Source organism: Shewanella sp. SM29 (genome assembly GCF_025654245.1).
Lineage (GTDB): Bacteria > Pseudomonadota > Gammaproteobacteria > Enterobacterales > Shewanellaceae > Shewanella > Shewanella oncorhynchi.
The window spans coordinates 57,672-173,014 of record NZ_JAKKRN010000007.1; the positions used below are offsets into that span (position 1 = coordinate 57,672).

The window sequence follows — 115,343 nt, forward strand, 5'->3', positions numbered from 1 at the left end:
CGGCTTTCGAGCAGCAAGTGAAGCAGCTTAAAGAAGCGGGATTCCAAGCCGTTTTACTCAGCGCTGTTAATCAACTGACTATGGCAGAAATTACTCTCGCTAAACTACGCCAAATCCTGCATCAATATGGCCTAGTGTGCATTATTGCCATAGCGCAAGAAGCCGATATGCCATTAGCAGTCCAGCACGCCGATATGTTATTCCTCGCTGGCAAGCAGATGTTTAATCAAACCTTACTGACTCAAGCAGGAACCCTACCGATACCTTTAATACTTGAGCGTAACGATATGGCAAGTTTTGAAGAATTACTCACGGCAACAGAAGTCATTTTAAGCCAAGGCAATCAGCAACTGGTTCTGTGTGACTCAGGCATTAGAACCTTAAATAACGCCAATCTACCTTCACTCGATTTAGCGAGTCTGATCCAGATTAAAGCCACGAGCCATTTGCCGATTTTAATCAACCCAAGTTATGCCGTATCAGATGATGCCCTATTGGTTCAAACACAAGGAATTAAACAGCTTAAAGTGGATGGATTGATACTCAATTGTCCACTAGCTAGCAGTGATGACCATGAGTCGCTTAACTTAATAAGCGCTGTGGTACGGGAATTATATCGGGCGAACTAAAGCTTTGATCTTGAGTGATTTAATTTAAAGTGAAATGTGGTTAGTTCGAAATGTGTTAAGGGATAAATGAGGCTTCTTTTATCCCTAATTGACTCAGACAAGCTTGCTAGCCAGTGTGATGACTAGCAGGCTTAATATTGTTTAGTATTGCAGCGCAGTGAGCCTTTATGCATTTTAATAAGAGCCAACAGCACTCGATGGTTCAGTAACGGCATTACTCCTACGGATAAGCCCTGTCATAGTAGAGCCCTGCACTAGAATCGAAAATACGACGACGGCATAGGTCATCACTAACAACAACTCCCGCAGATCTACACCACCAATAGCATCTATGACGATACCCTCAGGCAAACTCATCGCCATAGCGAGGGCTAATCCTCCCCTTAAACCACCCCAAATCAAAATCGTCTCTGCATAGGGGTTGTATGACTTAAACAATCGAAAGCCCAAATAAGGTAATAACACACTCATTGCACGCGCCAACAAGACTATTGGTATAGCCACAAACATAAACCACCACAATGGCGCTTTAAAAGTGACTAACAAAAGTAATAAACCAAGCAATAGGAAGAGTAAGGCATTAAAGAAGGATTCAATCAGCGACCAAAAAGTAAATAGTTTCACTCGCTCGTTGCGAGCAAAAAACTTAGGCACGCTGAAATTTCCTATGATGATCCCCGCACTCACCATAGCTAAAGGACCAGAAACACCAAGCACATCCGCCATGACATATCCCGCGGTTGGGATCAGCAGGGTAACCAGCATTAATTGCGTTTCTTCCTCGCAGTAGCGGAAAAAATGATGCAGCAGAAAACCAAGCACGCCACCGTAAATAACCCCACCTACAGCCTCACGAATAAATAACTCAGAGATATGGATAAACGTCAGTGGCTCGGTGGAGAAAGCCAATTGCGATATTGCCACAAAAATCACTAACCCTATGCCATCGTTAAATAAAGATTCTCCTTCTACTTGAATCGCAATATCTTCCGGCGCACCCATTTTCTTTAAAATAGCCAAAACAGCGATAGGATCGGTGGGCGAAATCAAGGCGCCGAACAGTAAGCAGTGGCTGAATTGTAGCGTGAGACCCAGCATAGGCGCGAACCAAAATAACAGCCCACCTATAATAAATGTCGACAATAAGGTGCTTATAAAAGCAAGGATTAGGATCTCCCACTTTTGATGCCTCAGTATTTTTAAGCGGATTTGTAATGCGCCGGCAAAGAGTAAAAAACCGAGCATGCCATTGAGCAGTAAAGCTTGAAAATCGAGTTTCTCTAAGCCAGAGACAAAATACACATAAACGTCCCCACCTAAAGCCTTTCCCCCAAGGAGCAACAACAAACTCATTCCTAGGGCAATAGCAGTAATGGCAACAGTTTCCTGCAGTTTATGGACGCGAGAGGAGATAACCGAAGTCACTAGCGCCAACGCGCAGAGGACACACAAAATTTGGTAGCTGGACATAAGAGCCTCTAAAAATCATCAATTTAGAGACTCTAGCACAAGTTTAGATTTCTAAACCATCCAATAGACTTAACCACCCTTTAATGATCCTGTGGCAAAACCAAATGATCCCAAAGAGATAAATCGAAAGACTGAGCCAAGTCAGTGGAACGCAATAGCCAAGCACTAGCAAGCCAAGAAAAGCGAGATTAGAATGCCGTTGCCAACGTAAATGCGACGCCAATAATGGATTACCATGGAATTGGCGTTGGGAAACATTAATGAACAAACTTAGCAGCACGGGAAGTAATAATAAGGGAAAACCCGACATCAAGGCGTACAACAAATGTCCCAGAGTACGGTCTTCAATTTTTGCGGCATAAGTGGTTGTCATTGTCATTGAGAGACTCCAGCCAGACTAATAGACTGGGCGCAAACATCATACGCCCTTGTCATTAACCTTACGTTCTCACTGAGATAAGCGCAACTAAGGATTAGAAATATTTCCATCCATTTAAAAATAAGTCATAAGTAAATGACGCTAATTAGCAGCACGTTAAAGTTTAAGTGTCACGTCGGATGCTAATGTTGTGGAGCAAGCGAGTACAAAACCGGCCTCAATTTCTGCAGCAGTCAGTGTCATCACGCTCGTGGATACTGTTTCTCCTTCCAAGACTTGACACTTACACGCGCCGCAAACGCCCGAACGACAGGCCGCAATAATCGGCAACCCTTCCGCCTCAATTCCCTCAAGCAGACTTTGCCCTTGATTTAGCGTCGTGCTTCGATCGCCAATAGACAAGGCGAAAGCCACTTCTGGTGGGTTTTCACTCGTTCCATCTGACGAGTTTGCTTGCATAAGCTGACTGCGGGCAACTTTCTCGGCCGTGGCAAAACTCTCATGGTATAACCGACCCATATCAAAATTGAGTTCGACCAATAAGGCTTTTACCGCTTGCATATAAGGTTCTGGCCCACAAAGGTAGATAGTACGCTCTGCAAAATCAGGTACTAAGGTTTGTAGCATCTGTGCACTTAACCGTCCGAAATCGAATGCTATCTTTGGTGAACACCCCAGTGTTTCAGTGACAGTCTCAAGTGCATAGCTGAGCTTAAATGTATTAAAACGGTTGGCCATAGTCGCCAATGATGACTTAAAAATAATATCATTCTCTGATCGCGCACTGTGCACAAAAGCAATATCAGCACCAATTTGCGTATCAGTCAGATAACGCGACATAGAGTACATGGGGGTAATACCGCAACCAGCACTCAAAAAAAGGTATTTCTGCACCGTTATAGCTAACAGATTAGCATCTAACTTTTCAGTCTCTGGCTGTGTATGGCTTAGCCGAGCAATATCAAACAGATTAAATTGCCCCGCGGGCGGCAGCACTCGTACACTCTGGCCGAGTAATAGATTGTCGATAAGATAATTAGATACGAGTCCACCCGCAACACGCTTAATCGTCACCATCAAGGAATAGGGCCTAGATGGCGATGATGACAAGGTATAACTGCGGCACACTTGCTCGCCATTAATCTCAAGCACAAAGGTCATAAACTGACCGGGTTTATAGTCAAACTTCATCGGCTCGCCTGCTTGAAAACGAAAACTCACAACATCCGAGGTTTCATTCCAGCGTTCGACGCACACTAATTGATTAACACTTCCAGGTTTATGGGGCGAAACCGATAATGCCCGCGCTCCCGCTATCACACTCATGTTCATAGCATTTACCCACAAAACACTGCGGCCTCAGTAAACAAGCCAAAACCGCAGTTCAGCAACAATTCTTGGTTGATTTAAGCCACGTTTAACATATTTTTTAAATCGGCTTCGACTGTCGTGGTATTACGCAAGCCAAACTTATCTTCCAAAATTTTGGCTAAATTGGCCGTCAGGAACGCAGGTGGCGTCGGGCCTGTTCGAATATTTTTAACGCCAAGTGACAACAGTGTCAGCAGTACTACAATGGCTTTTTGCTCAAACCAAGAAAGCACTAAGCTCAGAGGTAATTCATTGATATCACATTCAAACACTTCAGCTAATGCAATCGCTAACTGAATCGCTGAATAGGCATCGTTACATTGGCCCACATCGAGCAAACGTGGAATACCGTTAATGTCACCAAATTCGAGCTTATTGAATTTGTACTTACCACAGCCTAGCGTCAGGATTATTGAATCCTTAGGTGTGGATTTAGCAAGTTCAGTGAAGTAGCTTCTGTCGGCTTTGTCGCCATCGCAACCGCCAACAAGGAAGAAATGCTTAATCGCACCACTCTTCACATTTTCAACCACGGCGGGCGCTGCGGCCATCAAGGCATTACGGGCAAAACCAATAGTGATAGTGTGTGGGATTTCATCATAGATAAAGCCTTCTAAGGCTGACGCTTTATCAATGACAGCCGAGAAATCATCTCCTTCGATATGCACCACACCAGGCCAACCCACTATGCTGCGAGTAAAGATACGATCACTATAACTACCCACATTTGGATCGATAATACAGTTAGATGTCATCACCACAGCACCAGGGAAATTGGCAAATTCTTGCTGTTGATTCTGCCAAGCACTGCCGTAATTTCCGACAAGATGTGCATATTTTTTAAAGGCTGGATACGCCAGTGCAGGAAGCATTTCACCGTGGGTAAACACATTGATACCCTTGCCTACAGTCTGCTCGAGAATAAGCTCTAAATCCTTCATGTCATGGCCAGAGACTAGTATGGCTTTGCCCTTAACTGACTTAGTGTTGACCACAGTTGGCTCAGGATGACCAAAGGCCTGAGTTTCACCCGCATCCAGCATTGCCATTATGCGGTAGTTCAACTGACCTATGTCCATAGCCGTAGTAAACAGCTTATCGCCATCTACACTCGGCTCACCTAAGAAAGACATGATTTCATGGAAGCGCCCTGCCACATCAGCATCAGTCTGATCCAACACGCGAGCATGCTCCATATAAGCAGCTGCGCCCTTAAGGCCATATAAACACAATAACCTCAATCCCATGATGTCTTCATGAACTTCATGCTTATCTTTATTCAGCAGTGCAATCGGCGCCTGCGCTAGCATTTCAATCTTACTGGTCCCCAGCACTAACTGAGCGACTTGCGGCACTTGCTCAGCAGCAATACCGGCTTGTTCACAAGCCGCTTCGTAAGAAGCTTTTAACTGAGCACGATACTTAGCCGCCTGCTGGGTATAGGCCATAATGCGCTCATCATCGAAGTTGACGTTGGTGAGGGTCGCGAAAAAGGCTTTAGGCACAAAACTATCAATTTCAGCATCGATAATGCCCAGCTCGCGAGCTTTAACCGCATATACAGACACGCCTTGTAGCATGTAAATCAGCAAGTCTTGCAGATCGGACGTTGCCGCCAACTTGCCACACATACCTTGGGAATAACTACAACCATTGCCAGCGGGTGTACGAATGGTTTGCTCACACTGAATACAGAACATGGATAGACTCCTAATTTAAATTCATGCTTTATTTTTGCATGTTTAAAACTAGTCTACCTAAACGTGCCATAAGCGACAGTCATTTCTAAAGTGAGATGCTAAATGTTAGAGAAAGATCACCTTAAGCAATTGCTAATTAATACAATGTGAACTGTTAAAAATCCATAAAAAAACGCCCATCAATGATGGGCGTTTTAAAAAGTAACTGTTTATTTATTAATTGGTTTTCATATCATTAACCGACTGCAGCATAATACGGCTTTCACGCTGGAATTGAGGTGCAAAATCCCCAAACCATTTGGCGACACTTTGGAACTGCTTAATAAACTCGTTCCTGTCACCCCGTTTTAGTAGCTCTAACGCTTCACGGTAGTTATCTAAATAATCACCAATAGCATGCTGGCTATCTTGCTGGGCAAAAATAATATCGGCGTAAAGCTCTGGGCTTTGGGCGAATAAGCGCCCTACCATAGCCAATTCTAATCGGTAAATCGGCGAGCTAAATTGCAGTAAAGTATCGATATCTGCCTCTTCCTTACACAGATTCAAACCATACACAAAGGTCGAGAAGTGACGCATTGCCTGCACTAGCTGCATCGCATTGTCGTGACGCTCTGGTTCTGCTTCGACAATCCGCGCCCCCCAAATGGCGATCTGCTCAAGCAACCACTGGTATTTTTCCGGCGAGCGACCATGACACACCACCACGACTTGCTTCGCCAGACTGCCCACATCAGGGCCAAACATAGGATGAAAACCAACGACGGGACCAGAATGCGCCTCAAGCATGGCTTTAACTGGCTCAGTCTTGATGGAGGTCAAATCCGCCAGAATGCAGTCGGCTGGTAATTGGGTCAGTTTTTCACGAATAAGCTCGCAAGTAATCGCAATCGGCACAGTCACTAACACCATCCCCGCATCGGCAAATAGGTTATCCGCTTGCTGCCAATCATCTTTATCGAGCAGATTCACTTGGTAGCCAGATAAGGTCAGCATTTGTGAGAACAGTCCACCGAGTTGCCCTTTACCGCCGACAATCACCACTGAGCCGAGATCTTTTTTAACTTGCTTAAAGCCAACATCTTTTTCATTGAGATAAGACTCACGCATCAAGCGACGCAAAATATCTTCGATCAACTGCGGCTCGATTCCCATAGTTTTTGCTTCTTCACGGCGTTTAGCCAGCATGGCTGCTTCACGCTGAGGTGCATAAATAGGTAAACCGGCGCCGTGTTTCACCGTGCCCACTTGCGCCACGAGATCCAAGCGCTTACGCAGTAAGTGCAGTAATTGCTGATCAACACCATCAATCAGGCCGCGAAGGTGTTCTAATTCGGCCGTTGTTTTTTCATTCATACCTGAGTCCATTAAGCTGTAACTAATTTAAGCGTTAGCTACTTTAAGCATATCGAAACGCGTTGGAAGTATTGAAGATAACTTCGCTGCGCCTTCCCGTAAAATGGTTTCTGTTTTTTCCCAACTAATACAAGAATCTGTTACAGAAACACCGTAAGCTAGCTCGCTTAATGGCCTATCACAACTTTGATTGCCTTCATTTAAATGACTTTCTAGCATGACGCCAATAATCGACTTATTGCCGTTAAAAATCTGCTCGAACACATTTTCACAGACAGGCTTTTGGCGGCTGTAGTCTTTGGATGAATTGCCATGGCTGCAATCGATGATCAAACGTGCATTGAGTTTGGCTTTATGGAGCTGCGTTTCACACTCTGCCACACTCGCCGCATCATAGTTGGGCGTTGCACCACCGCGTAAAATCACATGGCCATCGGGATTACCTGCAGTTTGCAATAATGCGACTTGGCCCTGTTGGTTTATGCCCATAAATCTGTGGCTACTGGCCGCCGATTTTAGCGCATTAATCGCTACATCGAGCTTACCATCGGTGCCATTTTTAAAGCCCACCGGCATAGAAAGACCCGATGCCATTTCTCTATGGGTCTGCGATTCAGTGGTGCGAGCGCCAATGGCAGACCAAGTGACAAGCTCAGAAATGTACTGAGGACTGATAGGATCGAGTGCTTCGGTGGCAACAGGCAGTCCTAACTCAGCCAACCAAATCATCAGCTCACGGGCCATTTTCAGGCCTTTTTCGACATCGAAGGATTCATCCATATCGGGATCGTTGATCATGCCCTTCCAACCTACCGTGGTACGCGGCTTTTCAAAATAGACTCGCATTAAGATGTAAAACTCATCACTGAGTTCATCGTGCAGAGTTTTAAGCCTTAAAGCGTATTCCTTAGCGGCGGCGATATCATGGATGGAGCAAGGGCCAGTGACGATCAATACTCGATTGTCGCGCTTATGGACGATATCAGCCACGGTTTTGCGGGCATTGAGGATATAACGATAAGCATGCTCAGAGAGTGGCAAGGCATTTTTAAGCTCTTGCGGCGTGATTAAGACTTTCTCTGAACTGATGTGTACGTTGTTAATCGTATCTTGTTGCATGCTTACCACCTAAGACTTAGTGTTTAACCCAGTTGTCGAAGCAGGACTTCAAGTCAGCTTGGGCATTCATTTCGGAAGAAAAATAGCGTAAATCTATCGCAATGTACTTTTGTAATGCTACACCATTACAATTAGGCGACCACTATGCCTGTTCATTCTCTTTAGATCAAGTATAAATACTCAAAAAACAGCAACAAAAAACCGCCACGAGGGCGGTTTTCTGTGCGAACACTACGTCTTGTTTTCTGTAGCGGTAACTATTACTTAGTTGCCAGCTTCTCACGGATACGTGCAGATTTACCTGAACGATCACGCAGATAGTACAGTTTGGCGCGACGAACGCGACCACGACGCTTAACTTCAATGCTAGCGATCAGTGGGCTGTGCGTTTGGAAAGCACGCTCAACACCTTCGCCATTAGAGATTTTACGTACTGTGAATGCAGAGTGCAGACCACGGTTACGCTTAGCAATTACAACGCCTTCAAAAGCCTGTAAACGCTCTTTATCGCCTTCTTTAACACGAACCTGAACGACTACTGTATCACCAGCACCAAATGCAGGTACGTCTTGTTTCATTTGCTCATCGTTGAGCATTTTAATGATGTTGTTCATAACTTACTCCGTTCTAGAATTAACTGAGCTACGACTAAGCATGCTTGTTCATTGCTTCAACGAACTGCGCTAATAGAGTCGTTTGTTCGTCAGTCAGAGCTAGATTTTGCAATAATTCTGGCCGTCTAAGTAAAGTCCTACCAAGGCTTTGCTGTAAACGCCAGAGTCTAATTTGTTCGTGGTTGCCACTTAGCAGCACTGCCGGTACGTCAAGACCATCCAAGCTTTCAGGGCGAGTGTAATGTGGACAATCCAGTAAACCGTCGGAGAAAGAATCTTGCTCCGCCGAAGCTTGTTTTCCTAGCACGCCAGGAACCAATCTCGATACTGAATCTATCAGAGTCATCGCCGGTAATTCGCCGCCCGAAAGCACGTAATCCCCTATCGACCACTCTTCATCCACTTCCGTTTGAATGATGCGTTCGTCAATACCTTCGTATCGACCACAGACCAAAATCAAACGTGATGATTGAGCCAACTCAGTGACGCCTTGCTGGTCCAGCTTGCGTCCTTGAGGTGACAAGTAAATCACCTTAGCACCTTCACCCGCTGCGGCTTTCGCTGCATGGATGGCATCGCGCAAGGGTTGCACCATCATCAACATTCCGGGACCACCGCCGTAAGGCCTGTCATCTACCGTATTATGTCTATCATGGGTGAAATCACGGGGATTCCACGTGTGCAACTCGAGCAGGCCGTTTTTCACGGCTCGACCCGTAACACCAAAGTCTGTCACGGCACGGAACATCTCTGGGAACAGGGTTATTACCCCTAACCACATCTGTTGTACCTCGACTTAGAAGTCAGGATCCCAATCCACTAAAATCTGTTTACCTTGCAGATCCACCGTTTTGATGAACTGCTCAGGGACAAAGGGGATCATACGTTCCACTTTGCCGAAACTATCTTTAGCGTTGGCTTTAACGAGTAATACGTCGTTCGATCCTGTTTCCACGATCTGATCGACAATTCCCATGTTATAGCCTGTTGTATTGACCACTTCGCAACCGATGAGATCACGCCAGTAGAATTCATCTGCTGGCAAATCGTTCATCTGTTCCGGCAAAATCGCAATCTCACAATTTGTGAGCATTTGCGCTTGCTCCCGTGTTTCTACGCCATCAAGTAAGGCAACAACAGCCTTGCCTTGATAACGCCACTGGGTGACCTTTATTTCGCGCCACTCACCATTTTCTTTAATAAGCCAAGGTGAATAGTCAAAGATACCTTCAACAGAATCGGTATAGGCGGTGATTTTCAGCCAACCTTTAATGCCATGACAGGAGCCTAATTTCCCCAGTACGACTGGCTGTTGGTTACTGCTCATCAATCTATACCTTAACGCTATTAAGCTGTTGCTTTACGAGCGTCTTTGATCAGTTTTGCTACACGTTCTGTAGCAGCTGCACCGTTAGAAACCCAGTGCTCAACGCGAGCTAGGTCTAAACGTAAAGTTTCTTCTTGGCCACGGGCCAATGGGTTGAAGAAACCAACACGCTCGATGAAACGACCGTCACGAGCGTTACGGCTATCAGCAACAACGATGTTGTAAAATGGACGCTTTTTTGCGCCGCCACGAGCTAAACGAATGGTAACCATGCGTTTTCAATCCTCTAATGATTTGCTTGAAGCAAAAATAAAAACTGGAACCCCGTGTTCGCGAAGAGTCCCAGATAGAAAGCCGGAAGATTTTACCTGACTTTCCAACGAATGCAACCAAAGATGGCGATTATTACGCCTGTGCCCTCAGTAAGCGGTTCATTGTTGCCAGAGTCAACCGACTGATAAAGTGCTAAGTTTAACTAAAAATGCCCGATTAACGTCCCGGAAACTTCATTCCTGGCGGCATCATGCCGCGCATTCCGCGCATCATTTTTTGCATGCCGCCCTTAGCAGACATTTTTTTCATCATCTTTTGCATTTGAGTAAACTGTTTCAATAAACGGTTTACATCTTGAATTTGCGTGCCAGAACCAGCTGCGATGCGACGTTTGCGTGAGCCCTTGATTAAATCAGGGTTCTTACGCTCCTTGGAAGTCATCGAATTAATGATGGCTTCCATTTGGCCTGTCATCTTGCCGTCTTGGATTTGCGCTAAGGCTTCAGGGGGCAATTGACCGACACCGGGCAGTTTTTCCAGCATATTCATCATGCCGCCCATGTTTTTCATTTGCTGTAACTGCTCACGGAAATCTTCTAAATCGAAACTGCCACCTTGCTTCACTTTCGAAGCCAGCTTCATGGCCTTTTCTTTATCGACGCCGCGCTCAACTTCTTCGATAAGCGATAACACATCGCCCATGCCCAAAATGCGTGAGGCAATACGGTCTGGATGGAATGGCTCTAACGCGTCGGTCTTTTCACCCACACCGAGGAATTTAATCGGCTTGCCCGTAATGTGGCGAATCGATAACGCCGCACCACCGCGCGCATCACCATCGACTTTGGTTAAAATCACCCCTGTCAGTGGTAAAGCTTCGTTAAACGCCTTAGCCGTGTTCGCCGCATCTTGACCTGTCATAGCATCAACAACGAACAAGGTCTCGATAGGCTTGACCGCTGCGTGTAAGCCTTTGATCTCGTCCATCATGGCTTCGTCGACATGCAGACGACCCGCGGTATCGAGGATCACCACATCGATAAACTTTAATTTAGCGTGGGCAATCGCCGCTTTCGCAATGTCGATTGGCTTTTGGCTAACGTCCGATGGGAAAAACTCCACCGCCACTTCTTGGGCTAACGTCTCAAGCTGTTTAATCGCCGCGGGGCGATAAACGTCAGCACTGACGACTAATACCGATTTTTTATGGCGTTCGCGTAAAAATTTACCCAGTTTGGCCACACTGGTGGTTTTACCTGCACCTTGTAAACCCGCCATCATAATCACAGCTGGCGGCTGAGTGGCTAAATCTAGGGCTTCATTCGCCTCACCCATGGATTTTTCAAGTTCACTTTGAACTATCTTAATAAAGGCTTGACCTGGGCTTAAGCTTTTAGAGACTTCTTGGCCAACGGCACGTTCTTTTACATTATTAACGAATTCGCGCACCACAGGCAGGGCAACATCGGCCTCCAGCAGTGCCATACGCACTTCGCGCAGGGTTTCCTTAACGTTTTCTTCAGTTAAGCGACCACGGCCACTGATATTTTTCAGTGTGCGTGACAGTCTGTCGGTTAGGTTCTCAAACATCGTCCTGTTCTATACCTTTAAGAATCTCGATTGATGGGCTGTATTATAACGATGCATGCGCATTATGCTACTGCTGCACCCATCTTGATTGTGGTTAAGTGTTTTACTTGCGCTGAGTCATGTTTTATTGTCATCGACACACTATTTAACCCTAACAATAAGAATCTGCTAAATTTTGCAACTCATGTCACTGCCCATTTGCCGACTGCTCATGTTATTCTAGGGAAAATATTGATCTGTATGCCCCGTTTTTAAGGCACCTTTAACTACACAAATAGGTTAATTACCCATGGTCATCTTTTCTGCCTCAGCCATGTTTTTTTATTGCATTGCATTGGTACTAGTGACGAGTAGATTGTTTCACCCAGACGGTCCGAATCGCCGTGCTGTCGCAGGTTTTGCCGCTATTGCGGTTATTTTACATGCCGCAGCATTATCACAAGTGATTTTCACCACAGATGGCCAAAACTTTAGCCTGACGAATGTGATTTCCTTAGTGAACTGGATTATCGCTTTTACTTTTACGATATTGATGTTCAGGCTGAAAGTCATCGTCGTCGTGCCCGTGGTTTACGCCTGCTCAGTGCTTTCGGTTGCCCTACTCTGGTTATTGCCACCTAAATTCATCACGCATTTTGAGCTTTATCCTGAAGTATTAGCCCACGTCGTATTGTCACTCATGGCCTACAGCGCCCTGATGATTGCCGCCCTGTATGCGATACAACTGGCGATGATCCAAAATAAACTGAAGAAAAAACAATTTATGCTGAGCCCTGGCATTCCGCCGCTGATGACAGTTGAAAAACAGCTTTATCATCTGGTGATTATCGGCGTTATCTTGCTCAGTTTGTCGCTCGCGACTGGTTTTATCTTCCTTGAAGATATGTTCGCCGATGGTAAAGGTCATAAGGCAATTCTGTCGATAATGGCTTGGTTTGTATACATTACTATGCTGTGGCAACAGTATTGGGTCGGTTGTAAAATTCGTACCGCAGTCATTTATACTCTGACTGGCGCATCCTTACTTTCGCTCGCATATTTTGGCGCGCGCATTGTCAAAGAGTTAATCCTCAACTAAACATTTATGTCGGCTGGGGCAGTTATTGCTGCGGCCGACTTGACACTTTTTTTAAATGTCGGTATTTACTTAAGTTTACTGGCCACATTGGAGCCTTTTTTGGACGCTATATCGACAAGCGCACTCCTGATCGTTTTACTAGTGCTTATCCTATTCTCTGCCTATTTTTCAGGCTCAGAAACCGCAATGATGACTCTCAACCGTTACCGTCTACGCCACTTAGCCAACAATGGCCATAAAGGGGCGATTAGAGCTTTGAAGTTACTTGAGCGTCCTGACCGTTTGATTGGATTGATCTTAATTGGCAATAACTTAGTCAATATTTCCGCATCTGCTATTGCGACTATCATTGGGATGCGTCTTTGGGGCGACTTAGGGGTCGCTGTTGCAACTGGCGTGCTTACATTAGTCGTGCTCGTTTTTGCTGAAGTCACGCCAAAAACTATCGCCGCGCTAAATCCTGAGCGTATTGCTTTTCCCTCTAGCATACTGCTACTTATACTTTCCTCTACCTTTGCCTATGTTGTCTCAAGCGTTAATTTAATAACCACAGGCATCTTACGTTTGATGGGGATAAAAACCGTTAATAGTAGCGATGCGCTAAGCCAAGAAGAGTTGCGCACTGTGGTACATGAGGCAGGGGCACTCATCCCCCGACGCCACCAAGAAATGCTGTTATCTATCTTGGATTTAGAGAAAGTCACCGTTGAAGATATTATGGTGCCACGCTCAGATATCTACGGAATTAACGTCAATGACGAATTTAAGGTTATCAATCGTCAGGTGATCCAAAGTCCACATACTCGAGTGTTAGTGTATCGCGACACCATAGACGATGCAGTGGGCTTTATTCATCTACGTGATGCCCTGCGCCTCCAATCTAAAGAGCAATTTAGCAAGTCATCTTTGCTACGTGCGGTGAAAGAACTCTACTTTGTGCCAGAAGGTACGCCACTCAATGTGCAGCTAGCTAACTTCCAACAAAATAAAGAGCGCATCGGCTTAGTCGTTGATGAATATGGTGATATTCAAGGTCTAGTAACACTCGAAGATATTCTCGAAGAGATTGTCGGCGACTTTACCACTTCTATGTTGACCACCCCGAGTGAAGACATTAAGGTCCAGCAAGATGGCAGCTACTTAGTTGATGCGGGTATTACGATCCGCGATTTGAATAAAGAAATGAAGTGGAACTTTCCCACCGATGGCCCTAAAACCCTCAATGGTCTGATTCTGGAGTATCTGGAGGAAATTCCTTCTGCGAATACCAGTTTACGTTTAGCAGGTTATCCATTAGAGATAATTGATGTGTCAGAGAATATGATTAATACAGTGAGAATTATCCCGCTGTATTATCATCCCCCTAGAGTTTAATCCTCAATTTTGAGTATAAAAATTGGCCGAACCACACAAGTTAAGATGTGGTCCGGCCGACAATTCCCTCTAAGCGATGATGCTCCCCCGAGCTATACCTTTAGCGCTAATCTATCTACTCTAATTCACTATCTAGCCAAGCTATGCAGACTTTTTCGCCTCAAGCATACGACGCTTCTCAAGCGCCATTGGCGTTATCTGGGCATTCAGCGCCTTTTCTAAACCCAACATAAAATACACTTCCGCCATTAAGAAAAATGGCCCAATTAATAGCTGATTTAAGTCATCCACAAAGGCAGGCTTGGCTTTTTCATATTGATGACCAATTAGCTGGAACACCCAGCCCACTACAAATACTCCTAGGGCAAGCCAAGTGGCACCGGCGATATGTGCCGCCCACTCAGTCGTGAGCAGCACTGGTACCATGAATAATATGAGCCCCATTGAAAGCCTTAAGTGTAAACGGACATAATAGGCCAACACGAATATACCGACTATCACTGCTAAACTTGTCTCCCCCATACTGCCCAGCGGAATACGCACTGTGGCCAACAACAGGAAAGCAGACCAAATAATCAGTGGGATGCCAATAAAATGGGTCTGAATATTACGCTGATTTAAATGCACACTTTTGTAGGTCGATAACTGCTCTGCGGCGGATTTCATGCGGGTTCCTCTTCATTTGCCCCTGCTTTTACGTGCGCCAAATTGAGCGACGCGCAAGCCATAAACTAACGTAAAACAATTAAACTGAACAGTAAAAGTAAATAAATTGTTGCATTCAGTAATTTGGCACTGATTTGGATACCCATCCAGAAATGAAAAAAGGAACCCTAAGGTTCCTTTTTTACCGCCAACAGACACAAACTCAGGTTTATTGAGACTCTATGATTACCGTCGCAATCGCATAGGACTTCTCATCGGCAATAGAGATATGCCCAACCGTCGCTTTAAGCTGCTGTAAGCGCGTCAGCGCACCCTCGGTAAAGTGAATCGTCGGTGCACCATCCTCATTGTTGCCAATGTGAATATGCTGAAACGACACGCCGCGGCCAATACCCGTACCGAGCGCTTTGGCTGCGGCTTCTTTTGCCGCAAAACGCTTGGCAAGATAACGACTTGGCTGACTATGGGCAGTATAAATGGCTAACTCTGCCTCGGTCAGCACACGCTTAGCTAGCTTATCGCCTGCGCGTGCCACATGGACCTGAATACGCTCAATCTCGACGATATCTGTGCCTAGGCCGACAATCGCCATTATTCGCCTCGACGACCTTCAAGCATTAACACTTTCATGTCTTTCACTGCTGTCGCCAAACCGTCAATGGCGGCACGTGCGACAATCGCATGGCCGATATTGAGTTCATATAACTCAGGAATCGCCGCGATGGGTTTCACGTTGTGATAATGCAAACCATGACCCGCGTTAACCACTAAACCTTTGCCATGGGCGTATTTTGCCATTTCGCTAATACGCGCTAACTCAATAGCTTCTTCTGCTTCCGTTTTTGCATCGGCATAACAGCCTGTATGAATTTCAATAAGCGGTGCGCCAGAAGCAACAGCGGCATCAATTTGGGTTTTATCGGCATCGATAAATAAGGAGACTTGAATACCCTCAGCAGCTAAACGAGTCACTGCAGCAGTGATTTTATCTAACTGCCCCGCCACATCTAAGCCGCCTTCAGTGGTGACTTCTTGACGTTTTTCTGGCACTAAACAGACATAGGTTGGCTTAATTTCACAGGCGATGTTAAGCATTTCTTCGGTCACAGCGCATTCAAAATTCATGCGGGTTTTCAAGGTTTTTGCCAACAAATATACATCGCGGTCTATGATGTGGCGTCTGTCTTCACGCAAATGGATAGTGATGCCATCGGCGCCAGCATGTTCAGCAACGGCAGCAGCATGCACAGGATCAGGATAACTGGTGCCACGGGCTTGGCGCAGAGTAGCAATATGGTCGATATTCACGCCCAATAAGATACGGCTCATCGGGAACTCCTTAATGTTTAACGCTGATATTGCGGCCTATTGTACTGAGGCTCACGCTAAAAAACAGGAGCTAGGGCGAATTATTCCCATCAATCTTAGTTGGTACGGCTGTGCTGGCGAACAATTGTCGACTCAACAAAGGTTTAGTCCCGAGTAATGGCGTTAACAGGGAGCGCATCAACAACTTGGCGCTCAAAAAATGTGCGTCGGTGAGCTGGTTATCGTTAAGCGCCGTCAACATTGCCCCTTGGTAGGCGTTGCGAGCACGGGAGTTAAGCACAAATTGAAAACCTAACTCAGGCACGAGTTGGTAATAATCATCAGGTACGAGTGGTTCACCTTGAGTATCGCGGCTAAGAGAAGGCATAAAACCTAATTCCCGCAGCAAGGCGAGCTCAATATAACGCAGTTGGGATTGGCAAAACTTCGCGGCAAGGCCGACTAAGGCTTGATGATAAATGAGGAACAACTCTTCGGCATTGTGCTGTACAGACAAAGTGCGAACCAATAACTCATTGATATACATACCAGCAAACAAACTTTGGCCAGAAAGAGGCACAGCAGGCGCAGCGGCTTCGACTTGAGTTAAGGTTTTTAATTCAGACTTACCGCTAAATTCGAAGATCAGCGGTTGAAAGGGCTGGAGAATACTCTTGATAGAGCGCTTACCGCTGCCGGTTCGGGCAACCACATCGACCCGTCCAATGCCGTCAACTAAAAGGTTAACTAAGACACTGGACTCTCGATATGGGCGATGATGTAGAACGTAGCCACGTTTCATCGGTAAGCGCGCTCGCTGGAATTAATGCTTAATCGTCGCCGTAACCTAAGCTACGCAGGGCGCGTTCATCGTCGGCCCAACCGGATTTCACTTTCACCCACACTTCGAGGAAGACTTTATTATCAAACAAGGTCTCCATGTCTAAGCGAGCTTGAGTTGCGATAGTACGAATACGTTCGCCCTTGCTACCGATCACCATACGTTTTTGACCTTCACGCTCAACGAGGATCAAGGCATTAATTTGATAAACGCCATTTTCCATCATCTTGAACTGTTCAATCTCAACTGTCGCATCATAGGGTAATTCATCACCTAAGAAGCGCATCAGTTTTTCACGCACAATTTCCGACGCCATAAAACGTTGCGAACGATCGGTAACATAGTCTTCAGGGAAGAAGAAAGGTCCTTCAGGAATCGACGCCGCCGCCAGCTCTAAAATGCGCTTAACGTTAGTGCCTTTACTGGCAGAAATCGGCAAAATTTCATCGAAAGGATATTTTTTAGCAACTTCTTCCAAATACGGGAATAGCGATTCTTTGTCTTTGATATTGTCGACTTTATTGATCGCCAGAATTGTCTGACGCTCTTCACCGCCACGGCGTAATTTACTCAACACCATCTCATCATCGGCGGTCCACGTCATGCCATCGACCACAAAAATCACCATAGCTACATCGGCAAGCGAACTGGCTGCTGCGCGGTTCATCAGGCGGTTAATCGCCCGCTGCTCTTCTATGTGTAAACCTGGTGTATCGATAAACACAATTTGCTTCGGACCATCGGTATGAATACCCATGATACGGTGGCGCGTGGTTTGTGGCTTTTTAGAAGTAATACTTACCTTCTGACCAAGCAAACGGTTGATTAACGTTGATTTACCGACGTTAGGGCGACCAATGATCGCCACCATGCCACAATAAGTGACATCGTATTGGGCCGACGGCGTTGGCGCGGCCGCATTCATCCTTGCCAGTAATTCATCTAAACTCGGCTCAGTTGCCGCTTTTGCAGCATCGATACCTGACAAGTCTGTTTTTTTGGTCATTTCTTTAGTAACTCCAATACTTGAGCGGCCGCGATTTGCTCGGCTTTGCGGCGTGAACTCGCCACACCAATGACGCTTTGGCTCAAGTCTTCAATACGACATTCAACGGTAAATGTCTGATCGTGGGCATCGCCTTCTATGTTGATTACTTGGTAATCAGGCAGCGGCTTTTTAAACCCTTGTAAATGTTCTTGCAGTAATGTCTTAGCGTCTTTCTGGCTGATCCCAGGTTGGATTTCGGCCAAACGCTCGGCATACCATTTCAGCAGTAATGCACGGCAAACTTCGAGATCGGAATCAAGGTAAACGGCGCCAATAATGGCTTCAACCGCATCGGCAAGAATCGACTCGCGTCTAAATCCGCCACTTTTCAACTCGCCAGGACCGAGATATAAATAATCGCCGAGCTTAAACTCTTGGGCGATGATAGTTAAGGTATCACCGCGAACTAAGGTGGCACGCATCCGGCTTAAATCGCCTTCGGTTGCCTTCGGAAACTGATGATATAAAGCATCAGAAATCACAATAGATAAAATTGAATCACCTAAAAACTCTAAGCGTTCATTGTGTTTATTTGCCGCACTTCTGTGGGTCAGCGCTTGAGTCAAAAGCTCAATATTCTTGAACTCATAACCTAAAGTACGACACAAACGTGGCAAATTTTTAATCGGTTCCATGCTATTTAATTCCACCTACACGCTCAAAACGTACACCGCTTGGCACCCAAGTTGGGAGGAAGTCGGCTTTTGAACGGTCAAATTCAAAACTAATCCAAATCGCTACCGCTTTACCAACAAGGTTCTCTTCTGGCACAAAGCCCCAGAAACGACTGTCGGTACTGTTATCGCGGTTATCACCCATGGCAAAGTAATGGCCTTCTGGCACTAAAAACTCACCCGCGGGTAAATTACCTTCGCGCTTAAAATATCCCAGCATGTCGGGACGACTTGGGTTGATCAAAATATCGTGGGCGACCTCGCCCAGTTGCTCCGTGTAACGCAGTAATGGCACGCCATCTTGGCTGTAATCACCACGACTGATTTCAGTACGGGCGATAACTTGTGGTTCTGGGCAAGCTGTTTGCTCAACGCCACAGGCCTTCTGGATCATCAACTGCTTGTTACGGTAAATAATTCTATCACCCGGTAAACCGACAACACGCTTAATGTAGTCAATTTGCGGATTTTCAGGATATTTAAATACCACCACATCACCGCGTTTGGGCTCGCCAGTTTCAACCAGTTTAGTGCGCCATACGGGATCTTTAAGCCCATAACTAAATTTTTCCACCAGAATGAAGTCGCCCACTAAGAGGGTTGGCATCATAGAACCCGATGGGATTTGAAATGGCTCATAAATGAATGAACGTAGGATCAACACAAAGGCAATCACAGGGAAGATAGAATGCGCGGTTTCGACTATGGTCGACTCACGAATGATTTGGTACTCAGCTTCTTCAGTTAAATTCGCTTGTGATGTCTTTGCTAACGCTAAACTCTCACGACGCTTTGGGGCGAAAACGAGCACATCGACTAACCAAATAAGTCCTGAGATCAGGGTGATTAGCACTAGAATAATGGAAAAATACGCTGCCATTGCTTATTGAACTCCTGCCTTAAAAATAATTAAAGGTGCCTAACTCAGCGAATATTATACTTTAGTTAACTTACCGTATTCGACCTTGGTAAACCAAAGTGATAAACCAATGCGATAACCTAACTAAAGCGCCGCAAACAGCGGCGCAATAGTCAACTAAATTGTCACTTCTTATACTAACGATTACTCGTTTAGCTTAAGTACCGCTAAGAATGCTTCTTGTGGCACCTCAACGTTACCTACTTGCTTCATCCGTTTCTTACCCTCTTTTTGTTTATTTAAGAGTTTTTTCTTACGAGAAACGTCGCCGCCATAACACTTAGCCGTTACGTCTTTACGCAGGGCTTTCACGGTTGAACGTGCAATAATTTGACTGCCCACCGCCGCTTGAATCGCAATATCAAACATCTGACGTGGAATAAGTTCTTTCATCTTATCCACTAAGGCTAAACCACGGTGACGAATGTTTGATCTATGGATAACCATAGCCAAGGCGTCGACTCGGTCGCCGTTGATGAGAATATCTAAACGCACCATGTCTGCAGGATCGAAACGAATAAAGTTATATTCGAGGGATGCATAGCCACGGCTAGTGGACTTCAAACGGTCGAAGAAGTCCATGACCACTTCCGCCATTGGCAGATGGTAAGTTACAGCCACTTGGTTACCGTGGTAAACCATGTTCACTTGGGTGCCACGTTTTTCAATACACAGGGTAATCACGTTACCTAAGTATTCTTTTGGCACTAAAATGTTGGCCTCAACAATCGGCTCACGCATTTCTTCAATGTTGTTAATCGCAGGCAGATCAGACGGGTTATCAACGTAAATCGTTTCACCGCTGGTCATAACAACTTCGTACACTACGGTTGGCGCAGTGGTGATCAACTCTAGGTTGTATTCACGCTCTAAACGCTCTTGTACGATTTCCATGTGGAGCAGGCCTAAATAGCCAATGCGGAAACCAAAACCGAGTGCCGATGAACTTTCAGGTTCAAAGAATAATGACGCATCGTTCAGGCTGAGTTTGTTCAACGCATCACGGAAGTTTTCATATTCGTCGGTCGAAATTGGGAATACGCCAGCGTATACCTGTGGCTTCACTTTCTTAAAACCAGGTAACGGCTTTTCAGCACCATTTTTGGCTAAAGTTAACGTATCGCCCACGGGCGCGCCGTGAATTTCCTTCAGACCCGCAATCACAAAGCCGACTTCACCGGTTTTAAGTTCGGTTTTGTCAGTTTGTTTTGGCGTGAAAATACCCACGCGATCCGCAGTGTGGTTTTGCCCTGTAGACATTACCTTAAACTTGTCACCTTTTTTCAGGCTACCGTGTTTAATTCGCACTAACGACACTACGCCTAAGTAATTATCAAACCAAGAATCGATGATCAAGGCTTGCAATGGTGCGTCAGGATCGCCTTCTGGCGGTGGAATTTTGGCAACAATGACTTCTAAAACCTCATCGACACCGACACCGGTTTTAGCCGAACAACGCACAGCATCCATCGCATCAATACCGACGATATCTTCAATCTCGGCAGCAACACGTTCTGGATCGGCTTGTGGTAAGTCAATCTTGTTTAAAATGGGTACCACATCTAGATTCATATCCAGCGCGGTATAACAGTTTGCCAGTGTCTGAGCTTCAACGCCCTGACCCGCATCAACCACCAGCAAAGCACCTTCACAGGCAGCTAATGAGCGCGAGACCTCGTAGGAGAAGTCAACGTGACCTGGGGTATCAATAAAGTTGAGTTGATAGACAAGGCCATCTTTGGCTTTATAATCCAAAGTGACACTTTGTGCCTTAATCGTAATACCACGCTCACGTTCTAGATCCATAGAATCTAAAACTTGAGAATCCATTTCACGGTCGGTTAAACCGCCACAAACCTGAATAAGACGATCTGATAGCGTCGATTTACCATGGTCGATATGGGCAATAATTGAGAAGTTTCTAATTTGTTTCATTATGCTGCAATGACTAATACTGAAAATGGATACGGTTTAAAGGAGCGAAATTGTACCTGATTGCGGTTTCAATACCAATCACATTCACTCCTACTTAAGACAGGCCGATAAAACAACGCCCAAAACCGCAGTTAGCTGCTATTTGATAAAAAATAAAACATTGAAATTATTGAGCTAATTCGTTTAAATTGATGCTCCTACCTAAATAGGCCAAAATCACAGGCTGAGCATCAACTTCTAAACGTTTAGCCTGTTGCTTACCAAAAGACCACGCAATCAAGGCACCAACGGCCGCAAAGCCCATGGCACCTAGGTTAGGATTAAACTCAAGCAACTGGCCTAAAAATTGTCCTAATGCTGCGCCGACAAACAGGCCAAACAGCGGCATTAAATAGATTAATGCCGCGGCTTTGAGGATCACGCTCTCGGGAAGGCCTAATTTGAGTAATTCACCAGCCTCGCAGCGGCGGTCACTCTGAATAGAAAATTGCTGGGTTTTCGAGGAAAAAGCCTGAGCGACTGCAGAGGTCCCGCAAGACTCACTGTTACTGCAGCTCTTGCAGGTACTCTTAAGTTCCACTTCAACCGTCAACCAGCCTTGACTATCACTGGAGACGACTCTGGCAATTTCTTCCATCATAATCGGCGTCCTATTCTAGCGTCAGACTTTTAGCAATGCGCGTTAGAGTTTCTGTCGGCACTTTACCCACAGCAACCACTTCGGCATTACCGACTTTTTCTGAGACTAACGACAAGCCATTACGGGTAATTAATTCTTCAGGCAATGGACTCGTGCCCGCACGCGCCACATAAACAGAAATATTTGCCAGTCCATCGGTCAGTGCTATGTATTCCACCGCTTCGTGACTGCCAATTAATCTATGGTGGTCGCGCACTACCACAGTAAAACCTGCGGGTAACCAAGCAAATTGCCAGTTTTGACCGTCTTGGCGCTCGGCTTGATCGATAACTGCCGGCCACTCTTGCTTATAGGCCTCTTGCAAAATGGCTGGCGGCTCGCTGAATTCAATGAGTTCAATCACCATGATCTGCTCAAGTAATTGCTTATCTTGAGTCAGCATGTCGTATCTCAGCGGTAGATAGGTTTCCATATCAAGCCAAATTTGAAAGCCATAACGGAATTCATCATTAGGCAACAGGCGGATCATCTGCCCCGGACGCCCAGCGATACGGGTACGGCCACCGAGTACAAACTGATAACCCACTTCTAAGTCCGCCATATTGGCAGAGAAAGCAGCGGGCCAGACACCTTGAATATGATTAGAAACGATACTATACGCAGGCTCATCGTGCTCAATAAAGGTGACACGATTACCGACACGCACTGCATTTTTGGGTGGACCGTTAAGGTATTCTAGAAAGGCAACTTCTTGATTATTCACCTTACCGTGCAGGTAAACCAAAGGCCGAATATGATCGGCCTGAAGTTGAATAATCGATGCTTTAAACTCTTTCTCTCGTAAAGCCTGACTCATTTTCTCGAGCCAAGCTTTGGCAGGCATGTCCTCCTGCGCGGTTGCAGGAAAGACCAAGGCTAATAAAGCCAACAGGATTAGACGCAAGCTAACTCCTCGTTATTGATTGACCGGAACGGGTACGACCTCGGTATTGTCCTCTACAACCGCACCAGTATTCAATCGTTGTTGCAACATATGATCTTGGATATAAGTATTAATTCGGCGACGTTGCTCATTCACCTGATCATTGGTATAGCCTTGATTCTGTTGTACAGGACCGGTTTGTAGGCTCACAGGTGATGCGCTACCAATAAGCGGCCTTGTAATTAACACGGGCGATGGTGACGCGGCATCATCGGCGGTTTGATTGTAATTCTGCACACCCACAATCGCAAACATAGCAACCGTCGCAGCAATGGCATATTGACCAAATTGCTTAAATAAAGGTATGACGCGGCTTTGCTCCGAATTGGCGGCAATTTGTGGCGTTACAGGTGCAGCAACGTTAGACGCATGATGCTTAGGCGCAACTATCGCTGGCTCAAGTTCAATGGCGGCAGCAATGCTAGCAGAGAGATCTAACACAATATTCTGCGGCAACTCGCCACGCATGGCATCGCCTATCATATGATAGTTATGCCATTTATCATGTGAATGTGTATCAGCAGATAACTCTGCCATGGTCTGCGCATCAGTCTCTCCATCGACTGCGGCAGATACCCATTCTTGACCTAATTTATCCATTTTTCACCTGTCTAAATATAAGGGTTTCTTAAAATAAGAATTTAGGCTTCCAGCAAAGGCTGGAGCTTTTTATCGATTGCTTCTCGTGCTCGGAAGATACGTGATCTTACGGTCCCGACAGGACAATCCATGACTATGGCAATATCTTCGTAACTCATACCATCGAGTTCACGCAATGAGATGGCCATTCGTAATTCTTCAGGCAAGGTCTCTAATGTATCGAAAATCACTTTTTTGATTTCATCCGATAACATTAGCCGTTCTGGGGAGGCAAACTCCTTCAGCGCGTCACTACCTTCGTAATATTCGGCATCTTCTGCATCAACATCATTCGCAGGCGTTCTACGCCCCTGTGATACGAGATAATTCTTCGCAGTGTTTACTGCGATGCGGTACAACCAAGTATAAAATGCACTTTCACCGCGAAAGTTTGGCAAAGCTCTGTAAGCTTTGATAAACGCTTCCTGTGCGACATCAGCAACGTCCGCTTGGTTCCGTACATAACGGGATATCAAGCTAATGACTTTACTTTGATATTTAAGCACTAACAGGTTAAAAGCGTTTTTATCACCTTGTTGTACGCGCTCAACTAATTGTTGATCACTTAATTGTCCACTCATCCGAGCCGACTTCTCCTAAATCTAAAATGCTGATTTCTCAGTCGCTCGAATCATATTCACTTATGTAGACTCGCGGGCTTTGAAAAAGTTCTAAAAATTATACAAAAAAAGTAAGGTAAAAAGGAAAGTACCCATAATCGGTGAGTTGGTTTACCATAGTTGGCACTCTTCAGTCACATCATGATACCCGATGAAACAAGTAGTTGAACACCAATCTGACATATTAGTCATAGGTAGCGGTGCCGCAGGTCTGACACTAGCTTTGCATCTTGCTGAAAAAGCAAAAGTAATTCTGCTTTCAAAAGGCCCACTCTCGGAAGGGTCGACTTACTACGCCCAAGGCGGTATCGCCTCCGTCTTCGACGAAAGTGACACTATCGAATCCCATGTTGCAGACACCTTAATCGCAGGGGCGGGTTTATGTGACAAAGACGTTGTCACTTTCACGGCTGAAAATGCCAAGAGTGCGATGCAATGGCTTATCGAATGTGGCGTCGCCTTCGATAAAGAAGAAACCACAGACGGGAACGCAAAAGATGCACCTTACCATTTAACCCGTGAAGGCGGCCATAGCCACAGACGTATTCTGCATGCTGCCGATGCCACAGGCAAAGAAGTGCAAACCACACTGCAAGAACGCGCACTCGCCCACCCCAATATTCAAGTTTTAGAACGCTATAACGCCATCGACCTCATCACCACCCGTAAATTAAATCGCCCAGGTAATCGTGTGTTAGGCGCTTATGTCTGGAATCGCAATGAAGAACACGTCGAAACCGTTAAGGCTAAGTTTGTCGCGTTAGCGACTGGTGGTAGCTCTAAGGTTTATCAATATACCTCAAACCCTGATGTCGCCAGCGGCGATGGTATTGCCATGGCATGGCGTGCAGGTTGCCGCGTGGCGAATATGGAGTTCAACCAATTCCATCCGACGTGCTTGTACCACGCAGATGCGCGCAACTTCTTACTCACCGAAGCCCTGCGTGGTGAAGGGGCTTATCTGCGTCGTCCAGATGGCAGCCGTTTTATGCCGGACTTTGATGAACGTGCCGAATTAGCTCCCCGTGATATCGTTGCCCGCGCCATCGACTATGAGATGAAACGTCTGGGTGCCGACTGTGTGTATCTGGATATCAGCCATAAAGATGCTGACTTTGTGATGAAGCATTTCCCGACCATCTATAGCCGTTGCTTAGAGCTGGGAATCGATATCACTAAAGATGCGATTCCTGTCGTGCCTGCTGCTCACTATACCTGCGGTGGAGTAATGACAGATATGCACGGTCAGACGGATCTCAATGGTCTCTATGCTATTGGTGAAGTCGCCTATACGGGCTTACATGGTGCCAATCGTCTGGCGAGTAACTCGTTACTCGAATGTTTAGTGTTTGCCCGTGCGGCGTCACAGGACATAGAAAGCCAACTGCATAAAATTCAAATCCCGGGACAAATTCCAGCATGGGATGAAAGTAAAGTGTCGAACTCGGATGAGGAAGTGGTCATCGCCCATAACTGGCACGAACTGCGGTTATTCATGTGGGACTACGTTGGAATTGTACGCTCTGATAAACGTCTGGAGCGAGCACTGCGCCGCTGCCTGATGTTACAGCAAGAAATTCAGGAATATTACAGTAACTTCAGGGTTAGCAATAACTTGCTCGAATTACGTAACTTAGTGCAAGTGGCCGAATTAATTATTCGCTGTGCCATGGAGCGTAAAGAAAGCCGTGGACTGCATTTTAATATCGATCATCCAGAGAAATTAGACGCGCCTCGCCCGACTATTTTACTACCAGAAAAGTAACCGCATAGGTGACTTCATCATAAACAGACTAAATCTCAGAATGAGGTTTAGTCTGTTGCATTTTAGCCCGCAGCAACAGCCGACATAAATGTCGATAGTCAGTATCATTTAACATATCAGCCCAAACCAGCAAGAGCCGCAGCTGAGTATCCACTTCGATATAAATCAAGCAAACAAAGGGCGTGACCCAAGTGCGTTTTAGTACCTGAAAGTGCTCCCCCGTTGACAAACGTCCCTCGCCTTTATCACTCAGCACAAAATCTAAACGCCAATGCTGCAGTCGCCACAACTGCGACAGCAAAAAAATACTAACAAGTACGATAAACAAATATTTAAGCAGAGATAAGGCGATAATGTCGCTTTGGGGCCAAAGCAGAAATGAGCTAGAACAGACACCAATAAAAACGACCAACGAGAGTCGTTGGTCGAAAGAGGCTTTTACACTGAAACTATGGTGCCGGTCTTCCACGGACTTTCACTATCATACGAGCCAGTTCAATATCAGGGCACACTTCATGGCCCATAAACCAAGCAAACAATTCTGGATCTTCACATTCCAACAAACGGATAAACACGGTTTTATCTTCATCGGACATTTCTTGATAGAAGTTTTCAACAAAAGGTTGAAGCAAGACGTCTAATTCCAGCATCCCACGGCGACATGCCCAGCGAACCCTTGCGATGTTCATTAATTCCAAGGTATTTCTCCCAACACAGATTTGGCATTAGTCTATCAGTTCACTGACTAAAGTGTCGATTAACCCTTCATATTGACTTACAAAATTAGCATTGTTGTACTTGCGTATCGAGCCCCTCAAAGAGATCGCTAAAATCTGTATCCAATAATCGCTTTACCGCAGGATGTTGGATCATACGTTCGGCAAACATCACATGGTATTCCTCTTTCACATCGGTGGTTTCACCGAGCAAATTCATACCATGGGAAATCACTTCTTGGCGATAAATCGACGGAGTGACAAAAATACCTCGTTTAAGGTAACCAAAGGCTTTCATCATGGCCGCATCATCGAACTCGCCCAAAATACTGACTTTAAGATTTTGCTCGTCAAACCAGCGATATAGCTGTTGTCCGAGTGAAGTTCTACGGCCGGGGATTAATAGCTGGCCTTGTTCTAAACAGGCAGGAAAATCAGCGCTATAAGTCTCAGCGGAGAAAAAACTCACGCCACACTCGCCTAATTTTTTAGATAAAATTTCAGGGTATTTCAGTGACTCACCTGCACAATCCGAAAGGATCATATCCAGTTTATGCTCACGTAAACGCGCCATTAGGCTCTCGTGAGTCGCCTCATAGCAGGCTAAGTGCATAGAATTGTCATTAGGCACTACGGATAATAAAACTCGGCTGACTAAAGCTTTAGATAAGGCATCGGCAATACCCACCTCGAATAACATGGCATCCGCTTTTTGATAGTTAAGTAAATCGAGCATTTCATAGCTAAGGCTAAACATCTTATCGGCGTAGCGAAAAACCAATTCACCTAATTCTGTCGCCTCCAATGTCCGCCCGACTCGCTTGAACAGACTGCCGTTTAACCTATCTTCTAAGGCACGAATTTGCCCCGTTATCGTTTGCGGCGTCAAACATAGGGCTTCGGCCGCCTTCGCGACTGAGCCCTTTTTCTTAATCATCCAAAAATAATACAAGTGGTTATAATTCAAGTGCAGCATGCTAACCCGCTGTTAATGCTCCCTCAAACGCCAAAGCGCTGAGGGGTTACTGTGTTATTTTAAACTCGATTAGTTTAAAATCAGATGATTAAAAACCTGATGATTCCCAGTCAAGTTACTTTAAACGCTGGCAGTCGAGTAAGTTAGTAACTATGCCTTGTAACTGCTCCAAATCGGCAGCATTCCCCAGACTTACCGCTTCAGTGACTCCTGAAACTAAAACGTTACGTTCTGGAATACGTTCGGCGCAATAGGTTCGATTCGCTTCTTGGAAACGTTTACCACCGCGATACTTAAGTGCCCTCGATTCATAACCATTAGTTTCTAATCTCGCCCCTAAGGAATCAGATTTAAACATCAAAGCGCCATCCACTATCCCTTCAAGATAGCTTTGGCAAGTCTGCGAGTTTGCATCCTGATTACAGGCCGAAATTTGCGATGCCGTCGCGGATGTCGATAAACATAAGAGCGTTGCTATTCCCATTAATTTCAACTTTATCATAGTTATACTCCTTTATTAGGTAACACTTTTGATAACCAGAAATACCCGACTAACGCTGCCATAATCGAACCGATTAAGGTCCCTAGGCGTGCTAAGTCACCGTACATAGGGTCTGCATGTTCAAAGGCTAACGACGCAATAAACATAGACATAGTAAAACCAATACCGCACATGGCCGCGACGGGGGCAATTTGCTTCCAACCTACGCCATCGGGCAATTGAGCTAATTTTAGTTTCACCGCAATAAAGCTAAATAACATTACACCGATTGGCTTACCTAACATCAGGCCCAATGCAATACCAACAGGAACAGGAGAAATTAACGTCTCCAAATTCATATTGCCGACATAAACGCCCGCATTGGCAAAAGCAAACACTGGCAAAATGAGGAAAGTACTCCAAGGATGCAAACTATGCTCTAAGCCTTCTGAGGGTGAACTGCCATCCTTTGCCCGCAATGGAATACAAAAAGCAATGATGACGCCAGCCAGAGTCGCATGCACTCCAGACTTAAGTACGGCAACCCAAAGAATTAACCCTAAGATGCCATAGGGTAAAAGTGAAGTAACCCCTTTGCGGTTTAACCCGACCAGGCCCGCAATCGCTAAACTGGCAATCACTAAACTGATGGTTGATAAGTCAGTACTGTAAAACAGCGCGATAATCACTATGACGCCTAAGTCATCGATGATAGCTAAAGCAAGTAAGAAGACTTTCAGTGAAACAGGAACGCGGCTTCCGAGCAGCGCCATAATACCTAAGGCAAAGGCAATATCGGTCGCGGCAGGAATCGCCCAGCCCGCTTGTGTGACAGGATCACCGTAGTTAAACAGTAAGTACACACCAGCAGGGACTAACATGCCGCCAATGGCTGCAAAGGTAGGCAGGGAAGCTTGAGCGACACTTGATAAGGCGCCTTCAAGTAACTCACGTTTCACTTCTAAACCAATCAGCAAAAAGAATATGGCCATCAAGCCATCGTTTATCCACAGGATAAGTGGCTTGTGTATGTTGAGCTCGCCAATTTTGACTTGAACGTCAGTGCCTAAAAAGCCTTGATAAAGTCCAGATAAGGGGGAATTGGCCATCAGCATGGCTAAGGCAACAGCAACCAATAACAGGATACCGCCAGCCGACTCTTGGCTCAGAAAATTTCTAATTGCTTTTTCCATCTTGCACTCCTAAAAATCATAATGAATTGAGTGTAGACGAATTGTAATAACAAATATAATCGTAAGTTTCTACCTAACACCTCGGTTATCCCGAAGTGTTAGACTAAAAAACATACTTCACACAGCAACAGGGGCTTTAATATGAGGGTGTGGAGCGTAGTTTGTTAATTCAAAATCATCGAATTGATAGTCAAAAATCGACTCAGGTCTGCGTACAATAGTCATAGTCGGCAGCGGTTTTGGATCACGACTTAACTGCAGTGCCGTCTGTTCCATATGATTAGAATATAAATGGGTATCGCCACCCGTCCACACAAAATCACCTAAGGCCAAGTCACATTGCTGGGCGACCATCATAGTTAACAAAGCATAACTGGCAATATTAAATGGCAAACCAAGAAACACATCACAACTACGCTGATACAGCTGACAAGATAATTTACCATCGGCTACATAGAACTGAAAAAACGCGTGGCACGGTGCCAAAGCCATTTTATCCAGTTCGCCCACGTTCCACGCAGAAACGATAAGACGGCGAGAATCTGGCTGAGATTTTATCTGGGCGATAACTTGCGAAATCTGATCGATAGCATCACCACTCTGGGTTGGCCAACTGCGCCACTGGGCACCATAAACTGGGCCCAAATCGCCATTATCATCGGCCCATTCATCCCAAATGCTGACCTTGTTTTCGCGTAAATAGCCAACGTTAGTTTCACCCTTCAGAAACCACAGCAATTCATGGATGATAGAGCGCATATGGCATTTTTTGGTGCTCACCAAAGGAAAACCTTTGCTCAAATCGAAGCGCATTTGATAGCCAAATACCGAGCGAGTCCCAGTACCTGTGCGATCCGATTTATCCACGCCTTCGGCTAATATGTGCTTCATTAAGTCTAAATACTGTTTCATTGCTGCTTACCTTGCTTACGAAAAATCAAGTACAAACCGATTAACACCATAGGCACAGAGAGTATCTGCCCCATAGTCATAAATCCCCAGTAGAGTCCCAACTGTGTGTCGGGTTGCCTCACAGTTTCAACCATAATACGGAACATACCGTAACCGACTAAGAACATACCAGAGACCGCACCGACTGTATCGGTACGTTTGCTAAACCAGTAAAGTAATAGGAATAATGCTACGCCTTCAAGGGCGAACTGATACAACTGGGATGGATGACGTGGGTCAGGCCCACCGGTTGGAAACACCATAGCCCAAGGCACATCAGTGGTTCGTCCCCAAAGCTCGCCGTTAATAAAGTTACCAATACGACCAGCGCCTAAACCAATAGGCACAACAGGTGCCACCATATCGGCGACAGCAAAAAAAGTACGTTTTTGTTTCCACGCGATATAAAGCATCGCCGTAATCACGCCCATCAAACCGCCGTGGAAGGACATGCCACCTTCCGAGATTTTAAATAAATAGAGGGGACTGGCGAGGAAATAATCGAAATGATAAAAAAGCACGTAACCGATACGACCACCTAAAATCACCCCAAGAAAACCATAAAAGAGTAAATCTGAAACTTGCTCCCGCGTCCATATCCCTTTTGAACGGTCGGCTTGGCGGTTCAACAACCACATGGCCGCAACAAATCCGACTAAATAGGTAAAACCATACCAACGCAGTGCCGGTTCAAAGGTTTGTCCAAAAAGATTAAACGGTCCAAATGAAACGATCACGGGATCGATATTGGGGAAACTCAACGCCATAACACATCCATTAGCAGCCTAAAACAAAGATAAACATAAAAACTAGGTCAGAATTAACTTAAGGCCGACACATAGAAGTAACAATGCAAATATCTTTTTAAGTACAGGTGTTGGCCAAGTGCTCGCCGCTTTTACCCCCACAGGCGCCATCAAGACAGAAGTGATTACTAAACCAAACAATGCAGGTAAATAGATATAGCCTAAGGTACCATAGGGCAACTCAGGGGCATTCATTCCTGCAATAATATAGCCGAAACTGCCAGAAAGAGAGATTAAGAAGCCCATCGCCGCAGAAAAGCCCACGGCTTGACGCATCTGTAAACCATAAAAAGTCAAAAATGGCACTATCAATATACCGCCACCTATCCCGGTCAAACCTGCCAAAACTGCAACAAAAGCCGATACGACAAAAAGCACTACTGAATTAGGTAATTGACGATTTGATTCGGTCTTAACGGGATAAGCCATTTGAATTGTCATTAAAATCACAAAGATGGCAAAACCTTGTTGTAACTTATCAGCGGGAATACGCTCAGCAATAAAACCTGAAGCCAGCGCGCCTATAATCAGGCCCGGTAACATTGATTTGAATAAATTCCAAGGCACATTGCCACGCTTATGGTGGGCACGTGCCGACGAAATAGAGGTGAGAATAATGGCTGCTAGCGAAGTGGCAATTGCAATATGGGGGAGCTGAGTAGAGCTAATACCGACCGATGGCAAAATATAAAGCAGTGCCGGCACTACAATCAAGCCGCCACCGATACCTAATAATCCAGCCATAAAGCCGACAAATGCGCCTAAAGCCAAGCAAATAAAGAACACCAACAACAAACTATCCACACGAGTACCTACAGCGTGATAAATTGAGGGCCTTAGCTTAAAGCAAAACACAGCATTAGTTAATTAAGAATTGTTGCGAGACCCTGCTGGGTCAAATATTCTTTAACCAGCTCACGCACTTGGAAGCCGTTTGATAGGCTCAGCGCTTTAGCAAGTAATTGATCTAAATCGGCCCGCGCAACACGTCGCAATAGATAATTGATCCGCGCTAAACTGCCCTGATTCATACTCAACTGATCGTATCCCATAGCCACCAGCAAAATGGCTCCCATAGGTTCGCCCGCGAGCTCTCCACAGATACTAATATCGAGTTTATGGTATCGACAATCGAGGTGCGCCTGATGCAAAGCCCGCAATATTCCAGGATGATAACTGTCAAATAACGAGCTCACCCGCGGGTTATTACGGTCAACAGCCAGCAAATATTGGGTTAAATCATTACTACCAACAGAGACAAAATCCACTCGTTTTGCCACATCATCCAACTGATATAACATGGCAGGCACTTCGAGCATAATGCCTATTCGTGGCATCACTATGTCGCTGTTAACATCGTTTTTTAATTCAACATAGGCTTGTTGCAAATATTCTAAGGATTGATCGATTTCATCTAAGTTGCTGACCATAGGCAGCAAAATACTTAACTGTTTACCGTCTCCCCCAGCCTGTAGCATGGCCCGTAACTGCACCAAAAACAGCTCAGGATGATCCAGAGACAAGCGAATCCCGCGCCATCCTAGGAAAGGATTGTCTTCTTTAATCGGGAAATACGGTAAAGGTTTATCGCCTCCCACATCTAAAGTACGCATCACCACAGGTCGACCGGACGCGGCCGATAAGACCTGTTGATAGACTTTGACTTGCTCAGATTCACTCGGGAAGCGCTGTTGCAACATAAAAGGAATTTCAGTGCGATAAAGCCCAATACCGTCGGCGCCCTCTGCAATTTCAGAAGCCACACCACTGAGTAATCCCGCATTGAGATACAAGCGAATACGTGAACCATCTAAGGTTACAGAAGGCAGCGCTAATTCTTGGGCATACTGGCGTTGCAAGGCTTTTTGTGCCGAAATCAGGCTACGATACTCACCGACAATAGCAGGTGATGGCGACACCAATAACTGACCACGGCTTGCGTTTACGACCAAAAGTTTTTGGTCAATATTGGCGGATAACAGTTGCTCTACACCTGTAATAGCAGGCACACCTAAGGCACGGGCTAAAATGGCGGCATGGGAGTTTACGCCACCAAGCTCAGTGACAATACCCGCAAGCTTTTGCCTTGGGAACTCAGCCAACATAGTCGCATCGGCTTCACGGGTAATGAGGATTACAGGTTTATCGGGCTCAAGCTCTAGACGTTCTGGCTCAATAAGTTGGCGCAATACTTTTTGACCTAAGTCGCGAATATCGCTAGCCCGCTCCTTAAGGTAAGGGTCTTCCATTGCTAAAAACTGTTGAATATAACGTAGAGACACTCGGCTCACCGCCGACTCAGCAGCCCAACCTAATTGCACTTCACGGGTATATTCGCCGCCTAAACTAGCATCATCGAGCAGTAACTGTAATGCATTGAAAATGGAGACAACTTCGTCATCTTGCTCACGATCAAACCGTTGAGATAAGGCACCTATCGCTTCTTTACAACGCACCATAGCCGTGGTTAAGCGGCTCGATTCATAGGCAATATCGTCAGAACGCACCTCAGGCTGTTCAAGGGGAATTTCCCCACCAAGTACGAAGGCATACGCAATGGCGATACCGTTTGATGCTGAAGTACCTTGAAACAGAATTTGTTGATGATGGGAGCTGACTTGTGCTTTTTGTTTTAAGCCACGCACCGCCATCGCTAATTGGGCGGCGAGCGTCATCAGGAAGGCTTCTTCGCCCTCACTGAATTGGCGAGCACTCGCCTGCTGTACCACTATCACCCCAACCACAGCCTTCTGATAGATAATAGGTACAGCTAAAAAAGCGCGGTATTCTTCTTCGGCGACTTCAGGAAAAAGCTTAAACCTTGGATGAAGCCGAGCATCGGCTAAATTAACGGCCTCTTCTCGCTGGGCAGCGAGTCCAACTAAACCTTCAGTCAGCGGCATACGTACTCGACCAACGGCGCTTTTTTCAAGGCCATCGGTTGCAGATAACACGAGTTCTTGCTCTTCTAGGATATAGATGGAGCAACATTGGGTTTCCATCGCCGCTTTAGTCGATGAAACTAAGATTTCTAATGCGGTTTCCAAACTGTGGGCTGATGCCACAGCCTGAGTAATATCCCTAAGCGTATTTAACACTGTTTTCAATCCTCTTTTGAAAATCAGCCCGTTGTTTTTTGTCTTCCCCGTTTCCTAGGTATTTCTAGGGTTTGGAATGACAATGCCGTTACCGCAAACTCTTTCATCACCTTACGATAAACATCACGCTTAAATGACACCACTTGCCGCACAGGATACCAATAACTTACCCAGCGCCAATCGTCAAATTCAGGATGTCCAGAAGAACTCAAATTAATCGCACTATCTTGGCTTTTCAGTTGTAACAGAAACCACTTTTGTTTTTGCCCGATACACACAGGTTTACTGTCTTGCCTCACTAAACGCTTTGGCAAACGATAGCGCAACCAAGAACGTGTCGAGGTTAATATATGCACGTGTTCAGGTCTTAGGCCCACTTCTTCATACAACTCACGGTACATAGCCTCTTCTGCTGTCTCGCCATCATCGACGCCACCTTGAGGAAATTGCCATGAGTGTTGACCGAAACGTCTAGCCCACATGACTTGGCCATATCTATTACAAATTATAATGCCCACATTTGCGCGAAAGCCGTCGCTATCAATCACATGGACTCCAAATCACATTAAATTTTAATAAACTGATTGTTTCATAAAGCTAGTCTCTCAGCAAACCTCTATTTTATCCTAAGCTTTGGATAACATCTGACTTAAAAGACATTTATCAACAACGCTAGGGGATGAAATCCGGGGATATCCACATTTTCTGTGGATATCTCTGTTTGAAACTCAGGTGAACTTGTTATAACGTTCAAAAAACATCTATTTACCATCATTTTAAAAAATTAGAGTTAAAACTTAATAACAAATAAATTCATAGCCTTGCATTTTTATCACGATTTATTTTAGACTGAAAAACCAATAAAGCTCATTATTTGACCAGCAAGAAGTATTTCTATCATTCTCGCGATATAACTCAACTTTATACACAAATAGTGTCCACAACTGTCCACAAAAGCCAGAATAAATGCACTTTATTCGCATTGACTTAGGGTTTTTATTAGGTTAAGAGGCTCACTTTACTGAGTTATCCATAATATCTGTGGATAAGTATGTGGGGAACGCAAGGGAAAGCAGAGAGTAACTTTGAACACTTTTTTGCAAAACGGGGGTTAACACGGATATAAAATTTAAAATCAGTCACTTAGAATAAAAACATTCGGTACAAGTTAATCCACCCTGTAGGGCTCATTTTTTAACCACCATTGCTAAGCAGTTATTTTTAAGTAAAATCCAGCCATGAATCGAATTATCCCCCCCGAGAATCTATCTGAACTACTCGAACGTGCCAACATGATGGCGGGCGTGAGTTTGGCGCAGATAGCAAGCCAAAGAAGCATTCGTGTCCCCAAGGATCTTAAACGCAATAAAGGTTGGGTCGGTCAATTAATCGAAATGGAATTAGGCGCAACGGCGGGTTCTAAACCTGAGCAAGATTTTCTGCATTTAGGGGTCGAGCTTAAAACTATCCCCATTGATACACAGGGGCGACCGCTGGAGACCACTTATGTCTGCGTGGCGCCGCTATCGAATATCCAAGGATTAACCTGGCAAAACAGCTTAGTCTGCCATAAGTTACAGCGAGTACTTTGGGTACCCGTTGAAGGAGAGAGGCATATTCCTGTGGGTGAGCGCCGTATAGGTACGCCAATATTGTGGGAACCGGATCCGCACGAGTTGCAATTACTGCAACAGGATTGGGAAGAGATCATGGAGCTTATCGCCCTCGGAAAAGTAGAGAGGCTTACAGCGCGCCACGGAGAAGTGCTGCAATTGCGACCTAAGGCCGCGAATAGTAAGGCGTTAACACAAAGCATTGCCGAAGATGGTAGCCTCAAAATGACCAACCCTAGGGGCTTTTATTTAAAGACCAGTTTCACTGCTATAATACTTAATAAGGTATTTGGTTAATTTTTAGTAACGATATGGACTTGGATTGATCCAGATCACAAATTTCACTGGCACTAAGGTGACTCTTTTCTATAAACTACGGCATCCTGAAATCACAGCCGTATTCGGATACCAATCAAGCAGTGAGAGCACGTAGACAAGCGAAAAAACTCCTTTTTGCGATTTTAGCTTGGGCGATTGCCATGGCTGCATTCGTGTTTTTTCGATATGCCCAATCACCAGAGCTGCCCCAATGGGCGGTAAGTTCGGCTGATCTCGCAACACTTGCTATCTACATGGGGATTATTTTCGGCAGCTTACATTGGATGTCGAACGTCATTGCCGATTTCAGTGCAATCAATCGTCTCCCCTATGTGTTTTCAGTCATCTTTAAGGGCTTGTTTTTATTACTGGGTGCTACGACGTTAGCTTATATGACTCAGTTTTTAAATATGTGGGCCATCGAAAATCACATGTCGACCCTCAGACAAATGCTGACGGCGCACATTCTCTATAGTCCTTCATTCCAAGCATTGATCGTATATTTGGTCGTCGTACGAGTCAGCTTAGCTTTTGTCGAACAAATGGCATTATTAGTCGGGCCGCGTATTTTACTCAACATAGGCCTTGGTAAATACCATAAGCCAAGATATGAGCAGCGCTTATTCCTCTATTTAGACATGGTCGCCTCAACCACACATGCCGAATCACTTGGCGATTACCGCTTTAGTCGATTGATCCAAGACAGCTTTAGTTTACTTTCAGATACTGTGTCCAATAACGAAGCTGAAATCTACCGCTATATGGGAGATGCAGTGCTGCTTCACTGGCCATTAGAAGAAGGGATAGTTCACGACCGCTGCATGAATATCTATTTTGAATTTAGCCAACAACTGAACTGGCAACGCCGCTACTTTGAAGAGCATTATGGCTTTGTGCCGAAATTTAAAGCGGCGGCCCATTGTGGCCAAGTCGTCGCTGCAGTTGTTGGTGTACAGAAACAAGAAATTAGTTTCTTTAGTGACGTGCTCAATACCTTAGCAAGACTGCAAGACCAATGTAATCCACTAGGACAGCGCATGTTGATTTCGGGTGCACTCGCGGGACGTTTAGATAACCCCAACACTCAGTATCACCTATCAAATCTAGGCCCAGTCAAACTCAAAGGGAAACAACACTCAATTGAAGTGTTTGGCGTTTCCCCGCTCTGATTTGTAATCGACTTTAAGCTTTAGCTTGAATTAATGCTTTGCAGTTACAGTCAGTTTATTCCTCGTCCTTAGTTAATAATTTTTGGATCATTAAACCTAAAGTGCGGAAAGTTAAGATCCGACTGGTGGTTTGACGCCAGACCAGGCCGATATCACGGTAAGGTGCCTCACCCGGTGGCGTCATCACCACTAAATCTGTGTCATTCAAAATACCCGCATCAATCGCCATTTGCGGAAGAAACGTGGTGCCCAGTTTACTGTTCACCATCTGCACTAAAGTATGCAAACTGGTGGCGGCAAACGGATTGACTTTCGCACTATCACCTAGCTGACATGCAGTAATAGCATGGCCTGTGATGCAATGCTCACTTTGCAGAAGAAAAATGCTCTCGTCCGGCAGAGTTTGATAATCAATAGGTTGATGTATGCCACCCGCTAAATCTTTGTGGGCAACCATTTTGAAAGGATCTATGCCCACTTTCATGCTGTGGTAACCGCTAGTATCAACGGGTAGCGCTAGGATCAATAAGTCCAGCTCTCCTTTACCCAAAGCATCTAGCAAACGCTCAGTGGTATCTTCCTTCAATAATAAACTCATCGCCGGATAAGATTGCTGACACTGGCGGATCACACGACTCAATAGGAAAGGCGCTATGGTTGGAATACAGCCTAAGCGAATATCCCCCGTCATCGGCTCACCTTGATTTTTCACTAATTCCACCAAATCATCCACATCAGTGAGAATTTTACGGGCGCGCTGCACCACTTCTTCACCAATGGCGGTAAACATAAATGACTTATGGTCTCGCTCAATCAACTGATGTCCTAACTGCTCTTCTAGGTTTTGGATCCCACTTGAAAGCGTTGATTGACTGACAAAACACACCTTAGCGGCGCGGTTAAAATTCTGCTCTTGATGGAGATTCACCAAATAGAATAAGTTTTTTAAGCTAGGTAAACTTTTCATTTTCTCGATTGCCATTAAGGTTATGAATTAAGAAATTAAATCTACTTTAGCATAAGTGATGAGCAATAACGCGGCATAAGATATCAGGATTGTGACCCGAATCGATATTCAATCGGTTCGCCGTAAAACTTAAGTGGGAGTAACAAAATAAGATGGGAAAAGCACTAACAAGAAAATGTCGAAAACAACAAACTTAATCGTAAAACCAATGCAAGATTCACTCAATTGAGCGCAACAATAGACATTATTGCTGCGCCTTAACGTACCTTAGCAAATAATATTTTATGCTTTGGCTTGGAGGAATAACTTTAACTGTTGTAAATCTGCACTCGCGTGTTCAACGATGTCAGCAACCCAAGAGCCATGTTCAGCATCCCATCTTGCTTCTTCGCCATGCTGTAATAATTGGGCGATTTGCTGAATACGTTTTAACCCCACAGAACCTGCAGCACCTTTAAATTTATGTGCTTCTGAACATAAGGTATCTTTGTCTGCTGCGTCGTTAGCCTTCACTAGATTTCCAACATATTCAGGCATTAGCTGCTCAAATAACACCACACTCTTGAGTAAGGTACCGGCACCAATGGCGCTGCAGTACTGTTCGAGAGTATTGAGATCTAGGATTGCTTCTAATTCAACTGTGGCCATAAGGCCTCCCTTAAGTAGTTCAATGCTTAAAACGAATTTATCACATGATACCCACTAAAATTGTCAGTGCAACTTATAGCGATATTCATGGTCTAATTCAGATTAAAATTAACAAAAAACAAACTAATAGTCGTAAATAAACGCTTACGAAATAATAGCGACGACATAACATTTAGGGAGTAAATTTATCCCACTAACTTGCCTCTATCGTTGCGCTAATGCGTGCCCTTGTCCACCATAAAGCTGCAAATTATCCACAATCGCCACCAATCCATCCCAACGATAGGCACACCAATCGGGTGCTAATAGCATAGGTTTTTTCGCATAAGCGGTGACACGGTGAAAAATCACTTCCGCGGGAGTATGGCGGATCATCTCGCCGACACTGTGAGCATAATCCTCAAGACTCAATAAAGGTAAGCGCCCACTTCGCCACGACTTAGCCATAGTGCTACCTTCGACGATATGCAAAGGATGTAGCTTCAAGCCATCAACGCCCTGCTGCAATACAGCAGCTAAAGTCGCCATATAATCGCTATGGGTTTCATCGGGTAAGCCAAGAATGAGATGAGTGCACACCTTAAGACCGCGAGCTCTCGCCCTCGACACAGTGTCACAATAACAAGCGAAATCATGGCCACGGTTAATTCTACGCAGTGTTTCATCTTTGGCTGTTTGCAACCCGAGCTCTAACCACACATCGACACCATTTTCCTGATAGCGCGCCAGTAAATCCAGTACATTATTCGGCACACAATCGGGGCGAGTTCCAACACATAAACCGACTATCTCGCCATCTTTAACCGCTTCATCGTACTTAGCCATTAACACTTGATATTCATCGTAAGTGCTAGTGTAGGCTTGAAAATAAGCAATAAATTTATCGGCTTGTGCCTGAGGCTTCGCCTCACGATAGCGGCTCTTACCCTGTTCGAGTTGCTCAGTAATACTCAATACATCGGCGGTTTGATGGCTAAATGACGCCACATTACAGAAAGTACAACCTCCACGCCCTAAAGTGCCGTCACGGTTAGGGCAAGTAAACTTGGCATCTATAGTAAGTTTTCGCAGTCGGGTGCCATATCGCGCCTTACAAACGGCACCAAAGGTGTTCACATATGCATCAAGCCCCATCAGAGCACCCACCAAATTTCATATCGCTTCATTGAGAATAACCAAGATAAAATCACAAATAGAAAAGAAAATACGTGAACAAATAGAAGAAAAAGCTTAGTGTAAATAAGGTAGCGAGAGTTTTCTTGGCGCTACATCAAATTCCCGCCTGACTCATACCGTTATTATCATAAATGTGCGCATCCTCAAATTAGCCAGCTTACCGCTGAGATCTTGCTCACATCAAAAATGAATAACAATTCAACAATTTTAATTTTTTATCTATTTACTGTGTTTGCAATAAAAATCACTATTTCTAAATCAAAAACAATCCCATCAGCATGTTACACCTTGGTAAATTTTGAGTTTGATAGTTTTTAAAATTCTTTTTATTCATAATGTTATACGGCACATTTTACTGTTGACGTTAACGTAAGGCAATTGTGATTTGTGTATGAAACATGAATTAATACCCATGTTTTATGCAAATTTTTGGTTTGACCTTTATTGAATCTCAGGCTAATTTGGGTGGTTCGGGTGCATATCTATAGAAAGTCTTTACATTTTCTCCCCGAGTAGTAATCAGTTGAGGTCTAGGGAGGTTTTTGTATGAGCTTATATCATCCCAGTTTTGAGCGGGACAATTGTGGTTTTGGGTTGATAGCACAGATGGATGGCGAAGCCAGCCACCGTATAGTGCGCACGGCAATCCATGGTCTAGATCGCATGAAGCACCGAGGGGGCATTGCCTCCGACGGTCGCACTGGCGACGGCTGTGGTTTATTAATGCAATTACCCGTGCAATTTTTTGAAGCGATTGCCGCGGAAAATGATTGGCATTTGAGCAGAAAATTTGCCGTAGGTATGCTGTTTTTAAGTCAAGATGATGAACTGGCTGACCAAGCCAAGTTTATTCTTGAGCGCGAACTCGAGCGTGAAACCTTAAGTATTGCAGGCTGGCGCAAGGTGCCTGTCAATCCCGATGTGTTAGGTGAAATTGGCAAGGCTAGCCTGCCACAAATCTATCAAGTGCTGATCAACGCCCCCATTGGCTGGCGTGAAAAAGACTTGGAACGTCGCCTTTATATGGCGCGTCGCCGCCTAGAGCAGCAGATCACCGACGACAAAGACTTCTATGTCGCGAGTTTGTCAGGCCAAGTTATCGTCTATAAAGGTCTGATGATGCCTGTAGACTTGCCCGCGTTTTATCCCGATCTCGCGGACATTCGCTTAAAAAGCTCTATATGCCTATTCCATCAACGTTTCTCAACGAATACTTCTCCTAAATGGCCATTAGCTCAGCCGTTTAGATATTTAGCCCATAACGGCGAAATCAATACGATTACGGGTAACCGTCAATGGGCCCGCGCCCGTGCCTATAAGTTTAATTCACCGCTACTGCCAGATTTGCAGCAGGCCGCTCCCTTTGTGAATGAAACAGGCTCAGACTCTTCATCTTTAGATAACATGCTGGAAATGCTGTTATCTGGTGGCATGGACTTATACCGTGCCATGCGTCTATTGATCCCGCCTGCTTGGCAAAGTAATCCGGAAATGGATGACGAATTAAAAGCCTTCTACGACTTTAACTCTATGCACATGGAGCCTTGGGATGGTCCGGCAGGTATTGTGATGACCAACGGTCGCCATGCCGCCTGCGCTGTTGACCGTAATGGTCTGCGTCCATCACGTTATGTGATCACAAAAGATCGTATTTTGACCTTAGCTTCCGAAGTCGGAATTTGGGATTACGCCGCCGATGAAGTGATTGAAAAAGGCCGTGTTGGGCCTGGCGAATTGCTGGTATTAGATACCTTGAACGGCCGCCTGTACCAATCCTTTGAAATTGATAACGATCTTAAACGCCGCCACCCTTACAAAGAGTGGATGGCGAAAAACAGCCGTACTTTAACGCCAGCGGAAGATTTAGCCTCTGAGCAGCACGGTGCCAGCGAGTTAAGCCCTGAACTATTGTTGCAATACCAAAAACAATTTGGCTATACCCGTGAGGAATTAGAACAAGTTATTTGGGTATTGGCGAAGCAAGGTGAAGAAGCCACAGGTTCTATGGGCGACGACACACCTATGGCGGTCTTGTCGAAAAAGTCACGTTCCCTGTATGACTATTTTAGGCAGAAATTTGCTCAAGTAACGAATCCCCCCATAGATCCATTACGTGAAAAGCACGTCATGTCATTGACCACTTGTATTGGCCGTGAACAGAACCTCTTCAATGAAACGACTGGGCATGCTTACCGGGTGATGTTCAATTCACCTATTTTATTATTCAGTGATTTTAACCAGTTACTGGGATTAGATAGCACTTACTATCGCGCCAATATTGTCGATTTAAATTACGAACCACAGGAAGGCTTAGAAAGCGCCATTCGCCGCATCACAGCCGAAGCCGAGCGTTTGGCCCGCAGCGGCACGACTTTGTTGATCCTTTCGGATAGAGCCATAGGTAAAACGGCGCAAGTGATCCCCGCGGCCATGGCGGTCGGTTCTGTGCAGCAAATGCTGGTGAATAAGAGCCTGCGCTGCGACACCAATATCATAGTTGAAACCGCATCGGCGCGAGATCCGCACCACTTTGCCGTATTACTTGGCTTTGGTGCCACGGCGATTTATCCATATTTAGTGTATGAGTCAATTTCCGAACTGGCGAAACGCCATGACTTAACCGATACCACGGCATTGATGTTGAACTTCCGCTACGGCATCGAAAAAGGCTTGCGTAAGATCATGTCCAAAATGGGCATCAGCACTGTCGGCTCCTATCGTTGCAGCCAACAATTTGAAGCCATAGGCATTGCCAGCGAAGTGATCGAACTGTGCTTTAAAGGCGTAATTAGCCGCATTGAGGGCGCAGGCTTTGCTGAAATCGCCCAAGACCAAGCGATTCTGCACAAAGCCGCCTACCGTGCCCATGTGCCATTACCGCAAGGTGGCCTGCTGAAATACGTTGAGGGCGGCGAGTATCACTGCTTCAACCCTGATGTGGTCAACACCTTGCAAGCGTCATTGATTGACAAAGACTTCGCGAGCTATAAAAAATTCGCCGAACTCGTCGACAATCGTCCCGTGGCCACACTGCGTGACTTAATCGGTATTAAGGGCGCACAAACATCGATTGATATCGCTAACGTCGAAGGCGCAGCGGGCTTGTATCAACGCTTTGACAGCGCAGCCATGAGTATCGGTGCTTTGAGCCCCGAAGCCCATGAAGCGCTGGCTATTGCAATGAACCGCTTAGGCGGCCGCTCGAACTCAGGTGAAGGTGGTGAGGATGCTCGCCGCTTTAATACTGAACGCAACTCTGCAATTAAACAGATTGCCTCGGCACGCTTTGGCGTCACGGCGCATTATTTAGTTAATGCCGATGTGTTGCAGATTAAAGTCGCCCAAGGGGCAAAACCCGGTGAAGGTGGCCAGTTACCCGGCCATAAAGTCAGTGTTGAAATCGCCGGACTGCGTCATGCACGTCCTGGTGTGACCTTGATTTCACCGCCGCCGCACCACGATATTTACTCTATCGAAGATTTAGCCCAGCTGATTTTCGATTTGAAGCAAATCAACACTAAAGCACTGATTTCAGTGAAACTCGTATCAGAACCCGGTGTCGGCACGATCGCCACTGGTGTGGCCAAAGCCTATGCGGACATGATCACGATTTCAGGGTATGACGGCGGCACAGGTGCTAGCCCAATTACCTCAGTGAAATATGCGGGCAGTCCATGGGAGCTAGGGTTAGCCGAAGTGCATCAATCGCTAGTGGAAAATGGTCTACGCCATAAAATTCGCCTGCAGGTCGATGGCGGCTTAAAAACCGGTACCGATGTGATTAAAGCCGCGTTATTGGGCGCCGAAAGCTTTGGTTTTGGTACTGTGCCTATGATCGCCCTAGGTTGTAAATACCTGCGTATTTGCCACTTGAACAACTGTGCGACTGGCGTAGCAACGCAAGATAAAAACCTGCGCGACAACCATTACCATGGTCTGCCAGAGCGAGTGATGACTTACTTTGAGTTTGTTGCACAGGAAGTTCGTGAATGGATGGCGACCTTAGGGGTGAGTAAGTTTGAAGACCTCGTTGGCCACAGCGAATGGTTATATGCCCTCGAAGGTCAAACCGCGAAGCAACAAGGGCTCGACTTATCGCCGATTTTGTATCAACCCAAGGTGCCAGCAACCTCGTCACGCACTTGGCAAGAAACCAATCCACCGGCGGATTTAGGGCTGCTTAACCAGCATTTATTAAACGAATGCCAAAGCGCCGTCGATAAGGGCGAGAGTTTCGATGCAGCTTACAGCATCAACAACACAGACCGTTCCGTTGGCGCGACGTTGTCAGGCTATATCGCGAGCACACTCGGCGTCAAAGGCACCAAAGCGCCGGTCAAACTGAGCTTTAACGGCAGTGCCGGCCAAAGCTTTGGCGTGTGGAACAGCCCAGGCCTTGAGTTAAAACTCTGCGGCGATGCCAACGACTATGTGGGTAAAGGCATGTCTGGCGGCCAGATTGTCATATACCCGCCTATTGGCAGCCCGTTCCAAAGTGAGCGCAGCGCCATTGTCGGTAACACGTGTCTTTACGGCGCGACGGGCGGCAAGTTCTTCGCCGCAGGTCAAGCAGGCGAGCGTTTTGCAGTCCGTAACTCTGGGGCGATTGCTGTGGTTGAAGGGCTTGGCGATAACGGCTGCGAATACATGACCAGCGGCATTGTGGTTGTCCTTGGTAAAACAGGGGTGAACTTCGGCGCTGGGATGACAGGCGGTTTTGCCTATGTGTTCGATCAATTCGGCCGCTTCAATCGCCGTGTGAATACTGAGCTTGTCGATACTCAAAAACTCGAATCACCGATCCATCAACAACATTTAAAAGGTCTGATTGAAGCCCACGTGGCCGAAACGGGCAGCGAACATGCCAAGATGATCTTAAGTGATTTTGGTAACTGGTTAGATTGCTTCGTATTAGTAAAACCTAAAAATATTGCCGTGGCCGATCTGCTCAAATTAGAGAAATCGAGCCCAGAATTAGTTGTAAAAGCGGGGTAATGGCGCATGAGTAACGATTTTCAATTTATTGAAGTGGGTCGTAAAGACCCCGCTAAACACCCTGCAGCTAAACGTGCGACTCAGTTTATTGAGATTTATCAGCCCTTTGCCCAGCCTCAAGTGGCTGAGCAAGCGGACCGCTGTTTAGATTGCGGCAATCCTTATTGTGAGTGGAAGTGCCCGCTACACAATTATATTCCTAACTGGCTCAAGCTAGCGGAACAAGGCCGCATCATGGAAGCGGCAGATTTAGTGCATGAGACCAACACTCTGCCCGAAATCTGCGGCCGTGTTTGTCCACAGGACAGACTCTGTGAAGGTGCTTGTACTCTGAACGACGACTTTGGCGCTGTCACTATCGGTAATGTCGAAAAATACATTACCGACACAGCGATCGCCCAAGGCTGGCGCCCCGATATGAGCAAGGTCACGCCACGCCCTGAACGAGTGGCGATTGTCGGTGCGGGTCCTGCAGGTTTAGGCTGCGCGGATATTCTGTCTCGCAACGGTGTTAAAGCTGTGGTCTTTGATAAATATCCACAAATTGGTGGTCTACTCACCTACGGTATTCCGTCTTTTAAACTCGACAAAGCCGTTATGGCGACCCGTCGCAGTGTATTAGAAGGCATGGGCATTGAGTTCAAACTCGGGGTCACTGTCGGTAAGGACATCCCATTTACTAAACTGCTCGAAGAATACGATGCCGTCTTCCTCGGTATGGGCACTTATACCGCGATGAAAGCGGGCCTTGAGGGTGAAGATGCCCAAGGCGTATACCAAGCCCTGCCCTATTTGATTGGTAACACCCATCATTTAATGGGCACCCAGAATGCTGAAACGCCCTACCTGAACCTTGAAGGTAAACGTGTGGTGGTATTAGGCGGTGGTGATACTGCGATGGATTGTGTGCGCACAGCCGTCAGACAAGGTGCCAGCAGCGTAGTCTGTGCTTACCGCCGGGACGAGGCCAACATGCCGGGCTCACGTCGCGAAGTGCAAAATGCGCGGGAGGAAGGAGTTAACTTCCTGTTTAACCGTCAACCTGTGGCAATTAAAACCCAAGATGGCAAAGTAGTTGGCATTGAATGCGTCGAAACAGCCATGGGCAAAGCCGATGCCAGCGGTCGTCAACGGGCCGAAGCGATTGCAGGTAGCGAACAGTTGCTCGAAGCCGATGCGATTATTATCGCCTTTGGTTTCCAGCCTAGCCCAGCACCTTGGTTTGCCGAACACGGTATCGAGCTCGATCAATGGGGCCGAGTTAAAGCGAGTAAGTTAGATGAAAACCCATTCCAAACCACAAACCCGAAAGTGTTTGCCGGTGGTGATATGGTGCGCGGTTCTGACTTAGTCGTGACAGCCATTGCCGAAGGTCGCGATGCCGCCCAAGGTATTCTTAACTACTTAGACTAAGCGCTATAGATTAAGCGCCAACGTGTTTGTTTTATCGGTAAAAAACATTTTACCCTTGTCATTTTAACAAGCACTCCAATGGCTGGACTCGTGCAAACGAGTTCAGCCATTTGCTTGCGGCTTATCGCAATCGGTTGATGGATAAAATAGATAGATAAAGCGCGCATCTTAGGAGCGCACTTTTCTGTTAACCCTCCCGCGTTTTACCCCGCGATTATCAAGCAATCCAAATCTCGCCATAACGACTGCATAAAACTGTGTGGTATATTAGCCAGCATTCCCGTGTCCCACTCTTTAAGTGTTGAATCAAAAAGGTCTCCCATGAAAATTGGAATTATTGGCGCAATGGAGCCAGAAGTCGCTCACCTGATCGCCGCCATGACAAATGCGACATCGCAAACCATTGCTGGTATTGAATTTATTGCTGGTACTCTCGCGGGTAAAGACGTAGTCGTGACTCGCTCAGGCATAGGTAAAGTCGCCGCAAGTATTGCGACCACGCTACTCATCGAAAAATATGCGCCGGATGCGGTGATCAATACTGGTTCTGCCGGTGGTTTTGTGGATTCGCTGGCCATTGGCGATATAGTGATTTCTTCTGAAGTGCGTCACCATGATGTGGATGTCACCGCCTTTGGTTATGAAATTGGCCAAATGGCACAGCAACCTGCTGCGTTTATTCCTGCCGCACATTTAGTTGAAGCCGCCAACAAAGCGATTGCTCAACTGGGTGAAGTCAAAGCGATTGAAGGTTTGATTTGTACTGGCGATAGCTTTATTTGCGATCCTGTTCGCACCCAAGCCATGCTCAAAAACTTCCCGACTATGGCCGCCTGTGAGATGGAAGGCGCGGCAATCGCTCAAGTTTGTCATCAGTTTGGAGTGCCATTTGTGGTGATCCGCTCTTTATCGGATAACGCCAACAATGACTCGCCAGTGGATTTCGACTCTTATATTGTCAAAGCGGGTTATCACTCGGCTCTGATGGTGATGTTGCTGCTTGAGCAACTGAATCCTAGCGCAGTAAAATAATCACTTAAGTGGAAAGTACCGAATGCACACTTCTTTTTATCAACAACTTGTCGAGATAGATGGCGCTTTGTTTGAAGGCTTTTTGGTACTTTTTTTTGCTTTGTTATTGGCGCGGTTAGCGCCATTGGCACGGGAAATGCAGCCGCTTATTTGGTTTAGCCATTTAGCTAAGCAACTCGCAGCCAAAGTGAATCGTCCTGAACGATCTCCAAGCCAACAAGCCACAGCAGGCTTTTTAGCTATGATGCTGTTACTGTTTCCATTTTGGGCCATTATCACCTTTTTACTCGAACTGGCTGCCTTTCCATGGTTTTTCGAATTTTTGGTGCTTTATCTGTGCTTAACCGATGCAGGGTTTAGCCAAGTCGCCGATGAAATCGCTAAAGCCTTAAAACGTGGAGACAATGCCAGCGCAAAAAAGCTTTTACAGCCTTGGGTGGTGCGCGATACCGATAGTTTGTCGGAAATCGGCCTAGCCAAAGCCACCATAGAAAAACTCGCCACAGCGCCTATTTACGGCACAGCATCGACCATTTTCTTTTTCGCTATTGCTGGAGCACCGCTAGTGCTAGCAGTGCGCATGCTCAAACAACTCGAATTGAGCTGGCCGCCCATTCAACCAAAGTATCAACATTTCTGCAGTACTGTGAATGGTGTATCGATTATCTTGCTGGCGATTCCGGCTTGGTTGTGGAGCCTGTCGCTCGCCATTCAAGGCGGGCCTAAGGCGTTTGCAAAACTTTTTAGAGCCCCTAAAAATCATCACGCTATTCGAGGTTATGTTCTCAGTGTGAATCTCGTGGCCAGTATTTTGGGAATCGAGCTCGGTGGACCACAGAAGTTTGCTGGCGTGCGTATCAATGTGGATAAATTGTGCTACGGTCCGCAGCCAACCAGTAATGACATCACGCCTGCAATTAAGCTGACCTCACGTGCCTGTGCTATCTGGTTTAGCTTTATCATTATACTGCCCTTGTTATGGGCAAGTTTACGTTGGTTACAAAGCCTGTGATATGATGCCGCATTATCTCAACGTGAAGTTAAAGGCTGACCATCTTGCTCGAAAACATGCATGTTTCATTAACAACACCTGCGTTGTTATTTCCTGCTATCTCATTGTTACTATTAGCTTATACCAATCGTTTTTTTGCCTTAGCCGCATTAATCCGAAATTTAAGCAATGGTGAAAAACCCGTACATAAAGATCAAATTAAGAACCTGAGCCAGCGTATTACCATCATTCGTCGAATGCAGGAAGCAGGTGTGTCAAGCTTTGCCCTATGCGTACTGTGTATGATTTTTATCTATATCGGCTTTAATAAAACCGGCTCAGTGATTTTTGGCGCTAGCCTACTGCTCTTGCTCTATTCACTGATTTTATCTGTGATTGAAATCCGCATCTCTGTGGACGCATTAAATATTCATATCAAAGAGATGAGTAAATGAGCCAGTGGATCTACTTTTTTGATTTATGGGGTACCGCTGTATTTGCATTATCCGGCGCACTTGCCGCTGGACGCCATAGAATGGACCCCTTTGGCGTAATAGTACTCGCCTCGGTTACCGCTGTCGGTGGTGGCAGTATTCGTGATGCCTTAATTGGTGCAACGCCAGTGTTCTGGATCCGCGACCCGAATTACATCATAGTGATCCTCGCGACCGTGCTCGTCTGTTTGCTATTAGTCCGTCGCCCTCGTAAGGTACCCGAGTATATTTTACCCGTCGCAGATGCCTTTGGATTGGCCCTCTTTACCGTGATAGGTGCTGAAAAGGCCCTCAATATGGGCTTGAGTGGGATGATTGCCGTCGTAATGGGCTTGATCACTGGCGTGGGAGGAGGCATTATTCGAGACTTACTGTGTAGACAAGTTCCTATGGTCTTACGCACAGAAGTCTATGCCACAGCTTCGATCATAGGTGGTATCGGCTATACCGTGAGCTTAGCCTACGGTATGGGCGAAAAAATGGCGCTGTTTCTGGCGATGGCCAGTGCCCTGTTAATCCGCTTAAGTGCCATCAAGTGGCATCTTTCATTACCGGCCTTTGATCTCAAGACCAAGAGGGAATAGTTTGCGAATATTGTGTTTTATTTTGTGCCTCATTTTTGTTCCAGCCCTCAATCCTGCAGCGGCGCAAGCCAACTCAGGTGAAATGCCACAAGAACAGCAGTTAGCCGTAAAATATATGAATGCGCTGACTGAACACGACTATAAGACACTGCGAAAATTCTATAACCGCGAAAGCGTCTTCTTCGACAAAACCGCCAACCGTAAATACACTGGCGGCCGCTTCATCATCGACTTCCTTGAGCGCGCCCACGAGGGCGTGCTCGAGTACAACTTCAACATAGAACATATGTATAACGCAGGCTCTTTAGTAGTGATGATAGGTAACTATCATTTCAAGGGTCCAGGTGAACAATTTGGCAAACCGGGGAAAATTATCGATGTTGCGATACCTGGTGTGACAAGCCTTAAGATCGACATGCTCAATCGCAGAGTAACGGAACATGTCGACCTAATCGATTACCAGACCATGTCAGACCAATTAGCGATGCAGTAGTCACAAAATTTACCCGTCTTTGAAACTTGATCCCTAAAAACGAGTCGAAACTAACAATGAGTCAATACCACTGCGTATTTCACCTTTGAAAAATTGACTGAGCCGTTTCGTTTCAATGAGGTTTGTATGAAGTTTTTTGGATTGATTGCCCTACTCGCCCTTAATGGCTTAATACTGGCCCCCAAAGCACAGGCCTTACAGCCCATTATCGTTTCCTACGCCGTTCAGCCAGTAAGCCATTTTAATCAACAACTACGTACCGCTCAGGCACAACATCAGCCTTGGTCGGAAGATCCCAATAAAATCAGCAGCCAATATGCAGGCAACAAATTTACTTTAGTGCGAACTCAAACCAATAAAGATGGCATTTTGACCTATCAAGTGAGCGAACTTTCCAAGCAGCATCCACAGATGCTGTTGATTATCTCACTGAAACAAAACGCTAAACTTTGGCAGGTAAGTTCGGCCCAATTGGCATGGAAATGCAGTGGTGGGCAACACTTTGGCACCGACAGATGTAATATCGCCGAGCATGAGGCCAATACAGCGCCTTAATCTTGTTTTGTGAAAAGATTCAAAAACAAAGAGCGCCCTAAGGCGCTCTTTTTGTTTGTTTAAACTTACTGTAGCGTAAACCTAACTAAACCAACGTCACTATACCAAAGTCACTTTGGCAAACTTACGTTTACCGACTTGGAATACAGCAACAGTACCCGTGAACAAAGTCATACGGCTATCTTCTAGCTTTTCGCCGTCCATCTTCACCGCGCCTTGCTTGATCATCCGCATCGCCTCTGAAGTCGACGACACTAAGTCTGCGTCTTTCAACAGATTGGCAATCGCAATACCTTCACCGGCAGCTAACTCAATTTCTTCGATATCATCGGGGATCATGCCCTTAGAACGATCGACAAAGGCTTGATGCGCACTTTCGGCAGACGCTGCATCGTGGAAACGTGTGATAATTTCCTTAGCTAAGGCGATTTTAATGTCACGTGGGTTAGACCCATTCGCCACATCTTGCTTAAACTGTTCAATTTCAGCCAGTGGGCGGAATGACAGTAGTTCAAAGTAGCGCCACATCAAGTCATCCGAAATTGACATCAGCTTGCCAAACATTTCGTTGGCAGGTTCGCTCACGCCAATATAGTTATGCGCCGATTTAGACATTTTCTTCACGCCATCTAAACCTTCAAGCAGCGGCATCATGATCACAGCTTGTGGCTTTTGGCCTTCGGCTTTTTGCAGTTCACGGCCCATTAACAGGTTGAACTTTTGATCTGTACCACCCAGCTCAACATCGGCCTGTAGCGCAACTGAGTCATAGCCCTGAAGTAAAGGATACATAAACTCATGAATCGCAATAGACTGACCCGAGGCATAACGCTTCTTAAAGTCATCACGCTCCATCATACGAGCCACAGTTTGCTTAGACGCGAGACGAATCATACCAGCGGCGCCCAATGGCTCTAACCAGCTTGAGTTGAATTCGATACGAGTCTTAGCAGGATCGAGGATCTTGTAAACCTGTTCTTTATAGGTTTCTGCGTTCGCTAAAACTTGTTCACGGGTGAGCGGCGGACGTGTGCTATTTTTACCACTTGGGTCCCCCACCATACCAGTAAAGTCACCAATCAAAAAAATGACTTCATGACCTAACTCTTGGAATAATCTTAATTTATTCAAGATTACTGTGTGTCCAAGATGGATATCCGGAGCGGTAGGGTCAGCGCCTAACTTGATACGGAGTGGACGTCCTTCTTTGAGTTTTTCCAGCAGATCCGCTTCGAGTAAAATCTCATCGGTACCACGTCTAATTTCTGCTAATACTTGGTCTAAATCAGCCATCTCGGCAGGGACTCCTAAGGCCATGATCATAAAATGAAGAGACTTATGTTACTTGTTAGCCACCACAATTGAAAGTGTGTACACTAACGGGATTATTTAAGTCTCTGGTTATTGGTATCGGCGTCAATGGGAAAGGTTATAACGTTATTTAAATTGTTGCCTAAAAAGCATCAAATTCTCCTTAGCATTCTTTCAGTTATCACAATGATAACCATGCTTCTACCTTCTGAAGAAGCGCAAGCTTCAAGACAAACCACTAGCATTGATGACCAAGCTCAAATCAACACCCGTTATGATGTGCCCTTAGCTTTTCGCTCGCCTGAACGCCCTGAGTTGCCAGAAGGTCAAACAGATAATGCTCCGACAACGGCTGAACCGTTATCCTCACCCGATGCGCTCGCTGCAGCTGGAGCCAATAATCAAACCGCAGGATCCCACGAAAGCGCTCTTCACAGAGATGTCGAACATTTTAACGTCAAAAATGGTGATACTTTAGCCGCGGTATTTGATCGCGCTGGCTTAACCAGCAAAGACGTTTATGAAATCACCCAGTTGCCTTTAGCCAAGCAAAACTTGCTTAAGATAATGCCGGGCGAAGAAATTGTGATTTCAAAGGATGCAAACGGTAATTTGACTGAAGTGCGTTATCGAGTCGATGCTATTTCAACCCTAGTCATCACTAAAAGCCAAGAGCAATACAACGAAAAAATCTCCGAAAAGGATGTGGAAATCCGCAACCATTTCACCAGTGCCAAAATTAAGAGCAATTTCTGGAATGCCGCCGTGGATGCAGGCATGTCTGCTAACCAGATATTACAATTATCGACCGTATTCGGCTGGGATATCGACTTTGCCTTAGACTTACGCGAAGGCGACAGCTTCGCCATTATTTACGAGCAAGAATATGCCGATGGTGAATTTTTGCGTAATGGCAATATCTTAGCTGCAGAATTTGTTAACCAAGATGAGCGCTATACTGCCATTCGCTATACCGACGGTAACTATTATTCCGAAAATGGCACTAGCATGCGTAAAGCCTTCCTGCGCTCACCGGTCGATTTTAAGTATGTCAGCTCCAACTTTAACCCAAGACGTTTGCACCCAGTGACGGGCCAAGTCAAAGCCCATCGGGGTGTAGACTATGTCGCAGCCATTGGCACGCCCATTAAAGCTGCGGGTAGTGGACGCGTTATTGAGTCTGGTTATAATCAATTCAACGGTAACTATGTGTTTATCAAACATAACGATACCTATACCACCAAATATCTACACCTCACAAAACGTAATGTCAGCAAAGGCGCCAACGTTAAGCAAGGACAAATTATTGGTACTTTAGGTAAAACAGGCCGTGTCACTGGGGCTCATTTACATTACGAATTTATCGTCAATGGCGTACACCGCAACCCGAGAACGATTACGCTACCGAAATCCGAATCAATTGCGAGAAAAGAAAAAAATCAATTCGATGCACTTAGCAAGCAATTGATGACTACACTTTCGCAAAACAAGCAAACGCAATTGGCAATGCAATAACGACGGATGGATTCCTCCCAATGAAAAACGCTTATTATATTGGACTTATGTCAGGCACCAGCATGGACGGTGTCGATGCAGTATTGGTCGACTTTTCAGGCGCGCAGCCGCAGCTTATCGCCAGTCATACCGAAGCTATTCCGAGCCATTTACTCAAAGGTCTACAGCGCCTGTGCTTACCCAGCTCAGATGAAATTAACCGCCTCGGCCGTTTAGATCGAAATGTGGGTCAGCTGTTTGCCTTAGCAGTCAATAATCTGATGGCTAAATGTACTATTGCGAAAGAAGATATCATCGCCATTGGTAGCCATGGTCAAACTGTGCGCCATATGCCAAACCTCGAAGTGGGTTTTACCTTACAAATTGGCGATCCTAATACTATTGCGACCGAAACAGGCATAGATGTCATTGCCGATTTTCGTCGCAAAGATATTGCCCTTGGTGGGCAAGGCGCGCCCTTAGTACCCGCATTCCACCAGCAAACCTTTGCCCAAGTCGGTAAAAAACGTGTCATTCTCAATATTGGTGGTATTGCCAATATCACCTATCTGCCGGGCAATAGCGAAGAAGTCTTAGGCTTTGATACAGGACCAGGTAACACCTTAATTGATGCCTGGATGCAACAGGTTAAAAGTGAGCCCTTCGATAAAAATGGCGAATGGGCTGCATCCGGAAAAACTGATCAAAGCTTATTAACTCAGCTGCTTTCGCATCCGTATTTTTCCCTTGCTTACCCTAAAAGCACTGGTCGCGAACTGTTTAACCAAGCTTGGTTAGAGCAGCAATTATCGCCCTTTAATCATTTAGATGAAGAAGATATTCAATCAACTTTATTGGATTTAACCTGCCACAGCATAGCCCAAGACATTATTAAACTATCCAATGAAGGGGAATTATTCGTCTGTGGCGGCGGTGCATTTAATGGTCAACTGATGCAGCGTCTTGCAGCCTTATTACCAGGTTATAAGCTGGATACTACCTCGGCCCTTGGCGTAGATCCTAAGTGGGCAGAAGGCATCGCCTTTGCCTGGCTCGCCATGCGCAATCACTTAGGTTTACCCGCTAATCTCCCTGCAGTAACAGGCGCCTCCCGCGAAGCCGTACTCGGCGGACGATTTAGCGCTAAGTAATTGGCCTTCGCAAAATACTAAAGCGATAACCTAAACAAGAGCTTCTACATGAAGCTCTTGTTGTCTTTAAAAGACAAACTAATCTTTTCCCCTCTTCCTGCCTAAATTTCTCAAGAAAATCAGCAGCTATTTTAAAGCCATCTATTCTTAATTACTGAAGCATTTAGTGACAGAAGCATGAGTAAAAAAGTTTCGTCACTGAAGCTTAATCAAGTCTCACTATAGTAAAAACGGATACAGGATATTGCTCTAAACAGCTCAAACACTTAGGAATAGCCTCATAGGCGTCCAATAAGAAACTGGTTTTAAGGGAACTCGTGTCTACAGCGCGATTTTGCTCACTCAGACAAGATCCGTTAATAGGCAGGTAAATTAGGAATAAAGACGCACTGATTAACAAACAAGCGTCTTTAAAAGAATAGGAAATCAAACAATGAACATGTCACAAAAAATGGCGGCAGAATTTCTCGGCACCTTGTGGTTAGTCCTTGGAGGGTGTGGTAGTGCTGTACTCGCCGCCGCATTTCCAGAAGTAGGCATAGGCTTACTCGGCGTCGCTTTAGCTTTTGGATTAACCGTATTAACTATGGCCTTTGCGATTGGCCATATTTCAGGTTGTCATCTCAACCCTGCAGTGTCATTCGGCCTTTGGGCTGGGGGACGTTTTCCGGCAGCAGAATTATTGCCCTATATCGTAGCCCAAGTCGCGGGTGGAATTGTTGGCGCAGGCATCTTGTATCTCATCGCTTCAGGACAAGAGGGATTTTCACTCGCTAGCGGATTTGCCTCTAACGGTTTTGGTGAGCACTCACCGGGTGGCTATAGCATGCTGTCGGTGATGATTTGTGAAATCGTTATGACACTGTTCTTCTTGATTATTATTTTAGGTGCCACCGATGAGCGAGCTCCTAAGGGATTTGCCCCAATTGCCATAGGGTTAGGTTTAACCTTAATTCACCTTATTAGTATTCCTGTGTCCAATACTTCGGTAAACCCAGCGCGTAGCACAGGCCCTGCACTGTTTGTCGGTGACTGGGCGGTATCACAACTCTGGTTGTTCTGGGTAGCACCGATTGTCGGCGCCATTTTGGCGGGCTTTATCTATCGCTACTTCCGCTCGGTAGAATAAAAGCCGAAGATCTAACACAACAGCGCTCTCTTGGCGCTGTTGTTCTTTTTCTAATCCCGCTCTAATGTTACCATTTAGCCAACTGGCGAATTTTGCTGTGCCCTAGGTTTTTACATTAGAGACACAACAGGCTTCGCCCTATCCAAGCAAAAGAGATATTTTTCATGAGCAAGACTGTTAAAAACCTCGCTGAGACAGCAGCAATGACGCCAGAAGCCCGTTACGATTACCTCGTTGAACAAGTTAAAGAACACAAAATACTTTGGACATTACAAGACCAAGACGGTTGCGTGATGTTAACCACTGAAGAAGAAGATTGCATCCCAATGTGGCCAACCGAAGAAGCCGCTGATTCTTGGGCAGTGGATGAATGGAGTGATTGTCAAACGTTAGCGATTCCACTCGACGAATTTCACGAAAGATGGGTGCCAGGCATGGAAGATGACGAACTCTTTGTCGCCGTATTCCCAGTATTAGATGATTTAGGTGTGGTAATCCCGCCTTATGAGTTAGATCAAAGATTAGCGCCTAAGCAAAGCCACTAATCGCTATCGCTAAACGAGAATGCCTATGAGCGAGCAAAAATCGGCGATACCGACACCAGAGGCAAGTACAGCTCTGAGTCAACACTTTCCGAAACGACTCATTGCCCTATTGCTAGTGTATGTTGTTGCCTCAGTGAGTGGCTTAATCGCTAAACAAGGGGTGTTATTTTGTCTGCTAACCCTCCTGATGGTGATTGCCATTATCGGTCGGCAAAAAGCAGGGCTTATCATGCTGCGCGGCTACACAGTCGTGCAGCTTGGATTGATTAGCATGCTGCCAGTGATCATGTACGATCCGGGCAACTTAGTGGTAGGTCCAACGACAGTGTATCTAGGTGAATGGCAGGGAAAACTGCCTGACTATGTGATTTTTATCGCTTTGATCGTCTTGTCATTACTGCAAGTTTGGATAGCCTTTGATAAAAAGGTAAAGGCATGGTTTAAACCTAAGCTTAACCTGAACATCATGAACTAAGCTCTTGTAGAAAATAAATTTAGCCCAACAAAAAGCCGTCATTGCGACGGCTTTTTTGATCTCACTCTACGCCTAAAAAGATGCAAAGTTAGTCATCATTAAACAGAAAAACTTTTTACACAGAGAAACTGGCACCACAGCCACAAGTTGTGGTTGCGTTAGGGTTTTTCACGAAGAAGCGAGAACCTTCCAGTCCTGAAGTGTAATCCACTTCACCACCGACTAAATATTGTAGGCTCATAGGATCGACAACCAAGAGAACGCCTTGTTTTTCTATCGTAAAATCGCCGTCATTGACCTTTTCATCAAAGGTAAAGCCGTACTGAAATCCAGAACAACCACCACCAGTCACATAGACTCGTAGCTTAAGTGCAGGATTTTGCTCTTCTTCCAGCAAACCTTTCACCTTGGCGGCTGCCGCATCGGTAAATTGGATTGGCATTGCTGTATCAGCTTGATCAGTCATTACTACCTCTTACATCAGTTTTCTGGGGCAAATTATCCTTTACCTGACTGTTTTGTTCAAGTATTACCCGTGGTTCTTTTTCACCCTGTAATAACTCAGGGGCACTATAGACATGTTCGGTCTGCGAATTCTTAGTCCAGCGGCTCGAAGGCACCAGCACTTTGACTTTCACTTGTTGTAAATTAAAGCCAGCAGGAACAGTGACCTTGGTATCTATGACTTGAAAATAGCGAAAATCAAATTCCAACTTAGAACCCGTGAGTTTGTTCACACTCAAGCTAACAGATTTGCCATCTTGCACACCAATGAGCGTCAATTCTGTTCGGCCTTGAATAGCTTGCTTACGCTTTTGCAACTGAGTCAACACCAACTTGAGATGATATTCATCGGCCAAAGCGCCCGGCGTCATTTCAAGTCCGTGAATAGCGACGCCTTCAGCATTATCATCCGGGGTCATAATGCTGCGGTAAAACGCCAGCTCATGTTCCAATTCTTTTTGCTTTTTCATTTGCTGGCCAAACATTTCTTGCATTTGGGTATTAGCCTCGCGCTCGACGGACAGCTCTAAATTTCGGGTTGCAAGTAGTTGGGTCTGTGCCTCTAACTCAGCGGTCAAGCGTTGAGTCTTGCTGCTGATATGCTTAACAACAGGCTCATCGCTGCTTAATAGCAGAAAACTTATCCAAGCCCCAAAAAGAATAGAAACTAACACTAAAAGCGATAAATACACTGAAGATGGACGATACTTGAGATCCATCACTTGCAGCCGATCTAGCCAACGATGATAATTTGGCATTAGGTAACAGCCCCTTATATAAAATACAATCAACTCAAGAACGAGTTCGATACAATACAACTCAGGCCAATGTAGTGCAATTAACGATAATTAAAGTCGCTATCCAACATGCCATAGTCACTGCCAAAAAGTATTTAACCAATGAGCTACGTGACCATTTATCTCAAGCCCGCATCAGTGCACAGCTGTGCATACTGGCACTGTTATTTGCTATTTTTGCATCCTGTGTGATCTTACTGTTTCGACTCTTGCTCGTTTGGGCTAATCATTACACCCAAATACAGGCGCTGGATTTTACGGGGAACGTCGCCGACTGGCGAGCCCTGTTACCCCTTTTAGGCGCAATATTAATTTGGATAGTGGCGAAGTTGGGCTCCAAACGCTACAAACGTATGGGAATAGCCTATGTGTTACATAGAGTTAAACTGCATTATGGTAAAATCCCCCTACAATCCGCCGCTGGGCAATTTTTTCAAGCACTCTTTGCCCTAGGCACAAATTTCTCAGTCGGCCGTGAAGGTCCAGCCATTCATCTGGGTGCTGTCAGCGCCAGTTTTCTCGCTGAAAAATTCAATCTTCCCAATAATAGCGTACGCATCATGTGTGCCAGTGGTATTGCAGCAGGGATTGCCGCCACTTTTAACGCGCCCTTGGCGGCGGTGATTTTTGTACTCGAAGTGATAGTACGTGAATATAAAATCCATTACTTTTTCCCGATTATGCTCTCCGCAATTTGTGGCGCAGTTTCAAGCCAATTAGTGTTTGGTAATGTGCACGAATTTGACCGTATTCAAGTGATCCACATTCCCTTAGATCACTACCCTATTCTCGCCATCGGCGGCGTAGTATTAGGCTGCGCTGCGGCGCTGTTTAATTACTCACTCTTAAAAGTTACCGCAACGGGGCAAAACTGGCCACTGATTTACCGACTATTACTGGCGGGCAGTGTCACCACCCTAATCGGTCTCGTGTTGCCGCAAGCCCTTGGCACGGGCGATCTCGCCATTAGCGAAGCCATTAGCCAACATCCAAGCCTGTTGCTGTTAATCGCCCTGTTATTTGCCAAAACCATCGCCACTATTGCGGCGATTGGCTTAGGTATTCCCGGTGGTTTGATTGGTCCACTTTATGGTATCGGCGCGCTGCTCGGGGCGATTTTGGCGCTCATCAGTGCCATCTTATTCCCGTCCATCGCCCCTTATGTAGGGCTTTACACTGTAATCGGCATGACAGCCATGATGGGCGTGTGTTTAAGCGCGCCGCTGGCGGCGTTAGTCGCCCTGTTAGAAATGACTAATGACGCCAGCATTATTTTACCGGCAATGTTTGTAACAATTCCGGCTTTTTTAATTGCTTATCAGGGTTTTAAGACAGACTCCATTTTCTTTAAGCAATTAGAAATTATGGGACTAGGCTATAAGGTCGCCCCCGTGAATTTAGCACTGCAGAAAAAAGGCGTGCGAGCCTTAATGGATAAACGCTTTGTTATCGTCAATAACAACGATGAATTGTTACTCGAAGTGCTAAAACGCGCCGAAGGTCGCCCTGTGCTAGTCCGCAATGCCGATGGCATTATCGAAATGCTTAGTCTTGAAATGCAATCCTATGATGACAGTACCACGCTATCACGCCATCCCATGCAAGGGCTAAGCGACAGCACCACCCTCAATGAAGTCTATTCACTATTGTCGCCCAAACGCTGCGGTGAGGTGTTTATCTATCAAGATACACCAGACAATGTGGTTGGGGTGATCAGTTGGTCGAACCTACAACATGAGATTCGTTCAGGCCAAGCCTAATATCGCTTCAAATCTAGCCGCTATTCAATACCTAATTTTGATTCAAACCTGAGACGGCAGATTAAAAGCTTTGGGCTTCATCGCAAAAATCTAACACAGTGGCAATGTGGCTATTTCGTTGCCCCAGTGCTTCTGCTACAATCGCGCCTCAGCCACCCTACATAACATCAGGGCAGATAAGCGCGATACCGCTGCTTAAAATGCCCCCTAGCAAATTGGAAAACAGGCTGATGAATCAGTTCGAAGGATCCCATATCCTCTCCGTAAACCAGTTAGATCTTGACTCAATCCAAACTATTTTTAATGTCGCTAGCCGCATGATGCCCTATGCACTTCGAGAGAAGCGCAATAATGTGCTCGATGGCGCCATTTTAGGTAACCTGTTTTTCGAACCCAGTACCCGTACCCGCGTGAGTTTTGGTTGTGCCTTTAACTTGCTCGGCGGCCATGTACGTGAAACCACAGGCATGGCTTCATCGTCTTTATCTAAAGGTGAATCCCTGTACGATACCGCGCGGGTGTTATCCACCTATTCTGATGTCATTGCCATGCGCCATCCAGACTCTTACTCGGTAAAAGAGTTTGCAGAAGGCAGCCGCGTCCCAGTGATCAACGGCGGCGATGGTTCGAACGAGCATCCGACCCAAGCCTTGCTCGACTTATACACTATCCAAAAAGAACTCAAGTGTGCTGGCCGCGGTATCGATGGCATGCACATCGCTATGGTCGGCGACTTAAAATTTGGCCGTACTGTGCATTCACTGTCGCGCTTACTCTGCATGTATAAGAACATCAATTTCACACTGATTTCACCCGCTGAATTAGCTATGCCTGATTATGTGATCTCCGACATTGAAAATGCTGGCCATAGCATCAAAATAACCGACCAACTTGAAGGCCATTTAGATCAAGCAGATATTTTGTATCTCACTCGCATTCAAGAAGAACGCTTCCCTTCACAGGAAGAAGCAAATAAGTATCGCGGCAAGTTCCGCTTAAATCGCAGTATTTACACTCAGCATTGCAAATCTAACACTGTCATTATGCATCCGCTTCCAAGGGATTCACGCGCGCAAGCCAATGAGTTAGATAATGATTTGAACAGCCATCCCAATCTCGCCATCTTCAGACAGGCAGATAATGGGCTGTTAATTCGCATGGCTTTGTTTGCATTGACACTCGGCGTTGATAATCAACTCGAAAAATATGAGTGTCCGGTTAATTGGTATTCACGTAAAGCCGATCGCTAATTGGCTACAGACTTTAAGGACTAAACATGACCCGTTCCGAAGCGCTATTTGAACAGGCTAAAAAAACCATCCCCGGCGGCGTTAACTCTCCGGTTCGTGCATTTAATGGTGTAGGCGGTTCGCCCCTGTTTATTGAAAAAGCTAACGGCGCTTATATTTACGATGCCGATGGCAAAGCTTATATCGACTATGTCGGTTCTTGGGGCCCGATGATCCTCGGCCACAACCATCCTAAAATCCGTGCAGCTGTATTAGCAGCGGTGGAAAATGGCTTATCTTTTGGTGCGCCAACTGAGCTTGAAGTGCAAATGGCCGAAAAAGTCATCTCTATGGTGCCTTCAATCGAGCAAGTACGCATGGTGAGTTCAGGCACAGAAGCTACTATGAGTGCTATCCGTTTAGCACGCGGTTTTACTAATCGTGACAAGATCTTAAAATTCGAAGGTTGTTACCACGGCCACGCAGATTGCCTGTTAGTGAAAGCGGGTTCTGGCGCACTAACTTTAGGTCAACCTAGCTCACCAGGTATTCCAGAAGATTTCGCCAAACACACCTTAACGGCTGTGTATAACGACTTAGATTCTGTAAGAACCCTGTTCGAGCAGTATCCAACTGAGATTTCTTGCATCATCATCGAGCCCGTTGCTGGCAACATGAACTGTATTCCACCTGTCCCAGGTTTCCTTCAAGGCCTGCGTGATATGTGTGATGAGTTTGGCGCGCTGTTGATTATCGATGAAGTGATGACAGGTTTTCGCGTATCACAAAGCGGCGCTCAAGGTTACTACGGCGTCACACCAGACTTAACCACACTTGGTAAAGTGATTGGCGGCGGCATGCCAGTGGGGGCTTTCGGTGGCCGTAAAGATGTGATGCAATTTATCGCCCCTACGGGTCCGGTTTACCAAGCGGGTACGTTATCGGGTAACCCCATTGCAATGTCAGCGGGTCTGGCACAAATGGAAGCCCTGTGTGAAGAAGGTCTATACGAAGCACTGAGCGCGAAAACCAAACGTATTGCAGAAGGCTTTAAAGCGGCTGCGGATAAGCACGGTATTCCAATGGCAATCAACTATGTTGGTGGCATGTTCGGTTTCTTCTTCACAGAACAACCCGAGATCACTCGTTTCGATCAAGTGACCCAATGTAACATCGAACAGTTCCGTATTTTCTACCACGGCATGCTAGATGAAGGTGTTTACTTAGCACCAAGTGCCTATGAAGCTGGCTTCCTGTCAATGGCCCATGGCGAAGAAGAGATGCGCTTAACCTTAGAAGCGGCTGATCGCGTATTGGCTAGCATGAAAGCGGCAAGCTAAGCCTAAGCTTTAGTATTTAAGCCGTTTAAACATAACAAAGGGACGCCAATGCGTCCCTTTGCTTTTATCCGATTTAATTAGCTTTGTGTCACTTTAATAACGATCAGACTTTTTTGAACCTAAAGCCGATTTAAATATTATCCCAGCCACCATGAATTGTAAGGTCAAGTGGATATGCTCAATAACGTGCTAAGGCCAACCCATCACGCCCAGCGCAATAAGCTGCTTGCCACAATACGTTAACTAAACGAGTGAGCCTAAAAGCAAAAGACTCCAGATAACAAATGTCATTTTCCTCTACTTCAAAAACACAATATCCAGTATTGATACCCAAACAAGCTCAAGACGCAGAATTCTGCAGGACTGAGTGCTAAGAGCACTCTACTTCCGAGTGGCACTCATTCAAAAGACAAGCATTAAAAATGCCTGCCTACATAGGCATGACAATTCAGAAATATCGACCTGAATAAAAATTAATTGAAGAATATGCAAACTAACTGCTTAGACTTTAATCGTAGATCTCACTTTTAACGCGGTAATCAAATCAAACAATACAGTTAATAACGCTGCAGTAATCACAATAACCAATATATAAAACTAATTAGCAACCCAAAAGCATGAGATAGACATCACAAAGAAGCATTAAATTGAGTTACAGCTAACAGTTGCGTTCTCTAGCCCATTATGTTCTGATCCGCACGCGCTAACACGGCTAGCTTAATTTAGCCTTGATATGCTCAATCTTTAGGTTGACTCAAGTCGCCCTACGACATCAAAACAGCAGTTGGAATTGCAGTTATGTTAAATACCTTTCTCATCTTACTGGCCGTGCTCGCATTGCTCAGTATTATTTTCGAAGAAGTGACCCACCTTAATAAAGCAAAAACCACCTTATTCTTTGGTTGTATCTCTTGGGTAGCGCTGTTTATGGCTGCAGGGGAACCGGCTAATGAGAAAATCGTTGCCCATCAGCTCAATGAAAATTTGCTCGAGATTGCCACACTTTGGCTCTTTCTGATGTCGACCATGACCTTCGTAGCATATTTGAATGCTAAGGGTATGATCCAAATCATGGTGCAAAAGCTGTTTCCGCAGAAAGTATCAGTGCGTATGTTAATGATCCAAGTCGCCCTGTTTGCACTCGTGCTCTCAGCATTTTGTGATAACGTCACCGCGACTTTAGTGTCTTTAGGTTTATTAACCACCTTCAAACTCGATAAGCAAATGCGCCGTAGAATGGCAGTGTTGATTATCTTCGCGGTGAACTCAGGCGGTGTGGCCCTGATCACTGGCGATGTGACGACACTGATGATCTTCTTAGCTGGGCATGTGCATATGTCTGAACTGCTGATGTTATTTATCCCATCGGCCGTGAGCGTGATTTTACTGGCAACCCTGTTCTCACTCAAAGCCGAAGGTGTTGTGAGCACGACGCCAATCAAACATACTTATCAAACCGTTGATGTATTGATTGCCCTCGTCTTCTTCTGCACCATTTTAATGACCATGCTACTCAACATATTGTTTGGTATCCCGCCAGTGTTAACCTTCTTAACGGGTCTATCAATTATGTTCCTGATTGGCCATACCACGCGCAGTGATAAAGAAGAAATCAAGATCCTAGAGTATATTCGCCAAGTTGAATACGACACCCTGTTGTTCTTCTTAGGTATTTTACTGCTCGTTGGTATGCTTAAAGAAATTGGCACCTTAGACATGTTGACTGAAGCTTATACTCAGTTTAATCCAAACATCTCTAACTTCGTCACGGGTATGGGCTCAGCCTTAATTGATAACGTACCGCTAACAGCGGCATTGTTAAAAGCCAATCCAGTGCTGAGTACTCCTGAATGGCTTGGCTTGACTTACAGCGTCGGAGTCGGTGGTTCACTGCTGATTATCGGTTCAGCATCAGGTATTGTTGCCATGAGTAAAGTGAAAGAACTGACTTTTGTGAGTTACTTGAAATATGTTCCTGCACTTTTCCTCTGCTACAGCGTCGGTTACGCACTGACCCTATTCTTAGCCAACAGACTGTTTGATTAAGTTGAGATTCACTAAGATCAAAAAAGGCGCCTAGTGCGCCTTTTTTATCAACTACTTATTCATTGTTACCACAAATAACCGCTAGCATGACTTATCGTAATACCTGATTAGATTGCGGGCACCTTAAACTGGGTACCTTGAATATCTAACACTATGTCCCTTGGACGAATAGAGATAATTTTCAGCTTACCAGCAATCATATCCCCTTCTTGTAACTCTGCACCGTCTACATTCAGCCATCTCTGGGCGGGGTCGCTGGAATAAACATGAGCAACGATATTAAATTCAGGCACTTGTAATTGCAGACCTGCAGGTAATTGGCCATATTTCGGAATTTCATCCGCAGCAGTTTTAGGAATAGGATCTAATTTAGCTTCAGTGACATTCGTCTCTGCAGCATTAACATATTCCACATCCTTTAATGCATTTTGAAAGGAAGCCACTAACTTATCTTCATCGCGACTTTTATTGGTCTCTAAACCGACATCTTCCGCCGCGGCACTGACTTGCTGACGCAGGGCTTCAAGACTCGCTAGACCCGACTCATTGGCATTAGCGCCTAACATCATAGGCTGCTGTGCTTGCGTCTCTGCTGCTGGCACAACCGCTTCCTGACTTGCCGCATCAACTTGAGCTGACGTTGACATATAATCTGCGTAGCTTGAATCACTAAAACCCGAATTGCTATCACTTTGAGCCGGCATACCAACAGAATTGGTCGTTATATTCGCGCTAGCATTCATTTCAGGCGCATTTGATACTACAGTCTCAGCCTGAAATTGCGGCGATACCGTTAGCTCGGGTAAAGTCTGCGTCCGAGGAAGCGCCACTTTCCCAGCAAGCCGAACACCTGAAGCAGCACTGGGCTCAACTTGGAGCTCAGAGGCAGATCCAACCGCGTTAGACTGAAGCTCATTTTTAATCCCAGTCGAAGCTGGCAATGATGACGTTGATGGCAGTACATTAGCCACTGCCACAGTATTACTTTGGGGAAGTCGAGTTTTATTCCAAACGCTTAATCCCCAAGCCACACCGATTCCTGCGGCAACTGCAACGACTAATAAAGACAGTTTTCCTATCGGCACACCCGATTTACGAGGCTGTGGATAATTCGCCCTTGGCGTCATCACAGCATCAGGTAACGGTGATTGTTGCTGTTGTTTATTGCGGGTTACGGCATCGAGTAAAATGGACATCAGCTGCGCGCCCCATCATCAGTTAACCGTGGGCCTTGCTGACTTAAATACAAATTTAATCTCACTAATGTTTGATTCCCTGCAATACCATCGGCTTTTAATCCATGCTGACTTTGGAAGGTTTTAAGATCATTTTCCAATTGCACATCAAATTGATTAACCCGACGGGGGCTACGACCATTCACATGGGCTAACGCATTCTCTAACCACTGTAATTGACCAGGACTCGATTTTTGACTGATATCCATCATAGGCAAATTAGGTGCTTGCCATAATATTTCGAAGGTGCCACTGAAATGTTGATTAAACCAAGCTCTATCAACCCAAAGTTGCTGCTCACCCAGTTGCATCAGTAATTGTTCCCCCTCTACCGCAAGCACTGCACCATAAAAATCTTGTTGCTTGTCATCAACCAAATACACGACAGCCGGATAATTAAGCCGAGTCAGTGACATCCAGTTACCCTGCTGTTGATAGCAAGCTAATCCTTGCTCAACCGCCGATTGGCAAGCCGTCAAGCCTTTATAGGGCACTTTGCCCCACACGCTAAATAAACCTGCAAAAGCAGTATCGATATTGCGACTCTGATTAATCGCCTCGTTTAACAGACGCTGATTGGGATCGGGAATGGAAGTCTGACCGCTTGGTTGATTAGTCGGTTTTACTGACTTATCAGCGATGTATTCCCCGCCTAAGGTTTGAGCATTTAATGACGCCACATTAGTTGGCACAGACTCAGAAACCAAATTGGACGCTGGCACCGTATTGACTGACTTATCAGTAAATAACCAATAAGACACACCAAACGCAACACATAACGCCGCAGCAGTTGCTGTCGGCCACAGATATCTATTTTGAGTCGGTTCTTCTTCACCTAATACTTCAGCCGCAGCTTGCCGCACCATATGATGATCTATGGGCACCCGCGATTGTGCATAGCCTGCCATCAGTGAACGTTCACATAAAAGGTTAATTAATCGAGGGATGCCGCCACTGTATTTCTGCAAAACGTTAACGGCTTTACGGGTGAATAAAGGCTCAAACCGCCCTGCCACTTGCAAACGATGCAGCACATAGAGGGCGATTTCATCTTCATTGAGCGGCAATAAATGATAACGAGCCGTGATCCGCTGGGCTAACTGACGCAATTCTTGGCGCTTCAATAACAGCTGTAATTCCGGCTGACCGATTAAAATCACCTGCAATAACTTCTTAGTGTCCGTCTCCAAATTGGTCAGAAGACGCAATTGCTCCAGCACCTCAGGACGTAAATGCTGTGCTTCATCGATAATGAGCACGGTATTACGACCTTTGCTGTGATTCGCCAATAAAAAACGGCTCAAGTGATCAGTCAATTGCTTGAGTGTAGGATTGTCGCCGTAGGAAATTTTAAGCTCATCACAAAGCGTTGCGAGTAATTCAAGCTCAGTTAACGACGGATTAAGGATAAAAGCAGTATCGGTATTGTCGGGTAATTGCCCAAGTAAACAGCGAGATACTGTTGTTTTACCCGTACCGACTTCCCCTGTTAACAACACAAAACCGCCCGTTTCCCCTAACCCATAGGTTAAATGGGCTAACGCCTCTCTGTGCCTATCACTCAGAAACAAATAATGGGGATTGGGTGCAATTGAAAAAGGGTTATCGCTGAGTCCGTAAAAGGCCTTGTACATACCACCAATCATCCTAATTTAAAAATAACGCCCCACGTTAAAGCGTCCCAATGTTATTGTCAAAATATCTGCAACATCAATGTGACAGATAAGTGCGCAAATATCTCGCAACGACTTTATCCATCATCTTAATGAGCGTGATAAGCTATGTTCATGACACATTAGCCGAATCTTGCCTGTGAAAATATATCTCGTCGGCGGTGCTGTACGTGACAGCCTGCTCAATCTTCCCATTAAAGATAAAGATTACCTCGTCGTTGGAGCAACACCAGAACAAATGCTGCAACAGGGTTACCGCCAAGTGGGTAAAGATTTCCCCGTATTTCTACACCCTAAAAATCAACAAGAATATGCTTTAGCCCGAACCGAACGAAAAATTGGTCTGGGTTATGGTGGTTTTAGTTGCCACGCCAGCCCTGATGTGACTTTAGAGCAAGATTTGTTGCGCCGAGATCTAACCATCAATGCCATCGCCCAAGATGAAAAGGGCAACTTATATGATCCTTTCAATGGTATTGAGGATATTAACGCGCGCCTGTTACGCCATGTGTCGGATGCTTTCGTTGAAGATCCACTGCGAGTGTTACGCGTCGCCCGCTTTGCCGCAAGGTTTCATGCCTTAGGATTTGAAATTGCCGCAGAAACCCTGGCACTGATGCGTCAAATTAGCGCAAGCGATGAGCTTAGCGCTTTAACGGCGGAGCGAGTTTGGCAAGAAGTTGATAAAAGTTTAGGCGGACCTCACCCAGAGGTCTTTTTTGAGGTACTGCACCAATGTGCCGCACTCGAAGTCCTATTCCCTGAAATTCACGCCTTATTTGGCATACCTCAACCTGAAAAATGGCATCCTGAAATAGATACTGGCGTGCATACCTTAATGGTGCTCGCTCAAGCCGCACTGCTCACTGAGGATAAAAGCGTTCGGTTTGCCGCCCTAGTACATGATTTGGGCAAAGCACTGAGCCCAAAAGAGCATTTACCAAAGCATCACGGCCACGGCCAGAAAGGCTTGCCACTCATAAAAGCACTCTGTACACGTTTACGAGTACCGAATGAGGCACGCGATCTGGCGTTGCTCGTCAGCGACCAACATCAGAACGTCCATCAGGCATTCGAGCTCAGAGCCGAAACTATCGTTAAAATATTCGATAAAGCTGACTTTTGGCGTAAACCAGAGCGCTTAACGCAACTTATATTAGCTTGCACCGCAGATATGCGTGGCCGCACAGGATTTGAAAACATCCCATATCCTCAGGGAGAGTATTTAACTCAGTGCTTCACTGTCGCCAATAATGTCGATATTGCCGCCATCATTGCCACTGGTTTCCAAGGCGCAGAGATAAAACAAGCCGTAAATTTACATCGAGTTGAAGCCGTCTGTCAGTTTAAACAAAAAATGCAAACAAAACTGCCGACGGATAACCAGTAATTTGTAAAGGATTTGTAAGTCGTGCATCACTGCATGGTGAATAATGCCCCTTTTTACGATTAGAAATGTCGATATCACATAGAAAAAAAGCTTTTAAAAAAAATTTATATGCCTATAGTGGTTAAACACATTAATATTCGTAGCAAATTAAAATAGCTATGTCATAATTAGGCAGTTTCGCTTACAAAGTAACGAAACATTCAAATCCAACCTATTTTAAGGGATTTTTTACAATGAACAAAAAAGTACTGATGATTGCTGGTTTAGCAATGACTGCCCTACTAGGTGGTTGCGCGAACACTACTGCTCTGGAAGAAAGCGTTGCAACTCTGGGCAACAAAGTTGATCAATTGTCAGCTGATGTTGGTTCTCTGAAATCAGAGCAAAGCAAACTGTCTGCAGACGTTAAAGATGCAAAAGCAGCATCTATGGACGCACAAGCAGAAGCTAAACGCGCAAACGACCGTTTAGACAACGTTGCTTCTCGTTACAAGAAGTAATGAAAGGTAATTTAGCTTACTATTTAGTAAGTTAAGACAAAAGGCTTAAGAAAGATGAAAGCGATAAGCACATCAATCTAAGCCTTTTTTTATGCCTGCAATTCAAGATTGCCATGCAAAGAATAGCGAATGCTGCAATACAAAATCGCTAAATTGGTTTTAAACTTCCAAAAGCATGTTAAAGGCGATTCGCCTACCTCCCCCTAAAAGTTAGCCTTGGCATACTTCTGTATAAACGAGTGCTATTCCTCTTTTAAATAAAGTCGCGTTATTAATCTAAACTTCTCGTTTGCATTTTTAAGCATCCCTAACAATCAGCCTCATTTATCATAAAAAATGTATTTATGGGAAGTGAAAGCTATTAATTTAAAGCACAGCTATAGATAAAAAAATCGAGGTTATATGGGAAACAAAGGCAATAAGAAGGTTGTATTTGTCACTGAACAAATAGGCCTAAAGTTAAAAATAATAACACCTCCAGCCTATCCAACATAAAAATAACATCAAAACGTCAAACAGAATCATAGACTTGAGTAATATAGCCTTTTAAAACATCAAAAAACCATCTAACTAAGCCTATGAATTGTCTTAAAATTAACCGCATCGACTGCAAGTTTTAACCTATAGCGATTCACTCACGCGTTTATGTGCTAAGACTAATACATAGTCAATTTCTAGCGACTCAAAATGATTAGCTTGAATATCGTGTTTCATCTTGTCAGTTGCACGCCACGCATAGGGTGCCATATCCAATAACGTTAATGCCTGTTCACCGGTAACTGATAAAGTAAAGCGCAGTGACTGAGTTTCTTTTACCAATAATGCTGAGGGTAAATTCACTTGGAAAGGTTTTTCAGCCAAGTCGGAATAAATATATTCTCTGAGTTGCCATAGATGTCGTGGCCCAGGCATAACCAGTAACATGGTCCCATCATCTTTCAATACCCTGACTGACTCTTTTCCCTTTAACGGCCTATCAATAACAGTAATAAAATCCACACAATTATCGGCAAAGGGTAATTTTTTAGAAGAGCTTAAACACAAGATCCCAGGAGTCTGCGCTTTTGCTGCAGCAAAAATAGCATTTTCTGCGTCCGCTACACCCACATACTGGACGTTTCGCGGATTTTCGACCTCTGCCAACTTGGAAGCTAAAGCACGCAAATAGAAGCCCTCAGCACATTCATAATCCAATAAACAAGCGTCAGGCTTGATAGAGTCGGTGATTATCTCAGCCAATTTATCGATTAAAGGCAAAAAGATGCCTGATTCGAGAAGAAAACGCTTAGCCCTAACTTGCTCGCGCGAATCCCCTGTCGGCTTTTGGCGTTGTGGTTTAGTAAAAACCCAATAACCTTGCTCATTTCGATCAAAATGATGCTTATTTACACAATAAAAACCTTGGGAGGCTTTGTGTTGTTTTAACGCAAGTCCGCAGGTTGGACACTGATATTCGAGACCCATATAAAGCTCCAAAAATAAATTAAGCTTCAGAAAAAAGAGGAAGCTCCAAAAACAAAAATCGGGTACTTGACCCGATTCTATTATTCATAATTTCACTATGATGACTAAGCTGGAATGACTACAAAAAAATAAATCCACACAGCACAGCACCCAGTGCCAAACGGTAAATAACAAACGGGGTCATTCCCATGCGGCTGATGATTTTCAAGAAATAATGAATACATGCATAAGCTGCAACAAAGGAAATCAAAGTGCCTAAGATCAATGCTTGATAATCAATTGGCAGCTCGCTTTCCGCCAAATCTTTACCCACTAAAATTGCCGCGCCTAAGCTCACAGGCACTGACATTAAGAATGAAAAGCGAGCCGCAGCATCTCGACTCAAACCTAGCATTAGCGCCGCGGTCATAGTGGCACCAGAACGTGAAGTTCCAGGGATTAAAGCAAGCGCCTGGGCGAAACCAATTAACAAGGCTTTGCGCCATCCAGTCTGATAGATTGTTAAATCGCGGCGCGACATCTTATCAGCCCACCACAGCAATAAACCAAAAACGACTGTCGTGACCGCGATAACCTCTGTATTACGTAGGTGAGTTGCAATAAAATCCTTAGCCATAAAACCAAAAAATACAGCGGGTAACGTCGCCAGAATAATCCACCATGCCAGCTTGCTGTCTTCGGATTGCTGACCTTTAAAAATGCTTGCAACCCAAGCATTAAACATAGTCCATAACTCGTGTCTAAAATAAATCACCACAGCAAATAACGACCCTGTATTCACCGCCACGTCGAATGACAAACCTTGATCTTCCCAGCCTAAAAGCTGTGCAGGCAGAATTAAGTGTGCAGAACTAGAAATAGGTAAAAACTCAGTTAGCCCTTGAATAAGCGCTAAAATAATGACCTGAAACGTATCCATGACAATCCTATCAATAAATTAAAACGTCAGCCCTTGGGGCCATTCAAACATCACAGGCCAAAGTCGCTGTGACTCTTTATCATACTCTTGCCACAAACTGGCATAGCTTTTATCAACCACAGGATGAATCAATTCCGGCGCTAACTCGGCTAATGGCCATAACACAAAGGCATTATTAACTATCTCTGCACGGGGGAGCGTAACGGGCGTTTCACATACCACATGGTCATAAAGCAGCAGGTCTAAATCTAAAGTTCTTGGGCTAAACTTCTTCGCCCCGACAAGCCGGCCGTGATTCTGCTCGATTTGCTTAAACTGCGCAACTACCGCAGCAATATTAAGGTCAGTTTCAGCACTAGCAACCATATTCAGAAAGTTAGTGCCACTAAAACCTACCGCTTCACTTTCATACATAGAAGATAGGCGCAGCGGCCCAAAACACGCTCGCAGTGATATTAATCCCGCTTGCAAATGCTGTTCAGGCTCGATATTACTACCTAGACTGATATAAATACGTGCCATGCAATGTCCAATTTATCTGAAGATAAACATGATTTCTTAATCAACAGTCGAGTTGATCAAACTCTTATCTAACGTGAACGCTCTATCTCAACGCCAACCGATGCGGCAGTGGCTACAGCCCCTGGCTTCATCACGACAACTTTCACCCAAGTCACGTTAAATTCTTGAAGTAAGCAATCCGCTACGCGCTCGGCAACCGTTTCGATTAACTCGATTGGATGCTCAGTAATAAGTTCTGTTAATCGATTGGAAACTGTCTCATAGCAAAGCGCATATTGATAATCGTCTGTCGCGGCGGCTGGTTTGTTATCCCACGCCATATCTAAATCTAGCAAAAGGCTCTGATGGATTGTCTTTTCCCACTCATAGACACCAATCACAGTATCGACGCGTAATTGCCGTATAAGTACTTTATCCATGCTTTCTCCAACTAACTTACTACTATGAGGTCTGATAAGCTAAAAGCGATCCTAGCTGTATAATCCGCAATCTTCTGACAGATAACTAATTTGCTTTCTACTCGAGCCAATCCACAGTAGGATAACGCCCTAAAAGGATTTGCTCATTCAGAAAATATCTCAACCTCAAATGGGCGAGTTATTCCACAAACCTATAGCGGGATTGACAACTGAGTCAGCTTTTTAAATTGTTGCGCGATAATACCTTAAGACGCGTAAGGAAACCAATGTGAGTCCATTAACACTGACACTTTTGATGATTTTGGCCGCCTATTTGGCAGGTTCAATCTCGAGTGCTGTGCTGGTTTGTAGAATGAGGGGTTTACCCGATCCAAGATTACAGGGTTCAGGTAATCCGGGAGCCACCAATGTACTGCGAATTGGCGGCGCGAGTTCGGCTGCCATGGTGTTGTTTTTCGACATGCTCAAAGGCGCCCTGCCATCTTATTTAGCCTATCTGATGGGCATAGATGCAGTCTCACTCGGACTTATCGCTATCGCCGCCTGCCTTGGGCATATTTATCCCGTATTTTTTGGATTTAAGGGGGGGAAAGGTGTCGCAACAGCTTTTGGTGCTATGGCTCCCATTGGCGATGATTTAGCCATTTGCTTAATGGCATCTTGGATTGTTCTACTCTTAATTAGCCGCTACTCGTCCCTTGCAGCCATTCTGACGGCCTTACTTGCACCACTTTATACTTGGTTGTTAGACGACAGATTTACCATTCCCGTTGCCATGCTATCGACGCTTATCATTATTCGTCATAAAGACAATATCCAACGGTTACTTAAAGGTGAAGAGTCCAAAGTTTCACGTAAAAAAACGCCTAAAAAATCTTAATGTGACAACATTATCCCAATAAAAAACTGCGCTATAAGCGCAGTTTTTTTGTCTCAACATAACCTATCAACATCAAAGGCGTTTTATGCCACAGGTGGCAAGGTATCTAACGGCCATCTTGGCTGACCTTTTACCGCCAAATCTTCGTGCTGCCCCGCCTTTAAACGCTGCAATCCTGCAAAGGCAATCATGGCGCCGTTATCGGTACAAAACTCACCACGGGGATAAAATACTTGTCCACCAAGCGAGCTCATCATTTCAGCCAAGGTTTCTCTTAAGCGCGTATTCGCACTCACGCCACCGGCGATCACTAAGCGGTTATAGCCTGTTTGCTTCAGTGCACGGCGACATTTAATCGCTAGCGTATCAACCACAGCTTCTTCAAAAGCACGCGCAATATTGGCTCGAGTCTGTTCATCGTCAGGTTCGGCAGCAATGGTATTTGCGGTAAAGGTTTTTAGACCCGAAAAGCTAAAATCGAGTCCAGGTCTATCGGTCATAGGCCGCGGAAACTTATACCCTGCAGGTAAACCTTTAGCAGCAAGCTTTGCTAAACGCGGACCGCCGGGATAATCCAGCCCCATTAACTTAGCTGTTTTATCAAACGCTTCACCCGCAGCATCATCAACAGACTCGCCTAATACTTCATAGCGGCCAATTCCATCGACTTTAACCAACATAGAATGGCCACCAGAGACCAATAAGGCCACAAATGGGAACTCGGGCGCGTCATCTTCAAGCATCGGCGCCAGTAGATGTCCTTCCATATGATGCACACCAATAGCAGGCTTGTCCCAAGCAAATGCCAGAGACCGCCCCACACAGGCGCCAACAAGCAAAGCACCAATCAAACCTGGGCCCTTGGTATAGGCAATCCCATCGAGATCAGCAATTTCAGTATTCGCATCTTTCAGCGCTTGACGAATAAGCGGCACAATTTTGCGTACATGGTCACGCGACGCCAACTCAGGCACCACACCACCATAGTCAGCATGCAGCTTAACCTGACTGTATAAAGTATGAGATAATAAGCCCAGTTCATCGTCATAGACGGCGATACCTGTCTCGTCACAGGATGTTTCAATACCTAAAACCCGCATGGTGTCTCATCAATTGCTAACTAAAGGGCGCCAATTCTACCTGCAAGCGCTCGATTACTCCAGTCGCGCAGGCCATATTGAGTCCACTATAGGACTGAGCTCAGTTTTAGGGCTTTACAAGCCTAGGTGTCTCGGTATAAAATTCCGCACCATTTTAAATAGACTTGGTTCGAGCAATTGAACCAGAACAACCTACACCTAAGGGGTGATGGCGTATGCCAATTATTAAAGTACGTGAAAACGAACCATTCGACGTAGCTCTGCGTCGTTTCAAGCGCTCTTGTGAAAAAGCTGGTATTTTAGCCGACGTGCGTGCTCGTGAATTCTACGAGAAGCCAACTACTGCACGTAAGCGCGCAAAAGCAGCTGCAGTTAAACGTTTAGCTAAGAAGCTTTCTCGCGAAAACGCACGTCGCGTACGTTTATATTAATCTCATATGAGCCTAATTGATCAGCTAAAAGACCATATGAAACAGGCCATGATCGCCAAAGAGAAGGCGCGCTTGAGCACTATTCGTATGGCATTAGCCGCCATCAAGCAGATTGAAGTGGATACCCGCGAATCTCTGACTGATGAACAGGTTATAGCGGTCTTAACCAAAATGGTGAAACAACGTCGTGACTCGATTGCTCAATTTGAAGCAGCGGGTCGTAACGAGTTGGCCGACGTGGAAGCAGCAGAGATTCAAGTTATTGAAGCTTTCCTGCCTACCCCTCTTACAGAGGCGGAAATCGCGGCGCTCATCGATGCAACTATTGTAGAAGTAGGTGCATCCGCCATGGCGGATATGGGCAAAGTAATGGGAGCATTGAAATCTAAAGTGCAAGGACGTGCAGACATGGGCGCTATCGGCGCTATGATCCGTGCTAAATTGCAATAATTAGCGTTTCACTGTATGAACAAGCCGTGCCTATGCGCGGCTTGTTTGTTTAAATTCGCGCAAGGCGGGATTTTAAGCACTCAATGGCAATACCTCGTGATTTTATCAATGAGCTAATCGCTCGCACTGACATAGTCGAACTTATCGATCGTAAGGTGCCCTTGAAAAAGGCGGGTAAGAACTACTCGGCCTGTTGTCCTTTTCATAGCGAAAAATCACCTTCGTTTACCGTCAGCCGTGATAAACAGTTCTATCATTGCTTTGGCTGCGGTGCTCACGGCAACGCCATCGATTTTGTGATGGAGTATGACCGACTCGATTTTATTGATGCCATTGAAGATTTGGCGGGCCAGCTTGGATTAGAGGTTCCCAGAGAACAAGGCACAGGCAAGCGACATGATGAAGGTTTAAGTCGTGACTTATATCAACTCATGGAAGAAGCGAGCCTTTACTTTCAAAACCAACTTAGACAACACCAAGATAAACAAAAAGTTATCGATTATCTTGCCTATCGCGGTTTATCCGATGATGTAGTAGAACATTTTGGTATTGGCTTTGCGCCAGACGGTTGGGATGGCTTATTGGGCCGCTATCGTCAGAATCAAGATGCGCAGGATAAGTTACTGACTGCGGGTATGTTAATTAGCAACGACAGTGGGAAACGTTACGACAGATTTCGTGACCGCCTCATGTTTCCTATCCGCGACAGGCGCGGACGAGTCATTGGTTTTGGTGGCAGAGTTTTAGGTGATGGCACACCCAAATACTTGAATTCTCCAGAAACGCCCATATTTCATAAGGGCAATGAGCTTTATGGTCTCTATGAACTAAAGCAGCGCTATCGCGATCCAGACAAAGTACTGATCGTTGAAGGCTATATGGATGTGGTGGCATTAGCGCAATTTGGCGTCGATTACGCTGTCGCATCATTAGGCACCTCGACCACAGCAGAGCAATTTCAGCTTTTGCTGCGCAGCGCTAAAGAAGTGATTTGCTGTTACGACGGCGACAGGGCAGGTACTGAAGCGGCATGGCGCGCCTTAGAAACAGCATTGCCATTATTAAAGCCGGGCGATCAAGTGCGATTTATGTTCCTGCCTCAGGCCGAAGATCCTGATTCTATGGTACGTAAAATTGGTAAAGATGCATTTGAAACCTTAATGGACTCTGCCATTGCACTACCCGAGTTTCTGTTTGATACGTTAGCGACAAAATACGGTACAGATAAAGGCAACTTAGCGAAACAAGCTTTTATCTTAATTGAAAAAATTCAAGACACTGTGCTGCAAAATTTACTACTTGAGAACTTAGCTCACAAGTTAGGAATGAACAGCTCTGAAGATATGAAAAAGAAGCTAGGCTTTAGCGTGAAACAAGCTAAACCAATGGCAAGTAAAGGATTAAAAGGACGCGGTACACCATTGCGACTCGCCATCGCACTGCTAGTACAACATCCTAAACTGGGTATGGGTTTACCCCCACAACCCGCACTCGCCCACTTGCAGATGCCAGGCATAGAATTGCTGCCACTGTTATTGGAGATGACTCGAGAGCAAACGTTAAACAGCGCACAACTACTTGAACAATTCAGAGAGCACCCTTACAGCGGCACTCTCCATAAATTGGCCCAATGGGACCATCAAGTGGCGGATGAAAACTTGCTCGAAAAGTTTAAACAAACCCTGGTTTGGTTGAACAATCAATATATTGAACAACGATATCAGGAATTGAGTCTAAAACAGACTCATACAAAAGAAGAGAAGATGCAGCTCTCGAAGCTGATCTCAGTCATGAAAGGGTTAAACTGAGGCAAAAATGTCCTCATTCGCTACCCCAGTGACTAGCACAGATATGTGCACACGGCTATAATTGACGATTTGCGCGGCACTTGGCTTATGCTAAGTGTCCGTCGTTGTAACAGTTTCCCAACTTGGATGATATCTATGGATCATACTCCGCAGTCGCAACTTAAGCTGTTGCTTGCCAAAGGTAAAGAGCAAGGTTACTTAACCTATGCAGAAGTGAACGATCACTTACCTGCAGACATGGTCGATTCTGACCAGATCGAAGATATTATCCAGATGATAAATGACATGGGTATCCGGGTGTTCGAAGAAGCCCCCGATGCCGATGACATGATGATGTCGGAAGACAACACAGACGAAGATGCAGCAGAAGAAGCCGCCGCAGCACTGGCAACAGTAGAAAGCGAACTTGGCCGCACAACCGATCCCGTACGCATGTACATGCGTGAAATGGGTACCGTTGAGCTTCTGACCCGCGAAGGCGAAATTGTTATCGCCAAACGCATCGAAGAAGGCATCAACACAGTTCAAAGTTCAGTCGCCGAATATCCACAAGCGATCGCTATGATCCTTGAGCAATTCGACCAATTTGAAGCCGACGAACTGCGCTTATCTGATATTATCTCTGGATTTGTAAACCCGGACGAAGATGACGTCGCCCCGACGGCCACTCACATCGGCTCAGAATTATCTGAAGAAGAGCTGGACGATGAAGATGACGAAGAGGATGACGATGACAGCGAAGATGAAGAAGAAGGCAACAAAGGGCCTGATCCTGAAGAAGCTCGAGAAAGATTCGGTCAACTTAGAGCCGCTTACGAAAGCGCACTGAAAATTATCGAAGCTAAGGGCCGTGAACACCCTGAATCGGTAAAAGCCCTCTTCGAAATCGGCGAAATCTTCAAAGAATTCCGCTTAGTGCCTAAGCAGTTTGACCGTTTAGTCAAAAGCATGCGCACTATGATGGACCGCGTGCGTGTTCAAGAACGTTTAGTATTAAAACTGTGCGTTGAACAAGCCAAAATGCCGAAGAAAAACTTCGTCAAATTCTTTACCGGCAACGAAACCAACCTCGATTGGTTCAATACTGAGAAAGCCTCAACGAAACCTTATGCCGAAGGCCTAAGAATGGTTGAAGATGATGTCATTCGTTGTCGCAGCAAACTTGCTGCAGTAGAAGAAGAAACTGGCTTAGCGATTTCTGCCATAAAAGACATCAACCGTCGTATGTCAATCGGTGAAGCCAAAGCACGCCGTGCGAAGAAAGAAATGGTTGAAGCGAACTTACGTCTAGTAATTTCTATCGCGAAGAAATACACCAACCGTGGTCTGCAATTCTTGGACTTAATCCAAGAAGGTAACATTGGCTTAATGAAAGCCGTAGATAAATTCGAATACCGTCGTGGTTACAAATTTTCGACCTATGCAACTTGGTGGATCCGTCAGGCGATTACCCGTTCTATCGCCGATCAAGCGCGCACGATTCGTATTCCAGTACATATGATCGAAACGATCAACAAGCTGAACCGTATCTCTCGCCAAATGCTACAGGAAATGGGCCGCGAGCCTTCACCTGAAGAACTGGCTGAGCGTATGATGATGCCGGAAGATAAGATCCGTAAGGTACTGAAAATAGCTAAAGAACCTATCTCCATGGAAACCCCAATCGGTGACGATGAAGATTCGCATTTAGGTGATTTTATCGAGGATACTACCCTCGAATTACCACTGGATTCAGCGACCAGCGAAAGCTTGAAAAACGCCACTCACGAAGTGTTAGCAGGTCTAACCGCCCGTGAAGCGAAAGTACTGCGTATGCGTTTTGGTATCGATATGAACACTGACCACACACTTGAAGAAGTGGGTAAACAGTTTGACGTGACCCGCGAGCGTATTCGACAAATTGAAGCTAAAGCGCTGCGCAAGCTTCGCCACCCTTCACGCTCAGAAATATTAAAATCGTTCTTAGATGAATAGTTGGATATAAAATCCACACTAAGCTAAAACGACAAAGCCCTGCTCTTGCAGGGCTTTTTTATGTCACTAATCCGTCTTCACTAAGGTCACAACCTGTAATAGGATAAAAATAGCTAAGCGCACACCCGATAAATCAATAAAGTTGATTAACAGATAACCACTTGAATCAATTAGGTGAATTAGAAGCAAAAACACCAGTGACAAGCGCAAACAAGCTTAGTATAATTCCACTCGCTTTAGACAGTGACGACTGTCTTTAGTCGGCCCCTTAGCTCAGTTGGTTAGAGCACACGACTCATAATCGTTAGGTCCACGGTTCAAGTCCGTGAGGGGCCACCAATTCAGATAAGCCGTAGTAGGTTAACCCCTACTACGGCTTTTTCGTATTTAAAATAGTCGCGTTGCTTATTGGTTCTATAAGTAATATTCTTTCTACGTGATATAAATTACGTAGAATAACAACGTGATAAATTTAATTTATCTAATAAAAAACTCTTAGATGAATCGCCTTCATTCTAAGAGTTTTTAAATACATAGAACACTGTCAAACTGACGTTTAGGTTTTTAACTTACCTAATTCTTCATGTTGTTGTCTAACTAAATCCGCCAATACCACACTGCTTCGCTGTGCTTCATCGGCAAGATGAGCAAGTTCAGATGCGGACTCTGAAATCCCAGTAATATTACGGTTAACCTCCTCAGTTACGGCACTTTGCTCTTCTGCTGCAGTTGCTATATGTGTAATTTGCCCTGATATTTCCTCAATTTGGCTTACCATTGAATTCAAAGAAGATAAAGCTTGTTCTGTCTGAGTCACGGCCATTTGCGCCCGTTCAGCCCCTTTATCGATAATATTTGAAGCACTATGTACTTCTTTTTGGAGGGCATCGATAAGCACACTAATATCATCGGTGGAGCTTTGAGTCTTGGACGCCAACGCCCTGACTTCATCAGCCACCACAGCAAAACCACGACCTTGTTCACCCGCCCTAGCGGCTTCAATTGCCGCATTCAAAGCGAGTAGATTTGTTTGCGCCGCAATCGAACTAATCACCTCAAGAATTCGACTAATATTGGTGCTACTTTCGGCCACTTTACTAACGGCTATTTTAGCTTGCAATGACTCTTTCGACATCGTGTCTACATAATCCATTGCTTTAGTTAAACTTTCCTCACTTGCACGAATGTTACGCGACATCGCCTCTGTTTCTACCGCCGTTTGCTCTGATGCTTTAGCGACTTCGAGCGCTGTTGCGCTCATTTCATTTACTGCAGTAACAACACTTTCAATCTCACCATGTTGTCGTTGGACGCTATCACGAGTTAATTGGGCTATTTCTGCTGATGATTGGCTTTCTTGCTGAGTACGACTCGCTAAAACTTTTAATTCTGCAATGAGACTCTTTAGCTTATAAATAAAGGAGTTAAAGCCTTTTGCTAGAGCGATGAGCTCAGCATGTGAGTCGACTTCAATCGATTGGGTCAAGTCACCCTCTGCACTAGCAAGATGCTCTACTCTATTTTGAATCATCTTCAGTGGCGAAATAATGCTGCGAAGCACCAAACTAATGGTGATAACGGCAATAACTGATACGACTAACCCCACTATCAATAGTAGGCTGCCAAGTGATGTAGCCATTTCATCCATTTTATTATTGAGTTCAATTGAGCTTTTATAGGCTTGAGCGTTAGGGACTTGAATAACAAGTGACCATTCAGTATTCGCGAGTGAAATTTTAATCGGATAAGCGACAATAATTTCATCGCCGTCCGTCATGTATTGACCATTCTTATGCAATGAACTAATTTTAGTCGCTAATTTAGGATCTATTGATTCTGATAGAGGACGGGCTTTTTTACTGTCATAGCTGGACGCAACAATAAAGCCATGATTACTCAGCAATGTGACCTTAGCTTGTCCGTCATAAAGGCTCTTTGCTAATCGATCAATTAACGATTGGAATACCGGTAAGTTTACATCAATACCTATTACACCGATGAACTGCTTATGCTTGACTATCGGTACTGTCAGGGAGGTCATTAGCTCAGTATGACCAGGGCTGATTTCGTCTAAATATGGCTCCATTAAACAAGGTTTTAGCGTTTCTTTAGCGCACAGATACCATTCTGCATCACGCACACCAAACTCATTCAGGCTAGTAAGATATTTTTCTTGTGAATCATCAACTTGCCTTTGTTTCACACTGCCATCACTATTACGGGTGTAATACACTTCTAATGCACCAGAAGATGCCACACTATGACTAATCTCTACATTTAAAAATTCGCTATCGAGACCATCGTAACCATTCGGTTCAAATTGCGCGTACATAGAAGAGGTTTGCGAACTTTTCTTTAGCACGGCCGCAAGAGCAAGCTCTAACCTATCGCGCTTTAAGGGTAATTCTTCAGCGGTGCTTTCAACAATCCCCGCAAAAGAAAAAGGAATACGAGAAGCTTCATTAATAAACCCCGCAACCATTTCACCATACTCGCCTGCTCGTGCCTCTAGCTTATCGCGAGTCTCCAGTTGCAGGGTTTTTTGTACTTGTTCAGAAACCTGGATATTTTGTGCGGATAATGCCTGCCAAAGACTTATCGTTAAAATTGCAACAATCAATAAGAACAATGCGGAAGTAATCCACAACAATTTAGTACTGATGGATAAATGCTTCATCTAGTAAACTCCCAAGAGAACGACAATAGCGTAATTATTTTGATCTACTTTATTTTTATACTTTCTATACAGCATTAAAAATAGCACTTAGGGTAAGAATTACCAGTACTTAAGATAAAGAGTTGTCAATGGAATGTAAAACTTTTGAATGACTAAATCAAAAAAAGGCCAAATTCAAATAAATGAATTCAGCCTTTAATATCAAACACTATTCTTGATTGAGTCTAGGATTAGCGTCCCCACAACCAAGCGGCGCCACGCACCCCCGATGAAGCACCATAATAATTTTTAACAACCGGTGTATGGCACTCTCGTCCAACCACATATAGCGGCAAAATTTTTGGTAATTCGGTGTAAATAGCATCGATGTTAGACACGCCGCCGCCAAGGACGATAACATCAGGATCCATCATATTGATCACATGGGCCAATGAACGGGCTAAACGGTCAATAAAGCGGTTAAATGCTTGAGTTGCCAGCGGATCTCCCGCTTGCATCATTTGGGCAATTTCAATACCGCTGTCAGCAACACCGCCCGCAGCGCGAAAGTCGCGAACAAAGCCTGTTCCAGATATAAACGTTTCGATACAGTCTCTATTACCACAAAAACACGTCGTGGTATTAAATTCATCGGCTTTCATCCACGGTAAAGGGTTATGGCCCCACTCACCACCAATACCATTGCCACCGTCATGTACTTGGCCTTTAATTGCGATACCAGCACCACATCCCGTTCCAATAATGGCACCAAATACAACGGACTTTCCTGCGGCAGCGCCATCTACCGCTTCTGATACGGCAAAACAGTTCGCATCATTAGCAATTTTTACTTTACGATTTAATCGAGTCCCCAGATCCACATCAAGTGGATGACCATTGATCCAAGTTGAATTAGCGTTTTTTACTAGGCCAGTAAAAGGAGAAACAACCCCAGGAATACCTATTCCGATAGTGGCGGTTTGCTGCAGGCTGTCTTCGACTTCAGTTACCAATGCAACCAAAGCATTGACTGTCGCAACATATTCTCTCGGTGTCGGGATGCGTTTACGAAAGACTTCGTTACCATCGCTATCTAATGCGACTACCTCGATTTTTGTGCCACCAAGATCGATACCAATTCGTAACATTCATATACTCCGTTTAAATATATTTAACGCAAAGCGGTGCATTAACAACCTGATGCATATCTGCAACTGTAGAGACGCTGCTAAGTAGAACTTTTCGTTTTAAAGTTATCTACATTAGAATTTCCAAGCGCACTATGCCTGCTGGACAAACAGCAATCAACCTCAATGTATTTAAATACACCATAGCGCATACCCGCACATGCCATTATCTGCTTATCCGATAGTACTGCGAATGTTCCTTGATTTATCCGCAGCAGAAAAACTTGGATAGAACTGTCTCCGCTTAAATCCACCTTAAAATTGATAAGGTCATTTGTAACAAAGTCTGTTTTTGCCTATGTCTGCCATTGGTTTGAATTGGTTATCGCCTTATACTTTTGAGCTCAAATATTAAAACAACAATGTTGGAAGCAAGCGATATGACTATTGGGACTGCTCCGGTAAGTAAAACACATTCATTTATGACTGTGTCTCTTATCGAATTATGGGAACGCTTTGGTTATTACGGCATGCAAGCGCTGATTGTGTACTTTATGGTGCAGCGCCTTGGCTTTGATGACTCACGTGCAAACTTAGTATGGAGTGCCTGTGCGGCACTTATTTATGTATCACCGGCGATTGGTGGCTGGGTTGGGGATAAAATTCTCGGCACCAAACGCACTATGCTGCTCGGTGCGGGGATCCTCTCTCTGGGTTATGCACTAATGGCCGTACCCACTGAAAATACGTGGTTTATGTTTTCAGCGCTCGGCGTGATTGTGGTCGGTAACGGCCTATTCAAGCCGAATGCGGGTAACTTAGTCCGTAAAATCTATGAAGGTGACGATTCTAAAATCGACAGTGCTTTTACCATCTATTACATGGCGGTAAACGTGGGTTCGACCTTCTCTATGTTGCTCACGCCTTGGATTAAAGATTACGTTAACGCCCAGTATGGTAACGAATTTGGCTGGCACGCAGCCTTTGCCGTGTGCTGTGTCGGTATATTGGTGGGGTTAGGTAACTATGCACTCATGCGTAAGAGTCTAGTCCATTACGGTTCTGAGCCAGACACTCGCCCAGTGAACAAGAAAAACCTCGCGATTGTATTGGGTCTATCCGCATTGTCGGTTGTCGCTTCAGCCATTATTCTTGAATACGAAGCTGTTGCGCGCGTCTTCGTTTATGCAGCAGGCGTAGCCGTATTGGCAATCTTCTTCCACTTGATCCGCACCAGCGAAACCAGTGAAAGAGCGGGACTGATTGCAGCACTGATCCTTACCGTGCAAACCGTGTTCTTCTTTATTTTCTATCAACAAATGTCAACGTCACTCGCGCTGTTTGCCCTGCGTAACGTGGATTGGGATTTTCAAGTTTTTGGTACCCACTTGTGGACTTGGTCACCTGCCCAGTTCCAAGCATTAAATCCATTATGGATTATGGTATTAAGTCCAGTACTCGCATGGAGCTATTCGTGGGCTGGACGCAATGATAAAGACTTTTCTATCGCGGCGAAGTTTGCTCTCGGTTTTGCCGTTGTGGCGATTGGCTTCTTTATCTATGGCTTTGCGGGCCAATTTGCCGTCAATGGTAAAACCTCTTCATGGATCATGATCTGGGGCTATGCCTCTTACTCTTTAGGGGAATTGCTGGTGAGTGGTCTTGGACTTGCCATGATTGCTCGCTACGTACCTGCACGCATGGGCGGCTTTATGATGGGTGCCTATTTCGTCGCATCAGGTATTTCACAGTATCTGGGCGGTGTAGTTGCTAACTTCGCCAGTGTACCCAAGGATTTAGTCGACCCACTGCAAACCTTACCCGTATACACAAGTCTGTTTAATAAACTAGGTATAGCCGCTGTGGTCTGTACCTTTATCGCACTTGCGGTATTACCTCTGATGCGTCGCCTGACTGAGACTCACCATTCACATAACAATGCTGCTGATCATGATCTTAATGAAAGTGCTGCAGCATCGCTACGGGATGTGAAAGCCGAGCAGTAATACTCGACTGACAATAGCAATTTTTCTATTGCATAACATTAACTGCCGATAGCCCTGCTATCGGCAGTTTTTTATCACTTCATTCAACATCGTTTATACCCTTATATTGCTACTCATAACCAAATGTGCTTTAGCGAAAGTCATGCAATCTTACTGTGACTGGCTTAGCGCTGAGTTGCTGAGAATAAGAACTTCAGTTCCACATTATCGGCCCTCACACGCGGATGACTTCAGCCCCTCAATTTGTTACAAAGCGAGTACACTCTCAGTTGCATGGCGATGCTCAAGTGCAGACTCACATTGAAATAATGAAGGGGAAAGTGTTATCCATTAAAGCTTGATAAGCCGTGTCGTTAACCCCATATCAATAACACTGAATACCTTTTATTCATCAAGACTGAGCCGTTAACGCTTTTTCTTAGCAATGAGCCTAGCAATGCAACAAAACGCCTAACACTGTTAGCGCCTCTTGTTGCTAGCAAAAAACGGCAGTCACTTGGAGACACTATGTCACAACCGACATCAATATTGGCCGATATTCCCTTCTCGCTATTGGAACTCGCGCCTATGCGCCAAGGCTCAACCGTGGGCGAAACGCTTCAAAACAGTTTGCAGTATGCCAAGGAAGCCGACAGACTCGGCTTTAATCGTTTTTGGTTTGCCGAACACCACAATATGCCCGGTATCGCCAGCGCGGCGACCTCGGTATTAATTGGTTATATTGCTGGCAATACGCAGCGTATTCGCGTCGGCGCGGGTGGCATTATGCTGCCAAACCATGCGCCGTTAGTGGTCGCCGAACAGTTCGGTACCCTTGAAAGCTTATATCCTGGTCGAATCGATTTAGGACTAGGCCGCGCGCCCGGCAGCGATCAAATTACCAGCCGAGCACTGAATCGTGATACCAGTCGCGCCGAACAATTCCCTGAAGAAGTCAGTGAATTACAAACTCTACTTGGCCCTTACAATGGTCGTCATGCGGTGCGAGCGATTCCCGGAGAAGGCACTAATGTGCCAATTTGGTTATTGGGCTCGAGTCTCTTTAGCGCACAGTTAGCGGCGCAGCGCGGTTTACCCTATGTGTTTGCGGGCCACTTTGCACCACGTTTTCTCTACGATGCGATTGAAATCTATCGCCGCGACTTTAAACCTTCTCAAGTGCTTGATAAGCCCTATGTGATGCTTGGCTTGCCGTTAGTTGCCGCCGATACAGATGAAGAGGCCCAATATTTGGGAACGACCTCAAAACAGCGCGTGCTGGCACTTATCCGTGGTCACGAGTTATGGCTAAAGCCACCAGTTGATACTATGGATGGCTTGTGGAGTGCGCAAGAAGAAACCTATGTCGATAATTTCTTAGGTTTATCCGTTACTGGTGGCCCAGCGACGATTAAGCATCGTTTGGAAATGATCGTCAAAGAACTCGGCGTGAATGAGTTTATCTTCACCAATGACTTGTATGATCTTGATAAACGCAAAAAAGCATTACAGATCCTAATGGATATTAAAAAGTAGTGATTCAGTAAACTGACTCGTTCTAAAAGTCATTGGCAGTCAAAACGACTGCCATAAAAAATCCCGCAGAAGCGGGATTTTTATTGGGCAAAACTGTCATCTAAATCGTTTTTATATCAAAGCGATATTAGCTTTTCAGTACGGCATTAAAGCTGGCGCTAAGAATACCAAGGCCTGCATCAATTTGTGCATCCGGCGCCGTTAATGGCACCAAAATACGCAGCACATTACCGTAGGTACCGCAGGATAATAAAATCAATCCACGGTTACGGGCTTCAGCCAACACTTGCGCGCAATAGTGCGGCGCAGGTTTACCCTCTTCCATCAATTCGATGGCGATCATAGCGCCTAAACCACGCACATCGGCGATTTGCGCATGTTCGACCTGCATTACATTCAGGGCAGACTTAATTCGCTCACCAATGGCATTGGCTCTTTCTAGCAACTTTTCTTCTTCAAACACTTCAATGACAGCAAGCGCAGCAGCGCACGCTAACGGATTACCACCATAAGTACCGCCAAGACCACCGGGACCCACTGCGTCCATGACTTGGGCGCGGCCGGTAATACCTGAGAGTGGAAAACCACCCGCAATAGATTTAGCAAAGGTCGTGATATCTGCAGCAACCCCCATTTGCTCCATAGCGAAGAAAGTGCCAGTACGGCCCGCGCCTGTTTGCACTTCATCGGCGATCAGCATAATGCCTTCACGGTCGCATAGTGCGCGTAAACGTTGCATAAAGGCGGGCGATGCGGCGTAGAAACCGCCCTCGCCCTGCACTGGCTCTAAAATAATGGCGGCGATATCACTCGGCTCGGCATCATTTTTAAAGATACGTTCAATCGAGGCCATAGCATCATCATCGGACACGCCATGCATTTCGCACGGAAACTCAGCGCGGAACACATTCGCCGACATCAGCCCCATACCTTTACTGTAAGGCGCGACTTTTCCGGTCAATGCCAAAGCCGCAATAGTACGACCATGGTAGCCCGAGGTAAACGCAATCACGCCAGCACGTTTGGTGTAGGCACGCGCCACTTTAACTGCGTTTTCAACCGCTTCTGAACCACTAGTGAATAGTGCCGTCTTCTTGGCAAAATCCCCTGGTACCAGTTGATTGAGCTTTTCACATACTTGGATATAGCTCTCGTAGCCGAGCACCATAAAACAGGTATGGGAGAAATTATCCAGCTGAGCTGCAACCGCCGCCTTCACTTTAGGGTGAAGGTGACCCGTATTGAGCACGGCAATGCCACCCGCAAAATCGATAAACTCACGACCTTCAACATCCCACACAGTCGCATTTTCGGCGCGGGCGGTAAAAATAGGGTGAATTTGCCCGACACCACCCGCAACTGCGGCTTGGCGACGTGCCATCAATGAATCATTGGTTGTTGTCATTTAGTGTTCCTCACTCGCCAAATCGGACCGTATTAAACGGACATGCAGATGTATTTGATTTCTAGATATTCTTCGATACCGAACTTAGAGCCTTCACGGCCCAGTCCAGAGGATTTCATCCCACCAAAGGGCGCGACTTCCGTCGAAATCAAACCAGTGTTGACCCCAACCATGCCATATTCCAAGGCTTCGGCGACTTTCCACACCAATGAAATATCGCGGCCATAGAAATAGGCGGCGAGGCCAAATTCAGTATCATTAGCTTGTTTGATCACATCGTCGACATCGCTGAATTTAAACAGCGGCGCGAGTGGACCAAAGGTTTCTTCACGGGCAACAAGCATGCTTTTATCGACATTGGTGAGCACGGTTGGCTCGAAGAAATTACCGCCAAGATCGTGGACTTTGCCGCCTGCGAGCACAGAGGCGCCTTTGGCGATGGCATCGATAAGGTGACTTTGTACTTTCTCGACTGCGGCAGCATTGATCAACGGGCCAGTAGTCACACCTTCCTTGATGCCCTCTCCAACCTTAAGCTTGCCCACAGCAGTGCTGAGTTTTAAGGCAAACTCGTCGTATACACCGTCTTGTACATAAATACGGTTAGCACAGACGCAGGTTTGGCCGGCATTACGATATTTAGCTATCATGGCGCCTTCGACAGCGGCATCGATATTGGCATCCTTAAATACGATAAATGGTGCATTGCCGCCAAGCTCTAGTGACAGTTTTTTTAAGGTAGGCGCACATTGCGCCATTAATTTAATACCGATATTGGTTGAGCCAGTGAAAGACAGCTTACGCACTATCGGGTTGCTGCACATTTCATTACCAATCTGCACCGCATCACCCGTTAACACACTAAATACGCCCGCAGGAATACCGGCACGCTTAGCGAGTTCAGCCATCGCTAATGCGGTAAAGGGTGTTTGGTGCGCAGGTTTTACCACCATAGTGCAACCCGCAGCTAACGCTGGAGCGGCTTTGCGGGTGATCATCGCGGCAGGAAAGTTCCACGGCGTAATCGCGGCGGTTACACCGACAGGCTGCTTAATTACTATCAAGCGCTTATCCCCTTGATGCCCAGGAATGGTATCGCCATAAATACGTTTCGCTTCTTCGGCAAACCACTCGATAAACGAAGCGGCATAGGTTACTTCACCTTTCGCTTCTGCCAGCGGTTTACCCTGCTCAGTCGTCATGAGCAATGCTAAGTCATCACTGTTTTCATTGAGTAATTCAAACCAACGCCTTAACTTAGCGCCGCGCTCTTTGGCTGTGAGCGCTCGCCATGCAGGTAAAGCCGCTTCTGCCGCCTTAATCGCCATTTCAGTTTCAACTTGTCCCATATTAGGAACGTAGCCAATTACGGCATTGGTTGCGGGATTAAACACCTTTAGCGTGTCACCAGAAACGGCATCACACCATTGACCATTAATAAAAGACTGTTGACGTAGCAAACTCGGATCATTTAATTGCACAAGGATTTCCTCGTATTGTGAAGCTACCTAGCTTCTTAAAAGTGATGATGTTAGAGACCTAGTTTGTCTCTTAACGTGTAATACCAAGCTCCGATAGCACTAAAAGGGACGCGAAGTGCGTGACCGCCGGGGAAAGGATAATGTGGCAATGCAGCGAAGGCATCGAAGCGCGTGGCTTGGCCGTTGAGCATCTCGGCCAGTAACTTGCCCGCCAGATGGGTATAAGTGACACCGTGGCCACTGCAACCCTGTGAATAATAGATGTTCTTACCGATACGACCGACCTGTGGCAGGCGCGATAGCGTCAGTAGGAAGTTACCTGTCCACGCATAATCGATCTTCACATCCTTTAATTGTGGGAAGGTTTTGAGCATGTTCGGAATAATGATCGATTTGATATCCGCCGGATCGCGGGCGCCATACACTACGCCGCCACCGTAAATCATCCGCTTGTCACCAGACAGACGGAAATAATCGAGCAGATAGTTACAATCTTCGACGCAGTAATCCTGTGGTAATAAGCTCGCAGCCAGATCGGCACTCAAAGGCTCTGTGGTAATCACTTGCGTGCCGCAGGGCATAGATTTCGCCTGCAACTCAGGCATTAACTTACCTAAATAAGCGTTCCCCGCAACGACCACAAACTTGGTTTTTACACTGCCCTGCGCCGTATGCACAACTGGACTATCGCCTTCATCGACACTCAACACCGCTGAGTCTTCAAAAATTTTACCGCCGAGGGATTCAACCGCGCGCGCTTCGCCTAGGGCTAAATTAAGCGGGTGAATATGGCCACCGCTTTTATCGAGTAGACCACCGACATAACGCTCAGTATTTACCACACCGCGAATACCTTTAGCATCGAGAAGTTCGAGCTGATTAACATGGCCGTGGCTTTCCCACAGTTGTTTTTGATGGCGTAGATGGCCCATTTGCTTTTCGTTCATCGCGGCAAACACGCCGCCATCTTTTAGATCGCATTGAATATTATACTTAGCAATACGATCACGGATGATTTGCCCGCCCTCAAAGGCCATTTGGCCAAAGAGTTTACCTTGTTCTTTACCAACTGTTTTTTCAATAGTATCAATGTCACGGCTATAACTATTAACGATTTGTCCACCATTACGGCCCGAGGCGCCCCAGCCTATGCGAGCGGCTTCTAACACCACCACACTCATGCCCGATTCTAATAAATGCAGCGCGGCAGAAAGGCCTGTATAACCTGCGCCAATCACACAAACATCGGCTTCAATCGATTCCTGTAGACGCGGACGTTCAACCTTATCGTTGGCCGATGCCGCATAATATGATCCAGCGTGAGCTATGGCAGACATGTTGTTCCCTTGAATTCTAATGTTCATTATTTTAAACAGCCATCACATCCTACACCTTCATAAAACGAAACACTAGCCAGAAAAGCGCAATAATTTACATTTTGTTTGATATATCAAACACACGATTATTTTTAGCTCAGTGATTCAATTCTGGTGATCTTGAGTAACAGGACTAGCCTGCAAAGCAAAGCGGGTGATGGGAGCGGTGACAAATATCAAGGATGGCTTTGGCAATACCAAAGCCATCTCCAAATTAAACTAACTAGTTCATTGGTGTACGGTCGCGTTTCTCTGCCCGTCTTGCCATATACCAAGAAAGGAAAGCGATGAGTGAAACACACAGTATGATCAGCGTCGCTAAGGCATTGATCTTAGGAGAAACTCCTAAACGTACCGACGAGAACACCACCATAGGCAAGGTCGTTGCACCAGGGCCTGAGGCAAAACTTGCGATCACTAAATCGTCTAAGGACAAACTGAATGACAACAACCAACCCGCCACCAGCGCCGGCGAGATCATAGGCACAGTGATCAAGAAGAAAGTCTTGAGCGGTGTTGCCCCTAAGTCCATTGCCGCCTCTTCGATTGACATATCAAGCTCGCGCAATCTTGAAGACACCACCACAGCCACATAGGCAGCACAAAATGTTGAGTGTGCAATCCACACTGTCATCATGCCACGCTCCCTAGGCCAGCCCAACAAATCTGCCATGTGCACAAACAGTAAAAGCAAAGACAGACCAGTGATCACTTCAGGCATTACCAGCGGTGCAGTAATCATGTTCGACAGGGTCAGTTTTGCCCATGAACGCTTAAAGCGTGTCATCACAAAGGCTGCCATAGTGCCGATAATGACCGCCATAGTTGAGCTATAAAACGCTATCCGCAGGCTGGTCCATACTGCATCTAAAATCTGTTGGTCTTGAAATAACTCGCCATACCATTTAGGTGAAAATCCACCCCATACCGTCACTAATTTAGAGTCGTTAAAGGAATAAATCACCAGCACTAACATAGGTGCATACAAGAAAAATAAGCCAAACCAGAGCATCACTGAAGAAAAGCTTAATTTTTTCATAGGTCTTTCTCCAAACTACGCGCCTGATAGCGATGGAATAAAGTGATCGGAATAATCAATAGACCCAACATCACAATCGCCAGTGACGAAGCCACAGGCCAGTCGCGGTTATTGAAAAACTCTTGCCATAACACTCGACCTATCATCAAGGAATCGGGACCACCGAGTAGCTCTGGGATCACAAACTCACCCACGGCAGGAATAAACACCAACATAGAACCAGCAATCACACCACTTTTTGACAGAGGGAAAGTGATTTTCCAGAAGGTATTCAAACGGCTCGAACCTAAGTCAGACGCAGCTTCAATCAAACTCATATCAAGTTTCACTAAGGTGGCGTACAAGGGCAAAATCATAAAGGGTAAATACGCATAGATGATGCCGATATACACGGCAATATTGGTATTGAGGATCTGTAACGGCTCAGAAATAATCCCCAACCACATCAGTGAATTATTGATGATACCAGTGTTACTTAAGATCCCCATCCAAGCGTAAACGCGGATTAAAAATGAGGTCCAAGAAGGCAACATAACTAACAGCAGCAGCACGGTTTGCAACCGCGCAGGGGCACGGGCAATGGCATAGGCCATTGGGTAGCCAATAATCAAGCAGCCCAAGGTCGAAATTAACGCCATTTTCAATGAGCTGAGATAAGCCATGTAATATAACGAATCGTCAAGCAACATCAAATAGTTACCCAAATGCAGGAAGATATTTAATACATCGTCAGCATATTGGAATGTTGCTTCATAGGGCGGGATAGCAATCGCCGCCGTCGAAAAACTCAGTTTAAGGACAATCGCAAACGGTAAGGCAAAAAACAGCAGCAGCCAAGCGTAGGGAATACCTATGGTCCAGAAGCGGCCCTTAAGCCACTTTACTTTAATGGGTTTCTTCATGATCTCAACACCACGCCACTGGTGTCCTCCCAACTAATGAACACTTCGTCATCCCATGTGGCATGATCAGCGCGGCGTTCACGGTTAGTCATACTGCACTGTACGATTTGACCATTCTCTAAACGAATGTAATAGACTGAAATACCGCCTAAATACGCGATATCATGCACGATTCCTTTCGCCCAGTTGTACTGACCTTCAGGCTGCTCACGGCTAATAATGGTCTTTTCGGGACGCACTGCTAGCCAAACATTCTTATCTTCAACGTTAGTCGTGACGCCATAACCGACATAGAAAGGTTGGGCCAAATCATTGGACTTAATGATCAGATGGTCGACTTCATCCACTTCAATCGCGCCACCAAACAAATTCACAGTACCGATAAACTCGGCAATCATACGACTGTTCGGGCTTTCGTAAATATCCATTGGCGAGCCAGTTTGAGCAATCCAGCCATCACTCATGATCGAAATTCGACCTGCCATTGTCATGGCTTCTTCCTGATCGTGGGTCACCATCACGCAGGTCACGCCGACACGCTCAAGGATTTCAACCACTTCTAGCTGCATTTGGGTACGCAGTTTTTTATCCAATGCGCCCATAGGCTCATCGAGCAGTAATAATTTAGGCCGTTTCGCCAGTGAACGGGCCAGTGCAACACGCTGGCGCTGACCACCGGATAACTGATGCGGTTTACGCTTACCGTATTGCTCCATATGCACGAGTTTCAGCATATCTTGCACACGCTGTTCAATTTCGGCTTTAGGCAGCTTGTCTTGCTTCAAACCAAATGCAATGTTTTGTGCCACTGTCATGTGGGGAAACAAAGCATAGGATTGAAACATCATATTGATGGGACGTTCGTATGGCGGTAAATCGGTGATATCTTCCCCATCAAGGAAAATACGGCCAGAGGTGGGCTTTTCAAAACCCGCCAACATGCGCAGTAGTGTTGACTTACCCGAGCCTGACCCGCCAAGTAAGGCAAAAATTTCGCCTTTATTGATAGTTAATGACACATCGTCGACAGCCCGCACGTCATCGAATAATTTGCTTACCCGCTCAATCTTGAGCAGTACTTTTTCTTGCGTCTTTGTTGTCGGTTTATTGGTGACGCTCGAGGTGATTGCCATAGTACTTCTCCACCCGAAAATGAGGCGTAGATACGCTCAAACTCTAGGTTCAACACGATTAATGAATGAAAAGTGGTTAAACAAACTGTGTCAAATCCTATACGTGGATTAACTATGCATAGGATTGGACATAGAAGTTTGCCAAGCTGGGGGCAAGCTAGGCTTGCCCCCTATCGACTATTGTCCTGACTTCACTTTGGTCCAAACACGGGTTAATACGCGCTGAATTTTCAAAGGACGAATTTCACCGATATAAAGTTTGTCTAACACTTCTTGTGGTGGATAGATCGCAGGATCGGTACGGATAGCCTCATCAACCAGAGGTTGAGCGGGATCGTTCGGGTTAGCATAGGCCACATAGTTAGAGATAGGCGCTATGACTTCTGGACGTAGAAAATAGTTAATCAGCGTGAGTGCATTATCAACGTTCGTTGAATCAGCTGGGATAGCTAACATATCGAACCACAGATTGGCACCTTCTTTTGGAATGGAGTAGCCGATCTTATTGCCATTTTTTGCTTCTTCAGCACGGGCCTTCGCCTGGAATACATCACCGGAGAAACCGTAAGCGACACAGATGTCACCGTTTGCTAAGTCAGAAATATAACGTGAAGAATGGAAATACGTCACATAAGGACGAATTTTTTCCAGTAACTCACCAGCTTTTTCATAATCTTCAGCCTTAGTGCTGTTAGGATCTAAGCCTAAATAAATCATCGCCTGTGGCACCATGTCGTCGGCAGAGTCCAACATAGCAAAGCCACACTTAGAAATTTTTTCAGCGTATTTAGGATTGAAGATCAGTTCCATTGAGTTAAATGGCGCATCTTCCCCCACAGCGGCTTTCACTTTATCTATGTTGTAACCAATACCATTGGTTCCCCATAAATAAGGCACGGCATATTGGTTACCCGGATCGGCTTTTTCAAGCAACTTCATCAGGGCTGGATTTAAATTTTTAAAATTAGGTAACTTAGCGCGGTCTAAAGGTTTGAAAGCACCCGCTTTGATTTGCTTAGCGAGAAAGTGGTTAGAAGGTACAACGATATCGTAGCCACTACGACCAGACAGTAATTTAGCCTCAAGCACTTCATTACTATCAAATACATCGTAAATTACCCTAATGCTCGTTTCTTTCTTGAAGTTTTCTAAGGTATCTTCCGCGATATAATCTGACCAGTTATACACGCGAACCACTTCTTCCGCTTGGGCCACTGCGCTCGCAAATACGCTCGCAGTCACCAGCGCTAATGTGGTCGTCTTATTAAATAGCTTCATGCTTTCTCCTTTCTCGGGTAGCAGAACTGCTTAAGCAAATTCTGACATTGTGTCACCGGGCTGCCCGGATATTGTTGTTATTTTCGACCAATGCTACACCTTAAAAACCGCATCGGCAGTCTCTACGGCATGATAACCATGCCTACTTTATATCTTGCTGCAATTTGTTAAGTATCAGGTTTCGTGCCAAATTTTCGAGGCATCGGTATTGCATTAACACTCAAAAAAATAGACTAGATATGACACTGCTTGTACATTTTGCAACATTAAGGCAAATGCCTCAAGTCCCTAAGCAATCGCAAAAAAACACTTAGATAAACACATTTTAAATATGACTAACAATTAGTTAGTAACGCTAGTAAGCGAACAACCTAAAATTGTTAAACCTATTTTACTTCCCTTGCAGACAAGCAATGGAATTGAATAATCACTTTAACGGACAAGCCATTAAAAACCATCATATTATTTAACAAGCGAGTTGCACCAGTTAAGTGCAACCTCACTAAAACAGTGCACGCATCAGTATCGTTATGGCCAACGTTAACCCCTTATTCCTTGGGTTAACGCGGCAACACGGTCAGTGCAATCAATCCAAAACATTACACAGTGAGTAATAGGAATTCACGTTCCCATGAGCTGACAACACGGCGGAAGTTTTCAAGTTCAGCCTGTTTTACCGCCACAAATCCAGTGGTGAAGGATTCGCCTAAATATTGCTTACAGGCATCACTTTCTTCCATCGCCGCTAATGCTTCCTCTAATGTCAGCGGTAAACAATGGGTATTATTGCTACGGCTTTCATTGGCTTTACCTTGCACAGGCGTCGAAGGTTTTAGCGACTCAACCATGCCGATATAGCCACACAACAAGCTCGCGGCAATCGCCAAATAACAGTTAGCATCGGCGCCGGGAATGCGGTTCTCAATGCGACGGTTTTGTGGTGAAGATTCTGGAATGCGTAAACCACAGGTACGGTTTTCATCGCCCCATTCTAAGTTTACAGGTGCCGAAGTGCCGGGGAGGAAACGACGAAACGAGTTCGCATTTGGCGCCATCAGTGGCAGCAACTCAGGAATGAATTTTTGTAGGCCTGCAATATATCCCAAGAATAGCTTGCTCTTAGTACCATCTTCATTGGTGAAAATATTCTTGCCCGTCTCTTTATTGATCACGCTTTGATGAATATGCATCGCACTGCCAGGCTCATCCGTCACGGGTTTTGCCATAAAAGTGGCGCACACATCGTGCTTCAGCGCGGCTTCCCGTAAAGTGCGTTTAAAGATAAACACTTGATCAGCTAAAGATAATGCATTGCCATGACTGAAGTTAATCTCCATCTGTGCGGGACCATCTTCATGGATTAAAGTATCGATATCTAAACCTTGAAGCTCACACCAATCGTACATGTCTTCAAACATAGGATCGTATTCGTTGGCAGCATCAATAGAGAATGACTGGCGACCCGCTTCGGGGCGACCTGAACGACCAATTGGAGGCTTTAAGGGTAAATCGTGGTCGTCACTACGACGAGTCAAATAGAACTCCATTTCGGGAGCGATAACAGGTTCCCAGCCCTGTTCGTCATAGAGAGACAACACTTTTTTCAATACGTTACGTGGTGAAAGCTCAATAGGATTACCCATTCTGTCGTAGCAATCGTGGATAACCTGTGCCGTGGCTTCGATGGTCCAAGGCAACATAAAGACGGCATTTTCATCGGGTACACAAACAAAATCGATGTCGGCTGCATCGAGCAAACTGTAGTAAATCTCTTCGTCGACAAAATCACCGGTCACAGTTTGCAACAACACACTTTCGGGCAAACGCATGCCTTTTTCATCGAGAAACTTATCGACTGGAGCAATCTTGCCGCGGGCGATGCCAGTCATGTCACTGATAACACATTCGACTTCTGTGATTTTTCGTTCTTTTAAAAAAGCGATTAGCTTATTCATTATTATTTCACTCGAGTTGTAGCCCTACGTCGGCATGCATCACCGAAGGCATTGAAAATGGAGAGGTAAAACGGATTCTCGCTCACCTTCCACTCTGGATGCCATTGCACACCGAGGGCAAATTCTTTAGTACCAATTACGGAGAAAGCCTCCACTAACCCATCTGGAGCATAAGCTTCTGGCCGCAACCCAACACCCAGGCGCTCCACGCCTTGAGTATGTACAGAGTTAATCTCTGCAGAGTTACGGCCCCAGGCCTCGTAAATAAGCCCCCCGGGCTCAACAGTAATACTGTGAGAAGCCCCATACTGCACATCTAAGGATGCGGTTTTATCTTCTCGATGTTCAATAAAGCCACCCACCTCATGGAGCTTCTGATGCAAACTGCCACCAAAAGCCACATTCATTTCTTGAAAACCGCGACAAATACCTAATACAGGTACCCCAGCAGCAATAGCAGCGTGGATCAGCGGCAAGGTTGTCGCGTCACGTTTAGGATCATGGTGTGTACCAAGCTCACTCGGCTGGCCTGCATAAAGATGGGGTTCTACATTAGAAGGAGAGCCAGTAAACAAAATACCGTCAAGACGCTCTAAAATAGCGTCTATCGGTAAATCGCCACCTAAAGATGGGATCACTAACGGCCAGCCTTTCGCGCCATTAACTACGCCTAAAAGGTATTTTTCACCAACAATATTAAAGGGGTGTGATCCCAATTGTTGATTGCATGCAATAACACCTATGAGGGGTAAATCGGCTGACATATCTCACCTTTAGAATTGATTTTACTAGCATAACGAACACTTTGCCTTTAAATGTTCATTTTTTCACACAGTACACCGAAATTTAGCACTAGGCAAGAGGTTAAACACTTGTTAAAGGTTATTTAATCCACTTATTCTTAATAAGCATAAATAACATGTAGTTAAATGTATATTTACCCCATTTCTCGCTAATTCATGTATATAAACCAGCGGTTACACCAGCATAAAGCTCACTTTTTACAGGGTAAATTAAACCGTATTCGAACCAAATTTGAACCAATATTATTTACACAAAGAAGAGGATATATAACCAATATGACAGGGTTAGAAAGTAGGTAATACCAATCGTATTAAATATCTGTTCATTCAGCGGGAGTTCAACGCGCTTTAGACAAGGCGAAGGCTTGAAGGCATAGTGGTGCTCTGTCGAAAGCCTTAAACGCAGTATAAAGTGCGTTGAAACCCGCCCTTCGGGAGCCTCACAGGCATCCCACTCCCGTGTTGCATTGACTTAAAAGGGAATGACCATTTCTGCGTCAATGCGCCTTGGATTGAAATGCCTGTGAGGCTCTGAACTGATTAGATATTTAATGTGATTGGTATAAATCCGCAGGAATGTTGAATAACAGTATTAGGCCACTCACTTTTAGCGAATAAGTGGCCTAATATGTTGAATAATAGGGTAAGTTAATGACTTAATTAGAAGTTTGCAGGCGTAGTCGCACTCACTAGGCGACAAGGTTCATCGAAGGGATTGCGGAATCTATGGGGCAATTCACTGTTAAAATAATAACTGTCACCCGCTTCCAAAATATACACTTCATCCCCAACAGTGAGTTCGAATTTACCTTCTATCACCATAGCGGCCTCTTCACCTTCGTGCTTTAGCATCTCTTCACCCGTATCTGAACCGGGTGGATAAATCTCATTCATCACTGACATTGCGCGGTTCGGGTAATCACGGCCAATCAGTTTGAATTCAAGTGGCCCAGTACCGATATTCAGTAATTCATTGGATCGATAGACGACCTTTTGCTCACTATCCGTTGAGGCTTCAATGGAGAAAAAGTCCACTAAAGACATCGGGATACCCGACAGCACTTTTTTTAAAGAGCTGACTGACGGGCTAACACTGTTTTTCTCGATCATTGAAATCGTACTGTTAGTCACACCAGCACGTTTGGCTAATTCTCGTTGAGATAAGCCTTTCATTTTTCGAACAGTTTTGAGGCTGGCTCCAATATCCAAATTTCACATCCCCCTAAAGGCTCGGGTCAATCCCGATAGATGACGAACAGGTTGTTCAGGATAAACACCATCCAGAACGCATTTTCGCCCAAAAAGCGCGTGTTTTACTGCTTTCATTGTATTCTACATAAAAAGCGTGTTAAATAAAACGAACACTTTTTTGCGTCATGTTAAAAGTGTGATGAGTATACTGAGACAAGTCCAATTTACAATAAAAACAATTTTTGGGAGCCATAATGGCAAGCAAACCTCCAGTGCACAGTGAACAGTATCCACACTCTTATTATGTTGATACTGCAAAAGAAATTTACGCTCACCCACAACTCGAAGGCAATATCAGTGTCGATGTCTGCATAGTGGGCGGCGGTTTTAGCGGTATCAATACCGCCATAGAACTCGCACTGCGCGGTATGAGTGTTGTGCTGTTAGAAGCGAGGCGAATTGGCTGGGGCGCATCGGGGCGTAATGGCGGCGAACTCATTCGCGGCATAGGCCATGACCCTGCACAATTTCAAAGTGAAATCGGCACTGAAGGTGTTCAAGCAATTCAACAAATGGGCTTTGAAGCCGTCGAGATAGTGCGAAATCGCATACAAGAACACCGTATCGACTGCGATCTGCAAATGGGTTACTGCGACTTAGCGGTTAAACCTCGTCACATGGATGAGCTTGAAGAAGAATTTAGCGCACTCAAAGCCATGGGTTATCAGCAAGAAATCAAGCTGTTAACTAAGCCACAATTAGGTGAAGTCATAGGCTCAGATTTTTATCAAGGCGCGCTAGTTGATATGGGTAGCGGCCATTTACACCCGCTGAATCTTGCTCTGGGTGAAGCTCGCGTCGCCCGTAATCTCGGCGCTAGGTTGTTTGAGTACAGCGCTGCTGAAAAAATCATTCAAGGCGCCAAACCTAAGGTCATTACCGCTAAGGGCGAAGTCACATGCCAATACTTAGTACTGGCGGGCAATGCCTATATCGGCCACAAACTTAATAGCTTTGTAGGGGGAAAAGTATTACCTGCAGGCAGTTATTTATTGGCGACAGAGCCCTTAACTGAGGCCCAATGCGCGAGTATTATCCCGCAAAACATGGCCTTCGCGGATATGCGAATTGCCCTAGATTACTTTCACTTATCGGCAGATCGTCGTTTGCTGTTTGGCGGCCTTTGTACCTATTCGGGTAAAGATCCGAAAGACATTGAAGCGGCACTGAGACCGAATCTTGAGAAGGTTTTCCCGCAATTAAAAGGGGTACGTATCGATTATGAATGGGGCGGCATGATAGGTATCGGTGCTAACCGTATGCCACAAATTGGTCGCCTTCCCGATGCAAATAATATTTTTTACGCCCAAGCCTATGCGGGACACGGCGTGAATGCCACTCACATGGCGGCAAAACTGCTTGCCGAGGCTATTTGCCAACAGGCGGGACATTTCGATGTGTTTGCTAAAATCAAACACATCACCTTCCCCGGCGGCCCGACGTTCCGCTCACCTATGCTCGCGGCAGGCATGCTGTATCACAGATTTAAGGACTTGTTTTAAGTCGCTTGTTACGCCTTGCCCACAGGATAAAAGGGATAGACCCAAGATAATGCACGACTAAAGCCACCAAGACGCCAAAGCCAATACCACTAGAAGTTAAAGGTATCCCTGGCTTAAAGTTACTGATGGTTTTCTCAAGATAATCAAAGCGAACAGGGTTAAACATATAGGCAGTTTTCTCAAACAAATTGCCCGTATTAAAAATCGCCACGCCCTGTGTTAACGCTTTATAAAGCGTCAGTGTCTGTACCTTTTGCTCAGCGTCGGCACGCACACTTGGCTCCTCATTTTGCTGGTGGCGGGCAATCATGGCATCAACATCGACGTAATGATATTCCTTAGCCGTTGCCTCGTAACCTTCTACCTGCCATCGAGTCGATTCATAAAGGCCTGATAAAAATTGCTGATAATGATCAGCCAGTTGTGGTAACTGTAAGGCAATCACTAAAATAAATCCAAATACCAACTTATCGATCAATCTCGCTATCAAAGGTTTCTCCTTGGCATTTAGCCAAACGACGTAGAAGTCACATGATGTTCAACAAAAACCACGCTAACTTAATTAATCTACAGCACTAATTTCAATGGTGATACTCAATTAACACTCTATCGGCAGATCGTTACGGCTGCCCCAATCCGCCCATGAACCGTCATAGAGGATGGGATTTTTATGCCCCGCGGCGACCGAAGCTAAGATCAAAATACACGCCGTAATCCCAGAACCACAGCTGAATATCCTTGCGGATTTATCCGCTGCCAGCCCTTGATAAATAGACTGTAGCTCACTGACCGTTTTGATTTTATTACCATCGAGCACTTGAGCGAAGGGTAAATTAACCGAGCAAGGAATATGCCCAGAGCGCACACCGGGGCGCGGCTCACTCACTTGCCCTAAAAAGCGTGGCGCACCACGGGCATCGACAATCGCCGTTCCGGCATCTTCAATTCGTGATAACACGGCCTCGGCATCCATCACAAGCTCGGGGTGGTATTGCAACACATCTGCCAAAGTATCAATATCCGTCGGGCCATAATCGACGCCTTCGGCTTGATAACGCGATGAGGTAATGCGGTCTTCTTCAATCCATTGAGGCAAGCCACCATCAAGCACATAGACTCGATTAAAGCCCATGACTTTAAAGGTCCACCACGCCCGTGGAGATGAATAAATGCCTTGGTTATCATAGATAACAATAACACTGTCGACCTCAATCCCAAGTTGGGCTATCCCTTGGCTGAATTGCTCAAACGTCGGCAAGGCATGAATTTGGGTTGAAGTCTTATCGCAAAACACATTTTCCAAGTCGAACCGACGTGAGCGCGGAATGCAAATAGGCTCATCGTAAACTAAGGGTTCTTTACCAATAACGGTTTCCATACTGGCATCGAGCAAGACTAAATGGGGATCGGTGAGGTGTACTTCGAGCCACTGCGTACTAACAAGTGGGTATTCCATAGCGGGTCCTTTTACTGTTATCCAAATCTGCCGATAGTCTCTCACCAAATGCCGTAAAGCCCAAATATCAGCTTAACAAATTGTCTGCTTTGGGATTTTATTTAAAAGCGTCGACTCGATTTTATGCGCTCAATCATTAGTGCATTCAATCATTAGATTGCGTCGAAGCCGCGTTTTGAAGAGAGTGCTTTCAAACTGCTCATTTTTAATGATGCTGCTTTCAAAACGATCTTTTCGATATGGCCGTGTTCGAGATAGCCCTTTCGCAACAGTTCTTTTCGAGACAACTGTTTTCAAAATAGCCGCTATTTAATGACTTCTATTTTCACGTCAATCAAGCCAGAAGAAGTATTGCCTATACTACTGAACGCCGATTTAGACAGATCAATAATGCGGCCACGCACGAAAGGCCCTCTATCATTGATTTTCACAATCACACTTTTGCCATTATCGACATTGGTGACCTTAACACTCGAGCCAAAGGGTAACTTTTTATGCGCTGCTGTCTTTAATGTATGTTTGTAAAGTTCACCACTGGCCGTCTGCTTATTTTGATGTTTATCCCCATAAAATGAAGCCTGACCAGCTTCCGTGAATCCCACCCAGTTTCCATTCTCACCCGTCTGCATTGAAGAACAGCCGGCCAAAAAGCTTAGCAATGCCAGTACAGCTAGTTTGACGACATTGAACTGCCTAATTGGGTTTTGAAGTGCATTCACATGACACCCTCTCTAATGAGTGAACGCTTTGCTGACGAGTGATTGGCTCAGCAAAAATCACAGGGAAATAACGAACAACCTTAGATGACAAAGCTCAAGACCTGCATCCTAAAAGATCAAAATAAGAAACAATAAATTTCCACGAGGCTACAGCAGTTGCACCCTAAAATCACATATTTACAGGTGAATGCCCTTACTTTGAGATAAAATATGCAGTCATAACGAGGCTTTGTTTCCTAATTTAGAGCGGTAAACAAAGCCCTAACGAGTTAACACTTCATGGATAATCTCAAATTTGGGTTCTTTACCACTTGGCCATGTAGGTTTCTTTATGGGGTTTTCAAAGGTGGTCAGCCAAATATCAAGATCACTGGAACCAGACAAACAACCCATAAACGCAAAATACATTCCACTATTTATCATGTGACGGGCAAACTGAATAGCGTCTTCAAGAGTGCCCTCTTCCCAGTTATGTGTGAACGTTTCATCATCCCATACCCATTTAATGGGGACTCCACTTTCATCACAAGCGAAGAACCTTACATTTCGATAACCTTTACTTGCTGTTTTTAGAGAATTTATAAAACTTTCTCTGGTGTTATCGAATCTTTTTTTGAACTCTTCAATATCTAGATCTTTGCTAATAAAGTTCTTCATACTTGCCCTAGAGGTAAATACTACCAACGGTATGGCATAACCACACACAAAAAATTCTATCCAATGAGCCCAGTGACTGATGTCGTTTAGCTCTGTTAGAAGCTAATTATGCCAAAGATTGGTATTCATTGCTGCCATTATGAAACAACCTAATTTCGATACTTTTTATTTCTTTTTTAGAGGAAATCAATTGCTCCACCAACCAAATATAACCGATTTCATATAGCTTATTTTGTAGGGAGAACAAATCATCTTCTGGCATATTGTCTATATCAACATTCAATAATTGATACCAATTAAAGGCTTTAAATTCTGAAACATCCTCAAACTCACATACTGCGGTTAAAAGCCATGCGCCATTCATCATAGAGGCTATATCGACAAAAAAATCGCAATATGCCTCACCTTGATTTTTACAAGAAATCGCATATTCCCTAACAAGTTCCATAAAATCGGATTTGTAACTATCGAGAGCTTTACTGACGATTGCCCCAAACTCTTCTACATTGTGCATACTTGCCTTCTTATTCAATGATCTAAGCACCCTATAATATCATAAATAACTTACAACACTTTTCACACTATGCCACTACACTATGACTAAATGCATTAATGGTAATGTTGAAAGCCACAAATTTATAAGCGATAACTTACGATATTTATGAAGCAGATAAAAATGGAAGTAAATTGAGATAATAATGGGAGTGTTTAAAGTCAATATTCTATCGGGCATAAGTGAGCAATAACATTACGAATCAAGACGGTAACATGTTATTCACGACAACAGATACAGATTTTACAAGTGAAATATGGCTTAGAAAAAATGGGTACGGCTTGAGCTACAAAAAATAAAAAACCTCTTTCCATGTAATATGAAAAGAGGTTTTAGTATTGAGCGAAAGCGGCTCCTTCTCTTATATAGACAAAACTGAGCGGTTATAACACGATCCAGGTCGCTTTCAGTTCTGTGTATTTGTCGAAGGAGTGCAAAGATTTATCTCGGCCATTACCAGACTGTTTATAGCCACCGAATGGCGCTGTCATGTCGCCGCCATCGTAATGGTTGATCCATACCATACCAGAACGCAGGGCTTTAGCGGTTTTATGGGCCTTGCTGATATCCGATGTCCACACGCCAGCGGCTAAACCGTAGATGGTATCGTTGGCTATTGATATCGCTTCTTCCATGCCATTAAATTCAATAACAGATAACACTGGGCCAAAGATTTCTTCACTGGCAATTTTCATCTGATTGTTTACGTTAGAAAATACCGTTGGCTGCACATACACACCGCCAGTGTCGGCCATAACTTGGCAGCCACCGTGGACTAAGGTTGCACCTTCATCTTTACCCGCTTTAATGTAACTGAGCACTGTGTCTAACTGTTGTTTATCAACAACGGCGCCGCTCACAGTAGCGGGATCGAGTGGATGCCCTGGATGCCATGAGGCTAACTCCTCTGCGATAAGCGCAATAAGCTCATCTTTCACCCCAGATTCCACCAGCAAACGCGAACCTGCGGTGCAAACTTCACCTTGGTTAAAGGCAATGGCTTCGGCCGCAGCTACAGCAGCGGCTTTCAGATCTGGCGCGTCATTAAAGACGATATTGGGGCTCTTGCCTCCCGCCTCTAACCACACGCGTTTCATGTTCGACTCGCCAGCGTAAATCATTAATTGTTTTGCGATTTTGGTGGACCCCGTGAACACCAACGTATCCACATCCATATGCAACGCTAAGGCTTTACCCACGGTATGACCAAATCCTGGCAACACGTTGAGTACGCCTTGTGGGATCCCAGCTTCAATAGCCAATTGCGCCATACGGATAGCCGTTAAGGGTGACTTTTCAGAGGGTTTTAACACCACACTATTACCCGTGGCCAGCGCGGGCCCGAGCTTCCAACACGCCATCAGCATTGGGAAGTTCCACGGAACAATCGCGGCCACAACCCCCACAGGCTCACGGGTGATCATGCCAATTTCATTGTGAGCGGTTGGCGCGAGTTCATCGTAAATTTTATCAATCGCTTCACCAGACCAGCGAATCGCACGGGCAGCCCCCACTACATCCACAGCCTTGGAGAAACGAATCGGTTTACCCATGTCGAGGGTTTCTAACAGCGCGAGTTCATTGGCATTTTCCTCCAGTAACTCGGCGAAACGTATCATCACTTGTTTGCGCTTTACCGGAGACTGCTGCGACCAAACACCAGACTCAAATACGCTGCGGCCATTAGCAACCGCAAGATTAGCATCTGCAAGATCGCAACTCGCCACTTTTACCAACAAGCGACCATCAATAGGACTAATACAATCAAAGGTGTTACCCGAAACGGCATCTTGGTATTCGCCATTGATAAACGCCTTACCATTAATAGACAGGCTGGCAGCCAGACTTTCCCATTCGCTGCGTTTCTTCGGTGTGCTCATGATGACCTCTTAATAATTCGTATAGGTGTGGTTTATCGTTCATCGACAAGAAAATAGTGGCCCGTGACGACTTTAGCGCAAATGCTAAACATCACCACAGTCATAATCCGACCTTCAGGTTACGCTGTTTAAGCAATAAAATTCAATATTTTTTACAAAAATAGCTTTTTTGCCACAAATAACTGCACACGGCTCTTCCATGTTCATTATTTCTAACATAGCATAGCAAATATTAGCCGCCCTAAAACAAGACCTGAAAATACAGGACAAGGTAGACACTATGGCCGATTTGCCGCTCAATTCCTCAAGCGTACCCTCACTTGAACATTTCTGGATGCCTTTTACCGCTAACCGCCAATTCAAAGCCAGTCCGCGGTTACTCGCCAAGGCCGAAGGCATGTATTACACGGAGATTGATGGTAATAAAGTGTTAGATGCTACCGCAGGTTTATGGTGTTGTAACGCAGGCCATGGTCGCAAGGAAATCAGCGAAGCGGTCAGCAAACAAATTAAAGAGATGGACTACGCGCCCTCCTTCCAAATGGGTCATCCTATCGCCTTTGAACTTGCCGAGCGTTTAGTCGAGCTAAGTCCAGAAGGATTAAACAAAGTCTTTTTTACTAACTCAGGTTCTGAGTCCGTCGATACTGCGCTTAAGATGGCACTTTGCTATCACAGAGCCAATGGTCAAGCCTCACGCACCCGCTTTATCGGGCGCGAAATGGGTTACCACGGTGTCGGCTTTGGCGGCATCTCTGTGGGTGGATTAAGCAATAACCGCAAAGCATTTAGTGGCCAATTATTGCAAGGCGTCGATCACTTACCTCATACCTTAGATATCCAAAATGCGGCATTTACCCGTGGACTCTCGCACTTTGGCGCTGAAAAAGCCGAAGTATTAGAACAACTAGTGACCCTGCATGGCGCCGAGAATATTGCCGCCGTAATCGTTGAACCTATGTCGGGTTCTGCTGGGGTAATATTACCGCCACAAGGTTACTTAAAACGTCTGCGTGAAATCACTAAAAAGCACGGCATCCTACTGATTTTTGACGAAGTCATTACCGCTTTTGGCCGCGTTGGCGCCGCTTTTGCGAGTCAGCGTTGGGGCGTTATCCCAGATATAATCACCACGGCTAAAGCCATCAATAACGGCGCCATCCCTATGGGCGCAGTGTTTGTGCAAGATTTTATCCACGACACTTGCATGCAAGGTCCCACAGAACTGATTGAGTTTTTCCACGGCTACACCTATTCAGGTCATCCAGTGGCCGCGGCCGCGGCGCTTGCCACCTTATCGATTTATGAGAATGAGCAATTATTCGAACGCAGTTTTGAGCTTGAACGCTACTTTGAAGATGCAGTGCACAGCCTCAAAGGGTTGCCGAATGTGATTGATATCCGCAACACAGGATTAGTGGCGGGGATTCAATTCTCCCCTAACGCTCAAGGCGCGGGTAAACGTGGTTACGGCGTGTTTGAACACTGCTTCCGCCACGGCACTTTAGTTCGAGCAACGGGCGATATCATTGCCATGTCACCGCCACTGATTGTCGATAAACGCGAGATTGACCAAATGGTTAATAGCCTAAGCGATGCCATTAACGCCGTTGGATAATCGCGCTAGCGGTTCGTTCCACTCTCACATTTAACACCCCGCTGTGGCGGGGAACTTCAAAGGTTAACTATGCTCAAGATCACTCATTTTGTTAATGGTCAGCACACCCCTGCCAGTATAAGAACCCAAGATATTTTTGAACCTGCCACGGGTGAGCTACGTGGCCAAGTCTCACTGGCAAGCGAAACCGAAGTCGGCGAAGCCATCGCAATCGCAAAAAATGCCTTTGAAACCTGGTCGCAAGTCACGCCGCTCAACCGTGCTCGAGTGCTTTTTAAATTCAAAGCCTTAGTTGAGCAGCACCTAGATGAAATGGCGCAGCTTATCACCCGCGAGCACGGCAAAGTGATAGACGATGCTAAGGGCGAGTTGATCCGAGGTCTCGAAGTGGTCGAATTTGCCTGTGGTATTCCGCACTTGCTTAAAGGTGAACACACACAGCAAGTGGGTGGCGGTGTCGATTCTTGGTCAGTTAATCAAGCTTTAGGTGTTGTCGCAGGCATAGCCCCCTTTAACTTCCCCGTGATGGTTCCCATGTGGATGTTCCCAATCGCGATTGCCTGCGGTAACACCTTTATTATGAAACCCTCGGAAAAAGACCCAAGCTCGGTGATGCGGATTGCCGAGCTGCTTAAAGAAGCGGGTCTTCCCGATGGCGTGTTTAACGTGATTAACGGCGACAAAGAAGCCGTCGATACCCTACTCACCCATAAAGATGTGCAAGCGGTGAGCTTTGTGGGCTCAACGCCGATTGCCGAATACATCTACAGCACAGCCTCTAAACATGGCAAACGCGTGCAAGCCTTAGGCGGCGCGAAAAACCATATGTTACTCATGCCAGATGCGGATTTAGATCAAGCCGTGAGCGCCTTAATGGGCGCAGCTTATGGCAGTGCTGGCGAGCGTTGTATGGCAATTTCAGTCGTGCTGGCGGTAGGCGATGTGGGCGACGCGTTAGTGGAAAAACTGCTACCGCAAATCCAAACCTTAAAAGTCGGCAACGGCCTAACGCCGGAGATGGAAATGGGCCCGCTGATCTCCAAACAGCACCTTGCCAAGGTCACCCAATATGTTGAAGCCGGTGTGCAAGAAGGCGCAGCGCTGCTGGTCGATGGCCGTAAACTGAGTGTTGAAGAAAATCCACAGGGTTATTTCCTCGGCGCCTGTCTATTCGACCATGTCACGCCTGAAATGAGCATCTACCGCGAAGAAATCTTTGGCCCAGTGCTGGCGATTGTGCGCGTGAAAGATTACCCAACGGCGCTTGAGCTGATTAACCGACACGAATTTGGTAATGGCACGGCGATTTTCACCCAAAGTGGTGAAGCGGCAAGGCATTTCTGTCACCACGTGCAAGTCGGTATGGTTGGAGTGAACGTGCCGATCCCGGTGCCGATGGCGTTCCACAGTTTTGGCGGTTGGAAGCGTTCACTGTTTGGGCCTCTGCATATGCATGGCCCCGATGGCGTGCGTTTTTATACCAAGCGTAAGGCAATTACTGCCCGCTGGCCCGCGGGTAAACAGACTCAAGCCGAGTTTGTGATGCCAACGATGAAATAGCCGAATGTCAGCTCAACAAGGAAATCGCAAATGACTGTGAGTATCAACGCCATTATTCGCTTTGCTACGGCGCAAACACCCGTCGAAACCTACCAGTTACCGACGGAAAAGTTGTTAGCTGGCAATCCAACTCAAGGGCTAGAGAATCATTATTCTAGCCCTTGTGATCAATTTCACAGTGGAATTTGGCAAAGTGAATCAGGCGCTTGGAAAATAAACTACACTGAATACGAGTACTGCGAAATCCTCGAAGGGATGAGTGTTATCACCGATCTTCAAGGTCAATCGCAGACGTTCACTGTGGGTGACAGGTTTATCATACCCGCGGGTTTTCAAGGCACTTGGGAAGTCGTGGAGCCCTGCCGCAAGGTTTACGTCATTTTCGAACAAAAGTGAGATCAACGAGGCTGATGTTAGCCTCAAAAAAGCTAAGTTATCTTAGCAATAACTCGCCATGAGGTCACAGCAACGGGTTTTCCTAGGCTGTTGTTTGGCAAACCAACGGATGCACTGGCGCGATTGAATAACAATGGTCGCCAGTAACACGTCCGAGTCAACAAAGAAAATGGGAGAAATACCGTGCATAACAATCTGAAAAAAAAACGGCTGGTACAGCTTGTCGGACTCGCGCTAACCACGACCCTATTCTCCGGCATTGCCGCCGCCGAAGTGACAGGGGAAATTAGTCTTACTAACGACTATCGTTTTCGCGGCGTATCACAAACCGCTGGCGATCCTGCCCTGCAAGGCGGTATTGATTGGAGCTTCGACTCAGGTTTCTCTGTCGGCGCTTGGGCAAGTAACGTGGATTTTGATGAGCCAGGTTATAACGGCCCAGCGATCGAATACGATTTCTATGTCGCCTATGGTGGTGAGATCAACGAAGATCTGACCTACGACATCACCCTTAACCGTTATAACTACTCAGGCGAGAGTGATATAGGTTATTTCGAAGTGATTACGGGTATAGAATTTAAGGGCTTTCGCCTAGCCTATTGGTTTACCAATGATTACGGTGGTACTGACTTAGATTATCACTATGGAGAGCTAAACTACTCCTACGAATTTGTTGAAAACTGGAGTCTCGATCTGCACTACGGCTATAACGTGGGTGATGCCTTAGATGATGGTGAAGGTTTTGATAGCTACTCTGATTACTCTGTTGGCGTATCGACCGAATTGGCAGGCTTTGGGCTTTCTCTCGCTTGGTTAGGCACAGATCTCAGCGGTGACCAAAAAGTCTCTGACGGTGCATTTAAAAACTCAGATACCGTGCTTGCGAGCGTAAGCTACGCGTTCTAATTTCGCCTTAGCTTGATCCAACTAAGACACAAAAAAGCCCTCATCATCGAGGGCTTCTTTTTAGCTGTTCAAACAGACTTGACTACCAACTACGCATTTTATGGCCTTTCACCGCGTAGAAAAGGATGAACAAGTAGCATGGCAACATCACAATATAACCACCCTGCATGCCCATATCTGTCGCCGAACTCATTAAGCCCCAAGACACTGGACCAAAGGCGCCACCTGCAATCCCCATGATGAGAAGCGCAGAACCTGTACTGGTCAATTTACCCATACCAGACAAAGCTAGCGGCCACACCGCAGGCCAAACAATCGCATTAGCTAAACCAAGAAAAGCAATCATCAACAAAGTATCGGGCAGTGCCACACCGCCAAAAGGCACTAACAAAACATTAGCAATAGCGTAGGAATTATTGTCGCCAAACAAAATACCGCATGTCAGTAACAAACCCAGAATAGCCGACACCATCAAAGCCTTAGGTTGTGAAATAAAACGAGGAATTAACAGGATACCTAAAGAATAACCCAGCACCATACACACCATAGTATAGGAAGTCATAACACCGTATGACTCTATGCCTAAAGACAAAGCAAATGTACCAATGGTATCGCCAGCAATAACCTCTACAGCAACATAAACAAACAGCGCTAACACGCCAAAGGCTAAGTTAGGGTGAGATAATGCCGCTTTAAGTTGCCCTTTATCAGTATTTTCAGCAGCTTCATCTTCATTCAACAACTCTGGCAAAGGTGATTTTTTTACCGCGAGCGCTAAGATACCGATAAAAATGGCCATGCCTAAATAGGGGAATACTAAACCGTCAGCCATTTCTTCAATTTGTACTTGAGTTAGCTCAGTACCAATACGGTCTTTAAAGCTGTCTAAAATCAACGCCGAAAACACCAAAGGCGCAATCACACCCGCACCTTTATTCAAAATACCCATCACACTGACACGGGCGGCCGCAGATTCTTCAGGCCCCAAACGCACCACATAAGGGTTAACCGCAGTTTGTAATAGGGTTTGACCTGCGCCCATCACTAATTGGGCGAAAAGGAATAGGGCAAATATTTGTGTTTCCGCAGCAGGGATAAACAGTAAGCCCGCCAACATCATCACACCCATGCCTATCGCCATACCATTCTTATAGCCGACTTTGCGAATAAGCCAAGCGGATGGCAAGGCAGTAAAGGTCACTGCAATGTAGAAAGAAAACAGGATCAACGACGCTTGAAAGGGATTGAGTTGCAATATTTGTTTCAAATAAGGCATCAAAGAACCATTCAACCAAGTGGCGAATCCGAGGATGAAAAAGAGAGCGGCCACTATGGCCATGGGGAGAAAGCTGCTTTTCTGCTGGCTTTTATCGAGTGTCATTTCCATAAACCTGCTTCTTATAGTAATTAATTATTTAGGTGATAACGGGGTTTAAATTAATGCCTAAGTTCCCGAATATCCGTATCGCGACTCGTCCGCAATGGCTAATGTTATCATCCAAACGCACCATTGTTTCAGTGATGTTAAAACAAATAACACAAAAAGACAACGCTGTCATTTAATAAATTCTCGCGAATATTCCCTCGTAATCGTCAATTGGCCGACAGCTAAGTTGTAAGTAAATGATGACTCACATCCAGAAAATAATGTAAAAAAAGCCGCAGACACTGAGTGTGTGCGGCTCAAGCTATTAAGCGAACAGATTAAATTCTGACAAAAATATTGCGGCGATACATCCAATATAACACCAGCCACTGCACCGCAAGTAAGCAGATAACCGCAGCTAACGCTTGAGCGCTTTCAGGCAAAGCCATCACTAAGCCGCCAAACACGCTTTGGGCGATATATTTCCAATCCACTAAACTCGACGCTAGGTAAATAATGATGGCATTGGTGCCAATCACCACAAAGAAAAATGCGGTTTTTTGCCACTTAAGCACATCGACTAATGCATAGAATGCCGCCAGCAGGATCATGCTCCAGCCCGACGTCACCAGCACAAATGAACTGGTCCACAGCTCTTTATTGACCGGAATAATAAGATCCAACAGCCAACCTAAGGCTAAGCAAGCACCACCCGCTACGGCGAGTAATCCCACTTTGACCCACTCACCTTTAGGATGGGATTTAACAATAAAGTGGCCGACAAACACACCCGCTAACGCATTGACTATGGCGGGGATGGTCGACAATAAACCTTCAGGATCGGGCGTGCGCCCCTGATAGCTTATGCCGGGTAGTAAAACTGAATCGACATAGGCATTGATGGATTGCGTTGGCGAGAGCACGCCCGCCTGTCCACCGGGGAAAGGCAACCAAAGTTGCATTGCGCCATAACCGAGTAAAATGCCCAAGGCGACAATAACTTGCGTTCGTAGACTCGTATGCCACACCAGTAATGCGGCAAAGAACCATGCAAAGGCGATTCGGCCTAACACACTGGCATAGCGAATTTTTTCAGGATCGGCAGGCGCGCCCGTACCCCAACCGTGATTGTATAAAATGCCAAGTAGCAGCAATAAAAAGAGTCGTTTAATCCCATGCCGATACACAGGTAATCGATCCTTCATCAGTAATTTATCTAAACGTTTGGGAGATAAACCTAAGGCCACACCAGAGAGGAAAATAAACAGCGGAAAAATCAAATCGTAGAAATGAAAACCATGCCATTGGCTATGGTGCATTTGTTCATCGCCCCATTGCCAACCTGCCCAGCCCGTTAAAATAAGCAAGCCACCAAACAGGGCCTCACCGCCCAAAATCCAAAACATATCGAAGCCGCGCAGTGCATCCAGAGACATCAACCTAGGTTTATTCACCTTTACTGGCACAATCGCGTTTGTCTGTGTAGTCCCCATGCCATCATCCTTTATTATTGTTATTAAAAGCTTTTATAAAAGTTGAGCAAAACTAATACGGTACAAAACTAATACTGAATAAAATGAGTGCTGTACAATAAAAAAACTTAGCCCCTGTCATCAAAATACGACAAGGGCCAATTGTTAAAAATCACCTAAACTGCAAAAGCAATTTAAGGGTGTACCCCTATTGCCTGGCCCGCATAAATCGGCCCTGAATAGACGGCCCGTCCCGCAATGTAATTTGCCTGCACTTTGTTATGCGCATCGAGCAAAACAAAATCAGCCCTATGTCCCAGTGCTAAACGGCCAGCTTTATTGTCAATCCCGAGGAACTGTGCGGGATATAACGCCGCCATTCTCAAGGCTTCCGCCAAAGGTACACCCAACAAGTTCACAGTATTATTGACCGCAGTTGCCATATCGAGCACACAGCCCGCCAGCTCACCTGTCACGGCATTTAATCTGTCGCCGACTCTCAGCACTTGCGTACCGAAGAGCTCGAAGCTAGTCTCACCGTCCATACCCACAGGCGGCATAGCATCGGTGACTAACATCATTTTGCCCCTCGGTTTTGCCCGTAATGCGACCTTTGCCGCAGCGGGATGCACATGGTGACCATCGACAATCAAACCACACCAAGCGGTTTCACTCTCAATCGCCGCGCCAACCATGCCCGGCTCGCGGGAACCTAGAGGAGACATCGCATTATAAAGATGAGTAAAGCCCGTCGCGCCTGCCGCTAATGCCGCAACCACAGTATCGTAGTCGGCATTAGAATGACCCAAACACACCTTAACTCCCGAGGCGACAAGCGTGCGGATCACCTCTGGTGACACATTCTCAGGCGCAAGCGTGACCACTTTAATCCCCAGATCTTGACGACAAAATACGGCGAGTTCAGCCTCTGTGATTTCGCGAATAAAGCCCTGTGGATGCACACCTTTTTTAGGTACAGATAAATGTGGCCCTTCAAAATGCACCCCTAAAACGCCAGCGCTACCTTTGACTAAAGCCTCAGCCACGGCATCGGCCGCATTGGCCATCACGCTGACATCATCGGTGATAAGTGTGGGTAAAAATCCTGTCGTGCCAAAACGCGCATGGGCACGGCCGATAGTCTCAATACAATCAACACTCGGATTGGCATTGAATAACGCCCCACCGCCGCCGTTCACTTGTACATCGATAAAACCAGGCACCAGCGTTCCGGCTTGGCGAATTTCCTTCGCGCCAAGAACCGTATCAAACGCCAGAATGTGCCCGTCTTCAACAGTCACAGGCACATCTTGATGGAAATATTCACCATCAAAAATATGCTCAGCGATCAAGGTGATTTTCATCGCAAACCTCTTTCAATAAATAACGCGGTTAGCTTAAGGCTTAAATTAGGTTAACCGCGTGGGCTTAGCTGCAGATGCTTAATCGTGCAGCCTACCTAAACCTCTTACACTTTGCCGCTTAAAGCTAGGCAGCTTAAAGCGTTTGGGTCACTTTTTTAAGGCCAGCCGGTTGATCAGGATCGATACCGCGGGCAATCGCAACCGCAGCCACATCAATATAAAAACGCTGTAACAAGGCTAACGGCGCCACACGAGGGTGAATGTCGGTCGAAGTTTGATTCAGATGCACTAAATCGGCGCCGCGTTGGCTCACGTTTTCAATTTGTTCAATATGGCTAGCGTAAGATTCATCGCCAATACACACATCGACGATAGTGAGTTTTTTCTCGACTAAGGTCACAGGACCGTGGAGGAACTCGGCGCTACTGAACGCTT

Annotated in this window: 105 protein-coding genes and 1 tRNA gene (2 of these 106 cut by a window edge); 38 read left to right on the plus strand and 68 right to left on the minus strand. The window is 45.6% G+C overall.

The window, feature by feature from the left end:
• Positions 1-629: the 3' end of a chorismate mutase gene (locus L5L77_RS06690; protein ID WP_263184794.1), read on the plus strand. The gene continues 1,366 nt to the left of window position 1, outside the view; only the last 629 of its 1,995 coding nucleotides appear in the window; the start codon falls outside the window, past its left edge; the stop codon is at positions 627-629.
• A 174-nt stretch (positions 630-803) separates the two neighbouring features.
• Here L5L77_RS06690 and L5L77_RS06695 read toward each other — a convergent pair whose 3' ends face one another.
• From L5L77_RS06695 to ffh, 11 genes are all read right to left on the minus strand, one after another.
• Positions 804-2,099 carry a cation:proton antiporter gene (locus L5L77_RS06695; RefSeq protein ID WP_263184795.1) on the minus strand — a complete coding sequence of 432 codons (1,296 nt, stop codon included), beginning with the start codon at positions 2,097-2,099 and terminating at the stop codon, positions 804-806.
• A gap of 43 nt (positions 2,100-2,142) precedes the next feature.
• Positions 2,143-2,478, minus strand: coding sequence for a hypothetical protein (locus tag L5L77_RS06700; protein WP_105249849.1), 336 nt, complete (start codon positions 2,476-2,478; stop codon positions 2,143-2,145).
• Positions 2,479-2,634: 156 nt separating this feature from the next.
• The gene (locus tag L5L77_RS06705) at positions 2,635-3,810 is read right to left on the minus strand and encodes a hybrid-cluster NAD(P)-dependent oxidoreductase (RefSeq protein ID WP_263184796.1); all 1,176 of its coding nucleotides are present in this window, start codon (positions 3,808-3,810) and stop codon (positions 2,635-2,637) included.
• Positions 3,811-3,884: 74 nt separating this feature from the next.
• Complete coding sequence (gene hcp / locus L5L77_RS06710) at positions 3,885-5,549, minus strand: hydroxylamine reductase (protein ID WP_263184797.1); 1,665 nt, start codon at positions 5,547-5,549, stop codon at positions 3,885-3,887.
• A gap of 216 nt (positions 5,550-5,765) precedes the next feature.
• Entirely contained in the window at positions 5,766-6,905 is a 1,140-nt protein-coding gene (gene tyrA, locus L5L77_RS06715; RefSeq protein WP_113940659.1) for a bifunctional chorismate mutase/prephenate dehydrogenase, read from the minus strand.
• 27 nt (positions 6,906-6,932) lie between these two features.
• Positions 6,933-8,024, minus strand: a complete 1,092-nt coding sequence (locus L5L77_RS06720) for a 3-deoxy-7-phosphoheptulonate synthase (RefSeq protein ID WP_263146076.1) — start codon at positions 8,022-8,024, stop codon at positions 6,933-6,935.
• A gap of 260 nt (positions 8,025-8,284) precedes the next feature.
• Positions 8,285-8,638 carry a 50S ribosomal protein L19 gene (gene rplS, locus L5L77_RS06725; protein WP_006080791.1) on the minus strand — a complete coding sequence of 118 codons (354 nt, stop codon included), beginning with the start codon at positions 8,636-8,638 and terminating at the stop codon, positions 8,285-8,287.
• A gap of 34 nt (positions 8,639-8,672) precedes the next feature.
• Entirely contained in the window at positions 8,673-9,419 is a 747-nt protein-coding gene (trmD, locus tag L5L77_RS06730) for a tRNA (guanosine(37)-N1)-methyltransferase TrmD (RefSeq protein ID WP_028760810.1), read from the minus strand.
• Positions 9,420-9,434: 15 nt separating this feature from the next.
• Positions 9,435-9,965: a ribosome maturation factor RimM gene (gene rimM / locus L5L77_RS06735; RefSeq protein WP_006080789.1), complete on the minus strand. Its 531-nt coding sequence runs from the start codon at positions 9,963-9,965 to the stop codon at positions 9,435-9,437.
• Between the two features lie 20 nt (positions 9,966-9,985).
• Complete coding sequence (gene rpsP, locus L5L77_RS06740; protein ID WP_006080788.1) at positions 9,986-10,237, minus strand: 30S ribosomal protein S16; 252 nt, start codon at positions 10,235-10,237, stop codon at positions 9,986-9,988.
• A gap of 217 nt (positions 10,238-10,454) precedes the next feature.
• Complete coding sequence (gene ffh / locus L5L77_RS06745) at positions 10,455-11,828, minus strand: signal recognition particle protein (RefSeq protein ID WP_006080787.1); 1,374 nt, start codon at positions 11,826-11,828, stop codon at positions 10,455-10,457.
• Positions 11,829-12,117: 289 nt separating this feature from the next.
• Here ffh and L5L77_RS06750 point away from each other — a divergent pair, with 289 nt between their 5' ends.
• Entirely contained in the window at positions 12,118-12,906 is a 789-nt protein-coding gene (locus L5L77_RS06750; RefSeq protein WP_028760813.1) for an inner membrane protein YpjD, read from the plus strand.
• A 99-nt stretch (positions 12,907-13,005) separates the two neighbouring features.
• Positions 13,006-14,280: an HlyC/CorC family transporter gene (locus L5L77_RS06755; RefSeq protein WP_113940661.1), complete on the plus strand. Its 1,275-nt coding sequence runs from the start codon at positions 13,006-13,008 to the stop codon at positions 14,278-14,280.
• A 141-nt stretch (positions 14,281-14,421) separates the two neighbouring features.
• Here L5L77_RS06755 and L5L77_RS06760 read toward each other — a convergent pair whose 3' ends face one another.
• The 12 genes from L5L77_RS06760 to rpoE all read right to left on the minus strand — a co-directional run bounded on the left by L5L77_RS06760 (position 14,422) and on the right by rpoE (position 24,513).
• Positions 14,422-14,946: a DUF962 domain-containing protein gene (locus L5L77_RS06760; RefSeq protein ID WP_131523031.1), complete on the minus strand. Its 525-nt coding sequence runs from the start codon at positions 14,944-14,946 to the stop codon at positions 14,422-14,424.
• 208 nt (positions 14,947-15,154) lie between these two features.
• The gene (gene acpS, locus L5L77_RS06765; RefSeq protein WP_263200210.1) at positions 15,155-15,538 is read right to left on the minus strand and encodes a holo-ACP synthase; all 384 of its coding nucleotides are present in this window, start codon (positions 15,536-15,538) and stop codon (positions 15,155-15,157) included.
• Positions 15,538-16,275, minus strand: coding sequence for a pyridoxine 5'-phosphate synthase (pdxJ, locus tag L5L77_RS06770; RefSeq protein ID WP_113940663.1), 738 nt, complete (start codon positions 16,273-16,275; stop codon positions 15,538-15,540). Before pdxJ ends, acpS begins: the two co-directional genes overlap by 1 nt.
• Before the next feature lie 70 nt (positions 16,276-16,345).
• Complete coding sequence (recO, locus tag L5L77_RS06775) at positions 16,346-17,056, minus strand: DNA repair protein RecO (protein ID WP_263180810.1); 711 nt, start codon at positions 17,054-17,056, stop codon at positions 16,346-16,348.
• Between the two features lie 28 nt (positions 17,057-17,084).
• Positions 17,085-18,101: a GTPase Era gene (gene era / locus L5L77_RS06780; protein ID WP_028760819.1), complete on the minus strand. Its 1,017-nt coding sequence runs from the start codon at positions 18,099-18,101 to the stop codon at positions 17,085-17,087.
• A complete protein-coding gene (gene rnc / locus L5L77_RS06785; protein WP_012088603.1) occupies positions 18,098-18,778 on the minus strand; it encodes a ribonuclease III in 681 nt (226 codons plus the stop codon). The genes era and rnc overlap by 4 nt, the downstream gene beginning before the upstream one ends.
• 1 nt (position 18,779) lies before the next feature.
• Entirely contained in the window at positions 18,780-19,697 is a 918-nt protein-coding gene (lepB, locus tag L5L77_RS06790) for a signal peptidase I (RefSeq protein ID WP_263184800.1), read from the minus strand.
• 183 nt (positions 19,698-19,880) lie between these two features.
• On the minus strand, positions 19,881-21,671 hold the full coding sequence (gene lepA, locus L5L77_RS06795; RefSeq protein WP_028760822.1) for a translation elongation factor 4: 1,791 nt from the start codon (positions 21,669-21,671) through the stop codon (positions 19,881-19,883).
• A 166-nt stretch (positions 21,672-21,837) separates the two neighbouring features.
• Positions 21,838-22,311, minus strand: a complete 474-nt coding sequence (locus L5L77_RS06800; protein ID WP_105249858.1) for a SoxR reducing system RseC family protein — start codon at positions 22,309-22,311, stop codon at positions 21,838-21,840.
• A 10-nt stretch (positions 22,312-22,321) separates the two neighbouring features.
• Complete coding sequence (locus tag L5L77_RS06805; protein ID WP_028760824.1) at positions 22,322-23,254, minus strand: MucB/RseB C-terminal domain-containing protein; 933 nt, start codon at positions 23,252-23,254, stop codon at positions 22,322-22,324.
• Between the two features lie 12 nt (positions 23,255-23,266).
• Positions 23,267-23,893, minus strand: coding sequence for a sigma-E factor negative regulatory protein (locus L5L77_RS06810; protein ID WP_263184801.1), 627 nt, complete (start codon positions 23,891-23,893; stop codon positions 23,267-23,269).
• Between the two features lie 41 nt (positions 23,894-23,934).
• The gene (gene rpoE / locus L5L77_RS06815; protein WP_028760826.1) at positions 23,935-24,513 is read right to left on the minus strand and encodes an RNA polymerase sigma factor RpoE; all 579 of its coding nucleotides are present in this window, start codon (positions 24,511-24,513) and stop codon (positions 23,935-23,937) included.
• Between the two features lie 190 nt (positions 24,514-24,703).
• Here rpoE and nadB point away from each other — a divergent pair, with 190 nt between their 5' ends.
• On the plus strand, positions 24,704-26,317 hold the full coding sequence (nadB, locus tag L5L77_RS06820) for an L-aspartate oxidase (RefSeq protein WP_168823426.1): 1,614 nt from the start codon (positions 24,704-24,706) through the stop codon (positions 26,315-26,317).
• Between the two features lie 28 nt (positions 26,318-26,345).
• On the opposite strand, the gene L5L77_RS06825 is transcribed toward nadB, so the two are convergent.
• From L5L77_RS06825 to rppH, 10 genes are all read right to left on the minus strand, one after another.
• Positions 26,346-26,786: a protein YgfX gene (locus L5L77_RS06825; protein ID WP_105249859.1), complete on the minus strand. Its 441-nt coding sequence runs from the start codon at positions 26,784-26,786 to the stop codon at positions 26,346-26,348.
• Entirely contained in the window at positions 26,767-27,015 is a 249-nt protein-coding gene (locus tag L5L77_RS06830; protein ID WP_173246130.1) for a succinate dehydrogenase assembly factor 2, read from the minus strand. The genes L5L77_RS06825 and L5L77_RS06830 overlap by 20 nt, the downstream gene beginning before the upstream one ends.
• Before the next feature lie 85 nt (positions 27,016-27,100).
• Positions 27,101-28,009: a transcriptional activator NhaR gene (gene nhaR / locus L5L77_RS06835; RefSeq protein WP_028760830.1), complete on the minus strand. Its 909-nt coding sequence runs from the start codon at positions 28,007-28,009 to the stop codon at positions 27,101-27,103.
• Positions 28,010-28,124: 115 nt separating this feature from the next.
• Entirely contained in the window at positions 28,125-28,511 is a 387-nt protein-coding gene (locus L5L77_RS06840) for a hypothetical protein (RefSeq protein WP_212599984.1), read from the minus strand.
• 2 nt (positions 28,512-28,513) lie between these two features.
• The gene (nhaA, locus tag L5L77_RS06845) at positions 28,514-29,683 is read right to left on the minus strand and encodes a Na+/H+ antiporter NhaA (protein WP_028760832.1); all 1,170 of its coding nucleotides are present in this window, start codon (positions 29,681-29,683) and stop codon (positions 28,514-28,516) included.
• A gap of 117 nt (positions 29,684-29,800) precedes the next feature.
• Positions 29,801-30,595, minus strand: coding sequence for a thymidylate synthase (gene thyA / locus L5L77_RS06850; protein WP_263184802.1), 795 nt, complete (start codon positions 30,593-30,595; stop codon positions 29,801-29,803).
• On the minus strand, positions 30,592-31,401 hold the full coding sequence (gene lgt / locus L5L77_RS06855) for a prolipoprotein diacylglyceryl transferase (protein ID WP_263184803.1): 810 nt from the start codon (positions 31,399-31,401) through the stop codon (positions 30,592-30,594). Before lgt ends, thyA begins: the two co-directional genes overlap by 4 nt.
• Before the next feature lie 42 nt (positions 31,402-31,443).
• A complete protein-coding gene (locus L5L77_RS06860) occupies positions 31,444-32,244 on the minus strand; it encodes a sulfite exporter TauE/SafE family protein (RefSeq protein WP_263184804.1) in 801 nt (266 codons plus the stop codon).
• A 59-nt stretch (positions 32,245-32,303) separates the two neighbouring features.
• The gene (gene ptsP / locus L5L77_RS06865; protein WP_105249864.1) at positions 32,304-34,538 is read right to left on the minus strand and encodes a phosphoenolpyruvate--protein phosphotransferase; all 2,235 of its coding nucleotides are present in this window, start codon (positions 34,536-34,538) and stop codon (positions 32,304-32,306) included.
• A 23-nt stretch (positions 34,539-34,561) separates the two neighbouring features.
• On the minus strand, positions 34,562-35,086 hold the full coding sequence (gene rppH, locus L5L77_RS06870; protein WP_006080762.1) for an RNA pyrophosphohydrolase: 525 nt from the start codon (positions 35,084-35,086) through the stop codon (positions 34,562-34,564).
• A 690-nt stretch (positions 35,087-35,776) separates the two neighbouring features.
• On the opposite strand from rppH, the gene mutH reads away from it, so the two are divergent.
• Both mutH and L5L77_RS06880 read left to right on the plus strand, forming a co-directional pair.
• Complete coding sequence (gene mutH, locus L5L77_RS06875) at positions 35,777-36,448, plus strand: DNA mismatch repair endonuclease MutH (RefSeq protein ID WP_263184805.1); 672 nt, start codon at positions 35,777-35,779, stop codon at positions 36,446-36,448.
• 122 nt (positions 36,449-36,570) lie between these two features.
• A complete protein-coding gene (locus L5L77_RS06880; protein ID WP_105249866.1) occupies positions 36,571-37,638 on the plus strand; it encodes an adenylate/guanylate cyclase domain-containing protein in 1,068 nt (355 codons plus the stop codon).
• 55 nt (positions 37,639-37,693) lie between these two features.
• Here the strand turns inward: L5L77_RS06880 and oxyR are convergent, their stop codons facing one another.
• From oxyR to L5L77_RS06895, 3 genes are all read right to left on the minus strand, one after another.
• Entirely contained in the window at positions 37,694-38,605 is a 912-nt protein-coding gene (gene oxyR, locus L5L77_RS06885; RefSeq protein WP_105249867.1) for a hydrogen peroxide-inducible genes transcriptional activator OxyR, read from the minus strand.
• Positions 38,606-38,887: 282 nt separating this feature from the next.
• Positions 38,888-39,253 carry an Hpt domain-containing protein gene (locus L5L77_RS06890; RefSeq protein WP_028760840.1) on the minus strand — a complete coding sequence of 122 codons (366 nt, stop codon included), beginning with the start codon at positions 39,251-39,253 and terminating at the stop codon, positions 38,888-38,890.
• A gap of 204 nt (positions 39,254-39,457) precedes the next feature.
• Positions 39,458-40,387, minus strand: a complete 930-nt coding sequence (locus L5L77_RS06895; protein ID WP_263184806.1) for a TIGR01212 family radical SAM protein — start codon at positions 40,385-40,387, stop codon at positions 39,458-39,460.
• 588 nt (positions 40,388-40,975) lie between these two features.
• On the opposite strand from L5L77_RS06895, the gene gltB reads away from it, so the two are divergent.
• The 8 genes from gltB (at position 40,976) to L5L77_RS06935 (ending at position 50,986) form a co-directional block, all read left to right on the plus strand.
• On the plus strand, positions 40,976-45,424 hold the full coding sequence (gene gltB / locus L5L77_RS06900) for a glutamate synthase large subunit (RefSeq protein ID WP_263222437.1): 4,449 nt from the start codon (positions 40,976-40,978) through the stop codon (positions 45,422-45,424).
• 6 nt (positions 45,425-45,430) lie between these two features.
• Positions 45,431-46,837 carry an FAD-dependent oxidoreductase gene (locus L5L77_RS06905; protein ID WP_113940675.1) on the plus strand — a complete coding sequence of 469 codons (1,407 nt, stop codon included), beginning with the start codon at positions 45,431-45,433 and terminating at the stop codon, positions 46,835-46,837.
• Between the two features lie 321 nt (positions 46,838-47,158).
• A complete protein-coding gene (locus L5L77_RS06910; protein ID WP_028760844.1) occupies positions 47,159-47,869 on the plus strand; it encodes a 5'-methylthioadenosine/adenosylhomocysteine nucleosidase in 711 nt (236 codons plus the stop codon).
• A 22-nt stretch (positions 47,870-47,891) separates the two neighbouring features.
• Positions 47,892-48,881 carry a cobalamin biosynthesis protein gene (locus tag L5L77_RS06915; RefSeq protein ID WP_263222438.1) on the plus strand — a complete coding sequence of 330 codons (990 nt, stop codon included), beginning with the start codon at positions 47,892-47,894 and terminating at the stop codon, positions 48,879-48,881.
• A gap of 56 nt (positions 48,882-48,937) precedes the next feature.
• A complete protein-coding gene (locus L5L77_RS06920; RefSeq protein ID WP_012088590.1) occupies positions 48,938-49,315 on the plus strand; it encodes a DUF2721 domain-containing protein in 378 nt (125 codons plus the stop codon).
• The gene (locus L5L77_RS06925) at positions 49,312-49,938 is read left to right on the plus strand and encodes a trimeric intracellular cation channel family protein (protein WP_105249873.1); all 627 of its coding nucleotides are present in this window, start codon (positions 49,312-49,314) and stop codon (positions 49,936-49,938) included. The genes L5L77_RS06920 and L5L77_RS06925 overlap by 4 nt, the downstream gene beginning before the upstream one ends.
• A 1-nt stretch (position 49,939) precedes the next feature.
• Entirely contained in the window at positions 49,940-50,431 is a 492-nt protein-coding gene (locus L5L77_RS06930; protein WP_028760847.1) for a nuclear transport factor 2 family protein, read from the plus strand.
• 126 nt (positions 50,432-50,557) lie between these two features.
• The gene (locus tag L5L77_RS06935) at positions 50,558-50,986 is read left to right on the plus strand and encodes a hypothetical protein (protein WP_028760848.1); all 429 of its coding nucleotides are present in this window, start codon (positions 50,558-50,560) and stop codon (positions 50,984-50,986) included.
• A gap of 99 nt (positions 50,987-51,085) precedes the next feature.
• Here L5L77_RS06935 and tyrS read toward each other — a convergent pair whose 3' ends face one another.
• Positions 51,086-52,279 carry a tyrosine--tRNA ligase gene (gene tyrS / locus L5L77_RS06940; RefSeq protein ID WP_263184809.1) on the minus strand — a complete coding sequence of 398 codons (1,194 nt, stop codon included), beginning with the start codon at positions 52,277-52,279 and terminating at the stop codon, positions 51,086-51,088.
• Positions 52,280-52,405: 126 nt separating this feature from the next.
• Here tyrS and L5L77_RS06945 point away from each other — a divergent pair, with 126 nt between their 5' ends.
• From L5L77_RS06945 to L5L77_RS06965, 5 genes are all read left to right on the plus strand, one after another.
• A complete protein-coding gene (locus tag L5L77_RS06945) occupies positions 52,406-53,812 on the plus strand; it encodes a peptidoglycan DD-metalloendopeptidase family protein (protein WP_212599973.1) in 1,407 nt (468 codons plus the stop codon).
• A gap of 20 nt (positions 53,813-53,832) precedes the next feature.
• Positions 53,833-54,942, plus strand: a complete 1,110-nt coding sequence (locus tag L5L77_RS06950; protein ID WP_212599972.1) for an anhydro-N-acetylmuramic acid kinase — start codon at positions 53,833-53,835, stop codon at positions 54,940-54,942.
• Positions 54,943-55,375: 433 nt separating this feature from the next.
• The gene (gene aqpZ / locus L5L77_RS06955) at positions 55,376-56,071 is read left to right on the plus strand and encodes an aquaporin Z (protein WP_263184810.1); all 696 of its coding nucleotides are present in this window, start codon (positions 55,376-55,378) and stop codon (positions 56,069-56,071) included.
• 164 nt (positions 56,072-56,235) lie between these two features.
• Positions 56,236-56,616 carry a DUF2750 domain-containing protein gene (locus L5L77_RS06960; RefSeq protein WP_131523053.1) on the plus strand — a complete coding sequence of 127 codons (381 nt, stop codon included), beginning with the start codon at positions 56,236-56,238 and terminating at the stop codon, positions 56,614-56,616.
• A 25-nt stretch (positions 56,617-56,641) separates the two neighbouring features.
• Positions 56,642-57,091 (plus strand): hypothetical protein, encoded by a 450-nt coding sequence (locus L5L77_RS06965; RefSeq protein ID WP_263184811.1) that lies wholly within the window; start codon positions 56,642-56,644, stop codon positions 57,089-57,091.
• A 115-nt stretch (positions 57,092-57,206) separates the two neighbouring features.
• Here the strand turns inward: L5L77_RS06965 and erpA are convergent, their stop codons facing one another.
• Together erpA and L5L77_RS06975 are read right to left on the minus strand one after the other, a co-directional pair.
• Complete coding sequence (gene erpA, locus L5L77_RS06970) at positions 57,207-57,557, minus strand: iron-sulfur cluster insertion protein ErpA (protein ID WP_006080742.1); 351 nt, start codon at positions 57,555-57,557, stop codon at positions 57,207-57,209.
• Entirely contained in the window at positions 57,550-58,353 is an 804-nt protein-coding gene (locus L5L77_RS06975; RefSeq protein WP_105249880.1) for a DUF6776 family protein, read from the minus strand. Before L5L77_RS06975 ends, erpA begins: the two co-directional genes overlap by 8 nt.
• 74 nt (positions 58,354-58,427) lie before the next feature.
• Between L5L77_RS06975 and L5L77_RS06980 the strand changes: the two genes are divergently transcribed.
• The 4 genes from L5L77_RS06980 to nhaD all read left to right on the plus strand — a co-directional run bounded on the left by L5L77_RS06980 (position 58,428) and on the right by nhaD (position 64,767).
• Positions 58,428-60,152, plus strand: a complete 1,725-nt coding sequence (locus L5L77_RS06980) for a chloride channel protein (protein ID WP_263184812.1) — start codon at positions 58,428-58,430, stop codon at positions 60,150-60,152.
• 230 nt (positions 60,153-60,382) lie between these two features.
• The gene (locus L5L77_RS06985) at positions 60,383-61,402 is read left to right on the plus strand and encodes an aspartate carbamoyltransferase (protein ID WP_263184813.1); all 1,020 of its coding nucleotides are present in this window, start codon (positions 60,383-60,385) and stop codon (positions 61,400-61,402) included.
• A gap of 26 nt (positions 61,403-61,428) precedes the next feature.
• Positions 61,429-62,721: a glutamate-1-semialdehyde 2,1-aminomutase gene (gene hemL / locus L5L77_RS06990; protein WP_263184814.1), complete on the plus strand. Its 1,293-nt coding sequence runs from the start codon at positions 61,429-61,431 to the stop codon at positions 62,719-62,721.
• A 798-nt stretch (positions 62,722-63,519) separates the two neighbouring features.
• Positions 63,520-64,767 (plus strand): sodium:proton antiporter NhaD, encoded by a 1,248-nt coding sequence (gene nhaD, locus L5L77_RS06995; RefSeq protein ID WP_028760859.1) that lies wholly within the window; start codon positions 63,520-63,522, stop codon positions 64,765-64,767.
• 107 nt (positions 64,768-64,874) lie between these two features.
• Here nhaD and L5L77_RS07000 read toward each other — a convergent pair whose 3' ends face one another.
• The gene (locus tag L5L77_RS07000) at positions 64,875-65,963 is read right to left on the minus strand and encodes a general secretion pathway protein GspB (protein ID WP_263186484.1); all 1,089 of its coding nucleotides are present in this window, start codon (positions 65,961-65,963) and stop codon (positions 64,875-64,877) included.
• The gene (locus L5L77_RS07005) at positions 65,963-67,636 is read right to left on the minus strand and encodes an ExeA family protein (RefSeq protein WP_263186485.1); all 1,674 of its coding nucleotides are present in this window, start codon (positions 67,634-67,636) and stop codon (positions 65,963-65,965) included. The genes L5L77_RS07000 and L5L77_RS07005 overlap by 1 nt, the downstream gene beginning before the upstream one ends.
• A 178-nt stretch (positions 67,637-67,814) precedes the next feature.
• Between L5L77_RS07005 and L5L77_RS07010 the strand changes: the two genes are divergently transcribed.
• Together L5L77_RS07010 and L5L77_RS07015 are read left to right on the plus strand one after the other, a co-directional pair.
• The gene (locus tag L5L77_RS07010) at positions 67,815-69,065 is read left to right on the plus strand and encodes a multifunctional CCA addition/repair protein (protein ID WP_263186486.1); all 1,251 of its coding nucleotides are present in this window, start codon (positions 67,815-67,817) and stop codon (positions 69,063-69,065) included.
• Positions 69,066-69,298: 233 nt separating this feature from the next.
• Complete coding sequence (locus L5L77_RS07015) at positions 69,299-69,565, plus strand: Lpp/OprI family alanine-zipper lipoprotein (RefSeq protein WP_006080732.1); 267 nt, start codon at positions 69,299-69,301, stop codon at positions 69,563-69,565.
• A 621-nt stretch (positions 69,566-70,186) separates the two neighbouring features.
• Here L5L77_RS07015 and L5L77_RS07020 read toward each other — a convergent pair.
• The 4 genes from L5L77_RS07020 to folB form a co-directional block, all read right to left on the minus strand.
• A complete protein-coding gene (locus tag L5L77_RS07020) occupies positions 70,187-71,029 on the minus strand; it encodes a putative RNA methyltransferase (RefSeq protein ID WP_263186487.1) in 843 nt (280 codons plus the stop codon).
• Positions 71,030-71,147: 118 nt separating this feature from the next.
• Entirely contained in the window at positions 71,148-71,948 is an 801-nt protein-coding gene (locus L5L77_RS07025) for an undecaprenyl-diphosphate phosphatase (protein ID WP_168823474.1), read from the minus strand.
• 18 nt (positions 71,949-71,966) lie between these two features.
• Positions 71,967-72,470, minus strand: coding sequence for a 2-amino-4-hydroxy-6-hydroxymethyldihydropteridine diphosphokinase (gene folK / locus L5L77_RS07030; RefSeq protein ID WP_113940689.1), 504 nt, complete (start codon positions 72,468-72,470; stop codon positions 71,967-71,969).
• 68 nt (positions 72,471-72,538) lie between these two features.
• Positions 72,539-72,889, minus strand: a complete 351-nt coding sequence (gene folB, locus L5L77_RS07035; protein ID WP_105249889.1) for a dihydroneopterin aldolase — start codon at positions 72,887-72,889, stop codon at positions 72,539-72,541.
• A 268-nt stretch (positions 72,890-73,157) separates the two neighbouring features.
• Between folB and plsY the strand changes: the two genes are divergently transcribed.
• A complete protein-coding gene (plsY, locus tag L5L77_RS07040; RefSeq protein WP_113940690.1) occupies positions 73,158-73,769 on the plus strand; it encodes a glycerol-3-phosphate 1-O-acyltransferase PlsY in 612 nt (203 codons plus the stop codon).
• 83 nt (positions 73,770-73,852) lie between these two features.
• On the opposite strand, the gene tsaD is transcribed toward plsY, so the two are convergent.
• Complete coding sequence (gene tsaD, locus L5L77_RS07045; RefSeq protein WP_131523062.1) at positions 73,853-74,869, minus strand: tRNA (adenosine(37)-N6)-threonylcarbamoyltransferase complex transferase subunit TsaD; 1,017 nt, start codon at positions 74,867-74,869, stop codon at positions 73,853-73,855.
• Between the two features lie 215 nt (positions 74,870-75,084).
• Here tsaD and rpsU point away from each other — a divergent pair, with 215 nt between their 5' ends.
• From rpsU to L5L77_RS07070, 5 genes are all read left to right on the plus strand, one after another.
• The gene (gene rpsU / locus L5L77_RS07050; RefSeq protein WP_006080725.1) at positions 75,085-75,300 is read left to right on the plus strand and encodes a 30S ribosomal protein S21; all 216 of its coding nucleotides are present in this window, start codon (positions 75,085-75,087) and stop codon (positions 75,298-75,300) included.
• Positions 75,301-75,306: 6 nt separating this feature from the next.
• A complete protein-coding gene (locus tag L5L77_RS07055; RefSeq protein ID WP_028760869.1) occupies positions 75,307-75,750 on the plus strand; it encodes a GatB/YqeY domain-containing protein in 444 nt (147 codons plus the stop codon).
• Positions 75,751-75,833: 83 nt separating this feature from the next.
• Positions 75,834-77,558 (plus strand): DNA primase, encoded by a 1,725-nt coding sequence (dnaG, locus tag L5L77_RS07060; protein WP_263200176.1) that lies wholly within the window; start codon positions 75,834-75,836, stop codon positions 77,556-77,558.
• 135 nt (positions 77,559-77,693) lie between these two features.
• Entirely contained in the window at positions 77,694-79,532 is a 1,839-nt protein-coding gene (gene rpoD, locus L5L77_RS07065; protein ID WP_131523063.1) for an RNA polymerase sigma factor RpoD, read from the plus strand.
• Between the two features lie 262 nt (positions 79,533-79,794).
• A tRNA-Ile gene (locus tag L5L77_RS07070) sits at positions 79,795-79,871 on the plus strand.
• Between the two features lie 217 nt (positions 79,872-80,088).
• Here the strand turns inward: L5L77_RS07070 and L5L77_RS07075 are convergent.
• On the minus strand, positions 80,089-82,209 hold the full coding sequence (locus L5L77_RS07075) for a methyl-accepting chemotaxis protein (RefSeq protein ID WP_263191520.1): 2,121 nt from the start codon (positions 82,207-82,209) through the stop codon (positions 80,089-80,091).
• A 230-nt stretch (positions 82,210-82,439) separates the two neighbouring features.
• Entirely contained in the window at positions 82,440-83,336 is an 897-nt protein-coding gene (gene mak, locus L5L77_RS07080; RefSeq protein ID WP_028760873.1) for a fructokinase, read from the minus strand.
• A 419-nt stretch (positions 83,337-83,755) separates the two neighbouring features.
• Here mak and L5L77_RS07085 point away from each other — a divergent pair, with 419 nt between their 5' ends.
• Complete coding sequence (locus L5L77_RS07085) at positions 83,756-85,321, plus strand: peptide MFS transporter (RefSeq protein WP_263175532.1); 1,566 nt, start codon at positions 83,756-83,758, stop codon at positions 85,319-85,321.
• Positions 85,322-85,828: 507 nt separating this feature from the next.
• Positions 85,829-86,836: an LLM class flavin-dependent oxidoreductase gene (locus L5L77_RS07090; protein ID WP_263191522.1), complete on the plus strand. Its 1,008-nt coding sequence runs from the start codon at positions 85,829-85,831 to the stop codon at positions 86,834-86,836.
• Positions 86,837-86,963: 127 nt separating this feature from the next.
• Here L5L77_RS07090 and gabT read toward each other — a convergent pair whose 3' ends face one another.
• The 10 genes from gabT to L5L77_RS07140 all read right to left on the minus strand — a co-directional run bounded on the left by gabT (position 86,964) and on the right by L5L77_RS07140 (position 99,417).
• Positions 86,964-88,241, minus strand: coding sequence for a 4-aminobutyrate--2-oxoglutarate transaminase (gene gabT / locus L5L77_RS07095; RefSeq protein WP_263191524.1), 1,278 nt, complete (start codon positions 88,239-88,241; stop codon positions 86,964-86,966).
• Between the two features lie 32 nt (positions 88,242-88,273).
• Positions 88,274-89,722: an NADP-dependent succinate-semialdehyde dehydrogenase gene (gene gabD, locus L5L77_RS07100; RefSeq protein WP_263222440.1), complete on the minus strand. Its 1,449-nt coding sequence runs from the start codon at positions 89,720-89,722 to the stop codon at positions 88,274-88,276.
• A gap of 50 nt (positions 89,723-89,772) precedes the next feature.
• A complete protein-coding gene (locus L5L77_RS07105; RefSeq protein ID WP_028760878.1) occupies positions 89,773-91,059 on the minus strand; it encodes an NAD(P)/FAD-dependent oxidoreductase in 1,287 nt (428 codons plus the stop codon).
• A 262-nt stretch (positions 91,060-91,321) separates the two neighbouring features.
• Positions 91,322-92,137 carry an ABC transporter permease subunit gene (locus L5L77_RS07110; protein WP_105249905.1) on the minus strand — a complete coding sequence of 272 codons (816 nt, stop codon included), beginning with the start codon at positions 92,135-92,137 and terminating at the stop codon, positions 91,322-91,324.
• Positions 92,134-93,039 carry an ABC transporter permease subunit gene (locus L5L77_RS07115; RefSeq protein WP_212599956.1) on the minus strand — a complete coding sequence of 302 codons (906 nt, stop codon included), beginning with the start codon at positions 93,037-93,039 and terminating at the stop codon, positions 92,134-92,136. The genes L5L77_RS07110 and L5L77_RS07115 overlap by 4 nt, the downstream gene beginning before the upstream one ends.
• On the minus strand, positions 93,036-94,172 hold the full coding sequence (potA, locus tag L5L77_RS07120) for a polyamine ABC transporter ATP-binding protein (RefSeq protein WP_028760881.1): 1,137 nt from the start codon (positions 94,170-94,172) through the stop codon (positions 93,036-93,038). The genes L5L77_RS07115 and potA overlap by 4 nt, the downstream gene beginning before the upstream one ends.
• 177 nt (positions 94,173-94,349) lie before the next feature.
• Entirely contained in the window at positions 94,350-95,450 is a 1,101-nt protein-coding gene (locus tag L5L77_RS07125) for a polyamine ABC transporter substrate-binding protein (protein ID WP_131525446.1), read from the minus strand.
• Between the two features lie 599 nt (positions 95,451-96,049).
• Positions 96,050-97,405 carry a glutamine synthetase family protein gene (locus tag L5L77_RS07130; RefSeq protein WP_028760883.1) on the minus strand — a complete coding sequence of 452 codons (1,356 nt, stop codon included), beginning with the start codon at positions 97,403-97,405 and terminating at the stop codon, positions 96,050-96,052.
• Between the two features lie 2 nt (positions 97,406-97,407).
• Positions 97,408-98,169: a gamma-glutamyl-gamma-aminobutyrate hydrolase family protein gene (locus L5L77_RS07135; protein ID WP_105249909.1), complete on the minus strand. Its 762-nt coding sequence runs from the start codon at positions 98,167-98,169 to the stop codon at positions 97,408-97,410.
• Positions 98,170-98,868: 699 nt separating this feature from the next.
• Positions 98,869-99,417 carry a cupin domain-containing protein gene (locus L5L77_RS07140; protein ID WP_028760885.1) on the minus strand — a complete coding sequence of 183 codons (549 nt, stop codon included), beginning with the start codon at positions 99,415-99,417 and terminating at the stop codon, positions 98,869-98,871.
• Positions 99,418-99,653: 236 nt separating this feature from the next.
• Between L5L77_RS07140 and L5L77_RS07145 the strand changes: the two genes are divergently transcribed.
• Entirely contained in the window at positions 99,654-100,961 is a 1,308-nt protein-coding gene (locus L5L77_RS07145; protein ID WP_263222443.1) for an NAD(P)/FAD-dependent oxidoreductase, read from the plus strand.
• On the opposite strand, the gene L5L77_RS07150 is transcribed toward L5L77_RS07145, so the two are convergent.
• The 6 genes from L5L77_RS07150 to L5L77_RS07175 form a co-directional block, all read right to left on the minus strand.
• The gene (locus tag L5L77_RS07150) at positions 100,945-101,451 is read right to left on the minus strand and encodes a DUF2937 family protein (protein WP_263222444.1); all 507 of its coding nucleotides are present in this window, start codon (positions 101,449-101,451) and stop codon (positions 100,945-100,947) included. The two genes, L5L77_RS07145 and L5L77_RS07150, sit on opposite strands and share 17 nt — an antisense overlap.
• Before the next feature lie 108 nt (positions 101,452-101,559).
• Positions 101,560-102,417 (minus strand): sulfurtransferase, encoded by an 858-nt coding sequence (locus L5L77_RS07155; RefSeq protein WP_263222446.1) that lies wholly within the window; start codon positions 102,415-102,417, stop codon positions 101,560-101,562.
• 305 nt (positions 102,418-102,722) lie between these two features.
• Complete coding sequence (locus L5L77_RS07160; RefSeq protein WP_263222448.1) at positions 102,723-103,136, minus strand: septal ring lytic transglycosylase RlpA family protein; 414 nt, start codon at positions 103,134-103,136, stop codon at positions 102,723-102,725.
• Between the two features lie 261 nt (positions 103,137-103,397).
• A complete protein-coding gene (locus L5L77_RS07165) occupies positions 103,398-103,793 on the minus strand; it encodes a hypothetical protein (protein WP_105249914.1) in 396 nt (131 codons plus the stop codon).
• 106 nt (positions 103,794-103,899) lie between these two features.
• The gene (locus tag L5L77_RS07170) at positions 103,900-104,307 is read right to left on the minus strand and encodes a hypothetical protein (RefSeq protein WP_263222449.1); all 408 of its coding nucleotides are present in this window, start codon (positions 104,305-104,307) and stop codon (positions 103,900-103,902) included.
• Between the two features lie 422 nt (positions 104,308-104,729).
• The gene (locus L5L77_RS07175; protein WP_219234051.1) at positions 104,730-106,226 is read right to left on the minus strand and encodes an aldehyde dehydrogenase; all 1,497 of its coding nucleotides are present in this window, start codon (positions 106,224-106,226) and stop codon (positions 104,730-104,732) included.
• Positions 106,227-106,506: 280 nt separating this feature from the next.
• On the opposite strand from L5L77_RS07175, the gene L5L77_RS07180 reads away from it, so the two are divergent.
• The 4 genes from L5L77_RS07180 to L5L77_RS07195 all read left to right on the plus strand — a co-directional run bounded on the left by L5L77_RS07180 (position 106,507) and on the right by L5L77_RS07195 (position 110,706).
• On the plus strand, positions 106,507-107,844 hold the full coding sequence (locus tag L5L77_RS07180; RefSeq protein WP_263222452.1) for an aspartate aminotransferase family protein: 1,338 nt from the start codon (positions 106,507-106,509) through the stop codon (positions 107,842-107,844).
• Between the two features lie 69 nt (positions 107,845-107,913).
• On the plus strand, positions 107,914-109,404 hold the full coding sequence (locus L5L77_RS07185; protein ID WP_263186014.1) for a CoA-acylating methylmalonate-semialdehyde dehydrogenase: 1,491 nt from the start codon (positions 107,914-107,916) through the stop codon (positions 109,402-109,404).
• A 30-nt stretch (positions 109,405-109,434) separates the two neighbouring features.
• The gene (locus L5L77_RS07190) at positions 109,435-109,800 is read left to right on the plus strand and encodes a cupin domain-containing protein (RefSeq protein ID WP_263160879.1); all 366 of its coding nucleotides are present in this window, start codon (positions 109,435-109,437) and stop codon (positions 109,798-109,800) included.
• 183 nt (positions 109,801-109,983) lie between these two features.
• Positions 109,984-110,706: a TorF family putative porin gene (locus L5L77_RS07195; RefSeq protein ID WP_263186012.1), complete on the plus strand. Its 723-nt coding sequence runs from the start codon at positions 109,984-109,986 to the stop codon at positions 110,704-110,706.
• Positions 110,707-110,788: 82 nt separating this feature from the next.
• Here the strand turns inward: L5L77_RS07195 and nagP are convergent, their stop codons facing one another.
• From nagP to nagB-II, 4 genes are all read right to left on the minus strand, one after another.
• Positions 110,789-112,087, minus strand: a complete 1,299-nt coding sequence (gene nagP / locus L5L77_RS07200; RefSeq protein WP_105252977.1) for an N-acetylglucosamine MFS transporter NagP — start codon at positions 112,085-112,087, stop codon at positions 110,789-110,791.
• A gap of 323 nt (positions 112,088-112,410) precedes the next feature.
• Entirely contained in the window at positions 112,411-113,565 is a 1,155-nt protein-coding gene (gene nagX / locus L5L77_RS07205) for a transmembrane glucosamine N-acetyltransferase NagX (protein ID WP_263186011.1), read from the minus strand.
• Positions 113,566-113,738: 173 nt separating this feature from the next.
• The gene (gene nagA, locus L5L77_RS07210) at positions 113,739-114,908 is read right to left on the minus strand and encodes an N-acetylglucosamine-6-phosphate deacetylase (RefSeq protein ID WP_263186010.1); all 1,170 of its coding nucleotides are present in this window, start codon (positions 114,906-114,908) and stop codon (positions 113,739-113,741) included.
• Positions 114,909-115,041: 133 nt separating this feature from the next.
• On the minus strand, positions 115,042-115,343 hold the 3' end of the coding sequence (nagB-II, locus tag L5L77_RS07215) for a glucosamine-6-phosphate deaminase NagB-II (RefSeq protein WP_263186009.1). Its footprint extends 697 nt past the window's final position; 302 of the gene's 999 nt are visible here — the last part of the coding sequence; its start codon lies beyond the right edge, outside the window; it ends in the stop codon at positions 115,042-115,044.

Coding starts and splice junctions, on each gene's coding strand:
- L5L77_RS06695 (WP_263184795.1), bottom strand. CDS start 2,099: ATGTCCAGCTACCAAATTTTGTGTGTCCTCTGCGCGTTGGCGCTAGTG.
- L5L77_RS06700 (WP_105249849.1), bottom strand. CDS start 2,478: ATGACAATGACAACCACTTATGCCGCAAAAATTGAAGACCGTACTCTG.
- L5L77_RS06705 (WP_263184796.1), bottom strand. CDS start 3,810: ATGAACATGAGTGTGATAGCGGGAGCGCGGGCATTATCGGTTTCGCCC.
- hcp (WP_263184797.1), bottom strand. CDS start 5,549: ATGTTCTGTATTCAGTGTGAGCAAACCATTCGTACACCCGCTGGCAAT.
- tyrA (WP_113940659.1), bottom strand. CDS start 6,905: ATGAATGAAAAAACAACGGCCGAATTAGAACACCTTCGCGGCCTGATT.
- L5L77_RS06720 (WP_263146076.1), bottom strand. CDS start 8,024: ATGCAACAAGATACGATTAACAACGTACACATCAGTTCAGAGAAAGTC.
- rplS (WP_006080791.1), bottom strand. CDS start 8,638: ATGAACAACATCATTAAAATGCTCAACGATGAGCAAATGAAACAAGAC.
- trmD (WP_028760810.1), bottom strand. CDS start 9,419: ATGTGGTTAGGGGTAATAACCCTGTTCCCAGAGATGTTCCGTGCCGTG.
- rimM (WP_006080789.1), bottom strand. CDS start 9,965: ATGAGCAGTAACCAACAGCCAGTCGTACTGGGGAAATTAGGCTCCTGT.
- rpsP (WP_006080788.1), bottom strand. CDS start 10,237: ATGGTTACCATTCGTTTAGCTCGTGGCGGCGCAAAAAAGCGTCCATTT.
- ffh (WP_006080787.1), bottom strand. CDS start 11,828: ATGTTTGAGAACCTAACCGACAGACTGTCACGCACACTGAAAAATATC.
- L5L77_RS06750 (WP_028760813.1), top strand. CDS start 12,118: ATGGTCATCTTTTCTGCCTCAGCCATGTTTTTTTATTGCATTGCATTG.
- L5L77_RS06760 (WP_131523031.1), bottom strand. CDS start 14,946: ATGAAATCCGCCGCAGAGCAGTTATCGACCTACAAAAGTGTGCATTTA.
- acpS (WP_263200210.1), bottom strand. CDS start 15,538: ATGGCGATTGTCGGCCTAGGCACAGATATCGTCGAGATTGAGCGTATT.
- pdxJ (WP_113940663.1), bottom strand. CDS start 16,275: ATGAGCCGTATCTTATTGGGCGTGAATATCGACCATATTGCTACTCTG.
- recO (WP_263180810.1), bottom strand. CDS start 17,056: ATGAAACGTGGCTACGTTCTACATCATCGCCCATATCGAGAGTCCAGT.
- era (WP_028760819.1), bottom strand. CDS start 18,101: ATGACCAAAAAAACAGACTTGTCAGGTATCGATGCTGCAAAAGCGGCA.
- rnc (WP_012088603.1), bottom strand. CDS start 18,778: ATGGAACCGATTAAAAATTTGCCACGTTTGTGTCGTACTTTAGGTTAT.
- lepB (WP_263184800.1), bottom strand. CDS start 19,697: ATGGCAGCGTATTTTTCCATTATTCTAGTGCTAATCACCCTGATCTCA.
- lepA (WP_028760822.1), bottom strand. CDS start 21,671: ATGAAACAAATTAGAAACTTCTCAATTATTGCCCATATCGACCATGGT.
- L5L77_RS06800 (WP_105249858.1), bottom strand. CDS start 22,311: ATGATGGAAGAAATTGCCAGAGTCGTCTCCAGTGATAGTCAAGGCTGG.
- L5L77_RS06810 (WP_263184801.1), bottom strand. CDS start 23,893: ATGGATAAATTAGGTCAAGAATGGGTATCTGCCGCAGTCGATGGAGAG.
- rpoE (WP_028760826.1), bottom strand. CDS start 24,513: ATGAGTGGACAATTAAGTGATCAACAATTAGTTGAGCGCGTACAACAA.
- nadB (WP_168823426.1), top strand. CDS start 24,704: ATGAAACAAGTAGTTGAACACCAATCTGACATATTAGTCATAGGTAGC.
- nhaR (WP_028760830.1), bottom strand. CDS start 28,009: ATGCTGCACTTGAATTATAACCACTTGTATTATTTTTGGATGATTAAG.
- L5L77_RS06840 (WP_212599984.1), bottom strand. CDS start 28,511: ATGATAAAGTTGAAATTAATGGGAATAGCAACGCTCTTATGTTTATCG.
- nhaA (WP_028760832.1), bottom strand. CDS start 29,683: ATGGAAAAAGCAATTAGAAATTTTCTGAGCCAAGAGTCGGCTGGCGGT.
- thyA (WP_263184802.1), bottom strand. CDS start 30,595: ATGAAACAGTATTTAGACTTAATGAAGCACATATTAGCCGAAGGCGTG.
- lgt (WP_263184803.1), bottom strand. CDS start 31,401: ATGGCGTTGAGTTTCCCCAATATCGATCCCGTGATCGTTTCATTTGGA.
- mutH (WP_263184805.1), top strand. CDS start 35,777: ATGAATCGAATTATCCCCCCCGAGAATCTATCTGAACTACTCGAACGT.
- oxyR (WP_105249867.1), bottom strand. CDS start 38,605: ATGAAAAGTTTACCTAGCTTAAAAAACTTATTCTATTTGGTGAATCTC.
- L5L77_RS06890 (WP_028760840.1), bottom strand. CDS start 39,253: ATGGCCACAGTTGAATTAGAAGCAATCCTAGATCTCAATACTCTCGAA.
- L5L77_RS06895 (WP_263184806.1), bottom strand. CDS start 40,387: ATGGGGCTTGATGCATATGTGAACACCTTTGGTGCCGTTTGTAAGGCG.
- gltB (WP_263222437.1), top strand. CDS start 40,976: ATGAGCTTATATCATCCCAGTTTTGAGCGGGACAATTGTGGTTTTGGG.
- L5L77_RS06905 (WP_113940675.1), top strand. CDS start 45,431: ATGAGTAACGATTTTCAATTTATTGAAGTGGGTCGTAAAGACCCCGCT.
- L5L77_RS06910 (WP_028760844.1), top strand. CDS start 47,159: ATGAAAATTGGAATTATTGGCGCAATGGAGCCAGAAGTCGCTCACCTG.
- L5L77_RS06915 (WP_263222438.1), top strand. CDS start 47,892: ATGCACACTTCTTTTTATCAACAACTTGTCGAGATAGATGGCGCTTTG.
- L5L77_RS06920 (WP_012088590.1), top strand. CDS start 48,938: ATGCATGTTTCATTAACAACACCTGCGTTGTTATTTCCTGCTATCTCA.
- L5L77_RS06925 (WP_105249873.1), top strand. CDS start 49,312: ATGAGCCAGTGGATCTACTTTTTTGATTTATGGGGTACCGCTGTATTT.
- L5L77_RS06935 (WP_028760848.1), top strand. CDS start 50,558: ATGAAGTTTTTTGGATTGATTGCCCTACTCGCCCTTAATGGCTTAATA.
- tyrS (WP_263184809.1), bottom strand. CDS start 52,279: ATGGCTGATTTAGACCAAGTATTAGCAGAAATTAGACGTGGTACCGAT.
- L5L77_RS06945 (WP_212599973.1), top strand. CDS start 52,406: ATGGGAAAGGTTATAACGTTATTTAAATTGTTGCCTAAAAAGCATCAA.
- L5L77_RS06950 (WP_212599972.1), top strand. CDS start 53,833: ATGAAAAACGCTTATTATATTGGACTTATGTCAGGCACCAGCATGGAC.
- aqpZ (WP_263184810.1), top strand. CDS start 55,376: ATGAACATGTCACAAAAAATGGCGGCAGAATTTCTCGGCACCTTGTGG.
- L5L77_RS06960 (WP_131523053.1), top strand. CDS start 56,236: ATGAGCAAGACTGTTAAAAACCTCGCTGAGACAGCAGCAATGACGCCA.
- L5L77_RS06965 (WP_263184811.1), top strand. CDS start 56,642: ATGAGCGAGCAAAAATCGGCGATACCGACACCAGAGGCAAGTACAGCT.
- erpA (WP_006080742.1), bottom strand. CDS start 57,557: ATGACTGATCAAGCTGATACAGCAATGCCAATCCAATTTACCGATGCG.
- L5L77_RS06975 (WP_105249880.1), bottom strand. CDS start 58,353: ATGCCAAATTATCATCGTTGGCTAGATCGGCTGCAAGTGATGGATCTC.
- L5L77_RS06985 (WP_263184813.1), top strand. CDS start 60,383: ATGAATCAGTTCGAAGGATCCCATATCCTCTCCGTAAACCAGTTAGAT.
- hemL (WP_263184814.1), top strand. CDS start 61,429: ATGACCCGTTCCGAAGCGCTATTTGAACAGGCTAAAAAAACCATCCCC.
- nhaD (WP_028760859.1), top strand. CDS start 63,520: ATGTTAAATACCTTTCTCATCTTACTGGCCGTGCTCGCATTGCTCAGT.
- L5L77_RS07000 (WP_263186484.1), bottom strand. CDS start 65,963: ATGTCCATTTTACTCGATGCCGTAACCCGCAATAAACAACAGCAACAA.
- L5L77_RS07005 (WP_263186485.1), bottom strand. CDS start 67,636: ATGTACAAGGCCTTTTACGGACTCAGCGATAACCCTTTTTCAATTGCA.
- L5L77_RS07015 (WP_006080732.1), top strand. CDS start 69,299: ATGAACAAAAAAGTACTGATGATTGCTGGTTTAGCAATGACTGCCCTA.
- L5L77_RS07020 (WP_263186487.1), bottom strand. CDS start 71,029: ATGGGTCTCGAATATCAGTGTCCAACCTGCGGACTTGCGTTAAAACAA.
- L5L77_RS07025 (WP_168823474.1), bottom strand. CDS start 71,948: ATGGATACGTTTCAGGTCATTATTTTAGCGCTTATTCAAGGGCTAACT.
- folK (WP_113940689.1), bottom strand. CDS start 72,470: ATGGCACGTATTTATATCAGTCTAGGTAGTAATATCGAGCCTGAACAG.
- folB (WP_105249889.1), bottom strand. CDS start 72,889: ATGGATAAAGTACTTATACGGCAATTACGCGTCGATACTGTGATTGGT.
- tsaD (WP_131523062.1), bottom strand. CDS start 74,869: ATGCGGGTTTTAGGTATTGAAACATCCTGTGACGAGACAGGTATCGCC.
- rpsU (WP_006080725.1), top strand. CDS start 75,085: ATGCCAATTATTAAAGTACGTGAAAACGAACCATTCGACGTAGCTCTG.
- L5L77_RS07055 (WP_028760869.1), top strand. CDS start 75,307: ATGAGCCTAATTGATCAGCTAAAAGACCATATGAAACAGGCCATGATC.
- dnaG (WP_263200176.1), top strand. CDS start 75,834: ATGGCAATACCTCGTGATTTTATCAATGAGCTAATCGCTCGCACTGAC.
- rpoD (WP_131523063.1), top strand. CDS start 77,694: ATGGATCATACTCCGCAGTCGCAACTTAAGCTGTTGCTTGCCAAAGGT.
- L5L77_RS07075 (WP_263191520.1), bottom strand. CDS start 82,209: ATGAAGCATTTATCCATCAGTACTAAATTGTTGTGGATTACTTCCGCA.
- mak (WP_028760873.1), bottom strand. CDS start 83,336: ATGTTACGAATTGGTATCGATCTTGGTGGCACAAAAATCGAGGTAGTC.
- L5L77_RS07085 (WP_263175532.1), top strand. CDS start 83,756: ATGACTATTGGGACTGCTCCGGTAAGTAAAACACATTCATTTATGACT.
- L5L77_RS07090 (WP_263191522.1), top strand. CDS start 85,829: ATGTCACAACCGACATCAATATTGGCCGATATTCCCTTCTCGCTATTG.
- gabT (WP_263191524.1), bottom strand. CDS start 88,241: ATGACAACAACCAATGATTCATTGATGGCACGTCGCCAAGCCGCAGTT.
- L5L77_RS07105 (WP_028760878.1), bottom strand. CDS start 91,059: ATGTCTGCCATAGCTCACGCTGGATCATATTATGCGGCATCGGCCAAC.
- L5L77_RS07110 (WP_105249905.1), bottom strand. CDS start 92,137: ATGAAAAAATTAAGCTTTTCTTCAGTGATGCTCTGGTTTGGCTTATTT.
- L5L77_RS07115 (WP_212599956.1), bottom strand. CDS start 93,039: ATGAAGAAACCCATTAAAGTAAAGTGGCTTAAGGGCCGCTTCTGGACC.
- potA (WP_028760881.1), bottom strand. CDS start 94,172: ATGGCAATCACCTCGAGCGTCACCAATAAACCGACAACAAAGACGCAA.
- L5L77_RS07125 (WP_131525446.1), bottom strand. CDS start 95,450: ATGAAGCTATTTAATAAGACGACCACATTAGCGCTGGTGACTGCGAGC.
- L5L77_RS07130 (WP_028760883.1), bottom strand. CDS start 97,405: ATGAATAAGCTAATCGCTTTTTTAAAAGAACGAAAAATCACAGAAGTC.
- L5L77_RS07135 (WP_105249909.1), bottom strand. CDS start 98,169: ATGTCAGCCGATTTACCCCTCATAGGTGTTATTGCATGCAATCAACAA.
- L5L77_RS07145 (WP_263222443.1), top strand. CDS start 99,654: ATGGCAAGCAAACCTCCAGTGCACAGTGAACAGTATCCACACTCTTAT.
- L5L77_RS07155 (WP_263222446.1), bottom strand. CDS start 102,417: ATGGAATACCCACTTGTTAGTACGCAGTGGCTCGAAGTACACCTCACC.
- L5L77_RS07165 (WP_105249914.1), bottom strand. CDS start 103,793: ATGAAGAACTTTATTAGCAAAGATCTAGATATTGAAGAGTTCAAAAAA.
- L5L77_RS07170 (WP_263222449.1), bottom strand. CDS start 104,307: ATGCACAATGTAGAAGAGTTTGGGGCAATCGTCAGTAAAGCTCTCGAT.
- L5L77_RS07175 (WP_219234051.1), bottom strand. CDS start 106,226: ATGAGCACACCGAAGAAACGCAGCGAATGGGAAAGTCTGGCTGCCAGC.
- L5L77_RS07180 (WP_263222452.1), top strand. CDS start 106,507: ATGGCCGATTTGCCGCTCAATTCCTCAAGCGTACCCTCACTTGAACAT.
- L5L77_RS07185 (WP_263186014.1), top strand. CDS start 107,914: ATGCTCAAGATCACTCATTTTGTTAATGGTCAGCACACCCCTGCCAGT.
- L5L77_RS07190 (WP_263160879.1), top strand. CDS start 109,435: ATGACTGTGAGTATCAACGCCATTATTCGCTTTGCTACGGCGCAAACA.
- nagP (WP_105252977.1), bottom strand. CDS start 112,087: ATGACACTCGATAAAAGCCAGCAGAAAAGCAGCTTTCTCCCCATGGCC.
- nagX (WP_263186011.1), bottom strand. CDS start 113,565: ATGGGGACTACACAGACAAACGCGATTGTGCCAGTAAAGGTGAATAAA.
- nagA (WP_263186010.1), bottom strand. CDS start 114,908: ATGAAAATCACCTTGATCGCTGAGCATATTTTTGATGGTGAATATTTC.